We start from the raw sequence: 99,328 nt of genomic DNA, 5'->3' as shown, positions 1-99,328 counted from the left end.
CCGTCCGGACGATGGTGGAACCACTCCGGGTGCTTGTGCACCCACGGGTGGTCCGGCGAGCACTGCAACGCGAAGTCCAGCGCGATCTCCAGACCGTGACGTGCGGCTTCCTGCACGAACCAGTCGAAGTCCTCGATCGTGCCCAGATCCGGGTGGACCGCGTCGTGCCCGCCCTCCGGCGAGCCGATCGCCCACGGCACCCCCACGTCCTCGGGCCCGGCGGAGAGCGTGTTGTTGCGGCCCTTGCGGAACGTCGTCCCGATCGGATGGATCGGCGGCAGGTACACCACGTCGAAGCCCATCGCCGCGATCGCCGGCAGCCGGCGCGCCGCCGTGCGGAACGTGCCGTGCGGCCGCTCCGGCGTGCCCTCCGACCGCGGGAAGAACTCGTACCACGACCCGAACAACGCCCGCTCCCGCTCCACCAGCAGCGGCAACGACTCCGACGCCGTGATCAACTCACGCAGCGGATAGCGCTCCAGCACCGCGTCCACCTCGGGAGTCAGCGCGGCGGCGAGGCGGGCGGCGGCCGGCCGGCTCTCGTCGCGGAGGGCGCGGACGGCCGCCAGGATCACGCCGTTGCGTCCGTCGTCGGGGACACCGGCCGCGGCCCGTTCGTAGAGGCGGGCGCCCTCCTCCAGGACCAGCTCGGTGTCCATGCCGGCCGGGATCTTGATCTGGGCGTGGTGCCGCCAGGTGCTGACGGGGTCGCCCCAGGCCTCGACGGTGAAGCTCCACAGGCCGGGTGCGCCCGCGGTGACGGTGGCACCCCAGCGGTCGGTGCCCGGGGCCAGTTCCCGCATCGGGGTCCAGGGTCCGGCGCGGCCTTCCGGATCCTTCAGTACGACATTGGCGGCCACCGCGTCATGCCCCTCACGGAACACGGTGGCCGAGATCTCGAACGTCTCGCCGGTGACCGCCTTAGCGGGCCGGCGTCCGCGCTGGACGACCGGGCGGACGTCGAGGACGGGTATGCGCCCGACGGCCGCAGCCGGTCCAGCCTGCGCGGAGGGTCGCTCCTGAGGCGGTGGCCCGGGGTCGGCGGGGCGTGTGGTGGATGCGTCGGTGCTGGTCGTCAGGGGTGCTGACGAGTGGTGCGTGGCGGGCATGACCGCTCCTGTCCGCGTCAACTTCGGGTGGGCGGATGGCTGTGGGGAGGGGCTCCTGCGTGGCGTACCGGTGAAGCTGTGCGTGCTGTGTACCGCAGGAGCCTTCCCACCCTATTCGGGTGGGCAATCCGGCACTTTGCTAACTACTCACGCGTATGTCTTTACACAAAACCGGTCCCGTTCTGGCCGAACGGGACCGGTTTGCGGACGCTTCCCCTAGGAGCCGGGCACCTGGAGCAGCTTGTCCGGCGAACCGGGTCCCCGACCGGACACCTTCCCGGTGGCCCCCAGTTTCACCAGGACTTTGCCGACCTGTGCCGGAGTGGCCCTCGGGTGGTCGGCCAGGTACAGTGCGGCCGCCCCCGCCGCGTGCGGGGCCGCCATCGACGTGCCCGAATAGGTCGCCCTGGCGGTGTCGCCGGTGATGCCCGCCGAGGTGATCGAGACTCCTGGGGCGAACAGGTCGAGGGCCGAGCCGTAGTTGGAGAAGCCCGCCCGCCGGTCGGCGGTGTCGGTCGCCCCGACCGTGATCGCCTGGGGTACACCGGCGGGCGAGTAGAGGCCGGCCGGCAGTCGGTCGTTGCCCGCGGCGACCGTGTAGGTCACCCCGGACGCGATGGAGGCGCGTACGGCGGCGTCCAGCGGGGCGCTGTGGGCGCCGCCCAGGCTGAGGTTGGCGACCGCCGGTTTCCGCGCGTGCTTCGTCACCCACTCGACACCGGCGATGACCTGCGCGGTCGTACCCGATCCGGCGTTGTCGAGGACGCGTATGGCCACCACCTCGGCCTTCTTGGCGACGCCGTACCCGGTGCCCGCGACGGTGGCCGCCACGTGGGTGCCGTGACCGTTGCCGTCGCCGGCCGACCGGTCGCCGCCGACGAAGTCCCAGCCGTAATGCGCCCGGCCCCCGAAGTCCCGGTGCGAGATCCGGATGCCGGTGTCGATCACGTACACCGTCGTCCCGGCGCCCGCGGACCGCGGCCAGGTGTAGGACCTGTCCAGCGGCCGCTGCGGCTGGTCGACACGGTCGAGGCCCCAGGACGGCGGGTTCCTGCGGGTGCCCTCCAGGGTCACCCGGGTGTCCTGGACGACCGAGGCGACCCGGGCGTCCGCGGCGAGCCTCCGGGCCTGTCTCTCGTCGGCCCGGATCGCGTAACCGTTGAGTACCGTGCCGTAGGTGTGGCTGATTCTCGCCCCGTACTTCTCGGCGAGGACCTTTCCGGCCGCCGACCGGGCCTCCGTTCCCCCCTGGAGCGTCACCAGGTAACTCCCGCTGACGGAACCGGCCCCTCCGGCGCCGGGTATCCGCCCCTCCGGTACGGCGTGCGCGGGCAGGGAGATGGCCGAAAGCGCGGCGGCACAGCTCACCGCGGTCAGGCTCCCCACCCGGCGCAGACGCCGGTCTCGCGTCCGTGCCATGACGTGACGTCCCCTCCTCAACAGGGCGTACGGCAGCCGTGGTCCGCCGGATGGACCCGGCGTCGGCGGGTACGCCCTGGGAAAGCCTTTCGTGCGGGGTGAAGTACCACAAGGACGCCTGAGGGGGTGTAATCGGCCATATCGGCTATGGGGGACGTGGTGCGCTTGCGACTGTTTCCGGACTGTTCGATGCGGAACGGCTTGGCCGCGACACGGCTTTCTGCCGACAAGTGCGCCGTGGTGACGAGCCCTCCGCACGGTTACCTTCGAGGCTGAAGACGGGACGCACACCGCCGTGCGTCCCACTCCGCTTGCTCGCCGAGGTGGAATGTGAAGGCGATCCGTCGATTCACCGTCCGACCCCTACTCCCCGATGCCCTGCGGCCCCTGAGCGACCTGGCGCGCAATCTGCGCTGGTCCTGGCACGCGGAGACCCGCGATCTGTTCCAGTCCGTCGATCCCGAGTGCTGGGCCGCGTCGGGCGGTGATCCCGTACGGCTGCTCGGCAGCGTGCGCCCCGCCCGGCTGGCCGAGCTCGCCGAGGACCACCGCTTCCTGCGCCGGCTCACCGCCGTCGCCGACGACCTCCACGACTACGTCACCGGTCAGCGCTGGTACCAGACCCACACCGGTGAACTCCCCGCCGCCGTCGCCTACTTCTCGCCCGAGTTCGGCATCACGGCCGCGCTGCCGCAGTACTCCGGCGGTCTGGGAATCCTGGCGGGCGACCATCTGAAGGCGGCCAGTGACCTGGGCGTACCGCTGATCGGCGTGGGTCTGCTGTACCGCCACGGCTACTTCCGCCAGTCCCTGTCCCGGGACGGCTGGCAGCAGGAGCACTACCCGGTCCTGGACCCCAACGAGCTGCCGGTGGCGCTGCTGCGGGAGGCCGACGGCACCCCGGCCCAGGTGTCGCTTGCCCTGCCCGGCGGCCGGCAGTTGCACGCCCGGATCTGGCTCGCCCAGGTCGGCCGCGTGCCCCTGCTGATGCTGGACTCCGACGTCGAGGAGAACGACCTCGGCGAACGCGGGGTGACCGACCGGTTGTACGGCGGCGGGAGCGAACACCGGCTGTTGCAGGAGATGCTCCTCGGCATAGGGGGCGTGCGCGCGGTACGGACGTACTGCCGGCTCACCGGCCACGCCGAACCCGAGGTCTTCCACACCAACGAGGGGCACGCCGGGTTCCTCGGCCTGGAGCGCATCGCCGAACTCTGCGACCAGGGCCTGGACTTCGACGCCGGTCTGGAGGCGGTCCGGGCGGGAACCGTGTTCACCACGCACACCCCCGTCCCGGCCGGCATCGACCGCTTCGACCGGGAACTGGTCGCCCGGCACTTCGGCCCCGACGCCGAACTCCCGCGCATGGACGTGGGCCGCATCCTCGCCCTCGGCATGGAGACCTACCCGGGCGGCGAGCCCAACCTCTTCAACATGGCCGTGATGGGCCTGCGGCTGGCCCAACGCGCCAACGGCGTCTCCCTGTTGCACGGACAGGTCAGCCGGGAGATGTTCTCCGGACTGTGGCCGGGATTCGACCCCGAGGAGGTGCCGATCACCTCCGTGACCAACGGGGTGCACGCGCCGACCTGGGTGGCGCCCGAGGTGTTCCGGCTCGGGGCCCGGCAGATCGGCGCCCAGCGCACCGAGGACGCGCTGACCGTCGGCGGCTCGGACCGCTGGGACGCGGTGGGGGACATCCCCGACCAGGACATCTGGGAGCTGCGCCGCTCGCTGCGGGAGCAGCTGGTGACGGAGGTGCGGGACCGGCTGCGCGCTTCCTGGCGCCAACGGGGTGCCGGTACGGCCGAGTTGGGCTGGATCGACGGCGTGCTGGACCCCGACGTCCTCACCATCGGATTCGCCCGACGCGTCCCGTCGTACAAGCGGCTCACCCTCATGCTGCGGGACCGCGACCGGCTGATGGACCTGCTGCTGCATCCCGAGCGCCCGATCCAGATCGTGGTCGCGGGCAAGGCGCACCCGGCGGACGACGGCGGCAAGCGGCTGGTCCAGGAACTGGTCCGGTTCGCCGACGACCCGCGGGTCCGCCACCGGATCGTCTTCCTGCCCGACTACGGCATGGCGATGGCGCAGAAGCTGTACCCGGGCTGCGACATCTGGCTCAACAACCCGCTCCGGCCGCTGGAGGCGTGCGGGACGAGCGGGATGAAGGCGGCGCTCAACGGCTGCCTGAACCTGTCCGTGCTGGACGGCTGGTGGGACGAGTGGTTCCAGCCCGACTTCGGCTGGGCGATCCCGACCGCCGACGGCGTGGGGACCGACCCCGACCGCCGTGACGACATAGAGGCCGACGCCCTCTACGACCTCCTCGAACAGCGGGTGACCCCGCGCTTCTACGAGCGCGGTCAGGGCGGCCTGCCCGACCGCTGGATCGAGATGGTCCGCCAGACGCTCACCCTGCTGGGCCCGAAGGTCCTGGCCGGCCGCATGGTCCGCGAGTACGTGGAACGCCTCTACGCCCCCGCGGCGCACGCCCACCGCGCGATGGGCCCGGACGCGGCGCGCGAACTGGCGGAGTGGAAGGCCCGGGTGCGGGCGCAGTGGCAGGGAGTCACGGTCGACCACGTGGAGACCACGGCCGCGACGACCACGGCCGAACTCGGCACCACACTGGGCCTGCGGGTCCGTGTCGGCCTGGGCGACCTCGGCCCCGACGACGTCGAGGTCCAGGCGGTCTCCGGCCGCGTGGACGAGGAGGACCGCATCGCCGACGCGGCGACGGTCCCGCTGAAGCCGGTGGGCGGCCCGGACCCGGAGGGCCGCTACGTGTACGAAGGCCCCCTGTCCCTGGACCGCACGGGCCCCTTCGGCTACACGGTCCGCATCCTGCCCGCACACCGCCTGCTGGCGTCGGGGGCGGAGCTGGGAGTGGTGGCGGTGCCCTCGGAGGACGTGGTGGAGGGGGCGGGAGTGCTGATGCGGTGAGCGGTGAAGGGCGCGGGTTGGGCCGCTGCGCTCAGCCCGCGTCCTCTCCGCCGCACAGCCTGCGCAGGACGGACCCGCACCGCCGTGCGTAGGCGTGCTGGAGTCCCCTGGTTGCCGCACCTCCCGCCCGGGAGTACCACTTCGCGGCCCTGCTGAAGGCCGATACCGTCAGCCACACCGTGCCGTCGCCGGTGCGGTCGACGACGAAGGACTCCTCGCCGCATTCGGGGTGGCCGGACAGGGTGCCGTAGGCCCAGCCCGCGCGGCGGTGTTCCTCGACCGTCCAGACGACCCGGCAGGGGGCCTTGATGACGCCGGCGAGAGTGACGGTTACGTCCACGTCGGGGGCCGCGCGGTCCGCGGTGACTTCTATGCCGACGCCCAGGGCGCGGTGCATCTCCCAGGTCAGGACCGCCTCGGAGGCCTTCCGGAAGACGTCGTGGCCCTCGCCTATGCGCGTGCGGACGTGCAGGGGGTGGAAGCCGGGCGGGCAGAAGCCGCTCCGCCGGGTGGCGCCGACATCGTCGTACGTGAAGGACATGGGACCCAAGAGTAGGGCGGTACCCGGGGATGCCTTCGTCCCGGGTACCGCCCGTTCAGTCACTCGTGACTAGCTCACGTTGACCGCGGACCAGGCCGCCGCCACCGCCTTGTACTCGGCGCTGGTGGAGCCGTACAGGGCCGACGCCGCCGACAGCGTGCCCGTGCGGGCCGCCTTGTAGTTGGTCGTCGACGTGAAGTACGTCGTCAGCGCCTTGTACCAGATCTGCAGCGCCTTGGCGCGGCCGATGCCGGTGACCGTGGAGCCGTTGGACGTGGGCGAGTTGTAGGACACACCGTTGATCGTCTTGGCGCCGCTGCCCTCCGCGAGGAGGTAGAAGAAGTGGTTCGCGACGCCGGACGAGTAGTGCACGTCCTTGCTGCCGACGGAGGAGGACCAGTAGTCGGCCGAGCCGCCGTCCTTGCTGGGCTTGTCCATGTAGCGCAGCGGGGTGCCGTCGCCGTTGATGTCGATCTCCTCGCCGATGAGGTAGTCACCGACGTCGTTGGAGTTGGCGGCGTAGAACTCCACGCCCGTGCCGAAGATGTCCGAGGTCGCCTCGTTGAGGCCGCCGGACTCGCCGGAGTAGTTCAGGCCCGCCGTGTTCGAGGTGACGCCGTGGCTCATCTCGTGGCCGGCCACGTCCAGCGAGGTCAGCGGGTTGACGTTGCCCTCGCCGTCGCCGTACGTCATGCAGAAGCAGCTGTCGTCCCAGAACGCGTTGACGTACTGGTTGCCGTAGTGCACCCGGGAGTAGGCCGCGACACCGTTGTTCTTGATGCCGCTGCGGCCGAAGGTGGACTTGTAGAAGTCCCAGGTCTCCGCCGCGCCGTAGGCGGCGTCGACGGCCGCCGTCTGGTCGGTGGTGGAGCTGGAGGCCGCGCCGGTGCCCCAGACGTTGTCGGCATCCGTGAACAGGGTGCCCGCGGAGGAGCTGGTGCCGTGGGCCTTGTTGTACGTCTTGTGGCCGCCGCGGGTGCCGTCGGTCAGCTGGTACGTCGAGCCCGACAGGGTCGTCTCCAGGCTGACGGTGCCCGAGTACAGGCTCTTGCCGGTGCCGGTCGCGTTCTCGATGTCCTGGTACTCGTAGAGCTTCTTGCCGGTGGCCGCGTCGGTGATGACGTGGAGCCGGCTCGGCGTGCCGTCGTCCTGGAAGCCGCCGACGACCGTCTCGTAGGCGAGGACAGGGGTGCCGGAGGCGGCCCAGACGACCTTGCGGGCGCCGTCGGCGGCGGTCTTGTCGGAACCCGCGGCCCTGGCGGCGCTCAGCGCCTGGGTCTCCGCCTTGGCGACGGTGACCTTCGGGGTGAGGGAGGCGACCTTGATGGTCTTGGTCGTCGCCTTGGAGACGCCCTCGGTCGTACCGGACTTCGACTCGTGGACGACCAGGTCGCCGCCGAGGACCGGCAGACCCTCGTAGGTGCGCTCGTAACGGGTGTGGACCGTGCCGTCGGCGTCTCTGACGACGTCCTTGACGACCAGCTTCTCCTTGGCGCCGAGGCCTATCTCCCGGGCCGTGGTCCCGGCGTCGGCCTGCTGCTCCTTGATCAGGGAGGTGCGCGCGGCCGCGGAGAGCTGGACCGGGGCGCCCGCGAGAGTCGCCTTGCCGGTGCCTTCGGCCGGGGTCACGGCGGCGGCACTTCCGGTGGTCAGACCGGTGGTGAGCAGGGCCCCGGCCGCGACGGCGGTGGCGATGGCCAGGGTGGTGCGCTTGTGACGCGCGTAGAGGGGGGTCACACAAGCTCCTTCGTGGGGGAGCCCGGAGGGCGTGGGGTGCCTTCCGGGGTGGCAGTGAAGTTGTGCGGCGGTTGTGAGGAAGCGTGGCATCAAGGCGCGTACATGTCATGACCCCGATGTGATGTTGGCCGAAAGTCGACCAACAGGTGAACATTGCAGGCATGTAAAGCGACTTGAGCTGGGCAAAGCCCCAACAACCCGTCAGTCATGGGATGGCAAAAAGAGGGCGCCGCCCCGGGGAGTCGAACCACCGGGACGGCGCCCTGTCCGGGCCGGAGCGACCTACGGGAAGGTCAGCTTCCAACCGTTGATGTAACCGGTGTCCTGGGCCGCGTTGTCCTGGACCCGCAACTGCCAGGTCCCGTTGGCGACCTCGGAGGAGGCGTTCACCGTGTACGTGGTGTTGAGGTTGTCGGTGCTGCCGCCGGTCCCGTACGCCTTCAGCGTGTACGCCGTGCCGTCGGGCGCGATCAGCTGCACCCGGAGGTCACCGATGTAGGTGTGCACGATGTCGACCGAGACCGCGAGGTTCGAGGGCGCGTTGCCCGTACGCCCCGACACGGTGATCGGCGAGTTGACCGCCGCCCCGTTGTCCGGAATCGATACGTCGGCGGTGGACTCGAACGAGGTGCCGCCACCGCCCCCGCCGGGACGGGAGCCGACCGCCACGCCCGCCCAGGCGTTCGCCACGGCCGTGTACTCGGCGCTCGTCGTGCCGTACAGCTCACCGGCCGCCGCGAGGGTGCCGGTGCGGGCCGCCGCGTAGTTCGTCGTCGACGTGAACTTCGTGGTCAGCGCGCGGAACCAGATCTTCTCCGCCTTGTCCCGCCCGATGCCGGTGACCGGAAGGCCGTCCGACGTGGGGGAGTTGTAGGTGACACCGTTGATGGTCTTGGTGCCGCTGCCCTCCGACAGGAGGTAGAAGAAGTGGTTAGCCGGGCCGGACGAGTAGTGGACGTCCACCGAGCCGATCCCCGAGTACCAGCTGTCCTTGGACGCGCCGTCCTTGCTCGGTTTGTCCATGTAGCGCAGCGGGGTGCCGTCGCCGTTGATGTCGATCTCCTCGCCGATGAGGTAGTCACCGACGTCGGAGGAGTTGTTGGCGTAGAACTCGACGGCCGTGCCGAAGATGTCGGAGGTCGCCTCGTTGAGGCCGCCGGACTCGCCCGAGTAGTTGAGCCCCGCGGTGTTCGACGTGACGCCGTGGGTCATCTCGTGACCGGCCACGTCGATCGACGTCAGCGGGTGGGTGTTGCCCGAACCGTCGCCGTACGTCATGCAGAAGCAGCTGTCCGACCAGAACGCGTTGACGTAGTTGTTGCCGTAGTGGACCCGGGAGTACGCCCCGACCCCGTCACCGCGGATGCCGGAACGCCCCTGCACGTTCTTGTAGTAGTCCCAGGTGAGCGCGGCACCGTAGTGCGCGTCCGCGGCGGCCGTCTCCGCGTTGGAGGCGCTGCCGTTGCCCCACACGTCGTCGGAACCCGAGAAGAGGGTGCCGGTGCCGGAGGTGCCGCGGTTGAGGTTGTACGTCTTGTGGCCGCCGCGCGCCCCGTCGGTCAGGTTGTACGTCGACCCGGACTGGGTGGTGCCGAGGGTGACCGTTCCGCTGTACATGGTGTTGCCGGTGCCGGTCTCGACGGCCTGGTACTCGTAGAGCTTCGCCCCGGTCGCCGCGTCCGTGATCACGTGCAGCTCGTTCGGCGTGCCGTCCTCCTGGAGACCGCCGACGACCGTCTCGTACGCCAGGGTCGGGGTGCCGTTGCCGGCCCAGATCACCTTGCGCGGGGCGCGGTTGGTGTCGGCCTTGTCGGCGCCGGCGGCCTGCGCGGCCCGCAGTGCCTGCGCGGTGGCCTTGGCGGCGGTCACCTTCGGGGTCACGGAGGCGACCTTGATGGTCTTGTTCGTCGCCTTGACGACCCCCTCGGTCGCCCCCGACCTCGTGGTCTCCACGACGAGGTCGCCGCCGAGGACGGGCAGGCCGTCGTAGGTGCGCTCGTAGCGGGTGTGCAGCGTGCCGTCGCCGTCCTTGACGACGTCACGGACGACCAGCTTCTCCTTGGCGCCGAGGCCGAGGTCCTTGGCGGTGTCCGCCTTGGCGGCGTCGGCCTCGCGGATCAGCTCGGCGCGCTGGGCGGGGGTGAGCCTGAGGGACTCGGCGCCCGGGATCACCTTGCTCGCGGCCGACGGTGCCTTCTCCGGGGCTGCGGTGGCGGCGCCCGACTGGACGGCCGTGGCGATCAGGGCCGAGACACCGACAAGGGCCGCGGCGGCGGCCTTGCGGGGCAGGGCGTGGGGGGTGCGTCTGTGGGAGGAACGGTCTCTCAACACTGACTCCTTCTGCGCGGCCGCGGATCACGCGGCCAGGGGAGACCGGACGGTGGGTCGACCGTCCGGGCGGTACGCGGAACGAGGTGCAGGTGGCCGCGGATCGGAACACAGCGGGAGATCTGTGAGGTTGCTGTGCGGCGGCCGTGGGAAGAGTGGCACCGGAAAGCCCGTACTGTCAGGAGCGCGTCAGAAACTTGGCCGGAAATCGTTCGTTGTCCGGGAGTTCATGTTCGCTATACGGACGGGCCATCTTGCCCGGGCGCCGGCGGCCGGTCCCCGTGCCACGACCCCCACAGCGCCGCGTAGGCCCCGCCCGCCGCCACCAGCTCCTCGTGCGTGCCGAGTTCGGTGAGCTGGCCGTTCTCCATCACGGCCACCCGGTCGGCGTCGTGCGCGGTGTGCAGCCGGTGCGCGATCGCGATGACCGTGCGTCCTTCGAGTACGGCGCCCAGGGCGCGCTCGGTGTGCCGCGCGGTCGTGGGATCGAGCAGCGCGGTCGCCTCGTCGAGGATCAGCGTGTGCGGATCCGCCAGCACCACCCGGGCCAGCGCGAGTTGCTGCGCCTGTGAGCCGTCCGTACGGCAACCGTCCTCGCCGAGCGGGGTGTCGAGCCCCTCGGGCAGCTCCCGCACCCACCCGTCGGCCCCGACAGCGGCCAGGGCGGCCCACAACTCCTCGTCCCCGGCGCCGGGTTCGGCGATGAGGAGGTTGTCGCGGACCGTGCCCAGGAAGACGTGGTGCTCCTGGGTGACCAGGACGACCTGGCGGCGCAGCTGCTCGGGGCCCAGGCCGACCACGGGTACGCCCCCGACGGTCACCGAGCCGGACGTGGGCGCGTCGACGCCCGCGAGCAGTCTGCTGAGCGTGGTCTTCCCCGCGCCCGACGGGCCGACCACCGCGAGCCGTTCGCCGGGGCGCACCGTCAGGTCGACGCCGTGCAGGACCTCGCCGCCGCGGCCGTAGGAGTAGCGCGCACCAGTCACGTCGATGCGGTCGTCGGCGGGGGTGGGCGCGTTCGTGGAGCCGGCCCGCGGGGCCGCGGCGAGGCCCTCGACGCGGGCGAACGAGGCCCCGCTCGACTGGAGCTGCTCGACCCGCACGAGGATCTGGTCGAGCGGGGTGACCAACTGCTGCAGATACAGGGCGGCCGCCACGACCGAACCCAGGCTCAGCACGCCCCGCGCGTGCAGCGCGCCGCCGACCAGCAGCACCCCGGCCACCGGCAGGACGTACGCCACCTCCACCACCGGGAAGAACACACTGCGCAGGTAGAGGGTGTACAGACGGGTGCGGCGGGCCGTGTCGAGGGCCTCCCGGCTCGCCCGCACGCGCCGCTTTTGGAGCCGCAGCGCCTCGACCGTGCGGGCCCCGGACGCGGTGGCCGCCAGGATCTCGGCGACGTCGGAGGTGGCCTCGCCCTCGGCCAGGTAACCGTCCCGCGCCCGGCGCAGATACCAGCGCAGCACGAACCAGATGGGCAGCAGGCCGAACACGCCGACCGCGCCGAGCAGCGGGTCCAGCACGAACACCGCGCCGAGCAGGAACAGGAACTGCACGGAGTTGATGAGCAGTTCGGGCCCCGCGTCGCGGAGCGTGGTGCCGACGGTGGCCACGTCGGCGGTGCCCCGGGCGGTGAGGTCACCGGTGCCGGCGCGTTCCACGACCGAGGCGGGCAGGGCGAGCGTGCGGTCCACGAACTCCTCGCGGACGCGGGCCAGGGTGCGTTCGCCGAAGCGGTGGCCGACATAGCGGGCCCAGCGGGCCAGGAGGAGCTGGCCGGCGGCGCACACCACCAGGACGGCGGCGAGCCGGTCCACCGTGGACACGCCCGCGCCGGCGCGGACCTCGTCGATGATCCGGCCCAGCAGCCAGGGCCCGGCGAGACCGGTGAGAGCGGCGGCGGAGTTCAGGGCGAGCACGGCGATGAAGGCGCGGGCGTCCTTGCGGACCAGCCGGCCGGCGGCCCGCCGTACGGCGACCTGATCGGCGACGGGGAGGTGGCCCCTGCTCACTTCACGACCTCCACGTCTCGCGCGACCAGGGCGCGGTATCCCGGTTCCGTGCCGAGGAGTTGCTGGTGGGTGCCGGTTGCGGCGAGCTTGCCGTCGACCAGGTAGAGGACCGTGTCGGCCTGGTCCAGGACGAGGGGGGAGGTGGTGGTGACGGCTGTGGTGCGGCCGTCACGGGCGCCCTTGAGGCGTTCGGCCACGAGGGCTTCCGTGTGGGCGTCGAGGGCGGAGGTGGGTTCCACGGCCAGGAGGATCTCGGGGTCGGCGAGGAGGGCCCTGACCAGTCGGACGCGCTGGCGTTGGCCGCCGGAGAGGTTGCGGCCCTGGGCGTCGACGGGCGAGTCGAGGCCGTCGGGGAGGCCCTGCACGATGTCGTCCGCCACGGCCGCGTGCAGGGCGGCCGCGAGTTCGCCGTGACCGGCCGCGCCGTTCCCCTTGTGGGGCGCCACCACCTCGCGCAGGCTTCCCGCGAACAGGTCCGCCTCGTGGTCCGCCAGCAGGATGTGCTCCCTGACCTGGGGCAACCTGATCTCGTCCAGGGGGACTCCGGCCCAGGTCGCCCGCGACGGGGTGTAGCGGGCCAGACGGTCCAGGACCGCGGCCGTGTCCGCGGGGTGTGCCGCGGCCAGTGCCGTCAGGCGGCCCGGCAGGATGCTCACCCCCGACTCCGGGTCGTGCAGGACCGAGGGTTCCGCCGGGGCGTCCCGGGTGCCCCGGTCCTCCAGCGGCTCCAGGCGCAGGAACCGTACGACCCGCCGGGCCGCGACCACGCCCCGGCTCAGCTGGTACCCGCACTCCACCCAGAACGCCACCGGGCCGACCAGGACCGCGACATAGCCGTACACCGCCACCAGCTCGCCCACGGTGATGTCCCCCCGGGCGGCCAGCCGGGCCGCGAGCCAGGTGACCACGGCGAGGAACAGGGTGGGCAGGCCGACGCCGAGGGCCTGCACCCAGCTCGTGACCGCGCCGACCCGGTAGCCCTGGGACCGCAGGCGCTGGGAGTCCCGCTGGAAGGCGTCGGCGACCAGGGACTTGCCGCCGAGGCCGTTGAGGACGCGCAGCCCGCCCGCCAGGTCGGCGATACGGGCGGTGAGGACGCCCTGCCGGTCGCGGTACTCCGTCTCGGCGCCTTGGAGGCGGGACAGGAACGGGTTCACGAGGACGACGATGGCCGGGATGCCGAGCAGGACCACGGCCGCGAGGACCGGGGAGACCGAGACCAGCACGGCGGCGACCGTCAGGTAGGCGACGCAGGCGCCCACCCCCGGGCCGACCACGGTCAGGGCGCCGGCGATCGTCTGCACGTCGCCCACGCCGATCGTGACGACCTCACCGGCCCCGGTCCGGCGCGAGAGCGCGGCACCGAGCCGGACCGCCTGCCCGACGACCACCTTGACCGTGCGGAAGTTGGCGTCCATCCGCACCCGGGTCATCGTGCGGTGCCGCATGATGCTCAGCCAGGCGTTGAACGAACCGACCGCGAACAGCGCGCAGCTCCAGCCCGCCAACGCCGGCCAGTCGCCCGGCTCCAGGCCCTCGTCGATCGCCTTCGCCATCAGGTACGGCGTCGCCGCCAGCAGCACCATCCAGGAACTGCCCAGCAGCGCCCCGGCCACCGACCGCCCCGGCTGGCAGCGCACCAGCCACCACAGATAACGCCAGCCGCCCCGGACGTCGGGCGTGCCGGGGTCCTCGTACGCGTCGATCACCTGTGCCCCCGATCACCGATGTGCCCGCTCACGCCAGACTGTCCCGCCACGCCCGGTGCAGATCCGCGAACCGGCCCGTGCCCGCGGTCAGTTCCGCCGGTGTGCCGTCCTCGACGATCCTGCCGTGCTCCATGACCAGGACCCGGTCGGCGATCTCCACGGTCGACAGCCGGTGCGCGATCACCACCGCCGTACGGCCCCTCAACACCGTCGCCATCGCCCGCTGCACGGCCCGCTCACCCGGGACGTCGAGCGAACTGGTCGCCTCGTCCAGGATCAGCACCGACGGATCAGCGAGCAACGCCCGCGCGAACGCCACGAGTTGACGCTGGCCTGCCGAGATGCGGCCGCCCCGCTTGCGTACGTCCGTGTCGTAGCCGTCGGGCAGCGCGCTGATGAAGTCGTGCGCCCCGATCGCCTTCGCGGCCCGCTCGATCTCCTCGCGGCCGGCGTCCGGACGGCCGATCGCGATGTTCTCGGCGACCGTGCCCGAGAACAGGAACGCCTCCTGCGTCACCATGACCACCCCGCGCCGCAGTTCGGGCATCGCGAGGTCGCGCAGGTCGACTCCGTCGAGCAGGACGCGGCCGGCGGAGGGGTCGTAGAAACGGGCCAGCAGCTTGGCCAGGGTCGACTTGCCGGCGCCGGTCGAGCCGACCACCGCGACCGTCTGCCCGGCGGGCAGGACGAGGTCGAAACGGGGGAGCACCTCGCCGCCGGTGCGGTAGCCGAACGAGACGCCCTCGAAGACGACCTCGCGGCCGGGACGGTCCGAGGACTCGAGCGCCGGGAGCTGCCGGGGAGCCGACGGCTCCGGCACGGTCGGGATCTGGGCGAGCAGGCCCGCGATCTTCTCCAGGGAGGCCGCCGCCGACTGGTAGGAGTTCAGGAACATCCCGAGCCGGTCGATCGGGTCGTACAGCCGCCGCAGGTACAGCACCGCGGCGGCCAGCACACCCAGCTCCAGCGAGTCCTGCGCCACCCGGTAGGCGCCCCACAGCACGATCCCCGCGACGGCCGTGTTGGCGACCAGCCGGGACCCGACGACATAGCGGGCCATCTCCAGGAGCGCGTCGCCGTTGACCCGCTCGTGCCGCTTGTTCAGCACGGCGAAGTCGGCGTCGTTGGCGGCCTCGCGGCGGAAGGCGCGCACCGGCCGGATGCCGTTCATCGTCTCCACGAACTTCACGATCACCGCGGCGATCGCGGTCGACCGCTTCCGGTACACCCGGCCCGCGCGCCGCCGGTAGACCCGCACGAGCAGGTACAGCGGCACGAAGGAGGCCACCGCGACGGCACCGAGCCCGAGGTCCAGCCAGAGCAGCAGGGCGGAGATGTAGAGGAACGACAGGACGACGGTGACGAGCTCCTGGAGGCCCTCGTCGAGCAGTTCGCGCAGCGACTCCACGTCCGTCGTGGAGCGGGAGATCAGCCGGCCCGAGGTGTAGCGCTCGTGGAAGTCGATGCTCAGCGCCTGCGCGTGGCGGAAGATCCGGCCGCGCAGGTCGAGCAGCACGTCCTGGTTGACGCGCGCGGAGGCCCGGATGAAGGCGTACTGGAGCCCGCCGGAGGCCAGCGCGCACAGCAGGTAGCCGGCGCCGACCGCGATCAGCGGGCCGTTGTCGTGGTCGCGGAAGGCGGGCACGGCCCGGTCGATCGCGTACGCCACGAGCAGCGGACCCGCCTGTACGGCCGCCTGCTGGAGCAGCAGCAGAAGGGTCGTGACGGCGACCCTGCCCTTCAGCGGGGCGAGCAGGGAACGCAGCAGCAGGGCCGTGGAGTTCGGGGGAGCGGGCAGCCGGTCCTGGTCGAAGGCGTCGTCGGAGCCCTTCACCCCCGGCAGACCGGGTTCCTCGTCCGCGGGGGGCGCGGACGTCGTGGGGGCCGTCATCGGGCGTCCTCCGTTTCCCGGGAATCCCCGGACCTTCCTGCGGACCTCTCTCCGGGATCCACGGAGCCTTCTCCGGCATCCCCGGACCCGGACATCAGGTAGGCGTACTCCGCGTTGGTGCGCAGGAGTTCGTGGTGGGTGCCGACCGCCGTGATGCGGCCGTTCGACAGCAGGGCGACCCGGTCGGCGAGCTGCACGGTGGAGGGGCGGTGCGCGACGATCAGGGCGGTGGTGTCGGCGAGCACGTCCCGCAGCGCGGCCTCCACGGCGGCCTCGGTGTGGACGTCCAGGGCGGACAGCGGGTCGTCCAGGACGAGGAACCGGGGCTTGCCGACGACGGCCCGGGCGAGGGCGAGGCGCTGGCGCTGGCCGCCGGAGAGGCTGAGGCCCTGCTCGCCGACCTGGGTCTCGGTGCCCTGGGGCAGGGCGTGCACGAAGTCCGCCTGGGCCACCGACAGGGCGCGGTCCAGTTCCCGTTCGTCCGCCCCCATCAGGACGTTGTCGCCGACGCTGGTGGAGAAGAGGGTGGGGTCCTCGAAGGCCATGGCCACCTTGGCGCGCAGTTCCTCCCGGGACATGGCGGTGATGTCCTCGCCGTCCAGCGTGATGCGGCCCGAGGTGAGCTCGTGGAGGCGGGGGACGAGGGCGGTGAGGGTGGTCTTGCCGCTGCCCGTAGCGCCGACCAGGGCCATGGACTCGCCCGGGCGGATGTGGAGGTCGATCAGGTCGAGGACGGGCGGGGAGTCCTCGGGGGCGTCGGGGTAGCGGAACCGGACGTCGTGGAACCGCAGGCCGTCCGCGGACCGCTCAGGGGCTGCCGCGCCGCTCGCACGGGTCTCCTGCTCCGGTGCCTCGTCCATCGCCTCGAAGTAGCGCTCCGTCGCCGTCGCCGCCTCCTGGCTCATCGCCAGCAGGAAGCCGATCGAGTCCACCGGCCACCTCAGCGCCAGGGCGGTGGAGAGGAACGCCACCAGCGTCCCCGCCGACAACTCCCCGTCGGCCACCTGCACGCAGCCCAGCACCAGCGCCGCTCCGATCGCCACCTCCGGCAGCGTCACGATGACGGCCCAGATCGTGGCCAGGAGGCGGGCCTTGTGCAGTTCCGTGCCGCGCAGGGTGCCCGAGAGTTCGCGGAACGCCCTGGCCTGCGAGCGGTGCCGGCCGAAGCCCTTGATGATGCGGATGCCGAGGACGCTCTCCTCGACGACCGTCGTGAGGTCGCCGACCTGGTCCTGGGCCAGCCGGGCCACGTGGGCGTACCGCTTCTCGAAGATCACGCAGGTGACGACGACGGGGATCGCCGGACCCAGGATGACCAGGCCGAGCGTCCAGTCCTGGAGCAGCATGATGATCACGCCGACGAGGATCGTCACGCCGTTGACCAGCAGGAAGGTCAGCGGGAAGGCGAGGAACATGCGCAGCAGCATCAGGTCCGTGGTGGCCCGGGACAGCAGTTGGCCGGACGCCCAGCGGTCGTGGAAGGCCACCGGGAGCCGCTGGAGGTGCCGGTACAGGCCCGCCCGCATCTCCGCCTCCACATGGGAGAGCGGGCGCGCCACCAGCCACCGCCGCAGCCCGAACAGCAGGGCCTCGGTGAACCCGAGCAGCAGCAGGTACAGCGCCCCGAGCCAGACGCCCGCGGTGTCCCCGTCGGCGACCGGTCCGTCCACCATCCACTTCAGCACGAGCGGGATCACCAGACCCGTGCAGGAGGCGAGGACCGCCACGAACGCGGCGGTGAACAGCCGCGCGCGGGCCGGTCGCACGTACGGCCACAGACGCAGCAGCGTCCTCACGGCCGATCGGTCCTTGGTGGTTGCACGTGTCGTGGACATCAGCAGCGAGCCTACGGACCGGCACTGACAACGCCCACCTAGTTTTGGCCGGACCCGCATCGGTCGCCGGACCTACGACCTGCGTGTTCGAGGGGCCGCACGGGAACCGCCGAGGGGGTCGTACCGCCGCATCCACCGATCGGCCGATGCCGGGTCGAGCGCGACGGGCGATGCGGCGGCGGGGCCCGGCCCGGGACGCTGAGGCCATGTCCGTCATCGAAGTCAGCGAACTGCGCAAGTCCTACGGCGGCCGGACCGTCGTCGACGGGGTGTCCTTCGCCGTCGAGGAGGGCGAGATCTTCGGCATCCTCGGCCCGAACGGCGCCGGCAAGACCACCACCGTCGAGTGCGTCGAGGGCCTCCGGGCCCCCGACGCGGGCCGCGTCCGGGTCACCGGCCTCGACCCCGTCGCCGACCAAGCGCGCGTGGCCCGGGTCCTCGGCGCCCAGCTCCAGGAGAGCGAACTCCAGGCCAAGCTCACCGTCCGCGAGGCGCTGGAGCTGTACTCGACGTTCTACGAGCGGCCCCTCGACTGGCGGCCGCTCGCCGAGCGCCTGGGGCTCACCCAGAAGCTCACCACCCGGTTCGGCAAGCTGTCCGGCGGCCAGAAGCAGCGCCTGTTCATCGCGCTCGCCCTCGTCGGCAACCCGCGGATCGTCGTCCTCGACGAGCTGACCACCGGCCTCGACCCGCGGGCCCGCCGCGACACCTGGGAGCTCATCGAGGACGTCCGCGCGGGCGGGGTGACCGTCCTGCTCGTCACCCACTTCATGGAGGAGGCGCAGCGGCTCTGCGACCGGATCGCCGTCATCGACACGGGCCGGGTCGCCGCCCTGGACACCCCGGCCGGGCTCATCCGGCGCTCGGCGGGCGCCACCGTCATCAGCTTCACCCCGTCCGCCCCGCTCGACGCGCACGAGCTGAACGCCCTGCCCGCGCTCGCCGCCGTCGAGGACCGGGCGGGCCGTCTCACCCTCTCCGGCACCGACGAGACGGTGAACGCCGTCATCACCCTGCTCGCCCGCCGGCACGTCACCGCCCACCAGCTCCGCGTCGTCGACGCCACCCTCGACGACGCGTTCCTGGACCTCACCCGCACCGACACCCAGGAGGCCACGGCATGAACACCGCGATCCTGCGGACCGAGCTCCGGCTCTTCCGCCGCGAACCCGGCGCCCTCTTCTGGATCCTGCTGTTCCCCACCCTCCTCCTGGTCGTCCTCGGCTCGATCCCGTCCTTCCGGAACCACGACCCCGACCTCGGCGGCCTCCGGACCGTCGACGTCTACGTACCCGTGGCCGTGCTGCTCGGCCTGATCGTCGGCGGCCTCCAGTCCATGCCCCAGACCCTCACCGGCTACCGCGAACGCGGCATCCTGCGCCGCATGTCCACCACCCCGGTCCGCCCGGCCGCCCTGCTCACCGCGCAGATGACCGTGTACGGCGGTGCCGCCCTCGCGTCCGCGCTGCTCGCCCTCCTCGTCGGCCGCCTCGCCTTCGCCGTACGACTGCCCGAGCAGCCCCTCGGATACCTGCTCGCCCTGCTCCTGGCCGTGTCGGCCGCCCTCGCGCTGGGCGCCGTGGTCTCGGCGCTGTCCCGGACGACGAAGATCGCCGGTGCGATCGGGTCCGCCGTGTTCTTCCCGGCGATGTTCTGCGCGGGCGTGTGGGCGCCGGTGCAGACCATGCCGGACGTGCCGGCCCGGATCGTCGGGTGCACGCCGTTCGGCGCCGCCGCCGAGGCACTGAACCGGGCCGCGGCCGGCGACTGGCCGGGCTGGACCCACCTGGGCGTCCTCGTCGTCTGGACGCTGCTGCTCACCGCCGCGGCGTCGCGCTGGTTCCGCTGGGAGTGAGGAAAGCGCCGTGCAGACTGGGGAGATGAACGCGTCGGACGCCAGGATCGACAAGTACTGGGAGCGGCTGCACATCTGGGGGCCCTACGGACTGCTCGGCACCGGACTCGTCCTCGCGGTCGTCTCCGCGGGCATCATGGACGGACCCGTCGACTGGTGTCTCGTCGGGGCCCTGGTCGGCGCCGCGGTCCTGCTCCAGTCGTGGTGGCACGGCACCCGGCACCGGCGCCCCCACCGCGGACGCAGCCCCTCCCGGGCCGGAACCGCCTACTACTCCGTGCGCTGGGCGATCGCCTTCCTCCTGACCTGGCTCAACCCGTTCTTCGCGTTCTACGCCGCGAGCGGCTACATGGACGCCGACGAACTGATCCCGGGCCGGTGGCGGCGGCTCGGACTGTTCGCCAGCGCGGTCACGGTCGCGGGTGCGCAGGCCGGCGGGCTGATGCCCGAGAGCACCGCCCAGTGGCTCGGCTTCGCCGCGCTCCTGGCCGCCAACTTCGGCCTCCAGTCGGTCGTCGCGCACATCACCGAGCAGGAGGAGCAGCGCTCACGCGACCGCGCCTCGACCATCGAGGCCCTCCAGCAGGCACTCGACGAGAACGCCGCCCTGCACGCCCAACTCCTCGTGCAGGCAAGGGAAGCGGGCGTCGCGGACGAGCGCCGGCGGCTCGCCGCCGAGATCCACGACACCCTCGCCCAGGGCCTGACCGGGATCATCGCCCAGCTCCAGGTCGTCGCGAACACGCCCGACGAGAACCAGGCCCGCGAGCACGTCCACCGGGCCATGGACCTGGCCCGGCACAGCCTGGGCGAGGCGCGCCGCTCGGTGCACAACCTGGCCCCGGTCGCCCTGGCCGACGCGGGCCTGCCCGAGGCCCTGAAGCAGACGGTCACCGACTGGGGCGAACGCACCGGTGTGCGCGCCGAGTTCACCGCCACCGGCACCGCGCAGCAGCTCCACGAGGAGATCGCGGCCACCCTCCTGCGCATCGCCCAGGAGGCCCTCTCCCACGCCTCCCGGCACGCCCGGGCCGGCCGCCTCGGCGTGACCCTGACCTTCCTCGGCGACGAGGTCATCCTCGACATCCGCGACGACGGCGTCGGCTTCGACCCCCTCGCCCTCCCCGCCCGCACCCGTACCGGCGGCTTCGGCCTCGACGGCATGCGGGCCCGCGCCGAGCGCGTCGCGGGCTCCCTCACCGTCGAGTCCGAACCGGGCCACGGCACCGCGCTGTCGGCTCGCGTACCGTTGGTCCGCCATGACCGCTGACATCACGCTGCTGATCGTCGACGACCATCCCGTCGTACGGGACGGTCTGCGCGGCATGTTCGAGTCCGCGCCCGGGTTCGCCGTCCTCGGCGAGGCGGCCGACGGCGTCGAGGCCGTCGAGCGGGCCGCCGCGCTCGACCCCGACGTGATCCTGATGGACCTGCGGATGCCGGGCGGGGGCGGGGTGGACGCCATCCGCGCACTGACCCGCGCCCGCACCCGCGCGAAGGTCCTCGTCCTGACGACGTACGACACCGACTCCGACACCCTGCCGGCCATCGAGGCCGGAGCGACCGGCTACCTCCTCAAGGACGCCCCGCGCGACGAGCTGTTCACGGCTGTGCGGGCCGCGGCGCAGGGCCGTACGGTCCTCTCCCCGGCCGTCGCCTCCCGCCTGGTCTCCGCGGTCCGCGCCCCCGGCACCCCCGGCAACGAACCCCTCTCGGCCCGTGAGCGCGAGGTGCTCGCGCTGGTCGCCAGGGGCACCTCCAACCGCGAGATCGCCCGCGAGCTCTTCATCAGCGAGGCGACCGTGAAGACCCACCTCACGCACCTGTACGCCAAGCTGGGCGTCAAGGACCGCGCGGCGGCGGTCGCCGCGGCGTACCAGCGGGGGATCCTCGGCTGAGCGCGGCAGGGACTCAGCCGGCCACCCGCAGCAGCAGCACCGACCGTGCCGGCACCGTGATCGGGCCCCCCGCCCGGTGGACCACCCCCGGCGCCGCGGCCTGTTCCTCCCCGGACGTGTCGACGACCACCTCGTAGCGCTCCGCCCACGGCGGTCCCGGCAGCAGGAAGCTCACCGGGCGGTCACCGGCGTGCAGGACGGCGAGGAAGCTGTCGTCGACGATCGGCGCCCCGCGTTCGTCGCGGCCGGGGATGTCCCGCCCCGACAGATACATGCCGAGCGTGGCGGCCGGCGCGTACCAGTCCCGTTCCGTCATCTCCGTGCCGCGGGAGGTGAACCAGGCCAGGTCGCGCAGACCGTCCGCGGAGTGCGCGCGGCCGGAGAAGAAGGCGCGCCGGCGCAGCACCGGGTGGCGGTGGCGCAGTGCGATGAGCCGGGAGGTCAGGTCGAACAGCGCCTTCCAGCCGGGGTCCTCCAGCAGTCCCCAGTCCAGCCAGCTCATCTCGTTGTCCTGGCAGTAGGCGTTGTTGTTGCCGCGCTGGGTGCGCCCCAGTTCGTCCCCCGCGACCAGCATCGGCACGCCCGTCGACAGCAGCAGCGTGGTCAGCAGGTTCCGCAGTTGCCGCCGCCTGAGCGCCCGCACCCGCTCGTCGTCGGTCTCGCCCTCCACCCCGCAGTTCCAGGCCCGGTTGTCGTCCGTGCCGTCCCGATTGCCCTCGCCGTTCGCCTCGTTGTGCTTCCTCTCGTACGACACCAGGTCGCGCAGGGTGAAACCGTCGTGCGCGGTGATGAAGTTGACCGAGGCGTACGGCCGCCGCCCGCCCCACGCGTACAGGTCGCTGGAGCCCGAGAGGCGGTAGCCGAGGTCCCGTACGTCCGGCAGGGCGCCCCGCCAGAAGTCCCGTACGGCGTTGCGGTAGCGGTCGTTCCACTCCGTCCACAGGGGCGGGAAGGCGCCCACCTGGTAGCCCCCGGAGCCCACGTCCCACGGCTCGGCGATCAGCTTCACGCGCCGCAGCACCGGGTCCTGCGCGATGACCGCGAGGAACGGGGACAGCATGTCGACGTCGTGCATGGAACGGGCCAGCGCGGCCGCCAGGTCGAAGCGGAAGCCGTCCACGCCCATCTCCGTCACCCAGTAGCGCAGGGAGTCGGTGATGAGCCGCAGGACGTGCGGCTGCACCACGTGCAGGGTGTTGCCGCAGCCCGTGTAGTCCGCGTACCGCCGGGCGTCCGACTGGAGGCGGTAGTAACCCCGGTTGTCGATGCCCTTCAAGGACAGCGTGGGCCCCAGCTCTCCCGCCTCCGCGGTGTGGTTGTAGACCACGTCGAGGATCACCTCGATCCCCGCGGCGTGCAGCGCGCGCACCATCCGCTTGAACTCGCCGACCTGCTGGCCCGTCGTCCCGGAGGCCGCGTAGGCCGCGTGCGGCGCGAAGTAGCCGATGGAGTTGTAGCCCCAGTAGTTCTTCAGGCCGCGGCGCAGCAGGTGGTCCTCGTGGGCGAACTGGTGGACGGGGAGCAGCTCGACGGCGGTGACGCCCAGCTTGACGAGGTGCTCGACCGCGGCGGGGTGGGCGAGACCGGCGTACGTCCCGCGCAGGTCCTCGGGGATGCCGGGGTGCAGCGCCGTGAACCCCCGTACGTGCACCTCGTAGATGACCGAGTCCGCCCACGGCGTCTTCGGGCGCCGGTCCTCCGCCCAGTCGTCGTCGTCATGGACGACCACGCCCTTGGGGACGTGGGGCGCCGAGTCGCGGTCGTCGCGCACGGTGTCCGCGACCTGCTGCTGGGGCCAGTCACGGACGTGGCCGTACACCTCGGGCGGCAGGCTGAAGTCGCCGTCCACCGCGCGGGCGTACGGGTCGAGGAGCAGCTTGGCCGGGTTCCAGCGGCCGCCGGTCCACGGGTCCCAGCGGCCGTGCACCCGGAAGCCGTAGCGCTGGCCGGGCATCACCCCGGGGACGAAGCCATGCCAGATCTCGTGCGTGAGCTCGGTGAGCCGGGCCCGGGTCTCCTTGCCGTCCGCGTCGAACAGACACAGCTCGACGGCCTCGGCACCGCCCGCCCACAGCGCGAAGTTGGTCCCCGCGACCCCGTCCGGGCCGACCCGGAACCGGGCGCCCAGCGGCGTCGGCGCACCGGGCCGCACCGGCACGGCCGGCATCCCCCGGGGCGCCCCGTTCACCAGCGCGGCGGGGCGCTCCTCGGCGGCTTCCGTCACCGCCTCCTGCTCGGCTGCGCTGGACACCGGTCGGCCTCCCACGGCTCGTGGAACGAGGTGGAAAAGGGCGCACGGCGTCCCGGCCGCGGCACCCCCTCACGTCGTTCTCCCCTCTGTTCTGCCCAGAGCTTGCCTCGCGCTCACGTCCGCGTGTGCGATGCGCGGTACGGGGAGCGCGGGCCTGCCGTCGGGCGGCGCGGGTGCGTGGGGGCTTGTCGCGCGGTTCCGTGCCCCTTCAGGGGACCGAAGGTCACGTTTCTCCAGGGTGGGCACCGTCGTTGGGTGGGCGTGAGGCATGGACATGGGCGCGCTCGGCGCGCAGGGGCCGTTCTGGCCGCCGTAGTGACATGGGCAGGACTGCTGGCCGGGGCCGTCGGCTGCACCGCGGACGGGGGCGGCGGGATCGGGGGCGTCGGCGGGTTCGGGAAGCCTCCCGCGCCCGAGGACGTCATCCGGGTCGCCCCCGACGACGGCACCAGGGGCGTGCCGCCCGAGGAGGGACTCCGGGTCCGGGTGCCCGGCGGGCGACTGGAGTCGGTCACCGTCGTCAAGTCCCAGGACGCGCAGGAGTTCCCGGTGCCCGGGCACATCTCCGACGACGGACTGCGCTGGGAACCCGACGATGCACGGCTCTCGCCGGCCGCCGAGTACACCGTGGACGCGGTCGCCCTCGACGCGCACGGCCGCCGCTCGGCGCGGCACACCACCTTCACCACCTACGTCCCCGAGGAGCGCTTCGTCGGGTACGTCAGCCCGGAGAACCGCTCCACCGTCGGCACCGGGATGATCGTCTCCCTGGAGTTCAACCGGGAGATCGAGGACCGCGCCGCCGTCGAACGCGCCGTCCACGTCACCGCGAAGCCGCCCGTCGAGATCCGCCCGCACTGGTTCGGCAAGGGCCGCCTCGACTTCCGCCCCGAGCACTACTGGACGCCCGGAACCCGGGTGACCGTCGCTCTCCGGCTCCGCGACGTGGAAGGCGCGCCCGGGGTCTACGGCCTCCAGCACCGGACCTTCTCCTTCACCGTGGGCCGCAGCCAGGTCTCCCTCGTCGACGCGGCCGCGCACACCATGGAGGTCCGACGGGACGGCGCACTGCTCGCCACCGTGCCGATCACCGCCGGCGCCCCCAGGACGACCACGTACAACGGCAAGATGGTCGTCACCGAGATGCTCGAGGTGACCCGCATGAACAGCCGCACGGTCGGCTTCGGCGGCGAGTACGACATCCCGGACGTCCCGCACGCCCTGCGCCTGACCGACTCCGGCACCTTCCTGCACGGCAACTACTGGGCGCCCACCGCTCCCGGGCGGGTCAATGTCAGCCACGGCTGCGTGGGGCTCAGGGACGTGAAGGGCGGCAGCTCGGACACGCCCGCCGGCTGGTTCTTCGACCGCAGCCTCGTCGGGGACGTCGTCGAGGTGGTCCACAGCGATGACAAAAAGGTCGCTCCCGACAACGGCCTCGGGGGCTGGAACATGGGTTGGAAGGAGTGGAAGTCGGGCAGTGCGGTGAAGTAACCCGACGAAGGGGCGGCTCGGCCCCACTTTCCGTTGAAGTTGGGACGGAATGGTGACCTTGGACTTACACGATGCTCAAAAGTCTGCGGTTAATATTCGCCAACGCGTGCGCAGAACACGCCGGGGAGCGGGCCTGACCAGGCCCTTCGAGGGGAGAAGGACTTGAACGTGCGACCGATATCGGGGGCGTCGGTTGACGCGCGGGGGCGCAGGGCCAGGGGACTGCCGGCGCTGGCGCTCGGCGCTCTGCTGCTGGCCGTCACCGCCTGCGGCGGGGGAGGGTCCGGCTCCGGAGACGCCAAGGCGGAGAAGGGCGACTCGTCCGCCGCCGCGACCGAGCAGTCCGAGGCGGTCGTCTCCATCTCCCCGAAGGACGGGGCGAAGTCCGTGGACACCAGCGGCGCCCTCAAAGTCGCCGCCGCCAAGGGCAGGTTGACCGAGGTCCAGGTCAAGGACGCCAAGGGCACCGCGATAGCCGGGAAGATAGCCGCCGACGGCGCCTCCTGGACGCCGTCCACCCACCTCGCCTCCGGTACCGCCTACACCGTGCACGCCGTCGCGAAGGACGCCGCGGGCCGCACCGCCGCCGAGGACTCCCGCTTCACCACCCTGACCCCGAAGAACACCTTCATCGGCACCTTCACCCCCGAGGACGGCTCGACGGTCGGCGTCGGAATGCCGTTCTCCATCCGCTTCACCCGGGGCATCACGAACCCCGAGGACGTCGAGAAGGCCATCACGGTCAGGACCACGCCGGCCGTCGAGGTCGAGGGCCACTGGTTCGGCAACGACCGTCTGGACTTCCGTCCCGAGCAGTACTGGAAGGAAGGCACCAAGGTCACCGTCGACCTCAACCTGAACGGGGTCGAGGGCCGCAAGGGCGTCTACGGCAAGCAGCGCAAGACCGTCTCCTTCACCATCGGCCGCAACCAGGTCTCCGTCGTGGACGCCAAGAAGCACACGATGAAGGTCACCCAGGACGGCAAGACCATCAAGACCATCAAGGTCACCACCGGCAAGCCCGGTTACGACACCTGGAACGGCCAGATGGTCATCAGCGAGAAGCTCGCGGTGACCCGGATGAACGGCGAGACCGTCGGCTACGGCGGCGAGTACGACATCAAGGACGTCCCGCACGCCGCCCGCCTCACCGACTCCGGCACCTTCATCCACGGCAACTACTGGGGCGGCGACGCCTTCGGCAACTACAACGCCAGCCACGGCTGCGTGGGCCTGCGTGACGTCAAGGGCGGCTACGACAGCGGAGTGCCGGCCGCCTGGTTCTTCAACCACTCGCTGATCGGCGACGTGGTCGTGGTCAAGAACTCCGACGACGCGACGGTCGCACCGGAGAACGGGCTCAACGGCTGGAACATGTCCTGGGAGAAGTGGAAGGCGTAGATCTGTCCGCCGACGGGCGGCCCCGGTGCTGTGAGGTACGGCACCGGGGCCGTTGCCGTTAGTGGCCGTTAACCTGCTGCCATGACCGTGAATCTCGAAGTCGCCGAAGGCGTCGGCACCATCCGTCTCGACCGCCCGCCCATGAACGCCCTGGACGTGGCCACCCAGGACCGGCTCAAGGAGCTCGCCGAGGAGGCGGCCCGGCGCGAGGACGTGCGCGCGGTGGTCGTGTACGGCGGGGAGAAGGTGTTCGCGGCCGGCGCGGACATCAAGGAGATGCAGGCCATGGACCACACCGCGATGGTCCTGCGCGCCCGCGCGCTCCAGGACTCGTTCACGGCGGTGGCCCGCATCCCCAAGCCGGTCGTCGCGGCCGTCACCGGCTACGCCCTGGGCGGCGGCTGCGAACTCGCCCTGTGCGCGGACTTCCGCATCGCCGCGGAGAACGCCAAGCTGGGCCAGCCGGAGATCCTGCTCGGCCTGATCCCCGGCGCCGGCGGCACCCAGCGCCTGGCCCGGCTGGTCGGTCCGTCGAAGGCGAAGGACCTGATCTTCACGGGCCGTATGGTCAAGGCCGACGAGGCACTGGCGCTGGGGCTCGTGGACCGGGTCGTGCCCGCCGGCGAGGTCTACACCGAGGCGCACGCCTGGGCCGCGAAGCTCGCTCAGGGACCGGCGCTCGCGCTGCGCGCCGCGAAGGAGTCGATCGACACCGGTCTGGAGACCGACATCGAGACGGGCCTCGCGGTGGAACGGAACTGGTTCGCAGGGCTGTTCGCCACGGAGGACCGCGAGCGGGGCATGAAGAGCTTCGTCGAGGAGGGCCCCGGCAAGGCGAAATTCCTCTGAACCCCTTGCAATTGACGCGATGTCTGATCCGGGTCCCTCGATGGGGCGGTTTATGGGAGCCTTAACGCAACCTTAAGTCTGTCTTGTCGAGGGAGTCCGTCGATTGCCTCCCAGTGAGCCTCCGCCGCAGGTCAGAAGGGCTGTTCCGGGCACCGAAGTGCCGGCGGCATATGCCGATCGACTTCATCGGAACGATGTGTTCCGGGGGGCGTATTCGTCAGGAACGGCCCCGGGGGCCGCATCGGGCGGCCATGATGGGGGCATGGCGGGGCTGGAGGGTTTCGAACAGCCGCGGGGAGACGGCCGTACGACGGCGGCGCGCTGGTCTCCGGCGGTCGAGGACGAGCACGCACAGAAGGTGCTCGAACTGTTCGGAAATCCCACGGAGGCCGAGGTTCCGCTGCCCTCCCGGCCGGAGTCCGCGGCCGCCGCGCGGCGCCTGACCCAGGTGATCGTCCTCCGTCACTGGGGGCTCACCCCCAAGATGACCGAGGACGCGGTGTTACTCGTGTCCGAACTGGTGGGCAACGCGGTGCGGCACACCGGGGCCCGGGTGTTCGGTCTGCGGATGCGGCGCCGGCGCGGATGGATCCGGGTGGAGGTCCGCGACCCCTCGCGCGGACTGCCCTGTCTGATGCCGGTCCAGGAGACGGACATCAGCGGGCGCGGGCTGTTCCTCGTGGACAAGCTGTCGGACCGGTGGGGGGTCGATCTGCTGCCCCGCGGGAAGACAACTTGGTTCGAGATGCGGGTGGCTGACCGGTAAGAGCGGACGAAGCACCTTAAATGGTGCGGGTGACTACGACCGATCGCCGGGCCGTGCTGCTCGCCACCGCCGGTCTCGCGCTGACCGCCGGATGCGGTACCACCGGGGCCGTCGCCCACCCCGCGCGCGCCTCCGCCGGCTCCCGTCCCGCTCCCCTCCCCGCCCAGCTCACCCACGGCCCCCGCGACCGCCCCCGACTCGCCCTCACCTTCCACGGCGGCGGCGACCCCGCCACGGCCCGCGCCCTGCTCACCGAGGCCGAACGGCACGGCGCCCGCGTCACCGTGCTCGCCGTCGGGACCTGGCTCGACGAGCACCCCGACATGGCCCGCCGCGTCCTCGACGGCGGACACGAACTCGGCAACCACACCCTCCACCACCTCGACATCAACGCGATGTCCGAGGCCGAGGCCAGAGCGGAGATCGTGGGCTGCGCCGAACGCATCCGGCGCCTCACCGGATCCGCCGGGACCTGGTTCCGCCCCTCCCGCACGCCCACCGCCTCACCCCTCGTCACCCGGCTGGCCCGGGAGGCCGGCTACCCCCACGTCCTCTCCTACGACGTCGACTCCCTCGACTTCACCTCGCCCGGCGCCGCGGCCGTCGCCCGCACGGTGCTCGGCGAGGCCCGCGCCGGATCCGTGGTCAGCCTGCACTTCGGCTACGACGACACGGTCGCCGCCCTCCCCGCCGTACTGGAAGAACTCGACCGCCGCGGCCTGGCCGCCGTGACCACCACGGAGCTGTTCACCTGATGCACCGCACTCTCGTCAGACACGCCCTGATCGCGGGCGCCGCGCTCGCCGCCCTCGCCGCCTGCGGCACCGGACCGCACGACCCGCACGCCGCCGCGCACCACGGCACCGAGGCGGCCGCCCCGGCCCCGGTGAAACCGGTGCGGAAACCGGCCGACGGGCTGCCCGGGATGCCGCCCGTCCTGGACCCGAAGGACGTCTACGCGGCCGACCGGCCCGGCAGGCTGTCACCGGTGGTCAAGGACTTCCCGTCGCGCGTCTACGTGCCCAACACCGAGTCCGACACGGTGTCCGTGATCGACCCGCGCACGTACGAGGTCGTCGACACGATCCGGGTCGGCCGGCAGCCCCAGCACGTCGTGCCGTCCTGGGACCTGAAGACCCTCTGGGTCAACAACAACCGCGGGCACACCCTCACCCCGATCGACCCGAGCACCGGGAAGGCCGGCAAGCCCGTCGAGGTGCACGACCCGTACAACCTCTACTTCACGCCCAACGGCCGGTACGCCGTCGTGATGGCCTCCCTCGACCGCGAGCTCGTCTTCCGCGACCCGCACACCATGGAGCGGAGGAAGACGGTCCCGGTGAGCTGCTACGGCGTCAACCACGCCGACTTCTCCCTGGACGGCCGCTACTTCATCGTCTCCTGCGAGTTCAGCGGCGAGCTGCTGAAGGTCGACACCGAGCGGATGAAGGTGATCGGGCAGCAGAAGCTCCCCTTCGACGGGGCCATGCCCCAGGACGTCAAGGTCTCGCCGGACGGCAAGCGCTTCTACGTCGCCGACATGATGGCCGACGGCATGTGGGTCCTGGACGGCGACACCTTCGGCAAGCCGACCCTGCTGCCCACCGGCAAGGGCACCCACGGCCTCTACGTCAGCCGCGACTCCCGCGAGATGTACGTCTCCAACCGGGGCGAGGGGACCGTCTCCGTCTTCGACTTCACCCAGAACCGGCTGACCAGGAAGTGGCGGCTCCCCCAGGGCGGCAGCCCCGACATGGGCGGTGTCTCCGCCGACGGCAAGGTCCTGTGGCTGTCCGGCCGCTACAACTCCGAGGTCTACGCCATCGACACCCGCACCGGCGCCCAGCTCGCCCGCGTCAAGGTCGGCAGCGGACCGCACGGGCTCGCGGTGTACCCCCAGCCGGGGCGGTACTCACTCGGCCACACCGGCATCTTCCGCTGAACCGCGGGCGTCCCGCGGCACCGTGGCGAGCAGCACCGCCTCGGCGCCCACCGGACGGTAACCGGCCGCCTGGAACGCCCGCATGCTGCGGGCGTTCCCCGGGGACACCTGGGCCCACAGCGGCTCCGCGACGAGATGCCTCGCCGCGGTCACCAGCGCCCGCCCCAGACCCCGGTGCCGTACGTCCTCGTCCACTTCGACCGACACCTCGAGGCGCCCGCCGACACCGCGTCCCGTCACCAGCACCCCGCCCTCCGCCGTCCAGGCGCGGACGGAGTCGCGCCGCCTGCGGGCGTACGTGATCCGGGGATGCCGGGCGTCCTCGATCTCGCGCAGCGCGAGCGGCGGTCCGCCCGGCAGCGGGTCGGCCACGAGCATCGCGTCGATCGTCTCGGACCTGCGCCCGGTCCGGTCCAGGAAGGCGGTCAGGAACCGCGGGTTCATGGTCGCGGCCAGTGCGTCGCAGTCCAGGCCGCGCAGGGTGGCGCGGACCCACTCGGGGTCCTCGTCGGTGAAGACGACCGAGTGCGCCGTGAAGGACAGCACGCCCGCGTCCCGGTGGCAGGTCTGCGGTACGACCGTCGTGCCCCCGTCCGCGGGCGGGAACACCCCGCGGGCCGCCGCGTCGAGAATGTCCCGCAACGTCTCCATCACACCGCTCCTCGCCTCACCCACCGGAACGCCCACACTCGCAGACATGATCGGGGACGGCACCGGGGTTTCCACGGGTGGTCGCCGCACCGGCACTCGGACCGGGCCGCTAATCTGACCTGCGGCAGCAAGCCGGCAGGACACGACACAGGCAAGAAAAGGGGCGGACCGGTGGCGCACATCGACATCGAGGAAGCACGCAAGCAGTTCGAGCGGATCGATGCGGACGGGGACGGCGCCATCACCGCCGCCGAGTTCAAGTCCGCCCTGGCCCAGGGCGGCGACTGGAACGTGACCGAGTCGGTCGCCGAGGCGATCATCAAGAGCCGCGACCTGAACGGCGACAAGCTCCTGTCGTTCGACGAGTTCTGGGCCTTCCTGAACAAGTAGGACCGACGGTGAAGGGGGCGCCCGAGGGCGCCCCCTTCGTCATGCCCGGCCCCGGCTGCGGAGCCGAACCGTCCAGCGGCCCTCCCGGCGGTCCAGGACCAGCGGCAGGTCGAAGCACTTGCCGACCTGGTCGCCGGTGAGGACCTCGGACGCCCGGCCCTGTGCGAGGACGCGGCCCTCGCGCAGCAGCAGCGCGTGACTGGTGCCCGGCGGCAGCTCCTCCAGGTGGTGGGTGACCAGGACCGTCGCCAGTGCCGGATGCCCGCGGCGCAGCACGTCCAGGGCGTCGATGAGCTGCTCGCGGCCCGGGAGGTCGAGGCCCGTCGCCGGTTCGTCGAGCAGCAGGAGCCGCGGCTTTGGCATCAGTGCCCGGGCGATGAGCGTCCGTCCGCGCTGCCCGTGGGAGAGGGTGGGCCAGCGGGCGTCGGCGAGGCCGGCGAGGCCGAGGGTGTCGACGAGCCGGTCGGCCCGGTCCCGCTGCTCCGGCGTGGGCCGCCACCGGGGGAGCGGGGCGACGGAGTTGGTCAGCCCGGTCAGGACGACGTCCCGGACCCGCAGCGGCGCGGTGAGCGGATGGCGCGGGTCGACATGGCCGACGTGGGCGCGCAGTTCCCGCAGGTCGACCCGGCCGAGCCGGCGGCCCAGCACCTCGACCGTGCCCCGGGTGGGGTGCACCAGGGCGCCCAGCAGGCCGAGCAGCGTGGACTTGCCCGCCCCGTTGGCGCCCAGGAGGGCCCAGTGCTCGCCCGCCCGGACGGTCAGGGAGACCTCCTGGAGGATCGGCTTCCCGTCCCGGACGAGCCACACGTCCTCGGCGCGCAGGACCTCCCTCACCGCAGCGCCCGGTTCGTCGCGGACAGCACGGCCCGGACGGCGGCGGCCGGGCCCACGCCGGCGCCCCAGGCGGTCGTACGGCCGTCGACGCGGCACTCGGCGTAGGCCGCCGTGCCGTCCTCGGTGAAGTCGACTACCTCGACGGCGTACCCGGCACCGGCGAGCGCGTCCACGAAGGCCGAGAGCGCGCTGCCGCCCGTGCCCTCGTGGTCGCCGACGCGGTCGTCGCACTCCAGCGTCCCGACGAAGCGGTGGACGCCGGGTGCCTCCTCGTACGCCGTCCCGTCGTGCAGCCTGACCTCGCCCTCCGTGAGATAGCGGGCCCGGAACAGCTCGTACAGCTCCTTCGGGCTCATCTCCCGGCCGCTGGTGTCGGTGGCCTCCTGCACGGCCCGGGCGAAGTCGGGGCGCATGCGGGGCGGCAGGTCGAGGCCGTGGTGGGTGCGCAGCAGCCAGGCCGCCCCGCCCTTGCCCGACTGGGAGTTGACCCGGATGACGGCCTCGTACGACCGCCCGAGGTCGGCCGGGTCGATCGGCAGGTAGGGGACCTGCCAGGGCTCGTCCGGGTGCTCGTTCCGGTGGGCGAGGCCCTTGCTGATGGCGTCCTGGTGGGTGCCGGAGAACGCGGTGTGGACGAGGTCGCCCGCGTACGGGTGGCGGGGGTGCACCGGCAGCCGGTTGCAGTGCTCGACCGTCTCGCGGACGGCGTCGATGTCGCCGAGGTCGACCATGGGGTCGACCCCTTGCGCGTACAGGTTCAGCGCGAGGGTCACCAGGTCGACGTTACCGGTGCGCTCGCCGTTGCCGAACAGGCAGCCCTCCACCCGCTGGGCACCGGCCAGCAGGGCGAGTTCGGCGCAGGCGACACCGGTGCCGCGGTCGTTGTGCGGGTGGACGGAGAGGATCACGGAGTCCCGCCGGGCCAGGTGGCGGTGGACGTATTCGATCTGGTCGGCGTAGACGTTCGGGGTGGCGATCTCGACGGTCGCGGGCAGGTTGTGGGTGACCGGCCGGTCCGGGCTCGCGTCCCACAGCTCCGTCAGCCCGTCGCACAGCTCCAGGACGAAGTCCGGCTCGGTGAGGTTGAAGGTCTCGGGGGAGAACTGGAAACGGACGGCTGTGCCGTGCAGGGCCTCGGCCCGCCGTGCCATGTGCGTCGCGGCCTCCCGCACGGTCCGCCCCACCTGCTCGCGGTCCCGGCCGAGGACGACGTCCCGCCACACCGGTGAGGTCGCGATGTACAGGTGGACGACGGCACGCGGCAGACCGGCGACCGCCTCGAAGGTCCGGTCGATCAGGTCGGCGCGGGCCGGGGTGAAGACGACCGGGGTGACGTCGTCGGGGACGGCGCCGCCCGCCACCAGGTGCCGTACGAAGTCGAAGTCGGCGCGGCTCGCCGAGGGGTAGCCGACCTCGATCTCCTTGAACCCGGTGCGCACCAGCAGGTCGAAGAAGCGGCTCTTGCGGGCGGTGTCCATCGGCTCGGCGAGGGCCTGGTTGCCGTCGCGCAGGTCGACGGGGACCCAGAGGGGGGCGCGCTCGATGCGGGCACGGGGCCAGTTCCGGTCGGTGACCGGGACGGTCACCCGGTCCTGGAAGGGGCGGTAGCGGTGGAAGGGCATGGGGCTCGGCCGCTGCGGGTTCCAGACGGTGGTCACGCTGTTCCTTCTGCTCGGTCTGGGGAGGACCGGCAGCACGGCGTCCCGCGGCGGGGTGCCGGTCGCGTCAGGCCCCGCCGCGGCAGCCGAGAAGAAGGAGACCGCTGAGCGTCATGCCGGTAGGCTAGCCACTCCTCAGGTCCTCAGACAAGTGAGAATGCACCGAGTACCGTCCTTGCCCCTCGCACGAGTTGGTGAAGCACCGATGCCGCTAGGCCCCGTCCGCCCCAGCCCCCTGGTCGAACAGGCCGCCGAGCGGCTGCGCGAGCAGATCGCCGCCGGGCACTGGCCCGTGGGCGCCAGGCTGCCCGGCGAGACGACGCTCGCGAGGGAGCTCGGTGTAGGCCGTTCCACGGTCCGCGAGGCGCTGCGGGCGCTGGCCGGGGCGGGGCTGGTGCGGGCGCGACAGGGCGCGGGTGTCTTCGTGACCGCGACGGAGGCGGTCGAGGACTGGCCCACGCGGCTGCGCCGGGCCGCGGTCACGGACGTGTACGAAGTCCGCATGGCGGTGGAGGTCCACGCGGCCCGCCTCGCCGCGCGCCGCCGCACCCCCGAGGACGTGACGGCCATGGAACCCGCGCTGGAGGGCCGACGGGCCGCTTCCGCGTCCTCCGACGCGGCCTTCGTCGACGCGGACATCACCTTCCACGCGGCGGTGGTCGCGGCCGCGCACAACCCCGTGCTCGCCGACCTGTTCCGGGAGTTCACCCCTGTCCTGCGCGAGGGCCTGGTCGAGCTGCTGGCCCTGACCGGGCTGCGCGAGGACGACCCCAACACCGCGGACGCGGCCCACGAGGCCCTGGTCCGGGCGGTGGCGGACGGGGACGCGGAGGGAGCGGCGGAGATCCTGCGCGCGGAGCTGGAGGATCCGTTCGCGGGCTAGACGATGTCGAGCGGCCGGTGCGGGCCGTCGGGCAGCTCCACGCCCACGGCATCCCCGGGCCGCACCGCACCCCCGCGGACCACGACGCTCATGATCCCGGATCTGAACAGCGACCGCCCGTCCTCGCCGCGGCCCACGACCCGCTTCAGCAGCCCCTTCTGGAACCGGTCGATCTGCGCGCACGGGTTCCGCAGGCCGGTCACCTCGACGACGGCCTCCTCGCCCAGGTGCAGCAGGGTTCCCGCCGGCAGCCCGAGAAGGTCGACCCCGCGTGTCGTGACGTTCTCCCCGAGCTCCCCGGCGCCGACCTCGAAGCCGGCCTCCCGGAGCTCGTCGAACAGCTCCTCGTGCATCAGGTGCACCTGCCGGAGGTTCGGCTGCGAGGGGTCCTTCCGCATCCGGAAACGGTGCTTCACCGTCGCCCCGCCGTGGACGTCCCCCTCCACACCGAACCCGGCGAGCAGTGTGATGCTCTCGCGGTTCGGCTTGCTGAAGGAGTACGCGCCGTTGCTGCTGACCGCAGTGATCGTCCCACCCATGCCCGAAGCCTAAGGGGGGACGCGCGATCAGGCGTCGGCCGCCCATTCCCGCAGGGCCGCCTTGCTCGCGAAGTCGGCTACGTTCTTGTCCACGGGGTCGTCGGTGTACTGGTGGAAGCGCCACTTGGCCTTGATGCGCGGCTTGCCGGCCGTGACGTAGTCGGCGATCCAGAGTCCGTCACCGGCGTACGACGTGGTGTCGACGTTCAGCCAGTAGTGCCGGTTCGTGTAGAGGACGACCCGGTTGTTCGGCCGGAGCTGGCGCACCTTGCGGATGAAGGAGTCCTTCTCCGCGTTGCTCGCGTGGGTGCCGTCGCCCGTGGTCTCCCAGTCGACCGCGAGGATGTCGCCGCCCTTCTCGGGGGCGTGCTTGACGAAGTACTCGGCCTGGGCGGTGAGGTTGCCGGGCCACAGGAAGTGGTAGAAGCCGACGACCAGTCCGGCGTCGCGGGCGTGCTTGGTCTGCGCCGAGAGCTTCGGGTTGGTGTAGGAGCGGCCCTCCGTCGCCTTGATGAAGACGAAGGAGAGGCCCTCGGTGCTGAAGGCGGAGGACTGGTACGCGCTGACATCGATGCCGCGGAGCATGTGGGGGCTCCTTGAAGTGAGAGTGGGGGAACGGGAGTTGATGATGCCCCACCTGCCCCGCGGGAGAACCTCGGACACGGCCCGCCCGAGCCTCCGCCGACGCGGCAGCCCGCTCCGACCTCCTCCTCCGCCCGACCGGCGGAGGGATATGCGGGAGACACGCCGCACAGGTCCGCCATGCCCCGACTGGAGTCGTTTTCCGGCTTCACGGACGTGTCACTGCCGGCTGCCCCCGAGACGGATGAATCGTCAGGAAGTGCGAGCGTCGGAGTTCTCGCGGTTTTCGAGGACCTCGGCCATGTGTGTCTGCGCCCAGTTCCGGAGGCCGCGTGTCACGTGGTGAAGCGAGAGGCCGAGGCTGGTCAGTTCGTAGGTGACGGTGACGGGGACGGTTGGCGTCACGGTGCGGGTGAGGAGGCCATCGCGCTCCAGTGACCGCAGCGTCTGGGTCAGCATCTTCTGACTGACCCCGGCCAGAAGACGGCAGATCTCGGAGTAGCGCATCGCCCTCGGAGCGTCTGCGTGTGCTGCACCGGGCTTGCCGGGGCTGTTGTCGCCGCCCAGCGCACACAGGATCAGGACGACCCACTTGTCCGAGATCCGGTCGAGCAACTGCCGGCTGGGGCACCCTGCCAGGAACGCGTTGTACTCCACCTTGGCCTGAGCCCTCTTCTGGGCCGCCTTCGCCGTCGTCACTGGTCACACCTCTCACCGATGGGTGGGTTACGCACTCCGAAGTGCCTACTTCCCCACAGGAAGTTTCTCTCCAATGCTGATGCAGGGAGGCAGCAGGCGCCACCCCGAGTGCACGGCGAAAGGCAACAGGATGAGCACACCTTCCCTCTCTCTCCCCGGCGGCACCTGGACTCTGGGTGACCTGACCGTCACGCGGTTCGGCTACGGCGCCATGCAACTGGCCGGCCCGTGGGTCATGGGACCGCCCACCGATCGCGAGGGTGCCCTGGCCGTTCTGCGTGAAGCGGTCGACCTCGGTATCACCCACATCGACACCAGCGACGCCTACGGGCCGCGCATCACCAACGAGCTGATCCGCGAGGCACTGCACCCCTATCCCGAGTCGCTGCACATCGTGACCAAGGTGGGCGCGACCCGCGACGAACAGGGTGGCTGGCCCACGGCCCGGCGACCCGAGGATCTGCGCCGCCAGGTCCACGACAACCTCAGGTCCCTCCGGCTCGACGTACTCGACCTGGTCAACCTGCGACTCGGCAACGCCGAAGGTCCCCAACCGGGCTCGCTCGCCGAGGCGTTCGAGACGCTCGTGGAACTCCAGCAGCAGGGCCTGATCCGCCACCTCGGGGTCAGCAACGCCACCGAGGAGCAGGTCACCGAGGCACAGAGCATCGCGCCGATCGTGTGCGTGCAGAACATGTACAACCTCGCCCACCGCCACGACGACAAGCTCATCGACCGGCTCGCCGCCGAAGGCGTCGCGTACGTGCCCTTCTTCCCCCTCGGGGGCTTCACCCCGCTTCAGTCCTCGGCGCTCTCGGCGGTCGCCGCCCGACTGAAGGAGACCCAGATGTCCGTCGCACTGGCCTGGCTGCTGCAGCGATCACCGAACATCCTGCTCATCCCCGGCACGTCATCGACAGCGCACCTGCGCGAGAACATCGCCGGCGCGGGACGCTCCCTGTCTCCTGAGGACTTGACCGCGCTGGACGACATCGGCCGCTGAGTCCCGGGTGGCGGAACGGCCCACACGGCACGACCGGAGCCACCGCTGCGATCTCGGCCCCGGTCACCTTCGGGCGATCGGGGCCGCATCAGGTCAGGGGCTGTCACCTCAGCATTCGATGATGTTGACCGCCAGACCCCCGCGCGCCGTCTCCTTGTACTTCACGCTCATGTCCGCCCCCGTGTCCTTCATCGTCTTGATGACCTTGTCGAGGGACACCATGTGGGAGCCGTCCCCCCGCAGCGCCATCTTCGCCGCCGTGACCGCCTTCACCGCGGCCATGCCGTTGCGCTCGATGCAGGGGATCTGGACCAGACCGCCGACCGGGTCGCAGGTGAGGCCGAGGTTGTGCTCCATGCCGATCTCGGCGGCGTTCTCGACCTGTTCGGGGGAGCCGCCGAGGACCTCGGCGAGGGCGCCCGCGGCCATCGAGCAGGCGGAGCCGACCTCGCCCTGGCAGCCGACCTCGGCACCGGAGATGGACGCGTTCTCCTTGAAGAGCATGCCGATGGCGCCCGCGGCGAGGAGGAAGCGGACCACGCCGTCCTCGTCCGCGCCGGGAACGAAGTTCACGTAGTAGTGCAGGACCGCGGGGATGATGCCGGCCGCGCCGTTCGTCGGGGCCGTCACGACCCGGCCGCCGGCCGCGTTCTCCTCGTTGACCGCCATCGCGTACAGCGTGATCCACTCCATGGAGTAGGCCAACGCGTCGCCCTCCGCCCGCAGTTGACGGGCCGTCATGGCGGCTCGCCGGCGCACCCGCAGACCGCCGGGCAGGATGCCCTCCTGCGACATGCCCCGGGACACACAGGACTGCATCACGCGCCAGATCTCCAGCAGCCCGGCCCGGATCTCGTCCTCCGTGCGCCAGGCGCGCTCGTTCTCCAGCATCAGGGAGGAGATCGACAGGCCGGTCTCCTTGGTCAGGCGCAGCAGCTCGTCACCCGTGCGGAAGGGGTACTTCAGCACCGTGTCGTCGAGCTTGATGCGGTCCTCGCCGACCGCGTCCTCGTCCACGACGAAGCCGCCGCCGACCGAGTAGTACGTCTTCGACAGCAGTTCCGCGCCCGAGGCGTCGTACGCCCACACCGTCATGCCGTTCGCGTGGTACGGCAGCGCCTTGCGCCGGTGCAGCACCAGGTCGTCGTCGAAGGAGAAGGGGATCTCGTGCTCGCCGAGCAGCTTCAGCAGGCCCGCGGCCCTGATCTCCGCCACCCTGTCGTCCGCGCCCTCCACGTCGACCGTGCGGGGGGACGCCCCCTCCAGGCCGAGCAGCACCGCCTTCGGGGTGCCGTGACCATGGCCGGTCGCGCCGAGGGAGCCGTACAGCTCGCAGCGGACCGAGGCGACGGCGGGCAGCAGGCCCTCGTTGCGCAGGCGGCGGGCGAACATGCGGGCCGCGCGCATCGGGCCGACCGTGTGGGAGCTCGACGGGCCGATGCCGATCGAGAACAGGTCGAAGACCGAGATGGCCACGGGAACTCCTTCAAAAAGGGTGGGGGCACGCGTCGTCGGGTGCCCCCACCGTGGAACTACTTGCTCAGGCCGGGGTACAGCGGGTGTTTGTCCGCCAGCGCCGCGACCCGGGCCTTGAGGGTCTCGACGTCGTACGACGGCTTCAGCGTCTCGGCGATCACGTCCGCGACCTCGGCGAAGTCCTCGGCCGTGAAGCCGCGGGTGGCCAGGGCCGGCGTGCCGATCCGCAGCCCCGACGTCACCATCGGCGGGCGCGGGTCGTTCGGGACGGCGTTGCGGTTGACCGTGATGCCGACCTCGTGCAGACGGTCCTCGGCCTGCTTGCCGTCCAGCTCGGACTCGCGCAGGTCGACGAGGATGAGGTGGACGTCGGTGCCGCCGGAGAGCACGTTGACCCCGGCCGCCCGGGCGTCGTCGGCCGTCAGTCGCTCGGCGAGGATGCGCGCGCCTTCCACCGTACGCCGCTGGCGCTCCTTGAACTCCTCCGAGGCCGCGACCTTGAAGGACACCGCCTTCGCCGCGATCACGTGCTCCAGGGGGCCGCCCTGGAAGCCCGGGAACACGGACGAGTTCAGCTTCTTCGCGAACTCCTGCCGGGCGAGGATGATGCCGCCGCGCGGGCCGCCCAGCGTCTTGTGGGTGGTGGAGGTGACCACGTCCGCGTGCTCGACGGGGTTCGGGTGCAGCCCCGCCGCCACCAGGCCGGCGAAGTGGGCCATGTCGACCCACAGGTACGCCTCGACCTCGTCGGCGATCCGGCGGAACTCCGCGAAGTCGAGCTGCCGCGGGTACGCGGACCAGCCCGCGATGATCACCTTGGGCCGGTGCTCCTTGGCGAGCTTCTCCAGCTCGGCCATGTCGACCAGGCCGGTCGCCGGGTCCACGTGGTAGGCGACCACGTCGAACTGCTTGCCGGAGAAGTTCAGCCGCATCCCGTGGGTCAGGTGACCCCCGTGCGCCAGGTCCAGGCCCAGGATGGTGTCGCCGGGCTGGGCCAGCGAGAACAGCGCGGCCTGGTTCGCGGAGGCACCGGAGTGGGGCTGGACGTTGGCGTACTCGGCGCCGAACAGCTCCTTGAGCCGGTCGATCGCGATCTGCTCGGCCACGTCGACGTGCTCGCAGCCGCCGTAGTAGCGGCGGCCCGGGTAGCCCTCGGCGTACTTGTTGGTGAGGACCGAGCCCTGCGCCTCCATGACCGCGAGCGGAGCGAAGTTCTCCGAGGCGATCATCTCGAGCGTGGACTGCTGCCGGCCCAGCTCGGCGTCGACCGCGGCGGCGATCTCCGGGTCGAGCTCGTGAAGGGGCGTGTTCAGTGCGGACATCAGGTGCGGACTCCTCAGCCGGCGGAAAAGGCGGTGTACTCGTCGGCGGAGAGCAGGTCGGCCGGCTCCTCCGTGACGCGTACCTTGAACAGCCAGCCGCCCTCGAAGGGGGCGGAGTTCACCAGCGCCGGGTCGCTGACGACGTCCTCGTTGACCTCGGTGACCTCACCGGAGACGGGGGAGTACAGGTCGGAGACCGACTTGGTCGACTCCAGCTCGCCGCAGGTCTCGCCCGCGGTCACCGTGTCACCGACCTCCGGGAGCTGGACGAAGACGACATCGCCGAGCGCGTTGGCCGCGTGCTCCGTGATGCCGACCGTCGAGACGCCGTCCTCGGCGCCCGACAGCCACTCGTGCTCCTTGCTGTAGCGAAGCTGCTGGGGGTTGCTCATGGCCTGAATTCTCCTGTACGCGGGGAAGTGCTGGTGAATGGGGGACTGCGGAGGGCGTGCGTGAGCGACGGCTCCGTGCTCAGCATCGCCTGTGCGGCTACTTCTGGCGCTTGTAGAACGGCAGCGCCACGACCTCGTACGGCTCGTGGCTGCCCCGGATGTCCACGGCGACACCCGTCGTGCCCGGCGCGGCGTACATGGCGTCGACGTACGCCATCGCGATCGGCTTGCCCAGCGTGGGGGAGGGGGCGCCGGAGGTGACCTCGCCGATCACCTTGCCCTCGGCGACGACGGCGTACCCGGCGCGGGGGACCCGGCGGCCCTCGGCGATCAGGCCGACCAGGACGGGCGGCTCGTGGTTCGCGTTCTCCGCGGCCTCGCGCAGGGCGGCGCGGCCCACGAAGTCACCCTCCTTGTCGAACTTCACCACTCGTCCGAGCCCGGCGTCGAAAGGCGTCAGTTCGCGCGAGAGCTCGTGCCCGTACAGCGGCATGCCCGCTTCCAGGCGCAGGGTGTCCCGGCAGGACAGCCCGCAGGGGACGAGCCCGACGCCCTCGCCCGCCTTGGTGAGCGCCTGCCACAGTTCGACCGCGTGCTCCGGCTTCACGAACAGCTCGAAGCCGTCCTCGCCGGTGTACCCGGTGCGCGCGATCAGCGCGGGCACCCCGGCGACCGTGCCCGGGAGACCGGCGTAGTACTTGAGGCCGTCCAGGTCCGCGTCGGTCAGGGACGCGAGGATCCCGGGCGACTCCGGCCCCTGCACGGCGATCAGGGCGTAGGCGTCCCGGTCGTCGCGCACCTCGGCGTCGAAGCCGGCCGCGCGCTCGGTCAGGGCGTCCAGGACGACCTGGGCGTTGGAGGCGTTGGCGACCACCATGTACTCGGTCTCGCCGAGCCGGTAGACGATCAGGTCGTCCAGGATGCCGCCGTCTTCCTGGCAGATCATGGTGTAGCGGGCCCGGCCGACACCGACCGAGGCGATGTTGCCGACGAGGGCGAAGTTCAGCATTGCGGCGGCCTGCGGTCCGGTCACGGTGATCTCGCCCATGTGGGAGAGGTCGAAGAGCCCGGCCCTGGAGCGGACCGCGAGGTGTTCGTCGCGCTCGGAGCCGTACCGCAGGGGCATGTCCCAGCCGGCGAAGTCGGTCATCGTGGCACCGAGGGAGCGATGCAGGGCATCGAGCGCGGTGAGACGGAGTTCAGAACTGCTCATCGGACGGTCGTCTCCAAGGATCCCAGGACATGGGTGTGACGGGCGAGGTATTCCTCCCCATCTGTCATCGGAACCTGAGAGGTTCGCCATGAACGACATGGCTTGCACCTTGGGTGGGGCCGCCTTCGAGTCGGCGGCCCGCTTTTCAGATGTGCCTCGCCCGCGCGGTAACGGGGCCTGAGAGATTCAAGGGAGGGACTTGCTCCTTCGGCGCCCGGGTACACGTACCCGGAACTCTCCCGCGCGGATTCAAGCGGCCGGTATGCAGTTGGCGCGGACATCATTGCACGCCTCGGATGCCGACGGCAGGGCCGCGTCCGGCCCCTCTCTCTGTAACCGGCTTGTGGCGGTACGCGTACAGAAACGCGAGAGATCATCCATTACCTTCTCTTTACGCTCGGTGGGGAGGGGAACCCCGACCCCGGAGGAGGACGATGACGGTGAACAGGACCAGGGCGTACGCGACGACCTCGGGGCTCGCGCTGCCGGAGCAGTCCACGGCCCCTGCCGTCGAGGCGCTGGGCGCCCGCCCGGTCGTCCGTGACCTGCGCGACCGCGCCGGCCGCAGTCCGCACGCCCTGCTCTTCGGCCCGGGGGACCTCGTCGTCATCACCGGCCTGCCCGGCAGCGGCAAGTCCACCCTGATGAAGCGCGCGGTCAAGGGGATCCGGATCGACTCCCAGGACACCCGCGACCGTTGGGACGCCAAGCTGTCCCGCTTCCTTCCGTACGCCGTCTACCGCCCCCTGGTCCGGCTCGCGCACTACGCCGGACTGCGCCGCGCCCTGCGCTCCGGCGAGGGGGTCGTGGTGCACGACTGCGGGACGCAGGCCTGGGTGAGGCGCTGGCTGGCCCGCGAGGCCCGGCGCCGGGGCGGCACCCTGCACCTGCTGCTGCTCGACGTCACGGCGGACACCGCGCTGGAGGGCCAGCGCGAGCGCGGCCGGGGCGTCTCGCGGTACGCCTTCCGGCGGCACCGCGGCGCCGCCGCCCGGCTGATCCGCTCCGTGGAGCGGGGCGATCTGCCCCAGGGCTGCGGCTCGGCGGTGCTGATCGACCGGGACGCGGCGGACGTGCTGCGGCGGATCGGGTTCGCCGGCTGAGGCGTGCGCTCTCCCGGGCCGGACCACCCGCGCGCCGCACCCGCTAGCCTTTCAGCCACATCAACAGCGGTTCACAGCAGGCGGTCAGACAGATGGACTTCCCGGCGGATCTTCCCGCGGACTTCCCAGGGCAGGCGCACCCGCACCCCCATCCGCACGGCGGATGGCCCGGCAACGAGCTGGAGGAGGTGCTCTCGGCCTCCCTCGGCGTGCCCTCGGCGGGCGGCCGGATCATCGAGGTGCTCGGCCGCAGCTTCGTCTGGATCCCCCTGCCGAACGGTGGCGGCCCGCACAGCGGCCCCCTCGACCTGCCCACCCTGGAGATCGACGGCCAGGCGTTCGTCCCGGTGTTCAGCTCCGAGGAGCAGTTCCGCCAGGTCGTCGGCGGCCATCTGTCGTACACCATCGCCCCGGCGGTGGAGTTCGCCCGCGGTCTGCCCCCGCAGGTGGGCATCGCGGTGAACCCCGACGGCGTGGTCGGCGTGCCCCTCCCGCCCGCCGCCGTCGCCGACCTGTGCCGGGTGGGGCGCACCCCGCTGGACGGGCCCAACACCGGCGGCCGGGTCAAGCTCTACGAGCCGGACTGGCAGGACGACCCGGTCGACTTCCTGGCCGCCGCGTCCGCCGAGTTCGCCGCCACGGGAGTGGTCCTGACGGCCCGTCGCTGCCTGGCCGCCATCGAGACCGCCGACCCGGTCATGTTCGTGGGCGTGGAACTCTCCCAGTGGGAGGGCGACCTGCGCACCCTGCCGATGGACGCCCTCGGCCGGGCCCTCGGGCGGACCCCGGTGCCGTGGCCGGTCAACCTGGTCCTGCTGGACGTGGCGGACGACCCGGTGGGCCACTGGATGCGGGGACAGGTACGGCCCTTCTACACGCAGGGGACCTGACTCTCGGGGGCGCGATCAGCCCCCGCGACCCGCAGTCGCACAGGGCAGCGGGAGCCGGGCTCCCGGGCGCTTAAGCTGGTTTCATACTCGGGGCAACTTCCAAGAAGGGCGATACGACGTGAGCGCCAGCGGCACGGGCACCGCGACCGGCACGGTCGAGCACATGCTGCGCCAGGTGACCCCCGGGCGCTACGACGCGTACGAGGCGCTGCTGCGTGCCCTCGCGACCCCGAACAACGGCCAGATCTGGATGCTCCTGTGGCACGGCCAGGCGGGCTCCCCGGACGCCCAGTACGGGAACATGGAGGTCGACGGCTACGGCTACGCGCCCTGTGTGACCTCGGCGCAGGAGCTGAGCGCCAGCGGCTGGAACCGTTCGTACGAAGTGGTCGACGGCATCGACGTGGCCCGCACGCTCTACCCCGACCACTACGGGCTCTGGCTCAACCCGCACGCCCCCGGCGGCGGGGTCGGCATCCCCTGGCTCGACCTGCGCCGCATCGCGACCGGCCTGGAGCGCCAGCCGGCCGGTCCGCTCCGGCTGTCCGAACCCGGTATCGAGGTCCCCCAGTTCTACGCCCTGCTCGTGCAGAACGCCCACCGCACCCCGGCGGTCCGCTCGCTGCGCCGCGCCTGGGTGCAGCCCGCGCTCGGGGCGCCGTACCTCGCCATCGGTCTGGACGTGTACGACACCAGTCCCTCGGCCGTGGACTCGGTGCGCGCGATGATGCAGCAGTCCATCGGCGCCGTCCCGGAGGGGCTGCCGGTGTCGACCGTGGCGATGTCCGACGAGTACGACCCGGTGGCGCTGTGGATGCGCGCCGGTGCCCGTCCGTTCTACGACCGCGAGGCCCACGGCTCGCCCGCCCAGGCGCCGGCCTCCGGGTACGGCTACCCGCCGGTCCGCGGTGGTTACTGAGAGCGATGACAACCCGTTCGGCTCGTTTGGGTAACAGCCCCGTTTCTTCGCGCGTAGATAGCGGAGGTTCGTCCCGAACATCACTTATTGTGCCGTTCTGTCCCAACTGGCATACGTCCGAGGGGCGTTACCCGTTGTTCGGATAACGGAATCCCTCGTACTGCATCACGGTTACGCATACTTTCTTCGTCAGACCTGGCGGGTGATCGCAGCGAAGCTGAAGACTCCCCAGGCAGACGCAGGATCAGACGTTCCTGCGAGCTGAGCAAGTCGACAAAGCCGTAATCCACGGCAGGTGTAGGCCGGTCACCACCGGCGAGAGGGGTCGGGTCACTGTGACCGCACCGATCGAGACCACCGGGGCGCAGGCCGAGGCGCAGCCGGAGGCTGTCCTTGCCGGCGCCGGCAAGGGGCAGATCGAGGGCCGTTCCCTGGGGCAGATCGCCTGGTCCCGGTTCAAGAGGGACAAGGTGGCGGTCGCCGGCGGTGTGATCGTCATCCTGCTGATCCTGGTCGCGGTGCTGTCCCGGCCCATCCAGGCCCTGTTCGGTCTGGACCCGAACGCCCTGCACCAGGACCTGATCGACCCCAACACCTCGCTCCCCAAGGGCGCCTGGGGCGGCATGAGCTGGGACCACCCGCTCGGTGTCGAGCCGAAGTTCGGCCGCGACATCGCCACCCGCATCCTCGAGGGCTCCTGGGTCTCGCTGGTCGTCGCCTTCGGCGCCACGATCCTGTCCAACACGATCGGCGCCGTGCTCGGCGTGGTCGCCGGCTACTACGGCGGCCGGGTCGACACGATCATCAGCCGGCTGATGGACACCTTCCTGGCGTTCCCGCTGCTGCTCTTCGCCATCGCCATCTCGGCCACCCTGCAGGGCGGTGCCTTCGGGCTGGAGGGCCTGCCGCTGCACATCAGCGTGCTGATCTTCATCATCGGCTTCTTCAACTGGCCCTACCTGGGCCGCATCGTGCGCGGTCAGACACTGGCCCTGCGCGAGCGGGAGTTCGTCGACGCCTCGCGAGGGATGGGGGCCAAGGGCCCCTACATCCTCTTCCGGGAGCTGCTGCCGAACCTCGTCGGCCCGATCATCGTCTACTCGACGCTGCTCATCCCGACCAACATCCTCTTCGAGGCGTCCCTCAGTTTCCTCGGCGTCGGCATCCAGCCCCCGCAGGCGTCCTGGGGCGGCATGATCAACCAGGCGGTCGACTACTACCAGGTCGACCCCCAGTTCATGATCGTGCCTGGTCTGGCCATCTTCGTGACCGTCCTTGCGTTCAACCTGCTCGGTGACGGTCTCCGCGACGCTCTCGACCCGCGCAGCCGCTGACCTGCGGCCGCGGTGAGAGTCCACAAGATTTCCGACAATTGAAGGGGAAGCAGACCATCATGCGAAGGTCAGCGCTGGCCGCAGTGGCGGCCATCGGCAGTGCGAGCCTGTTGCTCTCGGCTTGCAGCAAGGCCGATGACAACGGTGGAGACGAAAACAAGTCGGCTGGGGCCAACGCAGCGACCAAGGGTGTCGTCAACGCCTCCACCCAGAAGGGTGGGACGGTCACGTACGAGTACTCCGACGTCCCGGACTCCTTCGACCCCGGCAACACGTACTACGCCTACATGTACAACCTCAGCCGGCTCTACGCCCGCCCGCTGATGACCTTCGCGCCCGGTGCGGGCGAGGAGGGCAACAAGCTGGTCCCGGACCTCGCCGAGAGCGCCGGCCAGCCGAGCGACGGCGGCAAGACCTGGACGTACAAGATCCGTTCCGGTCTGAAGTACCAGGACGGCACGCCGATCACCTCGAAGGACGTCAAGTACGCCGTCGAGCGCTCGAACTTCGCGCGTGACGTGCTCTCCCTCGGCCCGAACTACTTCCAGCAGTTCCTCCAGGGCGGCGACAAGTACAAGGGTCCCTACAAGGACAAGAGCGCCGAGGGCCTGAAGTCCATCGAGACGCCGGACGACAACACGATCGTCTTCAAGCTCAACCGCGCCTTCCAGGAGTTCGACTACCTGGTCGCCACGCCGCAGACGGCCCCGGTGCCGCAGTCCAAGGACACCGGCGTCGACTACGTCAAGAGCATCGTCTCCTCGGGCTCCTACAAGTTCCAGAGCTACAAGGAGGGCCAGCAGGCCGTCCTCGTGCGCAACGAGAACTGGGACGCGAAGACCGACCCGCTGCGCAAGCAGTACCCGGACAAGATCGTCGTCAAGCTGAAGGTCAACGCCGAGACGATCGACCAGGACGTCCAGGCCGGCGACGCGATCGACCTCGGTGGTACCGGTGTCCAGGCCGCGACCCAGGCCAAGGTCGTCAACGACGCCAACCTGAAGTCGAACACGGACAACACCTACGGTGGCCGTCTGGTCTACATGGCGATCAACACCCAGGTCGCGCCGTTCGACAAGGTCGAGTGCCGCAAGGCCGTCCAGTACGCCATCGACAAGGTCTCCGTGCAGACCGCCGAGGGCGGCCCGATCCGCGGTGACATCGCCACCACCGTCCTGCCGCCGGACATCCCGGGCTACGAGAAGGCGGACGTCTACGCGACCACCGGCAACAAGGGCGACGCGGCCAAGGCCAAGGAGCAGCTGAAGGCCTGCGGCAAGTCGAGCATCAACACCAACATCTCGGCCCGCAGCGACCGTCCGCAGGAGATCGACGCGGCCACCGCGATCATCGCCTCGCTGAAGAAGGTCGGCATCAACGCCAGCCTGAAGCAGTACCCGTCGGGCAAGTACTTCACCGACTACGCCGGTGTGCCGACCTTCGACAAGAAGCAGAACATCGGTCTGCACATGATGCAGTGGGGTGCCGACTGGCCCTCCGGCTACGGCTTCCTCCAGCAGATCCTGCACGGTGACGCGATCGGTGCCTCCGGCAACACCAACCTCTCGTACCTGAACGACAAGCAGATCAACGAGATGCTGGAGAAGGCCATCGCCACCGAGGACGACACGGCGCGCAACGCCCTGTACGCCCAGATCGACAAGCGTGCGATGGACCTGGCGGCGCTGGTCCCGCTGACCTACTTCAAGGTCCTGCTGTACCGCCCGGCCGGCTTCACCAACCTGGTGTCCACGGCGGCCTTCAGCGGTCAGTACGACTACCTCAACATCGGCACGACCAAGAAGTAGCCCCGGAAGGCAGGTGAAGGCATTGGTGCCCGTGGGCTTCGCGGCCCACGGGCACCAGCGCCGGTCCCCGTGATCTCGTACATCCTCCGTCGGACGTTCGCGGCAGTGATCCTGCTGTTGGTCGTCACCGCGGTCACCTTCGCGATCTTCTTCCTGCTGCCACGGATGGCCGGCCAGACCGCCGACCAGCTCGCGCAGCAGTACCTGGGCAAGAGCCCGTCGAAGGCCGACATCCTCGCGGTCAAGCAGAACCTGGGTCTGGACGACCCGCTGTACCTGCAGTACTGGCACTTCATCAAGGGTGTCGTGTCCGGGGCCACCTACAACCTGGGTCCCACGACCGCGCACTGCGACGCGCCGTGCTTCGGCTACTCCTTCAAGACCCACGAGGCGGTCTGGCCGCAGCTCACCTCGCGCATCCCGGTGACGGCGTCGCTGGCCCTCGGTGCCGCCGTGCTGTGGCTGGTCTCCGGTGTGGTGATCGGTGTGATCTCCGCGCTCAAGCCCGGCAGCTTCTTCGACCGCAGCTTCATGGGCGTCGCGCTCGCCGGTGTCTCGCTGCCCATGTTCTTCACGGGCAACCTGGCGCTGCTGCTCTTCACCTACCAGTGGCCCATCTTCGGCCGCACCTATGTGCCGTTCACGGAGAACCCGGCCCAGTGGGCCAACACCCTCTTCCCGGCCTGGTGCTCGCTCGCTCTGCTGTACTCCGCCATCTACGCCCGGCTGACCCGTTCGGGCATGCTGGAGACGATGAACGAGGACTTCATCCGCACGGCCCGCGCCAAGGGCCTGCGCGAGCGCAACGTGGTCGGCCGGCACGGCCTGAGGGCAGCGCTGACGCCGATCATCACCGTGTTCGGCATGGACCTGGGTCTGCTGCTCGGCGGTGCCGTGATCACCGAGACCGTCTTCTCGCTGCCCGGCATCGGTCAGTACGCGGTCCAGGGCATCACCGACAACGACCTGCCCCCGATCCTCGGCGTCACCCTGCTGGCCGCCATCTTCGTCGTAGTCGCAAATCTCCTGGTGGACCTGTTGTACGCCGCCGCCGACCCGCGGGTGAGGCTCTCGTGACCGAACTCTCCAAGACCGGCGCCGCTCTGGGCGAGCCCGCGCCCGGCAACGCTCCCGACGCCTTCCTCGCGGTCCGCGACCTCAAGGTGCACTTCCCGACCGACGACGGACTGGTCAAGTCCGTGGACGGGCTCAGCTTCCAGGTGGAGAAGGGCAAGACCCTCTGCATCGTCGGCGAGTCCGGCTCCGGCAAGTCCGTCACCTCGCTGGCGATCATGGGTCTGCACCGGCTCGGCGCACGCGGCAAGAACGTGCAGATGTCCGGCGAGATCTGGCTGGGCGGCAAGGAGCTGGTCTCCGCCGACCCGGACGAGGTGCGCCGGCTGCGCGGCCGCGAGATGGCGATGATCTTCCAGGACCCGCTGTCCGCGATGCACCCGTACTACACGATCGGCAACCAGATCGTGGAGGCGTACCGGGTCCACCACGACGTCAACAAGAAGACCGCGCGCAAGCGGGCGATCGAGATGCTCGACCGGGTCGGCATCCCCGAGCCCGGCAAGCGCGTCGACAGCTACCCGCACGAGTTCTCCGGCGGTATGCGCCAGCGCGCGATGATCGCCATGGCGCTCGTCAACAACCCCGAGCTGCTCATCGCGGACGAGCCGACGACCGCCCTCGACGTCACCGTCCAGGCGCAGATCCTCGACCTGATCCGGGACCTGCAGAAGGAGTTCGGCTCCGCGGTCGTCCTCATCACCCACGACCTGGGTGTGGTCGCCGAGATCGCCGACGACGTCCTCGTGATGTACGGCGGCCGGTGCGTGGAGCGCGGCACCGTCGACGACGTCTTCGAGCGGCCGCAGCACCCGTACACCTGGGGCCTGCTCGGTTCGATGCCGCGCATCGACCGGGAGACCTCCGAGCGGCTCATTCCCGTCAAGGGCCAGCCGCCGAGCCTCATCAACGTCCCCTCGGGCTGCGCCTTCCACCCCCGCTGCCCGTACGCGGACATCCCCAAGGGCGATGTCACCCGTACCGTGCGCCCGGAGCTCCAGCAGGTCGGCGGCGGGCACTGGTCCGCGTGCCACCTCTCGCCGGAGGACCGCACGCGGATCTGGACCGAAGAGATTGCGCCGAAGCTGTGAGTGAGACGAAGAAGACGGACGCGGACGTGACGACCGCCCCCGACGAGCGCGAGGTACTGCTCAAGGTCGAGGGCCTCCAGAAGCACTTCCCGATCCGCAAGGGCGTCCTCCAGCGCCAGGTCGGCGCGGTCAAGGCGGTCGACGGCATCGACTTCGAGGTGCGCAAGGGCGAGACCCTCGGCGTGGTCGGCGAGTCGGGCTGCGGCAAGTCGACCATGGGCCGGGTCATCACCCGCCTCCAGGACCCGACCGGCGGCACGATCCACTTCGAGGGCCAGGACATCACACGGCTGAACACCGCCGGGATGCGTCCGCTGCGGCGGGACATCCAGATGATCTTCCAGGACCCGTACGGCTCGCTGAACCCCCGGCACACCATCGGCGGCATCGTCTCGGCGCCCTTCCGGCTCCAGGGCGTGGAGCCCGAGGGCGGGGTGAAGAAGGAGGTCCAGCGCCTCCTGGAGCTGGTGGGCCTGAGCCCCGAGCACTACAACCGCTACCCGCACGAGTTCTCGGGCGGTCAGCGCCAGCGCATCGGCATCGCGCGAGCGCTGGCCCTCAAGCCCAAGCTGGTGGTGGCGGACGAGCCGGTCTCGGCGCTCGACGTGTCGATCCAGGCGCAGGTCGTGAACCTGATGGACGACCTCCAGGAGGAGCTCGGCCTCACGTACGTGATCATCGCGCACGACCTGTCCGTCGTGCGGCACGTCTCGGACCGCATCGCCGTGATGTACCTCGGCAAGATCGTCGAGTTCGCCGACCGCACCTCGCTGTACGAGGCGCCGATGCACCCGTACACCAAGGCCCTGATGTCGGCGGTCCCGGTGCCGGACCCCAAGCGCCGGGGCGGCAAGTCCGAGCGCATCCTGCTGCGCGGCGACGTCCCGTCCCCGATCTCCCCGCCCTCCGGCTGCCGCTTCCACACGCGGTGCTGGAAGGCCACGGAGATCTGCAAGACCACCGAGCCGCAGCTGGTCGAGCTGCGTCCCGGCCAGCGCGTCGCCTGCCACCACCCCGAGAACTTCGAGGACCAGGCCCCGCAGGACACCGTGCTCCTGTCGGTCGCCAAGGAGGCGGCCGAGCTGGTCGCCGAGGAGGTCCTGGCCGAGTCGGCGGAGACCTCGGCGGCGGTCGCGGCGGTGGCCGGATCCGTGCCGGGCGGCAAGGAGGCCGACGCCAAGGCCGCCGGGGAAGCGGCGGACTCGGCGGAGCAGCCGGAGCCGGAGGCCGCGGCGGACGTCGAGGCCACGGCCGCGAAGACGGGCCCGGGCGCGCGGACCGCTCCCGCGGCTCCGCTGAAGACCGGCGAGTCGAGCACGGAACCGGAAGCCGACCGTGAGGACCCGGCCGACAAGTAGGGCATGACGAGCAGGCCAGGTCCTGCACCCCCGAGCGGGAGAGCGCGGAGCAGTCCGTCGCCCTCCCGCTCGGCGCATCCCGCAACAGGCCGTGCGGGACAATGCGGTGTGCTCCAGCAACTGTTCACGCCCTCCGTCCAGCACACGCTCGACCTCGTCGGCATCTTCGTCTTCGCCATCTCCGGCGCGCTGCTGGCCGTCCGCAAGAACTTCGACGTCTTCGGCATCGCCGTCCTCGCCGAGGTCACCGCGCTCGGCGGAGGGCTGTTCCGGGACCTGATCATCGGCGCGGTACCGCCCGCCGCCTTCACGGACCTGGGCTACTTCATCACCCCGCTGCTCGCCGCCCTCCTGGTCTTCTTCCTGCACCCGCACGTGGAGCGCATCCAGGCCGGCGTGAACGTCTTCGACGCGGCCGGGCTCGGCCTGTTCTGCGTCGCCGGGACGACCAAGGCGTACGAGTACGGGCTCGGCCTCACCCAGTCGGCGACCCTCGGCCTCGCCACCGCCGTCGGCGGCGGTGTGCTCAGGGACGTGCTCGCCAACGAGGTGCCCTCACTGCTGCGCTGGGACCGGGACCTGTACGCGGTCCCGGCGATCGTCGGCGCCACCATGGTCGTGCTGTGCATCCGCTACGGCACCCTCACGCCGTTCACCAGCGGGCTCGCGGCGCTCACCGCCTTCGTACTGCGCCTGCTCGCGATGCGGTTCCACTGGCGAGCTCCGCGGGCGTGGAACCGCCGGTCGACCGTGCGTGAGGAGTAGCGCCCGCCCGGCCGTGCAGCAGCCCCATCTCCTCGGTGAGCCAGCGGAAGGCCGGGACCACCTGCGGCCGCCACAGCGCCATGTTGTGGCCGCCCGCGCTCTTCGGGACGTAGACCACGTGCACGGTCGTCGGCGCCTTCGCGACCTGTTCCAGGCCCATGGCCGCCTCGTAGCCGTCGCCCGGCTGGCCGGACTCGTAGAGCGCGACCGCGGGCGGGGTGCGGGCCTCGCGCAGCAGTACGTAGGGGTTGTTGGCGCGGCGCAGGGCGGGGGTCTCGGCCGCCAGGGAGCTGCGTTCGCCGATCGGGTCGTTGTAGCCGGACATGCTGACCGCGGCCCGGTAGCGGTTCGGGTGGGCGACGGCGAGTTTGGTCGCGCAGTGCCCGCCCGCCGAGTACCCGGCCACCGCCCAGCCGGCCGGACCGGACCGGGCGCGGAGGTTGTCGGTGACCATCTTCGGCACGTCGACGCTGAGCCAGGTGTCGGCGTTCACCGTGCCCGTGATGTTGGCGCACCCGGTGTCGACGCCGGCCAGCAGGTTCATGCGCGGGGCGACCAGGATGAAGGGCGCCACCCTGCCGTCCCGCATGAGCGGCTGGAGCCGGCTCACCGCGTGCAGCGAGCCGAACCAGGCCTTCGCCGAGCCCGGATAGCCGGAGAGCAGCTCCACGACGGGGAACCTGTGGTGCCGGTAGGCGGGTTCGCGGTACTGCGGGGGCAGCCAGACGTAGACCTCGGCGTTCACCCCCGAGACCCGGCCCTTGAGCTGGGTGACCCGTACGCCCTTCATGCCGGGCCCGGACACCTCGGAGAAGTGCTGCTTCACCTTGGGCAGGCGTTTCAGGGAGATCCCGCCGGTGCCGTCGGCGCCCAGGTTCGCGGCCTGCTGGACGTGGTCGCCGGTGCCGAGCAGGTCGGCCCAGTTGTCGTACAGGTTGTTCTGGTTGTTGACCAGCACGAAGACGAGGGCCACGGCCGTGCCCTGGGCGAACAGCACCATCACCACGCGGGCGGCGGCGCGGGCGATCCGGGGTCCCCGCAGCCGTGACCACAGGGTCAGCGGCAGCACGACGGCGACGACGGACAGCACGATCAGCGTGTAGAGGAACGCGGTCCCGGTGAGGCTCATGTCCCTGTAGAGGGGGCGGCGGCAGCGGGGGTTTACGGACGAGTGCGGACACTTACCGAGAAATTGCACGGGTCTCACCCTGGCCGGAGCGAGACGGGACGACGGCAAAGCTACCGCTTAGTAGTTGCTTGTTGTAGCGTTCAGGCATGCCAGAAGCAGCCTCCGCCACACGCGCCACGATCGGGGACAGCGAGTTCGACCGGGACACCGCGGTCACCCGCCGGGCGCCCGGCGTCTACGACATCGACCTCTCCGCGGGCTGGACGATCATCAGCGCCGTCAACGGCGGTTACCTCCTGGCGGTCCTGGGCCGCGCCTTCGCCGACGCCCTGCCGCACGCCGACCCGTTCACCGTCTCCGCGCACTACCTGACCGCGTCCCAGCCCGGACCGGCGGTGATCCGCACGGACGTCGTCCGCGCCGGCCGCACCCTCTCCACCGGCCAGGCCTCGCTCTTCCAGTACGACGAGGAGGGCCGCGAGGTCGAACGCATCCGCGTCCTCGCCTCCTACGGCGACCTCGACGCCCTGCCCGACGACGTCCGGACGACGGCGAGGCCGCCTGCGATCCCGCCCATGGACCAGTGCTTCGGCCCCGAGGACGGCCCGGCTCCCGTCGACGGCAGCTCCGCCATCACCGACCGGCTGATGCTCAAGCTGGACCCCTCGACGCTCGGCTGGGCCCTCGGCGCCCCGTCCGGCAAGGGCGAGATGCGGTCCTGGTTCGGCCTCGCCGACGGCCGGGACGCCGACCCCCTCTCCCTGCTCCTCGCGGTGGACGCGCTCCCGCCCACGGCCTTCGAACTCGGCCTCAAGGGCTGGGTCCCGACGGTCGAGCTCACCGTGCACGTGCGGTGCCGCCCCGCCCCGGGCCCCCTGCGGGTCTCCATCACCACCCGCAACCTCGCCGGCGGCTTCCTGGAGGAGGACGCCGAGGTCTGGGACACCGCGGACCGACTGGTAGCCCAGTCGAGGCAACTGGCGCGGGTGCGGCTGGGCTGAGCGGCGCCCCGGGCCCGGCGAGGTGAGGACGCCGAGCAGCTGAGGGCCCGGTTCTGGTCGCGCTCTGCCTGCCGCACAGGCGGGGGACAGGCCCAACTCACCGCAGTCCCAGGGGGCGTTGCGAGAGTTCCCGGCCTCAGGACTTCCTCATCCTCCCTGGAGCTGTCTCTCATGAAGCGTGTGCGTCTCCTCCCCGCCGTGGCCCTGCTGGCGCTCTCGTCCCTGGCCCTGGCGGCCTGCGGCCCGGGCGGCTCGTCGTCGACCTCGGACAGCGGCACCTCGGGGCAGCGGAACTGCCAGGCCCCCAGCGGCAATCCCTCCGGCGTGCCCAGCGGCGTCCCCTCGGGTGCCCCGACGGCCGACGGGACCGCCCGGCCCTCGGGTGCGCCCGGCGGCAACCCCTCCGGCATGCCCAGCGGCGGCCCCGGCGGTGGTCAGGGTGGTCAGGGCGGCCCCGGCGGCTGCGGCGGACCCGGGGGCGGTACGGGCGGCGCGGCCCCGAGCGGAGCGCCGAGCGCGGCGGCGACGCGGAGCTGACGAGGCGGACGCGGCGCGGGACGTCGTACGGCAGGGGCGGCACTCCCGGTGAACGGGGGTGCCGCCCCTGGGTGTCGGCCTCGCTCCGAGGGGCTCAGTCCAGCCAGTGCTCGCGGCCGATGCCGATCAGCCGCATCTGGCGCTCGGCCACCTGGCAGACCCGGTCCCGCTCCTCCGGGGGCGCCTCCAGGGTCTCCAGGAACAGCGAGGCCGTGATCAGCATCTGGTCGACGTAGAGGTTGGCCAGCATCAGCAGGTCCTCGTCGCTCCAGCCCTCGGACACCGGGTCCTTGGCCAGTTCTTCCTTCACCTCCTGCCCGAACCGGGCCAGTTGGTCGCGGATGGCCTCCCGGACCGGCTGGACCCCGCCATGTCGCTCCCGGGCGATAAAGCGGACATGAGCGGGGTACGCGTTCACATGACCGGCGATCAACTCGATAGCGCGCTTGATGCGTTGACCGTGGTCGTCGGCCGTGGACACCGTCGTCCGGATCATCGGGTGCAGGCTGCCCAGCGCCTCCTCGACCAGGGCCACCCCGAGGTCCGCGGTGGAGCGGAAGTGCCGGTAGAAGGCGGTCGGCGCGACCCCGACGGCACGCGTGACCTCGCGCAGGCCCAGGCTGCTCAGGCTCTGCTCCTCCAGCAGGGCCAACGCCGCGTCCAGGAGCGCCTGCCGGGTCTTCTGCTTCTGTGCCTGCCGGATACCGAGGGTGTGACTCATATCATCCAGTTAACAACTGTTCTCCGTAATTGGAAAGCCGTACGACGCGCTAGACTCTCAATTCAGTGAACAACTGTAACTACAACTGTTCACCCAAACGTAACGACAGCCGAACCGGAGGGGGATCCGTCCCATGCTGTTCCTCGTGGCCGCACTCATGCTGCTCGGCGTCGTCCTGGGCACCGTCGCCCACGCGCCGCTCACCTTCACCGCCGTCGCCGCCGTCGTGATCGCCGCCTGGCTGGGCATCTTCGCGCTCCGCGAGCGCCACGCCCGCCGCCGCACCTCGGCCCACTGACCGCCGCCCGACCGTCCCCAGGAGCACTGATCACCATGCAGCTCACCGCGCAGGCCAGCCGCCGGACCGGCGCCCGCGACGCCGACGGCATGGCCGTGGCGTCCTTCGTCCTCGGCCTCCTCGGCCTTCTCGTCCTCAACGTCTTCCTCGGCCCGATCGCCATCGTCCTGGCCTCGGTCGCGCTGTGGCGCGGCACCGCCCGCCGCGGCCGCGCCTACCTCGGCCTCGGCCTCGGTGTGGCCGACCTGCTGGTCCTGGTGGCCTTCATGCAGTTCGACAACACGCCGTCCTGGAGCTTCTGAGGCCGTGGCACCGGCCGGTCCTGGACTGAGGACGCGCACCCGCGACCCGTAGAATCGGCGTCACCATGGCATACCTCGACCACGCCGCGACCACCCCGATGCTCCCCGAGGCGGTCGAGGCACTCACCGCGCACCTCGGCGTCACCGGCAACGCCTCCTCCCTGCACGCCTCCGGCCGCGGGGCCCGCCGCACGGTCGAGGAGTCCCGCGAGACCCTCGCGGAGGCGCTCGGCGCCCGGCCCAGCGAGATCGTCTTCACCTCCGGCGGCACGGAGGCCGACAACCTCGCCGTGAAGGGCCTGTACTGGTCCCGGCGCGACGCGGACCCCGCGAGGACGCGGGTCCTCGCCAGCCCCGTCGAGCACCACGCCGTCCTCGACGCCGTCCACTGGCTCGGCGAGCACGAGGGCGCCACGGTCGAGTACCTCCCGGTCGACAAGCACGGCCGGGTCCACCCCGACGCCCTGCGCGAGGCCATCGCCCAGAACCCCGCCGATGTCGCCCTGGCCACGGTGATGTGGGCCAACAACGAGATCGGCACCATCCTGCCGGTCCGCGAACTCGCCGCCGTCGCCGCCGAGTTCGGCGTCCCGCTGCACGCCGACGCGGTCCAGGCCTTCGGCCAGGTCCCGGTCGACTTCGCCGCCTCCGGCCTCGCCGCGATGACGGTCTCGGGCCACAAGATCGGCGGCCCGTACGGCATCGGGGCGCTCGTCCTCGGCCGCGAGTGGACCCCCGTCCCCGTCCTGCACGGCGGCGGCCAGGAGCGCCACGTCCGCTCCGGCACCCTCGACGTCCCCGCCATCGCCTCCTTCGCGGTGGCCGGCCGCCTCGCCGCCGAACAGCGCGCGTGGTTCGCCACCGAGATCGGCGCCCTGCGCGACGCCCTGGTCGAAGCGGTCCGTACGGCGGTCCCGGACGCGATCCTCGGCGGCGACCCGGAGCCGGGCGGCCGCCTCCCGGCCAACGCCCACTTCACTTTCCCCGGCTGCGAGGGCGACTCCCTGCTCCTCCTGCTGGACGCGCAGGGCATCGAGTGCTCCACCGGCTCCGCCTGCACCGCGGGCGTCGCCCAGCCCAGCCACGTCCTGCTGGCCACCGGCACCGACCCCGACCTGGCCCGCGGCACCCTGCGCTTCTCCCTCGGCCACACCTCCACCGAGGCGGACGTCGAGGCGGTCGCGAAGGCCATCGGCCCGGTGGTGGAACGCGCCCGCGCGGCGGGGCTGACGTAGCGGCCCGGCCGCAGGACACTCCGGGCGTGAACCCCGCATCCCAGGTCCTCGCCCTGCTCGCGACCCTGACCCACCTCGTGGTCGGCACGCTCGAGCGCTTCTTCCACGACCGCACGGCCGTGCGCGTCTTCCTCACCACATCCGCCGCCGACGCCCCCCGAGGTCACCCTGTGGCGCTCGGGCGTCGCCGTCCACAACCTGCTCCTCGGACTCGGCCTGGTCGCCGGGGTCGTCGCGCTGCACGCCGGCGAACCCACCGCGGGCCGCACGCTGATCCTCTACCTGTGCGCGTCCCTCGTGGCCTCCGCGCTCGCCTTCGCCGCGTCCTTTCCGCGGCTGTGGCGCGGTGCCCTGGGCCAGGGAGTGCCGCCGGCCCTGGCCCTGGTGGCCGCCGCCCTCCTCTAGCGTCGGCGGCCCGGGGCCCGCACCTACGCGGAGGCCGTGCGCGCCTGCCGCACCAGTCTCATGTACCGCTCCCAGTCCCAGTGTTCGCCCGGGTCGGTGTGGTCCGTCCCCGGCACCTCCACATGGCCGATGACGTGCTCGCGGTCCACGGGGATGTCGTAGCGCGCGCATATCCGGGCCGTGAGCCGGGCCGAGGCCGCGTACATCGCGTCCGTGAAGTCCTCGGGCCGGTCCACGAAACCCTCGTGCTCGATGCCCACACTGCGTTCGTTGTAGGCGCGGTTGCCCGCGTGGTACGCCACGTCCAGCTCGCGGATCATCTGCGTGATGTGCCCGTCCTTGCGGACCACGTAGTGCGCGGCCGCCCCGTGCCCCGGGTCCTGGAACACCTTCACCGCGCTGGCGAAACTGCCCTGGGTGACATGGATGACCACCATGTCTATTCCGTAGTCGTCGGGCCGGTCCGCCCGCCGCCAGTTCGCGTCGGAGGCCGCCACCCACTGCGCGCCGCCGAAGTCGACCGCGCCCTCGACCCGCGGCTTCTCCACGCCCGGCGCCCGCCACCACAGCCGCGCCAGCTCGTCCCGGGCCAGCACCGCGGAGCCCACGGCGGCCGCCGCGCTGCCGACGATCAGCGCCCGCCGGCCGATGCGCCGGTCGGTGTCCCTGGAACCCTCTGTCGCCCCCATGTGGTCGTCAACGGATACCCGGCGGCCCCGGTTCCCGCGTCCCCGTACTCTTGAGGGGTTATGACTGACACCACGCAGCGCCCCCTTCGCGTTCTCGCCGCCATGTCCGGAGGAGTGGACTCCGCCGTCGCCGCCGCCCGTGCCGCCGAAGCCGGCCACGACGTGACCGGCGTCCACCTCGCGCTCTCCGCGAACCCGCAATCGTTCCGCACGGGCGCGCGTGGCTGTTGCACCATCGAGGACTCCCGCGACGCCCGCCGCGCCGCCGACGTCATCGGCATCCCGTTCTACGTCTGGGACCTCGCCGACCGCTTCCGCGAGGACGTCGTCGAGGACTTCGTCGCCGAGTACGAGGCCGGCCGCACCCCCAACCCCTGCCTGCGCTGCAACGAGAAGATCAAGTTCGCCGCGCTGCTCGACAAGGCGCTGGCGCTGGGCTTCGACGCGGTGTGCACCGGCCACTACGCGAAGGTCGTCACCCTCGCGGACGGCTCCCGCGAACTGCACCGCGCCTCCGACATGGCCAAGGACCAGTCGTACGTCCTCGGCGTCCTGGACGAGAGGCAGCTGGCGCACGCCCTGTTCCCGCTCGGCGACACCGTCACCACCAAGGACGAGATCCGCGCCGAGGCCGAGCGCCGCGGCCTCGCGGTCGCCAAGAAGCCCGACTCGCACGACATCTGCTTCATCGCCGACGGAGACACCCAGGGCTTCCTCGCCTCCCGCCTCGGCAAGGCGGAGGGCGACATCGTCGACGAGTCCGGCGCCAAGGTCGGCACCCACGAGGGCGCGTACGGCTTCACGATCGGCCAGCGCAAGGGGCTGCGCATCGGCACCCCGGCCGCCGACGGCAAGCCGCGCTACGTCCTCGACATCTCCCCGGTGAACAACACGGTGACGGTCGGCCCCGCCGCCGCCCTGGACGTGACCGCCCTGAGCGCGATCAGGCCCCGCTGGTGCGGCGCGGCCCCGTCCGGTCCCGGCACCTACACGGCCCAGCTCCGCGCCCACGGCGGCGAGACCGAGGTCACCGCGGAGCTGGTGGACGGCGAGCTGCGCGTGACGTTCGCGGAGCCCGTCCGCGGGGTGGCCCCCGGCCAGGCGATCGTCCTGTACGACGACACCCGCGTGGTGGGCTCGGCCACGATCGCGTCGACGGTACGGGCGACGGCGGGCGTGGCCTGACACCGGCCGCGAGCAATGGGCCGTCTGTCCGGGCGAGGGGATCGGTGAAGCGGTGAGCGGGGCTCCGCGTGACCTCGATCTGGTGTGCGCCGCGCAGGCCGGCGACGCCGGCTCGCTCGGTCTGCTGCTCGCCAGGCACCGAGCGCACATGTACGCGGTCGCACTGGCGTTGCTGGGCCACAGCCAGGACGCCGAGGACGCCGTTCAGGAGGCGGCGCTCATCGCGCTGCGCCGTTTCGGTGACGTGAGGGACCCGGACGCGGTCGGCCCGTGGCTGCGGATGGTGGTGCGCAATGTGTGCCGCGCCCAGTTGCGCAGGATGTCCGCGGTTCCCGTGGCCGAAGTCGCGGGGGCCGTTCTGATGGACCGGTCGGACGGTCCGCCCGACCCGGCCGAGGTGCTCGACCGGCACGCGCTGCGGGACTGGGTGTGGAGCGCGCTGGAGGAGCTGTCCCCGAGGCTGCGGCTGGTGACCATGCTGCGCTACTTCACCGACGTCACGTCCTACGAGGAGATAGCGGCGCTGTGCGAGATGCCGGTCGGCACGGTGCGCAGCCGGCTCAACCAGGCGCGCACGAAGATGGTCGGCGCGCTGCTGGGCTCGGCCGACAGGGTCCACGACGACGCCACGGTCCGGAACGGACTCCATCGACGGCTGGCCGAGGAGACCCTGGTGTCCGCGCACGGTGGCCAGTTCGCCTCGGCCCTGTCCGAATGGTGGTCCCCACAGGCGGACGTGACATGGCCGACCGGCAGACACACGGGCATCGACTACCTGCCCACCGCCTTCGACCGTGACCTGTCCGACGGCGTACGCCACGAACTGCTGAACGTGGTGGCCGGCCGCGAGGTGGTGATCTGGGAGGCCGCTCTGCGCAACCCACCGGAAGACCCGTTCCACTGTCCGCCCGGCGTCGTCTGGGTGCACTTCCTGCACCAGGGCCGCGTCAGCAAGCTGCGCCTGTTCCACCCGCGCCGCCGCTGAAAAAGAGTTTCGGCGACCGGGCGAACTTTTCCCGCCCTCACCGCATCGTGCGGGTATGAACACCATGAAACACAGTCCCGGGAGCCCTGAGGGCGAGGCCAGGACCGTCGTCGTGCACTCCCAGGACCCCGGCGTGCGCCCGGTCGGCCCGGTCGGCGCCGGCGATCTGTTGCCGGACGGGCACCGCCCAGGCCGCGCACACGGCGACTTCGGCGCTCTCCAGTTCGCCGTCGACCACTACGACCCGAACCGTCTCGTCGGCACACACGATGCGGACTTCGTCGACCACCGAGAGACGGGGAGGACGGCATGACGACCACCGTGCCCGTCGGCCTGGCCGAGCAGACGGAGATCGAGGCGTACGCCGACTTCGCGGCCGGCGCGCCCACACCGGTGCGCGACTCGCTCGGCATCGGTTCGCTGCGTATCGGCTCGGCGCTGGCTCTCGCGGTCCGCGAGGACCCGAGCCGCTTCTTCAACCGCGCCGGCGGATTCGGCGCGGACGTGCCGATCACCGCGGACGTCGCGGCGCAGGTCTGTGACTTCTACCGCGAGCAGGGTGTGCCCCAGGGCCAGTTCATGATCGCACCGCCGCTGCTGCCGGCCGACTGGGCCTCGACCGCCGGTGAACTGAACCTCACCGAAGGCGGCCGCTTCGTCAAACTGGGATGCGACATCGAGACGGCGCTGTCCGCGCCCGACGGCGTCGCGGCACTCGATCCCGGGCTGCGCGTCGAGCCGGTCGAACCCCATCAGGCGGACGAGTGGGCCACGGTCATGATGACCACCTTCGGGTTCACCACGCCAGGCATGATCGACATGGCGGCGTCCTGCGTGGGCAGGCCGAACTGGCACCAGTACGCGGTCCGGGACGGCGAGCGGATCATCGCGGTCGGGAGCATCTTCGTCAACGGCGAGTGCGCCGACGTGTTCGGCGGAGCGACGCTCCCGGAAGGACGCGGACGCGGCGCCCAGTCCGCACTGCTCACCGCCCGCGCCCGGGCCGCCCGGGCAGCGGGCTGCCGATGGCTCGTCGCCGAGACCGGAGCCGAAGCCGTCGGCGAGCACAACACATCCCTGCACAACATGCTCCGCACCGGCTTCGAACCGCTGTATGAGCGTGTCACATGGATCTGGCGCGAACGCTGACGGCCCCGTCTCGTCGATGCCTGGGAAGAGCGCCGTACGCGGCGACTCGTCGGCCGGTCAGGACACGTCGACCTCGTAGAAGCAGAGGTGGTCCTTGATCTCGGCGACGGCGGGCTTCGGTTCGGGATAGGACCACACCAGGTCCGGCGCGTCCGGCAGCGACCAGTAGGACGCGGTCCCCTTGAAGGGGCAGTAGGTGTGGGTGTCGGAGGGGGTCAGCAGGTCGAGCCGCACGTCCTCGGCGGGGAGGTAGTACCGCGGCGGACAGCCCGTCTCGCGCAGCACGAGGGGCCGTTCGCTCTCCGCCAGGACCTGGTCGCCGTGCACCACGCGCACGCGCTGGTCGACTTGCTCGATGGTGATCGTGTGTCCTTCGGCCATACCTGAAGGAGCGCTCGCGGGCGCCCGGTTCTTCCCGCGTACGGTGACCTCATGCGAATCTGCGTCTTCCTCTCCGCCGCCGACCTCGACGACCGTTACACGCGCCCCGCGCGGGAGTTCGCGGAACTGCTCGGCAAGGGCGGCCACACCCTCGTGTGGGGCGGCTCGGACGTGGGCCTGATGAAGGTCGTCGCGGACGGGGTCCAGGAGACGGGCGGACGGCTGGTCGGGGTCTCCGTGGAGTTCCTGTCCGCCAAGGTCCGTCCGGGCGTGGACGAGATGGTGATCACCAAGGACCTCGCCGAACGGAAGAAGCTGCTCCTGGAGAAGGCCGACGCCGTGGTGATCATGGTGGGCGGCACCGGCACCCTCGACGAGGCGACCGAGATCCTGGAGCTGAAGAAGCACGGGCACACCGAGAAGCCCGTCGTCCTGCTGAACACGGCGGGCTTCTACGACGGGCTGAAGGAGCAGTTCCGGCGCATGGAGGACGAGGGCTTCCTGCCCCGCCCGCTCACCGAGCTGGTGTTCTTCGCGGAGGAGCCGGTGGGGGCGCTGGCGTACCTGGAGGAGTCGCTCGGTACCCGGTGACGCCGTGATGCGAGCATGGCGGCATGGCTACACATGTGATCACCGGAGCGGGCTCCGGCATCGGTGCGGCGGTGGCCCGGCGGCTGCACGCGCGCGGGGACGAACTCGTGCTGCACGCGCGTGACGCGGGCCGTGCGAAGGAGCTGGCGGCGCAGTTCCCCGGCGCGCGGACCCTGGTCGGGGACCTTGCCGACCCCGACAAGCTGAGCTGGGCCTTCTCGCACCAGACGCTGCCGGACCGGGTGGACTCCCTGCTGCACGTCGCGGGCGTGGTCGACCTCGGCCCGGTCGGCGACCTGACCCCGAAGTCCTGGCGTCACCAGCTGAACGTCAACCTGATCGCCCCGGCCGAGCTGACCCGTCACTTCCTGCCCCAACTGCGGGCGGCACGCGGCCAGGTGGTCTTCGTGAACTCGGGCGCGGGCCTCGCCGCCCACGCCGACTGGTCCGCGTACGCCGCCTCCAAGCACGGCCTGAAGGCCCTGGCGGACTCCCTGCGCCACGAGGAGCACGGCAACGGCGTGCGCGTCACCTCGGTCTACCCCGGCCGCACGGCCAGCCCCATGCAGGCCAAGGTCCACCAGCAGGAGGGCAAGGACTACGACCCCTCGCGGTGGATCGACCCCGAGTCGGTGGCCACGGCGATCCTGACGGCGCTCGACCTGCCGAGGGACGCGGAGATCAACGACCTGACGGTCCGCCCGGGTCGCTGACGGCCAGGTGGGGGCGAGAACCGTCGGCGCGCGCCTGCGTAGGCTTCGTACGTGACCGCAGACTTCACCTTCGCCCCCGCCACCGGCATCGGCTCCCTCCCCGGCGGTGACGTCCGGGAGGCCGCCAGGACCGCCACCGGCTCCTTCGAGGACTTCCCCTTCCTGCCCGAACTGCCCGCCCGCGGTCCCGGCGCCGACATGATCGGCCGGACCGCCGGCATGCTCGTCGAGCTGTACGCGCGCGTGGAGCCCAGCGGCTGGCGGCTCGGGGACCGGCCGGGCCGGGACACCAGGCGGGCGCGGTCCTGGCTGGGGGAGGACCTCGACGCGCTGGAGGAGTTCACCCAGGGGTACGAGGGGCAGCTGAAGGTGCAGGCCGTCGGGCCCTGGACGCTCGCCGCCGCGCTGGAACTGCGCAACGGCGAGGTCGCCCTCTCCGACCCCGGCGCCTGCCGGGACCTCACCGCGTCGCTCGCGGAGGGACTGGGCCTGCACCTGGAGGAGGTCCGCAAGCGGGTCCCCGGCGCGCGGATCGTGCTCCAGCTCGACGAGCCCTCCCTCATCGCCGTACTGCGGGGGCAGGTGCGGTCCGCCAGCGGGTACCGGACCCACCGGGCCGTGGACCGGCAGGTCGTGGAGGCCGGACTGCGCGATGTCGTCGGGGTTCACGGGGACGGCCCCGTCGTGGTCCACTCGTGCGCACCGGACGTCCCCTTCGCCCTGTTGCGGAGAGCGGGCGCGGCGGCGATCTCCTTCGACTTCTCGCTCCTCACCGAGCGTGACGACGACGCGATCGGGGAGGCGGTGGAAGGCGGCACGAGGCTCTTCGCCGGTGTCGTACCGGGCACGGACACGGCATTGTCAGACCCTGCCGGTAGCGTCATGGGTGTCAGGACGTTGTGGCGCAGGTTGGGGCTGCATCCGGGACTTCTCGCGGAGGCGGTCACGGTCACCCCGTCGTGCGGACTCGCGGGGGCCTCCCCGGAGTACGCGCGCAGGGCCCTCGCCCACTGCGCCCAGGCGGCGAGATCCCTCGCGGACAACCCAGAGTAACGGGAGGACAACACGGTGGCCGGCGACAAGCAAGCGGAGACGACGGTGCCCGCCGAGGCACGGGAGAAGCACGCGCAGCTCGCTGAGCAGATCGAGGAGCACCGCTTCCGGTACTACGTGAACGACGCGCCGGTCATCAGCGACGCCGACTTCGACAAGCTCCTGCGCTCCCTGGAGGCACTGGAGGAGGAGTACCCCGAGCTGCGCACCCCGGACTCGCCGACCCAGAAGGTCGCGGGGGCGTACGAGACCGAGTTCACCTCCGTCCAGCACCCCTCCCGCATGCTCTCCCTGGACAACGCGTTCAGTGACGAGGAGCTGGCGGCCTGGGCGGAGCGGGTGGCGAAGGACGTCGGCACCACCGACTACCACCTGCTGTGCGAGCTCAAGGTCGACGGCCTCGCCGTCAACCTCACCTACGAGCACGGCCGCCTCGTCCGCGCGGCCACCCGTGGCGACGGCCGCACCGGCGAGGACATCACGCCCAACGTCCGCACGATCGCCGAGATCCCGGACCGTCTGACCGGCGACAAGGTCCCCGACCTCGTGGAGATCCGCGGCGAGGTCTACTTCCCGATGGAGAAGTTCGAGGAGCTCAACGCCCGTCTGGTCGAGGCCGGCGACAAGCCCTTCGCCAACCCGCGCAACGCGGCGGCCGGTTCACTGCGCCAGAAGGACCCCCGCGTCACCGCCACCCGCCCCCTCCACATGGTCGTGCACGGCATCGGCGTCCTGGAGGGCTTCCAGGGCATGACCCGCCTCTCCCAGGCCTACGACCTCCTCAAGTCCTGGGGCCTGCCCACCGCCAAGCACAACAAGGTCGTCGACGGCCTCGACGGCGTCCGGGAGTTCATCGCCTACTTCGGCGAGAACCGCCACTCCGTGGAGCACGAGATCGACGGGGCCGTCGTCAAGCTCGACGAGATCCCCCTCCAGGGCCGCCTCGGCTCCACCTCCCGCGCCCCGCGCTGGGCGATCGCGTACAAGTACGCGCCCGAGGAGGTCAACACCAAGCTCATCAACATCCGCGTGGGCGTGGGCCGTACGGGCCGGGTCACGCCGTACGCCCAGGTCGAGCCGGTGACGGTGGCGGGCTCCGAGGTCGAGTTCGCCACCCTGCACAACCAGGACGTCGTCAAGCTCAAGGGCGTCCTCATCGGCGACACCGTGGTGCTGCGCAAGGCCGGTGACGTCATCCCCGAGATCCTCGGCCCGGTGGTCGATCTGCGGGACGGCAGCGAGCGGGAGTTCGTGATGCCGAGCGAGTGCCCCGAGTGCGGGACACCGCTGCGGCCCATGAAGGAGGGCGACGTCGACCTGCGCTGCCCCAACGCCCGCACCTGCCCCGCCCAGCTCCGCGAACGCCTGTTCTACCTCGCGGGCCGCAAGTCGCTGGACATCGAGCACTTCGGGTACGTCGCCGCCGCCGCGCTCACCAAGCCGCTGGAGCCCGCCGACCCGCCGCTGGGCGACGAGGGTGACCTGTTCGACCTCACCGTCGAACAACTGCTGCCCATCAAGGCGTACGTCCTCGACCAGGACAGCGGCCTGCCCAAGCGTGACCCGAAGACCGGCGAGGAGAAGGTCGTCACGGTCTTCGCCAACCAGCAGGGCGAGCCCAAGAAGAACGCCGTCGCCATGCTGGAGAACATCGCGGCCGCCAAGGAGCGCCCGCTCGCCCGGGTCCTGACCGGTCTGTCGATCCGCCATGTCGGCCCGGTCGCCGCCGAGGCGCTGGCGCGCAACTTCCGCTCCATCGACCGCATCGAGCAGGCGAGCGAGGAGGAGCTGGCGAACACCGACGGCGTCGGCACGATCATCGCGAAGTCCCTCAAGGAGTGGTTCGCGGAGGACTGGCACCAGGAGATCCTGCGCAAGTGGAAGGCCGCGGGCGTGCGCATGGAGGAGGAGGGCTCGGGTGAGGACGAGGGTCCGCGTCCCCTGGAAGGGCTCACCGTGGTCGTCACCGGCACCCTGGAGCGCTTCACCCGCGACGGGGCCAAGGAGGCCCTGCAGTCCAGAGGGGCGAAAGTGACCGGTTCGGTTTCGAAGAAGACGTCTTTCGTCGTCGTGGGTGACAATCCAGGTTCCAAGTACGACAAGGCGATGCAACTCAAGGTGCCAGTTCTGAACGAGGACGGCTTCGACGTCCTGCTCGAACAGGGCCCCGAAGCGGCCGCCGAAGTGGCCCTCCCCACGGAGGAGTAGCGAGGAGCCGCGGTTGAAGGCCACCCGATCGGCGCATACCAGATGCATACGGGTGGCCGGGGCGCATTCGGGCAACCGTCGGCGACCGTTGCCCGTGGAAGCCTTCTGCGGCCTACTGTTGAGATGTGCGCCTGCCGTGCCCAGCCGCGGTCGGGGCATTCCCTTGCTCCTGATGAGCGGGGGGAAGGGTTTACCAACGCGGCGCCGCCGAGGGTTCTTGTCGGGCGAACGAGCCGCGTGGCGTGGGCACCGCCGGCTGTGAGAGGGACGGGAATGGAACCGACCGAGAGCGCCGCCCCGGACTCACGGCTGCGCCGGTTCGCCGAGGCGTGGCGGACGAGCCGGTGGTCCGGGCGGCCTTCGGAGCATCCGGGCGCGGAAGGACGTGCCGGGCAGTACACCGCGACCGGCGGCGCCACCCAGCTCACCGTCGAGCGTGTCCCCGGTGTGCCGGAAGCCGAACCCGACCGCCATCTGTCCTGGCCCGCACTGCCCACGGCGGTCGTCGCCGCGGCCGGGTTCGTGCTGGGCGCGGGCTTCTACCGGGCCTTCACCGGCGGCCACGCGCTCTTCCCGTCCGGCACCGTCGGCTGGTCGCTGGCCGTGCTGACCGGCGTCATCGTGGGCCACCTGGTCGCCCTCGGCCGGGCCCGCTGGTGGGGCGGCACCGGCTCGGGCGCCGCCCTGACCCTCGCCGTCCTGGTGCTGTACGGCTGGGTGCCCGCCGGCATGGTCAGCCTCACCGTCGTCCTGCTGGTCGGCATAGCCAGGCGCCACCGCTGGCGGCAGGGCATCCTGCACGGCGCGGTGGACATCCTCGGCATAGCCGCCGGCGCCCTGGTCCTGGCCGCGTTCGGCCAGTCGCCGTCCGTCGAGACCCCCTGGAACCCAGACACCTGGACCTTCTACACCGGCCCCGAGGTGGTCCTGGTCGCCGTGGCCTACCTCGCGGTCACCCGGATCCTGAGCTGGTACCTGCACTCCGCCCGCCACGCCGGTCTGCCCACCGTGGCCCGCACCGCCCTGGTCAGACAGGGCCTGGTCGCGGTCGCCCTGCTCGGCATCGCCCCGTTGGTGTGCGTGGTCGCCACCGCCAAGCCGGTGCTGCTCCCGCTGTTCGCGATCCCCCTGATCGCCCTCGACTCCACCCTGTGGATGGCCCGCGCCCGCGCCGAGGAACAGCTCCGTGACCCGCTGACCGGACTGCCCAACCGCCAGTGGCTCCTGGAGCGCATCTGGTCCGCCCTGGACGACGCCGAGCGCATCGGCGCCCGCTCCGCCCTGATGCTCATCGACCTCGACCGCTTCCGCTCGGTCAACGACACCCTGGGCCATCTCGCCGGCGACCGGCTCCTGTTGCAGATCGCCGACCGGCTGCGGATCGCGCTGCCGCGCGGCGCGGAGGCGGCCCGGCTCGGCGGGGACGAGTTCGCCGTCTTGCTGCCGGTCGCCGACTCCACGACCTCCGCGACCCGGGTCGCCCGCAACCTGGTCGCCGCCCTCAGCTCCCCGCTCGACCTCGACGGACTCACCCTCGTCCTGGAGGCCAGCGCCGGGGTCGCCGTCTTCCCCGACCACGCCGTGGACGCCGAGGGCCTGCTGCGGCGGGCCGACGTGGCGATGTACCAGGCCAAGCGGGACCGCACGGGCGTGGAGGTCTACGAGTCCAAGCGGGACTCCAACACCCCCGACCGGCTCGGGCTGCTCGGCGATCTGCGCCGGGCGCTGGACGCGCACGAGGTGCAACTGCACTACCAGCCCAAGGTCCGCTTCGACGGACAGGTCGCCGGCCTGGAGGCCCTCGTCCGCTGGGTGCACCCCGAGCGCGGCAAGGTGCCGCCGGACGAGTTCATCGCGATCGCCGAGTCGTCCGGCCTGATGCCGCACCTCACCGAGTACGTCCTCGACACAGCCCTCGCCCAGGTCGCCGAGTGGCGCGCACAGGGCCTGCACGTGCCGGTGGCGGTCAACGTCTCCCCGCGTGACGTCCACACCCCCGGCTTCGCCGGCTCGGTCGCCGCGCGCCTCGCCCGGCACGGCGTCCCGGCGGGAGCGCTCCAACTGGAGATCACCGAGCACGTCCTGCTCGAGGACCCCTCCCGGGCCGGGGACACCCTCGCCGCGCTGACCGGGCACGGCGTGAAGATGTCCCTGGACGACTTCGGCACCGGCTACTCCTCCCTGGTCCACCTGCGCCGCCTCCCCGTCAGCGAACTGAAGATCGACCGCTCCTTCGTGGCCAAGCTGGCCGTCGACACCGAGGACGCGGAGATCGTCCGCTGCACGGTCGACCTCGCCCACTCCCTGGGCCTGCTGGTCGTGGCGGAGGGTGTCGAGGACGACGAGACCTGGGAGCGCCTGCGCGACATGGGCTGCGACGCCGTACAGGGCTGGCTGGTCGCCGCGGCGATGCCCCCGGAGGAGACGACGGCTTGGCTGCTGGCCCGGGGGTCGCGGGGCTGGCAGCGGCCGAGGGCGGCGCTCCCCGCGGCCGAGTGACCGCCTCAGGCATCCTTTGTCGCGGTATGGGGCCACCCGTTGCCGTCGGCTGCGGGAAACCGTTTAACGGCCATCCGGCCGTGACCCATAGGATTGGCCCCAAACCACACGCACTCACCCCAGAGGATCGCTGCATGCCTGGCATCACGCGCGAGGAGGTCGCCCACCTCGCACGGCTGGCGCGTCTGGAGCTGAAGCCCGAAGAGCTCGAGCACTTCGCGGGACAGCTGGACGACATCATCGGCGCGGTCGCACGCGTCAGTGAGGTCGCCGACCAAGACGTACCGCCGACCTCGCACCCGCTCCCGCTGACGAACGTCATGCGGGCGGACGAGGTCCGTCCGTCGCTCACCCCCGAGCAGGCGCTCTCCGGCGCCCCGGCCCAGGAGCAGCAGCGTTTCAAGGTGCCGCAGATCCTGGGGGAGGACTGACCGCCATGACGGACATCATCAAGCTCACGGCCGCCGAGACCGCCGAGAAGATCGCCTCCGGCGAGCTCACCGCGGTCCAGGTCACCGAGGCCCACCTGGCCCGTATCGAGGCCGTCGACGAGAAGGTGCACGCCTTCCTGCACGTCGACCGCGAGGGCGCGCTGGCGCAGGCCCGTGCCGTCGACGAGAAGCGCGAGCGGGGGGAGAAGCTCGGGCCGCTGGCCGGTGTGCCCCTCGCGCTGAAGGACATCTTCACCACCGAGGGCATCCCGACGACCGTCGGTTCCAAGATCCTCGAGGGCTGGATCCCGCCGTACGACGCGACCCTGACCAAGCGGCTGAAGGCCGCCGACGTCGTCATCCTCGGCAAGACCAACATGGACGAGTTCGCCATGGGGTCGTCGACGGAGAACAGCGCCTACGGCCCCACCGGCAACCCCTGGGACCTCACCCGGATCCCCGGCGGCTCCGGCGGCGGCTCCTCGGCCGCGCTGGCCGCGCACATGGCCCCCCTCGCCATCGGCACCGACACCGGCGGCTCGATCCGCCAGCCGGCCGCCGTCACCGGCACGGTCGGCGTCAAGCCGACGTACGGCGCGGTCTCCCGCTACGGCATGGTCGCCTTCTCCTCGTCCCTCGACCAGGGCGGGCCCTGCGCCCGTACGGTCCTGGACGCGGCGCTGCTGCACGAGGTCATCGCCGGACACGACCCGATGGACTCGACGTCGATCGACGCGCCCGTCCCGCCGGTCGTCGAGGCCGCCCGCAACGGCAGCGTCGAAGGCATGCGCGTCGGTGTCGTCAAGCAGTTCCGCGGCGAGGGCTACCAGGCCGGCGTCATCCAGCGCTTCGACGAGTCGGTCGCCCTCCTCAAGGAGCTGGGCGCCGAGATCGTCGAGCTGGACTGCCCGTCCTTCGACCTGGCGCTGTCCGCGTACTACCTGATCGCGCCCTCCGAGTGCTCCTCCAACCTCGCCCGCTTCGACGGCCTGCGCTACGGCCTCAGGACCGGCGACGACGGCAGCCACTCGGCCGAGGAGGTCACCTCCCTCACCCGTGAGGCGGGCTTCGGCCCCGAGGTCAAGCGCCGGATCATGCTCGGCACGTACGCCCTGTCGAGCGGGTACTACGACGCCTACTACGGCTCCGCGCAGAAGGTCCGCACGCTCATCACGCGCGACTTCGAGAAGGCGTTCGAGCAGGTCGACGTGATCGTCTCGCCGACGACCCCGACCACCGCCTTCCCGATCGGCGAGCGCGCCGACGACCCGATGGCGATGTACCTGGCCGACCTGTGCACCATCCCGACCAACCTGGCGGGCAACGCGGCGATGTCGCTGCCGTGCGGCCTCGCCCCGGAGGACAACCTCCCGGTCGGTCTGCAGATCATCGCCCCGGCCCTGAAGGACGACCGCCTCTACAAGGTCGGCGCCGCCGTCGAGGCCGCCTTCGTGGAAAGGTGGGGCCACCCGCTCCTGGAGGAGGCACCGTCGCTGTGAGCAAGCTGACCAAGGCGAAGGACTTCAAGAAGTCCAAGTCCGGCACGTATCTGTCCATCGCCACCACGGCGTTCGGCGCCATCGGTGTCGCCAAGCGGCTCAGGAAGGCGCGCGCCGAGAACGACACGCTGGTCCTGATCGACGCGACCGTGGCCGCCGTCGCCGTCGTCACCGGCCTCGCCGTCCTGTACCGCGAGCTGAAGCGGCTGGGCGACGACGACGTCCTGCTGGGCTGAGAGGGAAGTTACACCGTGACCACCACGACCGACCTGGTGTCGTACGAGGACGCTCTCGCGTCGTACGACCCCGTCATGGGCCTCGAGGTCCATGTCGAACTCGGCACCAAGACCAAGATGTTCTGCGGCTGTTCGACCGAGCTCGGTCAGGACGCCAACACGCAGACCTGCCCCGTCTGCCTCGGCCTGCCCGGCGCCCTCCCGGTCGTCAACGCGACCGGCGTGGAGTCGGCGATCAAGATCGGTCTCGCGCTGAACTGCGAGATCGCCGAGTGGTGCCGCTTCGCCCGGAAGAACTACTTCTATCCGGACATGCCGAAGAACTTCCAGACCTCCCAGTACGACGAGCCGATCGCCTTCAACGGCTACCTCGACGTCCAGCTCGAGGACGGCGAGACCTTCCGGGTGCAGATCGAGCGCGCCCACATGGAGGAGGACACCGGCAAGTCGACCCACGTGGGCGGCGCGACGGGCCGTATCCACGGCGCCTCGCACTCCCTGCTCGACTACAACCGCGCCGGGATCCCGCTCATCGAGATCGTCACCAAGCCGATCGAGGGCGCGGGCGAGCGTGCTCCCGAGGTCGCGCGGGCCTACGTCCGTGAGCTGCGCGAGGTCATCAGGGCGCTCGGCGTCTCCGAGGCCCGCATGGAGATGGGCCAGATGCGCTGCGACGTGAACCTGTCGCTGCGCCCCCACGGCACCGAGAAGTTCGGCACCCGTTCGGAGACGAAGAACGTCAACTCGCTGCGGTCCGTGGAGCGCGCGGCCCGCTTCGAGATCCAGCGGCACGCGGCCGTCCTGAGCAGCGGCGGGACGATCGTCCAGGAGACCCGGCACTTCCACGAGGACACGGGGTCCACGACCTCGGGCCGTGTGAAGGAGGAGGCCGAGGACTACCGGTACTTCCCCGAGCCGGACCTCGTGCCGGTGGCCCCCTCGCGCGAGTGGGTCGAGGAGATCCGGGCGGCCCTGCCCGAACTGCCGCTGGTGCGCCGCAACCGGCTCGTCGCCGAGTGGGGCATCACGGCCCTCGACATGCAGGCGATCCTCAACGCCGGTGCCCTGGACCTGATCGTCGCCACCATCGACGCCGGAGCCGACGCGGCCTCCGCCCGCAAGTGGTGGATGGGCGAGCTCGCCCGCAGCGCCAACGAGTCCGGCAAGGCGCTCGACGAACTGGCCATCACCCCGGCGCAGGTCGCCCGGGTGACCGAGCTGGTCGCCAAGGGTGACCTGAACGACAAGCTGGCCCGCCAGGTCATCGAAGGCGTCCTCGCGGGCGAGGGCGCCCCGGACGAGGTCGTCGAGAAGCGCGGTCTGAAGGTCGTGTCGGACGAGGGCGCCCTCGGCACCGCCGTCGACGAGGCCATCGCCGGCAACCCGGGCATCGCCGACAAGATCCGCTCCGGGAAGGTCGCCGCGGCCGGCGCCCTGGTCGGCGCGGTCATGAAGGCGACCCGCGGTCAGGCCGACGCGGCCCGCGTCAAGGAGCTGATCCTGGAGAAGCTGGGCGTCAGCGAAGGCTGAGGCTGAGCAGGAGCACGCGGTACGGCCCCGGAGGGCATCGCCTCCGGGGCCGTACGGCTACCCGCTACTCATGGCTGCTTACGGCGTCCCACGAGCCGTACGAAGCCCAGCGAGCGGCCCTCGTCGGCCCGGACCATCTCGCCGACCTCGCGGGCCATCGTGCGGTGGAACTCCTCGGGGCTCTCCTCGGCGACCACCTCGCACCACAGCAGCCAGTCCCGCCAGCCGTCCGGCTGCCAGTCGGCCGCCTCCACCTCGACGGCCCCGCCGCGGGTCCAGTGGCGCCGCCACCAGTCGGCGGTGTGGAAGCACCAGAAGTCGGGCTGCCACCACTGCTTGAGATGCTCCGGTGGCTCGGTGCCGTCCGGCTCCTCCCGCAGCGCCGGCACCACGATCCCGATCCGCCCGCCCGGCTTCAGCAGCCGGGTCAGCGTGGGCAGATACAGATCATTGGTGCCGAAGTACTGGTACGCGTCGATGCTCACGATCGCGTCAAAGCTGGCCTCGGCGAACGGCAGGTCGTGCGCCTCGGCGTGCACGGGCAGCACCCGGTCGGCGAACCCGGCCTCGGCGATGCGCCGCGCGTTCTCGTCCGGCCCGACCCACAGGTCGGCCGCGGTGACCTGGACGTCGTACTCCCTGGCCAGGAAGACCGAGGTCATCGCCCGGCCGCAGCCCAGGTCGAGCACGCGGGCGCAGGGGCGCAGGGTGTCCAGGCCGAGGGCCGGCGCGAGCCACTCCAGCAGCCACAGCGCGTTCGGGCCCATCTGGTTCTCGACGACCCAGCGGACGTCGTAGCTGTTGCTGCGGGGATAGCGGGCCTGCGTCAGCCGTCGGGTGAGGTCCTCATTCGAGGTCTGCGAGGTCCTCGCGGTGATGTCGTTCGGCATCGGTGAACGGGCTCCTTGAGTCCTGAGAGACGGAAAGGGATACGGCGGAGCTCGGTCGGACGCTCAAACAACGCACCTGCTTCGGTCGGGGGCCGTACGGGCCCGGGTTCTCCCAGCGGAACACGCTACGCTCGCCCGCCATGAACGGTCCCCTGAATTCCGAGCCGTCCGACATACAGGAGGAGTACGACAGTCAGGTGCTGGACGCCCGGCGGGCCCGCTGGACGGCCTCCGGCACCGGCGCCCTGCTGGCCCTCGCCGGGCTGGCCGCGGCGGCGCTCCGCGCGGCCGGCACCGCCCCCGCGCTGGTGCCCACGGCCTACGCCCTCGGTGCCGCGGTGTGCGCGCTCGCCGCGGTCCTGGGCTCCCGGGGACGCACCCGCAGAGCCCTGTGGCTGCTGATCGTCGGTGTCATGGTGATGGCGCTGGGCGACCAGTTCGACTGACGTGACAGAGTGAACGTTACTGTCCTGTGATCTGCCTCCCACTCCTGTGAATAAACGCACGATGGCGGTAAACGATCACTTTTGCCTGCAAGAGTGGTCCAGGCATTGCTCATGCGTTCTTTGCGGGCCGTTCACCTCATGAACGACTGTTCCCGGTCAAAGATCCACAATTCACCACCCTGGGAGCACGTTCGTGGCAGCCCTCGCACGCTGGTGTGTCCGACGACGCCTGGTCGTCGTCCTCCTGTGGCTCCTCGCCCTCGGCGGGGTCAGCGCGGGCGCCGCCGTCGCCGGGTCCGCGTACTCGAACGACTACGAGGTCCCCGGCACCGAGTCGGGCCGCGCCACCCAGCTGCTCGACCACGGCTTCCCCGACCTCGGCGGCGACAGCGACACGGTCGTCTGGCACGTCACCTCGGGCTCCGTCCGGGACGCCGACGTCGAGCAGACGATGACCACCGCCCTGGGCGAGATCGCGGACCTGCCCGGGGTGACCGACGTGGTCGGCCCGTACGACGACGCGGGCGCCGCACGGATCAGCGCCGACGGGCGCAGCGCGTACGCCACTGTCACCTTCGCCGACTCGGCCGAGGACATCCACGCCTCCGAGGCCAGGGCCGTCGTGAAGACCGCCAAGGCCGCGGAGGCCGACGGGCTCCAGGTGGAGCTGGGCGGCAGCGCCGTCGCCCTCGCCGAGCCCTCGGGCGGGCACGTCGCCGAGGTCGTCGGGGTCCTCGTGGCCGCCGTCGTGCTGTTCCTGGCCTTCGGTTCGCTCGCCGCCTCGCTGCTGCCCATCGCCACCGCCCTGGTCGGCGTGGGCACCGCCTGGGCGGGCATCGTGCTGCTCGGGCACACCATGACCGTCGCCGACTTCGCGCCCATGCTCGGCATGCTGATCGGACTCGGCGTCGGCATCGACTACGCGCTCTTCATCGTCACCAGACACCGCCGCGGCCTCAAACGCGGGCTGGGCGTCGCCGAGTCCGTCGAGAACGCCGTCACCACCACCGGGCGCGCGGTCGTCTTCGCGGGTGCCACCGTTTGCATCGCCCTGCTGGGCATGCTGATCCTGCGGCTCGGCTTCCTCAACGGCGTCGCGATCGCCGCCTCCCTGACCGTCGTCCTCACGGTCGCCGCGTCCGTGACCCTGCTGCCCGCCCTGCTCTCCCTCATCGGCATGCGCGCCCTGAGCCGGCGCGAGCGGCGCCGGCTCGCCGAGCACGGGCCCGAGCCGGAACTGCCGACCGGGTTCGCCCACCGCTGGTCGGCGTTCGTGGAACGGCACCCCAAGCTGCTCGGCGGGATCGCCCTGCTGGTCGTCACCGTCCTCGCCCTGCCCACGCTCGGCCTCCGGCTCGGCACCTCCGACCAGGGCAACGACCCGAGGTCCTCGACCACCCGGCAGGCCTATGACCTCCTCGCGGAGGGCTTCGGCCCCGGCGTCAACGGTCCGCTGACCCTCGTGACCCCCGTCGCGGGCGCCGAGGACAGACTCCGCCTCGACAACCTCGACGCCACCCTGCGCACCACCGAGGGCATCGCCTCCACCAGCCCGGTCACCTACGACACCGGCGGCGACCTCGCCTACTTCACGATCGTCCCCGACTCCGCCCCGCAGTCCCGGCAGACCAGCGACCTCGTGGACCGGCTGCGCACCGAGGTGCTGCCGCGCGCCGAGACCGGCACCTCCCTGGACATCCACGTCGGCGGGATGACCGCCTCGTACGACGACTTCGCCGATGTCATCGTCGGCAAGCTGCCCCTGTTCGTCGGCGTCGTCATCGGCCTGGGCTGTCTGCTGCTCCTGCTCGCCTTCCGCTCCGTCGGCATCCCGCTGAAGGCCGCCGCGATGAACGTCGCCGCCGTCGCCGCCGCCTTCGGGGTGGTCGTGGCGATCTTCCAGTGGGGCTGGGGGAGCGAACTGCTGGGACTGGGCCGTGCCGGACCCATCGAACCCTTCCTGCCCGTGATCATGGTCTCGGTCCTCTTCGGGCTCTCCATGGACTACCAGGTCTTCCTGGTCAGCCGGATGTACGAGGAGTGGCTGGAGACCGGCGACAACCGGCGGGCCGTGCGCGTCGGCCTCGCCGAGACCAGCCGGGTGATCAACTCCGCCGCGGTCATCATGATCTCCGTCTTCCTCGCCTTCGTCCTCAGCGGCGACCGCGTGATCGCCATGTTCGGCATCGCGCTCGCCGCCGCCGTGGCCCTCGACGCCTTCGTCCTGCGCACGCTCCTCGTCCCCGCCCTCATGCACCTGCTCGGCGGCGCCAACTGGTGGCTGCCCGGCTGGCTGGACCGCCGCATGCCCCGCATCAGCATCGAACCGCCCGAGTGCCGCGCCGCGCATGACAGGCTGGACGCGGTCGTGGAGCAACTGGAGAAGGAGCGGGACGGGGATGTACGCGATATCGCTGGGTGAGGACGGGGCGGAACTGCGGCCCCTGGAGCCGTGGCACGCGGAGGAGTTCCTCGCCAACCTGGAGCGGGGCCGTGAGTTCATCGGGCGGTTCATCCCCTTCGGCTCCAAGGCCGTCGACGTGGCCTCCGCGCGCGAGACGCTCCAGCGGTACGCGCGGATGCGCGCCGACGACACCGGCGGCTACCACGGCATCTGGCTGGACGGAAAGCTCGTCGGCGGGGTGCTCACCCTGAACTTCGACGCCGAGCAGGGCAACTGCGAGGTGGGCTGCTGGCTGGAGCCCGCCGCGACCGGCCGGGGACTGATCACCCGGGCCATGCGGGTGCTGATCGACTGGGTGGTCGAGGAACGCGGGATCCACCGGGTCGAATGGGTCGCCGCGGCCGGGAACACGGCCAGCATCAACGTCGCCCGGCGCCTGGGAATGACCCGCGACGGGGTCCGCCGCCAGGCCCACCCCTATCGTGGCGTACGGCACGACCTCGAGGTGTGGTCGATTCTCGCCCCCGAGTGGCGTGAGGCACGCGCGCGTGCAGCCCGGAACGATCATTAAGAACCCTCTCAGACAGGATCCGTACGGTGCCCGACATGGGAACGAAGACTGCTGACGAAACCGGCGCCGAGACGGGCGCCGAGGCCACGACCGACGAGCAGAAGGTGAGCGTCGCCACGACCGACGAGGTGACGGGGGCGGAGGCCGTCGCGGCCGACGAGATCGATGACGAGAGCGCCGACGAGCCCGTCGAGGCCGTCCAGAAGGAGGGCCCGACCGGCGTCGGCCAGGGCGCGGGCGCCGTCGTCTCCGCCGCGCTCGGCCTGGTCTCGCTGACCGGGAGCTGGATCGGCACCGTGGCCGCGGCCCGCGAGACCCTCGTCGGCCAGCTGGAGACCTCGTCCAGCGCGAGCGTCGCCAAGCAGGTCAAGGAGGTCTACGGCGACGCCTGGCAGACCACCGCGGTGTGGGGCGGCGTCTTCGCGCTGTTCGCCCTGGTCGTCGGTGTCGCGGTGCTGGCCCGGCCCGCCTTCGGCGCCCCCGGCAGGCCGCAGGCCGCGTGGATCAAGTCCGTCGCCTGGGGCGGTGTCGCGCTCGGGGTCGTCGGCCTGCTCCTGGCAGTCCTCAAGTACACCGGCGTCCTGCTGGACCTGCCCTCCGCCGGCTGAACAGCCGCAGGTCACGAGGGGTCTCAGAGCATCCGTAGGTACCTTACGGAGTTCCTGAGGCCCCTCCCGCGCGTCTAAGGCCCCCGCGGCCCCCGAAGATGCGGAACTCTCCCGATGTGGCGGACCCCCCTCGGAGACGAAGGTGGAGGCATCGCAGAAAGCGAAGCCGAAACCGACTCCGACAAGGACCACGCCATGTATGCCGAGTACGAGCTCTCCCAGTACCGTTCCGCCGAACTCCTCCGCCAGGCCGAGCACGAGCGGCTCGTCCGCGAGACCCTGCGCGGCCGCCGCGCCGCCCGCCGCGAAGCCGCCGAACGCACCGCGGAGGCCGATTCGCATACCGGCCGCCCCCGGCGGCACCGGTTCCTCCGCACGGCGTGAGCGCCGGGGGGAGGGAGGACGGCCGCACGGCACTGCCCGTCCCCGCGGCCACCGCCACGGCCGTCCTCCCTGCGATCGGCACCGGTCGGGGGACCGGGCCCGCCCCGAAAACGGGTGACGCGGTGTCGGACCCGCGTGCCATGCTCGGGCCCGTGGAGACCAGGTCCGTCAGTCCCGTGTTCGTCGGCCGCACCGAAGAGCTGAACAGCCTGAACGAAGCGCTCTCCCGCGCCGCCGCGGGAGAGCCGCAGGCGTTGCTGCTCGGCGGTGAGGCCGGCGTCGGCAAGACCCGGCTCGTCGAGGAGTTCGCCACCGCCGCCTGCCGGCAGGGCGCGGTCGTCGCCCTCGGCGGCTGCGTGGAGATCGGCGCCGACGGACTGCCCTTCGCCCCCTTCTCCACCGCCCTGCGCGCCCTGCGCCGCGCCCTGCCCGAGGAACTGGCCGCCGCGGCCGCGGGCCAGGAGGAGGAACTGGCCCGGCTGCTGCCCGAGGTCGGCGAGGCGATCCCCGCCCGCGGCACCGGCCGCCACGACGAGGAGAGCATGGCCCGCCTCTTCGAACTCACCGCCCGCCTCCTGGAACGCGTCGCCGCCGAGCGCACCGTCGTCGTCGCCCTGGAGGACCTGCACTGGGCCGACGCCTCCACCCGCCACCTCCTGGCCTACCTCTTCCGCACCCTGCGCACCGGCCGCCTGGTCGTCCTCGCCACCTACCGCGCCGACGACATCCACCGCCGCCACCCGCTGCGCCCCCTGCTCGCCGAACTCGACCGGCTGCGCACGGTCCGCCGCATCGAACTCGGCCGCTTCAACCGGGACGAGGTGAGCCGCCAGATAGCCGGGATCCTCGCCACCGAACCCCACCCCGCCCAGGTCGACGAGATCTTCGAACGCTCCGACGGCAACGCCTTCTTCGTCGAGGAACTCGCCGTCTGCGCCACCGAGGGCTGCGGTGCGGGGCTCACCGACTCGCTGCGGGACCTTCTCCTGGTGCGCGTCGAGGGGCTGCCCGAGAGCACCCAGCGGGTCGCCCGGGTGGCCGCCGAGGGCGGCTCCACCGTGGAGTACCGGCTCCTCGCCGCCGTCACCCGGCTCGCCGAGGACGACCTCATCGAGGCGCTGCGGGTCGCGGTCAACGCCAACATCCTCATCCCGGCACCCGACGGCGACGGCTACCGCTTCCGGCACTCCCTGGTCCGCGAGGCCGTCGCCGACGACCTGCTGCCCGGTGAACGCTCCCGCCTCAACCGCCGCTACGCCGAAGCCCTGGAGGCCGACCCCACGCTCGTCCCCGCCGACGAGCGGGTCATGCGGCTGGCCAGTTACTGGTACCACGCCCACGACGCCGCCAAGGCGCTGCCCGCCGTCCTGGACGCCTCCGTCACCGCCCGCCGCCGGCACGCCTACTCCGAACAACTCCGGCTCCTGGAACGCGCGATGGAGCTGTGGGACTCCACCCCCGAGGACGTCCGGGCCGCCCTGCGCCCCGTCGACTACACCGAGGTCTACCCTCCCTGCGGCTGCGACCCCGCCACCACCCCGCTGCGCTACCTCGACCTGATGGCCGAGGCCGCCGTCGCCGGCCGGCTGGGCGGCGAACGTGAACGCGCCCTGAAGATCACCAAGCGGGCGCTGAACCTCCTGGAGGACGACGGCGACCCGCTGCGCGCCGCCTGGTTCTGGGTCCAGCGCTCCCATCTCGTCCAGGGACTGGCCCGCGGCGACGGCTGGGCCGAACTGGCCACCGCCGAGGACCTGGTCCGCGGCCTGCCGCCGTCCGAGGTGCACGCCGAGGTCCTCGCCAACGTCGCCCACTGGTCCATGATCCACATTCCCGGACCGGAGGCCATCCTGGCCGCCGAGCGCGCCGTGGAGTACGCCCGCATGGTCGACGCCCGCGAGATCGAGATGAACGCGCGACTCACCCACGCGGGCCTCGCCGTCGAGTCCGGCGGCGTCGAGACCGGGCTGGCCGAGATGTTCGCGATCCTGCGGCAGGCTCTCGACGACGGCACCTCCGCCGTCGCCAGCCGGGTCTACGTCAATCTGCCCAGCGCCCTCGAAGCCATCGGACGCTCCCGGGAAGCCGTGCCGATCCTGGAGGAAGGGATCGGCTACGCCCGGCAGTTCGGCCTCTCCGACAAGGAAGCCTGGATCTGGGGCAACCTCGCCGAGTCCCTCTTCTCCCTGGGCCGCTGGGACCAGGCCGCGGAAGCCGCCACCAAGGCCGAACTCGTCGGTCAGAGCGCCAAGCCCCGCGCCTTCCACGCCGTGAACCGGGCGGCACTCGCCCTCGCCCGTGGCAACCTCGCCGAAGCCGCACGTCAACTGGACGCCGCGCGCGGCTACTTCGGCTCCCACGACCAGGCTCCCCAGCATGAACTCCCCCTCGCCGACATCACCATCGCAGTCGCCGCCGGCGAAGGCCGCCTCCTGGACGCCCGCGCCGAACTGGAACGCGTCCTGGACTCCGGCTTCCCGCCCGGCACCCAGCGCTACGCCTGGCCCCTGCTGCTCACCGCCGCCACCATGGAGGCCGACAGCCTCGGCCTGCCCGTCGCCGAACAGGGCCGTTCGAAGATCCTCCACCGCATCCGGGAGGCCGCCAGGCCCCTCGCCACCCATGCGCCCGTCTGGCTGGCCCACGACCGCTGGCTCCGCGCCGAACTGCTGCGCGCCGAGTGCGCCGACACCCCGGACCACTGGTACGAGGCCCTCAGCGCCGTCGAGCCCCTGGAACGCCCCTACGACCTCGCCCGCGTCCGCCACCGGCTCGCCGCGGCCCTTCTGTCCGCCCCCGGCGGCGCCGAGCAGCCCGAACGCGAGCGGGCCACCGAACTGCTCCGCCTCGCCCATGCCGCCGCCGACCACCTCGGTGCCCGGCCGCTGGCCGACGCGGTCCTGCTGCTCGCCCGGCGCGCCCGCCTCACCCTGACCGCGGCCCCGGTGCCCGACCGCGTCGACCCGGTCCGCTCCCTCGGCCTCACCGGCCGGGAACGCGACGTCCTGCGCCTGGTCGCGCTGGGCCGCACCAACCGCCAGATCGCGGAGGAGCTCTTCATCTCCCCGAAGACGGCCAGCGTCCACGTGTCCAACATCCTCGCCAAGCTCGGCGTCTCCGGACGGGGAGAAGCGGCGGCGGTGGCGCACCGGCTCGGGCTGTTCCCGGCGGAGGCCCTCCGGGCGCCGATCGCCGAGTGAGGCGTACGGTGGAGGAGACCGGCCGGGGAGGCTGCATGTTCAACATGTTCGAGGAACTGTTCGCGCCTGGCCGCAAGCACACCCGCGACGAGCAGAACCGCCTGGCGCTGACCCGCGAGGACGTCGGCGACGGCGACCCCGGACGCGGGCCGATAGACCTCACCTCCGGGAAGGTCGTCGTCCGCAGGCCCGGGCCGGAGGAGGACGAGACCCCGGGCCCGGACCGGGATCCGGACGAGCAACCGGCTAGCTGACCTGTATCTCCAGAATCCTGTCGTCCCCCGCCTTCGGGCTGCCGCGGCCGTCGGTGTTGCTGGTGACGAGCCACAGCTTGTCCCCGCCCGCGGACACCACCGTGCGCAGCCGGCCGTACTCACCCTCCAGGAACGCCTGCGGGGCGGCCGAGGCGGCCGTGCCCTCCAGCGGGACGCGCCACAGCCGCCGGCCCTTGAGACCGGCCATCCAGACGGAGCCCTCGGCGTAGGCGACACCGCTGGGGGAGGCGTCGTCGGTGTGCCACTGGGCTGTCGGGTTGTGGAACTGCCTGTCGTCGGACTTGCCCTCGGCCGTGGGCCAGCCGTAGTTGTCGCCCGGCTTGATCGCGTTCAGCTCGTCCCAGGTGTCCTGGCCGAACTCCGAGGCGAACAAACGCTGTTCGGAGTCCCAGGCGAGACCCTGCACATTGCGGTGGCCGTAGGAGTACACCGGGGAGTCCGGGAAGGGGTTGCCCGGGGCCGGGTCGCCCTCCGGGGTCAGGCGCAGGATCTTGCCGCCCAGGGACTCGCGGTCCTGGGACAGGCCGGTGTTGCCGCTCTCACCGGTGCCCGCGTACAGCATGCCGTCCGGGCCGAACGCGATCCGGCCGCCGTTGTGGATGAAGCCCTTCGGAATGCCCTTGAAGACGGTGTCGGGGGCGCCCAACTGTTCGCCGGACGCCTTCTGCTCGTCGTAGACCATCCTGACCACGCGGTTGTCCGAGTCCGAGGTGAAGTAGGCGTAGACCATGTGGTCCGAGGCGTAGTCCGGGGACAGGGCGATGCCCAGGAGGCCGCCCTCGCCGGCCGCGGAGACCCCGGAGACCCGGCCCAGCTCCGTCTTCCGGCCCGACTCTCCGTCGACCCGGGTGATCGTGCCCTCGTCCCGTGAGGAGACGAGCAGGTCGCCGTCCGGGAGCGGGGCGAGGCCCCACGGGGTCTTGAGTCCCTCGGCGACCGTGCGCACCACCTTCACCGAGCCCTTCGCCGGCGGTGTCGCCTCCGCCGCCTGCCGGGTGGGGGAGGAGCCCGAGGCCGTACCGCTCGACGAGGCGCGGTCGCCGCCCGTCGCGTCACCGGCGCCCCCTCCGCCGTCGGAGGAGCAGCCGGCCGTCAGCAGGAGCGTGGTCGCGGCCAGCACGGCCGTCACAGCTCGACGATGCACGATCATGGTCCCTTCGAAGCGGCGGGTTCTACCTGTCATACACCGCTCGCGCCTCCCGGGTTCCCGATCTCCGGCCCCCGATGCGGACACCTCGCCGTCCGCCCGGATCGCACCCGCCCGGACCCGCTAGTCCCACGACCCCTGCGCCGGTGGGAGTGCCCTCACCTCCGCGAGGTCCTGGGCCGTCAGCCGGAGTGCGGCCGCCCTCGCGTTCTCCGTCGCCCAGCGCTCCTGCTTGGTGCCCGGCACCGGGACCACGTGGCGGCCCTGTGCCAGTACCCACGCCAGGGCCACCTGGGCCGGGGTCACCCCCTCGCCGTGCCGGGCCGCGATGCGGCGCAGGCCGGAGACGATCGGCTGGTTCGCGGCCATCATCTCGGCCGTGAAGCGGGGGTGGCGGGCGCGGACGTCGTCCGGTTCGAAGCCCTCGCCCGGGGTCAGGGTGCCGGTCAGGAAGCCGTTGCCGAGGGGCATCGCCGCGAGGAAGCCGATCCCGCGCTCCGCGCACCACGGCACCAGGGTCTCCAGAGCCTCCGGCGACCACACCGACAGCTCCGCCTCCACCGCGCTCACCGGGAAGACCTGCTGGACCCGCCGCAACTGCCGGATCGTCGCGTCGTACAGCCGGGTCCCGGAGCGGCGCCCGCCCCGCGCCCCCATCGCGCAGAGCCCCAACGACCGTACTTTTCCGGCCTGTACGAGTTCCGCCATCGCACCCCAGGTCTCCTCGACCGGGACCTCGGGGTCCTCGCGGTGCAGCTGGTAGAGGTCGATCACATCGGTCTGGAGCCGCCGCAGGGAGGCGTCGCAGGCCCTTCTCACATAGCCGGGGCGGCCGTTGGCCACGATGTGCTGCTCGCCCACCAGCAGTCCGACCTTGGTCGACACGAACGCGTCCTGGCGCCGTTCCTTCAACACCCGCCCCAGCAACAGCTCGTTGGTGAACGGGCCGTACATGTCGGCCGTGTCCAGCAGGGTCGAACCCAGATCCAGCGCCCGGTGCACGGCCCTGACCGACTCGTCGCCCCGCTGCCGCGACCCGCTGTAGGCCCAGCTCATCGGCATGCACCCGAGTCCGACGGCTCCCACCGCGAGCGCCGCCGCGCCGATCGTCCTGCGCTCCACCTGCTCGTGACCCTCCCTCTTCCGGCCCCCAACCTAACCTCTGGGCCTCCGGGCGCCTGACATAGCCTCCAGAGCATGAGTGCTGACGTGTGGCTGCCGATCCCGCCCGACGACATCGAGGGGCTCCCCGAGGGCCCCGACTACCGCTTCTGGAACGGCCAGGAGGACTTCCCGGCCGACCCGGCCGACTGCGCCTACTACGTCGTCCCCTACATGAAGCCCCTGGACGTCGTCCTGCGTCCGATGCCCCACCTGAGTTCCGTCGAGGTCGTGCAGACGCTGTCGGCGGGCGTCGACAACGTGACGCCGGGGCTGAAGCACCTGCGTCCCGGTGTGCGGTTGTGCAACGCGCGCGGTGTGCACGAGGCGAGCACCGCCGAACTCACGCTCACCTTGGTCCTCGCCTCGCTGCGCGGCATCCCGGACTTCGTGCGCGCCCAGGACAAGGGGGAGTGGCGCGGCGGGTTCCGGCCCGCACTCGCCGACAAGAGCGTCCTCATCGTCGGTTACGGCTCGATCGGCTCGGCCATCGAGGACCGGCTCGTGCCGTTCGAGGTCGCGCGGGTGGCGCGCGTCGCGCGCTCCGCGCGCACCACGGAGCGCGGCCCCGTGCACCCGCTCGCCGAACTGCCCGCCCTGCTCCCCGAGGCGGACGTCGTCATCCTGTCCACGCCCCTCGACGAGACCACGCGTCACCTGGCCGACGCCGAGTTCCTCGCCCGTATGAAGGACGGCGCGCTCCTCGTGAACGTCGCCCGCGGCCCGGTCGTCGACACCAAGGCGCTGCTAGCCGAGCTGGAGAGCGGCCGGATCACCGCCGCCCTCGACGTCACCGATCCCGAGCCGCTGCCCCCGGGCCACCCCTTGTGGCAGGCGCCGGGCGTACTCGTCAGTCCCCATGTGGGAGGACCCACGTCCGCGTTCCTGCCGCGCGCCAAACGCCTGTTGGCGGATCAGTTGAATCGTTATGTGAACCAGGAGCCCCTGCGCAACGTGATCCTTACGACGGGATCCGACGGCGCGTGACGCGTACGAAGCGCACCGGCGGGCGCGGGCGCGCAACGGGCGTGCAATCCGTTTCCGGTACCCTCCGCAACCTTTCGGACGCGGTCCGTGCCCGCATCGCCGCTGGTCGTCACGGAGCGTAGAGGAACTATGTCCCTGAGTGACGAGACTGGTGTATCGTCCCGACAGGGGCTGCGCCGCGCACCTTCGGCGCCGGGGATGGACATTGCAGACTGTGAGGGGGGCGACGGGCGATGCACGGCCTATGGACCAACGATCCGACGCGGCGGGGCCGCCGGCTCCGACCCTGGCACACGGCCGCGCGCAGACGCGGTCACCACGCCGGTCACGGCGGTCACCACAGCCATCACCGCAGGCACAGCAGCCGCAGGAGGCATGCGCACCCGGCGCACCCGGACCCCCGGGACCCCGGAGCGGCGCGGACCGGGAGGGCCCGGTGACCTCGCCCCCGTCTCCCACGACCACCCTCGACGGAGCGCTGCGGGCCAGGCCCGCGCGAGGGGCGCTGCCCTCCCGGCCGCCGGTCTCCCGCCGCGGGTCCAGCCTGGTCCACCAGCTCCTTCTCGCCCTGGTGTGCGCGGGCTACGCCATCGGTTCCGCGCTCGGCTGGGGCTCGCGCGAAGCGGCCCTGATCATGGGCGACTTCGGTCTGAGCGCCGCGGCGGCCACCGCCGCCGTGTCGTGCTTCGTCTACGCCCGTAACCGCCGGGTCCGCTTTCGACCCGCCTGGCTGCTCTTCGCGCTGTCCTCGACGATGGCCTCCCTCGGCAACCTGATCTGGGGGTGGTACGAGGTCGTCCTGGGCCGGCAAGTGCCCAACCCCAGCTACGCCGACCTGTTCTTCCTGTGCTTCGCGCCGCCCGCCATCGTGGGTCTGCTGGTCCTCGCCAAGCGGCCGGTGACCAAGGCGGGCTGGGTCTGCCTCGGCCTCGACTCCTGGCTGATCGGCGGCTCGCTGCTGACCCTCTCCTGGAGCCTCGCCCTCGCCCAGGCGGCGAAGTCGGAGGGGCCGAGCGTCGCGCACACCGCGCTGTCCCTGGCGTACCCGATGCTGGACATCGCCCTCGTCAGCATGGTCCTCGCCCTGCACTTCCGGCGCTCGGCGGTCAATCGCACCGCGGTGAACACCGCCATCGGCGCGCTCGCCCTGACCGTCATGTGCGACGCCCTGTTCACCTCGCCGCTGCTGCACAACAGCTACCGCTCCGGCCAGTTGCTGGACGCGGGCTGGTTCGCCGGCTCCCTGCTCCTCGCCTACGCCCCCTGGGCCGCGCCGCGGCACCCCGAGAGCGACCGGCAGCGGCCGGCCGGGCACACGCGCGTGGTGCGCGAACACCTGCCCAGGCAGCGGTTCGGGATCCAGCACCACCCGTCCGCCCAGGGAGCGCCGGGCGGTGAACACGGCCGGTATCCGGCCACCCGGCCCATCACCGGGTCGCTGGCCGCCCTCACGCCGTACCTCGCCGCCGCGGTCTGCACCCTGGGGATCCTCTACAACGTCCTCAACGGCCGCAGCGTGGACCGGGTGGTGCTGCTCACCGGCGGCACCGTCGTGCTCGCCCTCGTGGTGCGCCAGGGCATCATGCTGCTCGACAACATCACCCTCACCCAGGAACTCGCGCAGAAGGAGAACCACTTCCGCTCCCTGGTGCAGGGCTCCAGCGACGTCATCATGATCGCCGCGCCCAACGGCATCCTCCGGTACGTCTCCCCGGCCGCCGCCGGTGTCTACGGACGCCCCGCCGAGGAGCTCGTGGGCACGGAACTGGCCGGTCTGATCCACCCGGAGGACCTGGGCTGCGTGGTGCACGAGGTGCGGCGCTTCCTCGCCGCCAACCCCCTGGAGGAACCCACCACCCGCATCGAGTGCCGCTTCCGGTCCGGCGACGGCGGCTGGCTCAACGTCGAGTCGACCGTCAACCGCCACCACGGCGGCCTCATCTTCAACAGCCGGGACGTGACCGAGAGAGTGCGCCTGCAGGCGCAGCTCCAGCACAACGCCGAGCACGACCCGCTGACCGACCTGCCCAACCGCGCCCTGTTCACCCGGCGCGTGCAGCAGGCCCTGTCCGGCCGCCGTTCCTCCGACCACGGCACGGCCGTCCTCTTCATCGACCTGGACGGCTTCAAGGCCGTCAACGACACGATCGGGCACCAGGCCGGGGACGAGCTGCTCGTCCAGGCCGCCCGCAGACTCCAGGACGCGGTCCGGTACGGCGACACCGCCTCCCGGCTCGGCGGGGACGAGTTCGCCGCGCTGATCGTCGGGGACGGCACCCGCGACCGCACCGCCCGCGAGGGCAACATCCTGGAGCTCGCCGACCGCCTCAGGGTCACGCTCTCGCAGCCCTACCTCATCGACGGCAACGATGTCCGGGTCGCCGCCTCCATCGGGGTCGCCTTCGCCGAGCCCGGCCTCGGAGCGGGCGAGATCCTGCGCAACGCGGACCTCGCGATGTACCGCGCCAAGGCGGGCGGCAAGGGCCGGGTCGAGCTGTACGCGCCGCAGATGCAGCAGGACGTCGTACGCAAGGCGGAGCTGGCCACGCGTCTGCGTGCCGCGCTGCACGACGGCGAGTTCGCCCTGCTGCACCAGCCCGTCGTCTGCCTGGAGGACGGCCGGATCACATCGGTCTCGGCCCAGGCGCGCTGGCGCTCCTCCCAGGGAGTGCTGTTCACGCCCGCCGAGTTCCTGCGGGTGGCCGAGGACAGCGACAAGACGCAGGAGCTGGGCCGCTGGATCCTGGAGGAGGCCGTGGAGCAGGCGGCCGAGCGGGCCGCGAACGGACTCACCGTGCCCGTGGCGGTCCGTATGGGCGCCCAGCGGCTCCTGGACCGCTCGCTGCCCCTGGGGTCCGTCGAGGCGCTGCTGACCCGGCACGGACTGCCGTCCGGCTCCCTGGTCATCGAGCTCTCCGACACCGACCCCCGTGTCTCGCTGGACGAGCTGGAACGCCGCCTGACCGCGCTCCGGCGCGTAGGTGTCCGGATCGCCCTGGACGGCTTCGGCAGCGGCTACGCGGCGATCACCGCGCTGCGCAAACTCCCCGTGGACGTGCTGAAGCTCGACCGCAGCCTGGTCGAGGGCGTCGTCGAGTCCGCCCGCCTGCACAAGATCACCAGCGGGCTGCTCAGAATCGCCGGGGACCTCGGGCTCCAGTCCGTGGCCGACGGGGTGGACCTGCCCGAACAGGTCGTCGCCCTGCGCGCGATGGGCTGCACGCACGGGCAGGGCATGGCGTTCGCCGGCCCGCTGGACGAGTACCGGCTGCGCAGGGCGCTGGCCTCGGGGCGCTACCCGGTGCCGCACGGCCCCGCGGAGCCCGCGTTCGTGGGCGGCGGTACGGGCGGGTACAGCGGAGGCATGACCGCCGTACTCGGTGGTGGGACGGCCCTCCGCTCACATAATGAGACTCCCGTCCCACCCACTTGACAGTAAGTGCGTGCCGGGGGGAGGGTCAGTCTCATGCGCACCCGAATTCTCGTACTTGGAAAGCGCGTCGGCTGACGCTGAGCCACAGACCGCTCAGCGATCCCCACCCGGCGCGCTCCCCTCGCTTGCCTTACGGCACGAGGGGTTTTTTGTTGCCCAGTCTCCCCACCTCAGCTTCACACCCTCAGCATCGAGAAGAGAATGACGATGACCGAGCAGGCCACCGGGGCCCATCCGCAGCCGCGGCCCCGATCCGGAGGACAGCAGTCCGCCCCCGAGCACGTCACGGGCGCGCAGTCCCTCATCCGCTCTCTCGAGGAGGTCGGCGCCGAGACGGTATTCGGCATCCCCGGTGGCACGATCCTTCCGGCGTACGACCCGCTGATGGACTCCACCAAGGTGCGCCACATCCTGGTCCGCCACGAGCAGGGCGCCGGCCACGCGGCCACCGGCTACGCGCAGGCGACGGGCAAGGTCGGCGTCTGCATGGCGACCTCGGGACCGGGCGCGACGAACCTGGTCACCCCGATCGCCGACGCGCAGATGGACTCGGTGCCGCTGGTCGCGATCACCGGCCAGGTGGTGTCCTCGGCCATCGGCACGGACGCCTTCCAGGAGGCGGACATCGTCGGCATCACCATGCCGATCACCAAGCACAGCTTCCTGGTCACCAAGGCCGAGGACATCCCCCGGGTGATCGCGCAGGCGTTCCACATCGCCTCCACCGGCCGCCCCGGCCCGGTCCTGGTCGACATCCCCAAGGACATCCTCCAGACGAAGACCACCTTCTCCTGGCCACCCGTCATGGACCTGCCCGGCTACCGCCCGGTGACCAAGCCGCACGCCAAGCAGATCCGCGAGGGTGCCAAGCTGATCACCCAGGCGAAGCGGCCCGTCCTCTACGTCGGCGGCGGTGTCCTCAAGGCCGGCGCCACCGCCGAGCTGAAGGTCCTCGCCGAACTCACCGGAGCCCCCGTCACCACCACCCTGATGGGGCTCGGCGCGTTCCCCGACAGCCACCCGCTGCACGTGGGAATGCCGGGCATGCACGGTTCGGTCACCGCCGTCACCGCGCTGCAGAAGGCCGACCTGATCGTCGCCCTCGGTACCCGTTTCGACGACCGCGTCACCGGCAAGCTGGACAGCTTCGCCCCGCACGCCAAGATCGTCCACGCCGACATCGACCCGGCCGAGATCGGCAAGAACCGCGCCGCCGACGTGCCGATCGTCGGGGACGCCCGCGAGGTCATCGCGGACCTGATCCAGGCCGTCCAGAAGGAGCACAGCGAGGGCCACCAGGGCGACTACAGCGCCTGGTGGAAGGACCTGTCCCGCTGGCGCGAGACCTACCCGCTCGGCTACGACCTGCCCGCCGACGGCTCGCTCTCCCCGCAGCAGGTCATCGAGCGGATCGGGCAGCTGGCCCCCGAGGGCACGATCTTCGCGGCGGGCGTCGGCCAGCACCAGATGTGGGCCGCGCACTTCATCCAGTACGAGAAGCCCGCCACCTGGCTGAACTCCGGCGGCGCCGGAACCATGGGCTACGCGGTCCCGGCCGCGATGGGCGCCAAGGCCGGCGTGCCGGGCAACACCGTCTGGGCGATCGACGGCGACGGCTGCTTCCAGATGACCAACCAGGAACTGACCACCTGCGCCCTGAACAACATCCCGATCAAGGTCGCCATCATCAACAACGGCGCCCTCGGGATGGTCCGCCAGTGGCAGACCCTCTTCTACAACCAGCGCTACTCCAACACCGTCCTGCACAGCGGCCCGGAGGACATCAACCCGGACGCGAAGGGCACGCGCGTGCCGGACTTCGTGAAGCTGTCCGAGGCGATGGGCTGCGTGGGCCTGCGCTGCGAGCGCCCGGAGGACCTGGACAAGGTCATCGCGGAGGCCAACTCCATCAACGACCGTCCCGTCGTCGTCGACTTCATCGTCCACGAGGACGCGATGGTGTGGCCGATGGTCGCCGCCGGCACCTCCAATGACGAGATCATGGCCGCCCGGGACGTCCGCCCCGACTTCGGCGACAACGAAGACGACTGAGAGCCGTAAAGGAAGCAGACCATGTCCAAGCACACGCTCTCCGTCCTGGTGGAGAACACCCCGGGCATCCTGGCCCGGATCGCCGCCCTCTTCTCGCGCCGCGGCTTCAACATCGACTCGCTCGCGGTCGGCGTCACCGAGCACCCCGAGATCTCCCGGATCACGATCGTGGTCAGTGTGGTCGACGAACTGCCGCTGGAGCAGGTGACCAAGCAGCTCAACAAGCTCGTCAACGTCCTGAAGATCGTCGAACTGGAGCCGGGTTCCGCGGTGCAGCGTGAACTCGTTCTGGTGAAGGTGCGCGCCGACAACGAGACGCGCTCCCAGATCGTCGAGATCGTCCAGCTGTTCCGGGCCAAGACCGTCGACGTGTCCCCGGAGGCCGTCACCATCGAGGCCACCGGATCCAGCGACAAGCTGTCCGCGATGCTGAAGATGCTGGAGCCGTTCGGCATCAAGGAGCTGGTCCAGTCCGGCACCATCGCGATCGGCCGCGGCGCCCGCTCCATCACGGACCGCTCGCTGCGCGCCCTCGACCGCAGCGCCTGACACCGGCTACGGGCGGCTGCGGCCGCCCGTATGCCGAGACCCCGAAACTTCATCCCATCCCGCCGTCATACGGTGGGACGCAACACCTGCACCCAAGGAGAGAACCCAAAGTGGCCGAGCTGTTCTACGACGCCGACGCCGACCTGTCCATCATCCAGGGCCGCAAGGTCGCGGTCATCGGTTACGGCAGCCAGGGCCACGCCCACGCGCTGTCGCTCCGTGACTCGGGTGTCGACGTGCGTGTCGGTCTGCACGAGGGCTCCAAGTCCAAGGCCAAGGCGGAGGAGCAGGGCCTGCGCGTGGTGACGCCGTCCGAGGCCGCCGCCGAGGCCGACGTCATCATGATCCTGGTCCCGGACCCGATCCAGGCCCAGGTCTACGAGGAGTCCATCAAGGACAACCTGAACGACGGCGACGCGCTGTTCTTCGGCCACGGTCTGAACATCCGCTTCGACTTCATCAAGCCGCCGGCGAACGTCGACGTCTGCATGGTCGCCCCGAAGGGCCCGGGCCACCTCGTCCGTCGCCAGTACGAGGAGGGCCGCGGCGTTCCGTGCATCGCGGCCGTCGAGCAGGACGCGTCGGGCAACGCCTTCGCGCTCGCGCTGTCGTACGCCAAGGGCATCGGCGGCACCCGCGCCGGCGTCATCAAGACGACCTTCACCGAGGAGACCGAGACCGACCTGTTCGGTGAGCAGGCCGTGCTCTGCGGTGGTACGGCCGCGCTGGTCAAGGCCGGTTTCGAGACGCTGACCGAGGCGGGCTACCAGCCGGAGATCGCGTACTTCGAGTGCCTGCACGAGCTGAAGCTCATCGTCGACCTCATGTACGAGGGCGGCCTGGAGAAGATGCGCTGGTCGATCTCCGAGACCGCCGAGTGGGGCGACTACGTCACCGGCCCGCGGATCATCACCGACGCCACCAAGGCCGAGATGAAGAAGGTCCTCGCCGAGATCCAGGACGGCACCTTCGCGCGTGAGTGGATGGCCGAGTACCACGGCGGTCTGAAGAAGTACAACGAGTACAAGCAGCAGGACTCCGAGCACCTGCTGGAGACCACCGGCAAGCAGCTCCGCAAGCTGATGAGCTGGGTCGACGAGGAGGCGTGAGCCTCCGATGACGGGGCCGGAGCGGTCAGCTCCGGCCCCGTTGTCCAACCCGGCGGATCACGTCCGGGTGATCCTTCCGCGGAGGCGCAAGACGCCGGCCGCAGCGCCACTACACTGGCGCACAACATACGCGTCAGGCCCACAGCGTCGTGCGTCTTCCACGCGGCCAGTACCCTCCACCGCCTGCGGCCGTCGGGACGGCCGTCCGCAATGGACTTGTGAGGACTCACGTGAGCTCGAAACCCGTCGTACTCATCGCTGAAGAGCTGTCGCCCGCGACTGTGGACGCGCTTGGCCCGGACTTCGAGATCCGGCACTGCAACGGAGCGGACCGAGCCGAACTGCTCCCGGCCATCGCCGACGTCGACGCCATCCTGATCCGCTCCGCCACCAAGGTGGACGCCGAGGCCATCGCCGCCGCGCACAAGCTGAAGGTCGTCGCACGAGCCGGCGTCGGCCTGGACAACGTCGACGTCTCCGCCGCCACCAAGGCCGGCGTGATGGTCGTCAACGCCCCCACCTCGAACATCGTGACCGCCGCCGAACTGGCCTGCGGTCTGCTCGTCGCCACCGCCCGCCACATCCCGCAGGCCAACGCCGCGCTGAAGAACGGCGAGTGGAAGCGGAGCAAGTACACGGGCGTGGAGCTGGCCGAGAAGACCCTCGGTGTCGTCGGCCTCGGCCGCATCGGCGCGCTGGTCGCGCAGCGCATGTCCGGGTTCGGCATGAAGGTCGTCGCCTACGACCCCTACATCCAGCCCGCCCGCGCCGCCCAGATGGGCGTCAAGGTGCTGTCGCTCGACGAGCTGCTCGAGGTCTCCGACTTCATCACCGTCCACCTGCCCAAGACCCCCGAGACCGTCGGCCTCATCGGCGACGAGGCGCTGCGCAAGGTCAAGCCGAGCGTGCGGATCGTCAACGCGGCGCGTGGCGGCATCGTCGACGAGGAGGCGCTGTACTCCGCCCTCAAGGAGGGCCGGGTCGCCGGTGCCGGTCTCGACGTGTACGCGAAGGAGCCCTGCACGGACTCCCCGCTGTTCGAGTTCGACCAGGTCGTCGCCACCCCGCACCTCGGTGCCTCCACCGACGAGGCCCAGGAGAAGGCCGGTATCGCCGTCGCCCGCTCGGTGCGCCTGGCCCTCGCCGGTGAGCTCGTGCCCGACGCGGTCAACGTCCAGGGCGGTGTCATCGCCGAGGACGTCAAGCCGGGCCTCCCGCTCGCCCAGCGCCTCGGCCGCATCTTCACCGCGCTCGCCGGTGAGGTCGCGGTCCGCCTCGACGTCGAGGTGTACGGCGAGATCACCCAGCACGACGTGAAGGTGCTGGAGCTCTCCGCGCTCAAGGGCGTCTTCGAGGACGTCGTCGACGAGACGGTGTCGTACGTCAACGCCCCGCTGTTCGCGCAGGAGCGCGGTGTCGAGGTGCGGCTGACGACCAGCTCCGAGTCGGCCGACCACCGCAACGTCGTCACCGTGCGCGGCACGCTCGGCAGCGGCGAGGAGGTGTCGGTCTCCGGCACGCTGGCCGGTCCCAAGCACCTCCAGAAGATCGTCGCCGTCGGCGAGTACGACGTGGACCTGGCGCTCGCCGACCACATGGTCGTCCTCCGGTACGAGGACCGTCCCGGTGTCGTCGGCACGGTCGGCCGGATCCTCGGTGAGGCCGGGATCAACATCGCCGGTATGCAGGTCTCGCGTGCGATCGCCGGTGGCGAGGCGCTGGCGGTTCTCACGGTGGACGACACCGTGCCGGCGGGTGTGCTGACCGAGGTCGCCGAGGAGATCGGGGCCACCTCGGCTCGTGCGGTGAACCTGGTCTGAGGTTGCCGTGGGTTCTGGGGGCTGCTGCCCCCAGGCCCCCGCTTCGGCCCTGAAGGGGCCTCGTCCTCACACGCCGGACGGGCTGAGGGAACTCGGCTCGTCCGGCGTCTTGCTGTGCACCGGCATCCGCCGCAGCGTCACCGCAGCCAAGCCCGCCGCCCCCACCAGCAGGACCGCCCCCGCGATCGCCGCTCCCTGCATCCCGTGGGTGAACGCCTCCCGGGCCGCCGCGGCCAGGCCCGGTACCCGGTCCGCGACCGTCAGCGCCCCGCCCAGCGTCTCGCGGGCCGGGTCCGGGGCCGAGGACGGGATGTCGTGGCGGTAGATCGCCGTACCGATGGAGCCGAGGACCGCCATCCCGAGGGCGCCGCCGAACTCCGCGGCGGTCTCCATCAGGGAGGACGCCGAGCCCGCCCGCTCCACGGGTGCGCTGCTCAGGGCGAGATCCGTGATCACGGAGATGACCACGACGACCCCGCAGGCCAGGACCCCGCACGCGGTCAGGACCAGCCAGAGGGAGTCCGTGCCCGCGAGGGACAGCAGCGCGTAGCCCGCCGCGCCGATCGCGAAGCCCGCGGTGACGACGTGGGCACGGGCGACGCCCTTCTGGACGAGGGCGGTCGCCGTCGGGGCGGCCGCGCCGATCGGCACGGAGGGCAGCAGCGCCCACAGGGCCGCCTCCAGCGCGCTCTTGCCGAGCACCGACTGGAGGTACTGCGTGGTGAAGAACGCCGAGCCCATCATGGCGAACGAGGAGATCAGGTTGAGCACCACGGACGGGGCGAAGCCGCGGCCGCGGAACAGCGCCGGGTCGATCATCGGTGAGGCCGCGGTGCGCTGACGGCGGACGAAGAGGGCCGCGAAGAGCAGCCCGAGGGCGATCGGGACGGCGTACCGGACGGCGAGGCCCTCGGAGGCGATCTCCTTGAGGCCGTAGACGACGGGCAGGACGGCGGCCATCGACAGCGGGACGCTCGGCCGGTCGAAGCGGCCGGGTGCGGGGTCCTTCGACTCGGGGAGCAGGAGCGGGCCGAGGACCAGCAGCAGGGCCATCGCGGGCAGGTTGACCAGGAAGATCGAGCCCCACCAGAAGTACTCGACCAGCACCCCGCTCATCACCGAGCCGAGCGCGATGCCGGCCGTCATGACCCCGGACCACATGCCGATCGCCTTCGCGCGCTGCCCCGGGTCGGTGAACATCGTGCGGATCAGCGCCATCGTCGACGGCATCAGGGTCGCGCCGCCGATGCCGAGCACCGCGCGGGCCGCGATCAGCATCTCGGCGCTGTGCGCGTAGGCCGCCGCGAGGGAGGCCGCGCCGAAGGCGACCGCGCCGATCAGCAGCAGTCTGCGGCGGCCGATGCGGTCGCCCAGGGAGCCCATGGTCATCAGCAGGCCGGCCAGGACGAAGGCGTAGATGTCGAAGATCCACAGCTGCTGGGTGCCGCTCGGTTCCAGGTCCGCGCTGATCGCCGGGATCGCGAAGTACAGGACGGAGACGTCCATCGAGACCAGGAGCAGCGGAAGCATCAGGACGCCGAGGGCGGTCCATTCGCGGCGGCCGGCCAGGACACCGGCGGGAGTCGGGTTCGTCATGCCGGTGACTGTACGGGCGTATTAAACGCTTGTCTATGACGCTTGTATAAATCGCTTGTCTAGATAGGGTGGGTGCATGGGACATCGCGAGGATCTGCTCGAAGGCGCCAAGCGCTGCCTGCTGGAGAAGGGGTTCCTGCGGACGACCGCACGGGACATCGTCAAGGAGTCGGGGACCAACCTGGCGTCCATCGGCTACCACTACGGGTCGAAGGACGCGCTGCTGGGACAGGCGTACATCGCGCTGGTGGAGGACCTCTCCTTCGAGGGCGGCACCGGGTTCACCACCCCGCCCGGCTCGCTGGAGCGCTTCCGGGAGGTGTGGGCGAACATCGTCGACACCATGCGGGAGCCCGGCTCGATGTGGCGGCTCAGCCTGGAGGTCATGGGCATGGGCGACCAACTGCCCGAGGTGCGCGACCAGTTGGCCCGAGCCCAGCGCGAGGGCGGGCGCGGTCTGGTCTCCATGCTGATGGGCGTGCCGGAGGAGGAGGTCACGGACGAGACCGCCGACACCCTGGGCCGGTTCTATCTGGCGCTGATGACCGGCCTGATCGGCCAGTGGTCCTTCGACCCGAAGAGCGCGCCCGACGCCGACACCCTCACCGAGGGCCTGCGCCAGGTCATCGAGGCCGCCACGCGCGCGTGATCCGCCCCTCGCGCATCTCCAGCACCCGGTCCGCGAAATGCCGTACGACCGCCCGGTCGTGGCAGATGAACAGGTACCCGAGGCCCAGTTCGTCCTGGAGGTCGGCGAGGAGGTTGAGGATGCCGGCCCGGACGGAGGGGTCCAGCGCCGACACCGGCTCGTCGAGGACCAGCAGCCGCGGCTCGCACGCCAACGCCCGCGCTATGCCCACGCGTTGGCACTGGCCGCCGGAGAGTTCGTGCGGGCGCCGGTCGCCGTACGACGGGTCCAGTCCGACCCGGTCGAGGAGTTCGGCGACCTCGGCGGCCGTGGGCCTTCGCCCCTGGAGCCGCAGCGGTTCCGCGACCGCGTCCCGGATGCGGTGCCGCGGGCTGAGGGAGCCGTACGGGTCCTGGAAGACCGGCTGCATACGGGAGCGCAGGGAGCGCAGTCCCCGCTCGGAGAGGGTGGTCAACTCCCGTCCCTCGAAGCGCACTTCGCCGCTTTCCGGGCGGCGCAACTGGAGGACGGCGTGGGCGGTGGACGACTTTCCGCACCCGCTCGGGCCGTCGAGGGCGAGGGTCTCGCCCGGCGCCAGGGTGAAGGACACATGATCCACCGCGGTGACCGCGCCGTGGCGGACGACCAGGTCGCGGACGTCGAGAAGGGGTGCGCTCACGTCTCCTCCCCGTGGTGGCAGGCGACCAGCCGGTCGTCCGTCCGCCGCGGTTCCGGCTCCCGGTGGTGGCACACGTCCGTCGCCAGCGGGCAGCGCGGGACGAAGGCGCAGCCCGGCGGGAGGGCGTCCGGGGCCGGGGGCGAGCCGGGGAGGGCGACGAGCCGGCGCCCCCGCGCGTTCTCCGGAAGGGACGCGAGCAGGCCCGAGGTGTAGGGGGCCCGGGGGCGCGCGAGGACCTCGCGCGCCGGGCCCGACTCCACCGCCCGGCCGGCGTACATCACCAGCACACGGTGCGCGTGCCGCCGTACCGCGTCCATGTCGTGGGTGACCAGCACCAGTGCCGTACCCCGCGACTCCCGCTGCTCGGCGAGGAGTCGGAGCACCAGTTCGCGGTGGTCGGTGTCGAGGGCGGTGGTGGGTTCGTCGGCGACCAGGATGTCCGGCTCGTTGATGGTGGCCATGGCGACGACCGCGCGCTGGCGCATGCCGCCGGAGAACTCGTGCGGATGGGCGCGGGCCCGGCGGGCCGCGTCGGCGATGCCCACCCGGTCCAGCGCGGCCACCGCGAGGGCGTGTGCCTCACGGCGGCTCACGCGGCGCACCGACCGTGCGGCGGCGGCGAGTTGGGCGCCGACCGGGTGGACGGGGGACAGCGCCGACAGGGCGTCCTGCGGGACCAGGGCGATGCGGCGGCCCCGGGCGCCCGACAGGTCGGGTGCGACCGTACCCGTCGTGGCGGCCTCCCGCGGCAGCATGCCCAGCAGCGCCCGTGCCGTCAGGCTCTTGCCCGCGCCCGACTCGCCCACCAGGGCGAACACCTCGCGCGCCCGGATGTCGAAGGACACCCCGCGCACCGCCTCGACCCCGGCGAAGGCGATCCGCAGCCCGCGTACCGACAGCAGCACCTCAGACTCCAACTCCAGCCTCCTGTCGTGCACTTCGCGGGCTCCGGCCCTGGGCGTACGACGCCCCCGACACCGCGAGCCCGGCCAGCAGGGCGAGGGCCACGGCCGGGGCGAGGGCGGCCCACGGGGCGCGTTCGACGTAGGCCCGGGACTCGTCGAGGAGCAGCCCCCATTCGGGGGCGGGCGGCTGGGCGCCCAGGCCGAGGAAGCCCAGGGAGGCGAGGGCCAGGGCGATCCCGGGCAGGCGCAGGAGGGCGTGCCGGGCCACCGGGGCGGCCACCGAGGGCAGGACGTGCCGGGTCAGGATCCACGACGGCGGTGCCCCGAGGGCGCGTTGGGCGGTGAGGAAGGCGGACGCCCGTACCTCCTGCACGAGTGCCGCCGCGTGGGCGGACAGCGCCGGCCAGGAGATGAGGGCGACCGCGAGGGCCGCACCGCCGGTACCGGGGCCGGCCGCGGCGGCGACCAGGATGCCGACGATCACCGGCGGCAGGGCGTTGGCGATGTCCGCCGCACCCGCCGCGACACCGGGAAGGAACCCCAGCGCGAGAGCCGTCACCAGGCCGAACAGGCAGATCGCGGCGGCCGTGCCCACCGTCGAGGCGGCGCCGTGGCCGAGCCGGGCGAGCACGTCACGGCCGAGCGCGTCGGTGCCCAGCGGGTGCGCCCAGGAAGGGGCGGCGAGGCGGACGGCCGTGTCCACCGTGTACGGATCGCGCAGCAGGCCCCAGCCGACGGCCACGGCGAGGACGGCCGACAGGGCGGCCGGGACGGCCGGACGGACCCGGACCGGGCGGGGCGGGGGCAGGCTGAGACCCGCGTCGCGCAGGGCCGGGCCCAGCAGCCGGCGCCGGGTGAGCGCCGCCACCGCACCCGCGACCAGGCCGAGGAGCAGCAGGGCCAGCACCGAGCCCTGGAGCAGTGGCAGGTCCTGGGAGCGGGCCGCGCCGAGGGCCGTGCGCCCGATGCCGGGCACCGCGAACACCAGCTCGACGGCCACCGCGCCGCCCGCCAGACCGACCGCGACCATGCCGAACTGCGGTACCAGCGGCGGCAGTACGCGTCTGAGGGCGGCGCCCGAGACCCTCGTACGGCTCACTCCCGCACCCCGCCACAGCTCCACCCAGCGCTCGTCGAGCACGGCGGGCAGCGCGTCCGCGACCAGCCGCCCCAGCAGCCCGCCCGCGGGCACGCCGAGCGCGACAGCGGGCAGCACCAGGTGGGCGGGCCCCGCCCAGCCGGACGTCGGCAGCCATCCCAGCCACACCCCGAACACCAGCAGGGCGACCGTGGCCAGCAGGAACTCGGGCACGGCGGCGAGCATCGCGGCGACGGCACCGGCCGAGCCGCGCCCCCGCACGAGCACCGGCGCCACCAGCGCGGCGGCCAGCAGCACCGCCACGCCGAGGGCCGCGCCCATCAGGGCCAGGGACACCTGGAGCCCGGCGAGGACGGAGGGCAGGACGGCGTGGCCCGACACCCAGGAGGTGCCGAGGTCGCCGTGCAGCAGGCCGGCGGCCCAACTCCCCAGCAGATGAAGGGGACCCGCGCCCAGACCGAGGTCCTCGCGGATCGCGGTGAGAGCCTCCTCGGTGGCCTCCTGCTCGGCCGACCGGGCGCGCAGCACGGTCAGTGCCGGGTCCCGGTGGGAGAGCCAGGGCAGCAGGCCCACGGCGGCGACGACCACGAGGAGACCGAGGAGCCGGGTCGACCCGGCGGGCGTCGGCCTCACCT

The 99,328-nt window shown here is 71.5% G+C and carries 88 protein-coding genes and 1 riboswitch (1 of these 89 running past the window's edge); of the genes, 56 read left to right on the top strand and 32 right to left on the bottom strand.

What is annotated here, in order from left to right; translation table 11 throughout:
- Positions 1 to 1,109: maltotransferase domain-containing protein (locus ACIQJT_RS25410; protein ID WP_402647022.1), on the bottom strand; the 1,109-nt coding region annotated here is incomplete at its 3' end.
- A gap of 216 nt (positions 1,110 to 1,325) precedes the next feature.
- A complete protein-coding gene (locus ACIQJT_RS25405; protein ID WP_402647019.1) occupies positions 1,326 to 2,528 on the bottom strand; it encodes a S8 family peptidase in 1,203 nt (400 codons plus the stop codon).
- A gap of 330 nt (positions 2,529 to 2,858) precedes the next feature.
- Here ACIQJT_RS25405 and ACIQJT_RS25400 point away from each other — a divergent pair, with 330 nt between their 5' ends.
- Positions 2,859 to 5,477 (top strand): glycosyltransferase family 1 protein, encoded by a 2,619-nt coding sequence (locus ACIQJT_RS25400; RefSeq protein ID WP_402647016.1) that lies wholly within the window; start codon positions 2,859 to 2,861, stop codon positions 5,475 to 5,477.
- A gap of 31 nt (positions 5,478 to 5,508) precedes the next feature.
- Here the strand turns inward: ACIQJT_RS25400 and ACIQJT_RS25395 are convergent, their stop codons facing one another.
- The 7 genes from ACIQJT_RS25395 to ACIQJT_RS25365 all read right to left on the bottom strand — a co-directional run bounded on the left by ACIQJT_RS25395 (position 5,509) and on the right by ACIQJT_RS25365 (position 17,533).
- Positions 5,509 to 6,018 (bottom strand): DUF1990 domain-containing protein, encoded by a 510-nt coding sequence (locus ACIQJT_RS25395; RefSeq protein WP_365460205.1) that lies wholly within the window; start codon positions 6,016 to 6,018, stop codon positions 5,509 to 5,511.
- 69 nt (positions 6,019 to 6,087) lie between these two features.
- Positions 6,088 to 7,755 carry a M4 family metallopeptidase gene (locus ACIQJT_RS25390; RefSeq protein ID WP_402647014.1) on the bottom strand — a complete coding sequence of 556 codons (1,668 nt, stop codon included), beginning with the start codon at positions 7,753 to 7,755 and terminating at the stop codon, positions 6,088 to 6,090.
- 282 nt (positions 7,756 to 8,037) lie between these two features.
- Positions 8,038 to 10,083 carry a M4 family metallopeptidase gene (locus ACIQJT_RS25385; protein ID WP_402647012.1) on the bottom strand — a complete coding sequence of 682 codons (2,046 nt, stop codon included), beginning with the start codon at positions 10,081 to 10,083 and terminating at the stop codon, positions 8,038 to 8,040.
- A 236-nt stretch (positions 10,084 to 10,319) separates the two neighbouring features.
- A complete protein-coding gene (locus tag ACIQJT_RS25380; RefSeq protein WP_402647009.1) occupies positions 10,320 to 12,098 on the bottom strand; it encodes an ABC transporter ATP-binding protein in 1,779 nt (592 codons plus the stop codon).
- Complete coding sequence (locus tag ACIQJT_RS25375; protein WP_402647007.1) at positions 12,095 to 13,807, bottom strand: ABC transporter transmembrane domain-containing protein; 1,713 nt, start codon at positions 13,805 to 13,807, stop codon at positions 12,095 to 12,097. Before ACIQJT_RS25375 ends, ACIQJT_RS25380 begins: the two co-directional genes overlap by 4 nt.
- 28 nt (positions 13,808 to 13,835) lie before the next feature.
- Entirely contained in the window at positions 13,836 to 15,698 is a 1,863-nt protein-coding gene (locus ACIQJT_RS25370; RefSeq protein ID WP_402647004.1) for an ABC transporter ATP-binding protein, read from the bottom strand.
- The gene (locus tag ACIQJT_RS25365) at positions 15,695 to 17,533 is read right to left on the bottom strand and encodes an ABC transporter ATP-binding protein (protein WP_402647001.1); all 1,839 of its coding nucleotides are present in this window, start codon (positions 17,531 to 17,533) and stop codon (positions 15,695 to 15,697) included. The genes ACIQJT_RS25370 and ACIQJT_RS25365 overlap by 4 nt, the downstream gene beginning before the upstream one ends.
- 206 nt (positions 17,534 to 17,739) lie before the next feature.
- On the opposite strand from ACIQJT_RS25365, the gene ACIQJT_RS25360 reads away from it, so the two are divergent.
- From ACIQJT_RS25360 to ACIQJT_RS25345, 4 genes are read left to right on the top strand one after another with little or no spacing between them, the layout of a single operon-like run.
- Positions 17,740 to 18,657 (top strand): ABC transporter ATP-binding protein, encoded by a 918-nt coding sequence (locus ACIQJT_RS25360; RefSeq protein ID WP_402646998.1) that lies wholly within the window; start codon positions 17,740 to 17,742, stop codon positions 18,655 to 18,657.
- A complete protein-coding gene (locus tag ACIQJT_RS25355) occupies positions 18,654 to 19,388 on the top strand; it encodes an ABC transporter permease (RefSeq protein ID WP_402646995.1) in 735 nt (244 codons plus the stop codon). The genes ACIQJT_RS25360 and ACIQJT_RS25355 overlap by 4 nt, the downstream gene beginning before the upstream one ends.
- A gap of 25 nt (positions 19,389 to 19,413) precedes the next feature.
- Positions 19,414 to 20,658: a sensor histidine kinase gene (locus tag ACIQJT_RS25350; RefSeq protein WP_402646993.1), complete on the top strand. Its 1,245-nt coding sequence runs from the start codon at positions 19,414 to 19,416 to the stop codon at positions 20,656 to 20,658.
- Positions 20,648 to 21,286: a response regulator gene (locus ACIQJT_RS25345; RefSeq protein ID WP_402646990.1), complete on the top strand. Its 639-nt coding sequence runs from the start codon at positions 20,648 to 20,650 to the stop codon at positions 21,284 to 21,286. The genes ACIQJT_RS25350 and ACIQJT_RS25345 overlap by 11 nt, the downstream gene beginning before the upstream one ends.
- A gap of 13 nt (positions 21,287 to 21,299) precedes the next feature.
- Here ACIQJT_RS25345 and glgX read toward each other — a convergent pair whose 3' ends face one another.
- On the bottom strand, positions 21,300 to 23,537 hold the full coding sequence (glgX, locus tag ACIQJT_RS25340) for a glycogen debranching protein GlgX (RefSeq protein WP_402646987.1): 2,238 nt from the start codon (positions 23,535 to 23,537) through the stop codon (positions 21,300 to 21,302).
- Positions 23,538 to 23,798: 261 nt separating this feature from the next.
- On the opposite strand from glgX, the gene ACIQJT_RS25335 reads away from it, so the two are divergent.
- The 6 genes from ACIQJT_RS25335 (at position 23,799) to ACIQJT_RS25310 (ending at position 29,989) form a co-directional block, all read left to right on the top strand.
- Positions 23,799 to 25,031 (top strand): Ig-like domain-containing protein, encoded by a 1,233-nt coding sequence (locus ACIQJT_RS25335; protein WP_402646984.1) that lies wholly within the window; start codon positions 23,799 to 23,801, stop codon positions 25,029 to 25,031.
- A 162-nt stretch (positions 25,032 to 25,193) separates the two neighbouring features.
- Positions 25,194 to 26,432 (top strand): Ig-like domain-containing protein, encoded by a 1,239-nt coding sequence (locus tag ACIQJT_RS25330; RefSeq protein WP_365460241.1) that lies wholly within the window; start codon positions 25,194 to 25,196, stop codon positions 26,430 to 26,432.
- Positions 26,433 to 26,513: 81 nt separating this feature from the next.
- The gene (locus tag ACIQJT_RS25325) at positions 26,514 to 27,281 is read left to right on the top strand and encodes an enoyl-CoA hydratase/isomerase family protein (RefSeq protein WP_402646981.1); all 768 of its coding nucleotides are present in this window, start codon (positions 26,514 to 26,516) and stop codon (positions 27,279 to 27,281) included.
- Between the two features lie 157 nt (positions 27,282 to 27,438).
- Positions 27,439 to 28,047, top strand: coding sequence for an ATP-binding protein (locus ACIQJT_RS25320; RefSeq protein ID WP_402646978.1), 609 nt, complete (start codon positions 27,439 to 27,441; stop codon positions 28,045 to 28,047).
- Positions 28,048 to 28,067: 20 nt separating this feature from the next.
- Entirely contained in the window at positions 28,068 to 28,802 is a 735-nt protein-coding gene (locus ACIQJT_RS25315) for a polysaccharide deacetylase family protein (RefSeq protein WP_365460250.1), read from the top strand.
- Positions 28,802 to 29,989: a hypothetical protein gene (locus tag ACIQJT_RS25310; protein WP_365460253.1), complete on the top strand. Its 1,188-nt coding sequence runs from the start codon at positions 28,802 to 28,804 to the stop codon at positions 29,987 to 29,989. The genes ACIQJT_RS25315 and ACIQJT_RS25310 overlap by 1 nt, the downstream gene beginning before the upstream one ends.
- On the opposite strand, the gene ACIQJT_RS25305 is transcribed toward ACIQJT_RS25310, so the two are convergent.
- Entirely contained in the window at positions 29,960 to 30,640 is a 681-nt protein-coding gene (locus ACIQJT_RS25305) for a GNAT family N-acetyltransferase (protein ID WP_402646974.1), read from the bottom strand. The genes ACIQJT_RS25310 and ACIQJT_RS25305 overlap by 30 nt on opposite strands.
- Positions 30,641 to 30,811: 171 nt before the next feature.
- On the opposite strand from ACIQJT_RS25305, the gene ACIQJT_RS25300 reads away from it, so the two are divergent.
- A complete protein-coding gene (locus ACIQJT_RS25300) occupies positions 30,812 to 31,030 on the top strand; it encodes an EF-hand domain-containing protein (protein ID WP_359389054.1) in 219 nt (72 codons plus the stop codon).
- A 39-nt stretch (positions 31,031 to 31,069) separates the two neighbouring features.
- Here the strand turns inward: ACIQJT_RS25300 and ACIQJT_RS25295 are convergent, their stop codons facing one another.
- The gene (locus ACIQJT_RS25295) at positions 31,070 to 31,864 is read right to left on the bottom strand and encodes an ATP-binding cassette domain-containing protein (protein WP_365460259.1); all 795 of its coding nucleotides are present in this window, start codon (positions 31,862 to 31,864) and stop codon (positions 31,070 to 31,072) included.
- Entirely contained in the window at positions 31,861 to 33,486 is a 1,626-nt protein-coding gene (locus ACIQJT_RS25290) for a 2-isopropylmalate synthase (RefSeq protein ID WP_402647043.1), read from the bottom strand. Before ACIQJT_RS25290 ends, ACIQJT_RS25295 begins: the two co-directional genes overlap by 4 nt.
- Positions 33,487 to 33,727: 241 nt before the next feature.
- On the opposite strand from ACIQJT_RS25290, the gene ACIQJT_RS25285 reads away from it, so the two are divergent.
- Positions 33,728 to 34,405 carry a FadR/GntR family transcriptional regulator gene (locus tag ACIQJT_RS25285; RefSeq protein ID WP_402646970.1) on the top strand — a complete coding sequence of 226 codons (678 nt, stop codon included), beginning with the start codon at positions 33,728 to 33,730 and terminating at the stop codon, positions 34,403 to 34,405.
- Here the strand turns inward: ACIQJT_RS25285 and ACIQJT_RS25280 are convergent.
- The 3 genes from ACIQJT_RS25280 to ACIQJT_RS25270 form a co-directional block, all read right to left on the bottom strand.
- Entirely contained in the window at positions 34,402 to 34,944 is a 543-nt protein-coding gene (locus ACIQJT_RS25280) for an MOSC domain-containing protein (RefSeq protein WP_402646967.1), read from the bottom strand. The two genes, ACIQJT_RS25285 and ACIQJT_RS25280, sit on opposite strands and share 4 nt — an antisense overlap.
- Positions 34,945 to 34,971: 27 nt before the next feature.
- On the bottom strand, positions 34,972 to 35,529 hold the full coding sequence (locus tag ACIQJT_RS25275; protein ID WP_007384827.1) for a glycoside hydrolase family 25 protein: 558 nt from the start codon (positions 35,527 to 35,529) through the stop codon (positions 34,972 to 34,974).
- Positions 35,530 to 35,778: 249 nt separating this feature from the next.
- Positions 35,779 to 36,225, bottom strand: coding sequence for a helix-turn-helix domain-containing protein (locus tag ACIQJT_RS25270; protein ID WP_365460268.1), 447 nt, complete (start codon positions 36,223 to 36,225; stop codon positions 35,779 to 35,781).
- 130 nt (positions 36,226 to 36,355) lie between these two features.
- Between ACIQJT_RS25270 and ACIQJT_RS25265 the strand changes: the two genes are divergently transcribed.
- Positions 36,356 to 37,228, top strand: a complete 873-nt coding sequence (locus ACIQJT_RS25265) for an aldo/keto reductase family oxidoreductase (RefSeq protein ID WP_365460271.1) — start codon at positions 36,356 to 36,358, stop codon at positions 37,226 to 37,228.
- 108 nt (positions 37,229 to 37,336) lie between these two features.
- Here ACIQJT_RS25265 and ACIQJT_RS25260 read toward each other — a convergent pair whose 3' ends face one another.
- The 4 genes from ACIQJT_RS25260 to gcvT all read right to left on the bottom strand — a co-directional run bounded on the left by ACIQJT_RS25260 (position 37,337) and on the right by gcvT (position 41,631).
- Entirely contained in the window at positions 37,337 to 38,704 is a 1,368-nt protein-coding gene (locus tag ACIQJT_RS25260; protein ID WP_402646962.1) for an L-serine ammonia-lyase, read from the bottom strand.
- Positions 38,705 to 38,760: 56 nt separating this feature from the next.
- On the bottom strand, positions 38,761 to 40,026 hold the full coding sequence (gene glyA / locus ACIQJT_RS25255; RefSeq protein WP_402646959.1) for a serine hydroxymethyltransferase: 1,266 nt from the start codon (positions 40,024 to 40,026) through the stop codon (positions 38,761 to 38,763).
- Between the two features lie 14 nt (positions 40,027 to 40,040).
- Positions 40,041 to 40,418, bottom strand: coding sequence for a glycine cleavage system protein GcvH (gcvH, locus tag ACIQJT_RS25250; protein ID WP_053846966.1), 378 nt, complete (start codon positions 40,416 to 40,418; stop codon positions 40,041 to 40,043).
- 97 nt (positions 40,419 to 40,515) lie between these two features.
- Positions 40,516 to 41,631 carry a glycine cleavage system aminomethyltransferase GcvT gene (gene gcvT / locus ACIQJT_RS25245; RefSeq protein ID WP_402646956.1) on the bottom strand — a complete coding sequence of 372 codons (1,116 nt, stop codon included), beginning with the start codon at positions 41,629 to 41,631 and terminating at the stop codon, positions 40,516 to 40,518.
- Between the two features lie 155 nt (positions 41,632 to 41,786).
- Positions 41,787 to 41,883, bottom strand: a riboswitch (glycine riboswitch).
- A gap of 182 nt (positions 41,884 to 42,065) precedes the next feature.
- On the opposite strand from gcvT, the gene ACIQJT_RS25240 reads away from it, so the two are divergent.
- The 9 genes from ACIQJT_RS25240 to ACIQJT_RS25200 all read left to right on the top strand — a co-directional run bounded on the left by ACIQJT_RS25240 (position 42,066) and on the right by ACIQJT_RS25200 (position 51,973).
- Positions 42,066 to 42,734: an AAA family ATPase gene (locus ACIQJT_RS25240; protein WP_365460283.1), complete on the top strand. Its 669-nt coding sequence runs from the start codon at positions 42,066 to 42,068 to the stop codon at positions 42,732 to 42,734.
- Positions 42,735 to 42,826: 92 nt separating this feature from the next.
- Positions 42,827 to 43,624 carry an enhanced serine sensitivity protein SseB gene (locus ACIQJT_RS25235; RefSeq protein WP_365460286.1) on the top strand — a complete coding sequence of 266 codons (798 nt, stop codon included), beginning with the start codon at positions 42,827 to 42,829 and terminating at the stop codon, positions 43,622 to 43,624.
- Between the two features lie 118 nt (positions 43,625 to 43,742).
- The gene (locus ACIQJT_RS25230; RefSeq protein WP_053846962.1) at positions 43,743 to 44,543 is read left to right on the top strand and encodes an enhanced serine sensitivity protein SseB C-terminal domain-containing protein; all 801 of its coding nucleotides are present in this window, start codon (positions 43,743 to 43,745) and stop codon (positions 44,541 to 44,543) included.
- A 335-nt stretch (positions 44,544 to 44,878) separates the two neighbouring features.
- Positions 44,879 to 45,877, top strand: a complete 999-nt coding sequence (locus ACIQJT_RS25225; RefSeq protein WP_037711495.1) for an ABC transporter permease — start codon at positions 44,879 to 44,881, stop codon at positions 45,875 to 45,877.
- Positions 45,878 to 45,936: 59 nt separating this feature from the next.
- Complete coding sequence (locus tag ACIQJT_RS25220) at positions 45,937 to 47,685, top strand: ABC transporter substrate-binding protein (protein ID WP_365460292.1); 1,749 nt, start codon at positions 45,937 to 45,939, stop codon at positions 47,683 to 47,685.
- A gap of 69 nt (positions 47,686 to 47,754) precedes the next feature.
- Positions 47,755 to 48,762 (top strand): ABC transporter permease, encoded by a 1,008-nt coding sequence (locus tag ACIQJT_RS25215; protein WP_020139913.1) that lies wholly within the window; start codon positions 47,755 to 47,757, stop codon positions 48,760 to 48,762.
- Positions 48,759 to 49,850: an ABC transporter ATP-binding protein gene (locus ACIQJT_RS25210; protein ID WP_053846961.1), complete on the top strand. Its 1,092-nt coding sequence runs from the start codon at positions 48,759 to 48,761 to the stop codon at positions 49,848 to 49,850. The genes ACIQJT_RS25215 and ACIQJT_RS25210 overlap by 4 nt, the downstream gene beginning before the upstream one ends.
- Positions 49,847 to 51,208 (top strand): ABC transporter ATP-binding protein, encoded by a 1,362-nt coding sequence (locus tag ACIQJT_RS25205; protein WP_402646950.1) that lies wholly within the window; start codon positions 49,847 to 49,849, stop codon positions 51,206 to 51,208. The genes ACIQJT_RS25210 and ACIQJT_RS25205 overlap by 4 nt, the downstream gene beginning before the upstream one ends.
- A 108-nt stretch (positions 51,209 to 51,316) precedes the next feature.
- On the top strand, positions 51,317 to 51,973 hold the full coding sequence (locus ACIQJT_RS25200; protein ID WP_402646948.1) for a trimeric intracellular cation channel family protein: 657 nt from the start codon (positions 51,317 to 51,319) through the stop codon (positions 51,971 to 51,973).
- Here ACIQJT_RS25200 and ACIQJT_RS25195 read toward each other — a convergent pair.
- The gene (locus ACIQJT_RS25195) at positions 51,882 to 53,102 is read right to left on the bottom strand and encodes an alpha/beta hydrolase (RefSeq protein WP_402646946.1); all 1,221 of its coding nucleotides are present in this window, start codon (positions 53,100 to 53,102) and stop codon (positions 51,882 to 51,884) included. The genes ACIQJT_RS25200 and ACIQJT_RS25195 overlap by 92 nt on opposite strands.
- Before the next feature lie 146 nt (positions 53,103 to 53,248).
- Between ACIQJT_RS25195 and ACIQJT_RS25190 the strand changes: the two genes are divergently transcribed.
- A complete protein-coding gene (locus tag ACIQJT_RS25190) occupies positions 53,249 to 54,103 on the top strand; it encodes a thioesterase family protein (protein ID WP_402646943.1) in 855 nt (284 codons plus the stop codon).
- A gap of 171 nt (positions 54,104 to 54,274) precedes the next feature.
- Positions 54,275 to 54,640, top strand: a complete 366-nt coding sequence (locus tag ACIQJT_RS25185) for a hypothetical protein (protein WP_402646941.1) — start codon at positions 54,275 to 54,277, stop codon at positions 54,638 to 54,640.
- 94 nt (positions 54,641 to 54,734) lie between these two features.
- Here ACIQJT_RS25185 and ACIQJT_RS25180 read toward each other — a convergent pair whose 3' ends face one another.
- Positions 54,735 to 55,361, bottom strand: coding sequence for a TetR family transcriptional regulator (locus tag ACIQJT_RS25180; RefSeq protein WP_365460311.1), 627 nt, complete (start codon positions 55,359 to 55,361; stop codon positions 54,735 to 54,737).
- 133 nt (positions 55,362 to 55,494) lie between these two features.
- Between ACIQJT_RS25180 and ACIQJT_RS25175 the strand changes: the two genes are divergently transcribed.
- The 4 genes from ACIQJT_RS25175 to ACIQJT_RS25160 all read left to right on the top strand — a co-directional run bounded on the left by ACIQJT_RS25175 (position 55,495) and on the right by ACIQJT_RS25160 (position 57,601).
- Positions 55,495 to 55,659, top strand: coding sequence for a hypothetical protein (locus ACIQJT_RS25175; RefSeq protein ID WP_007384847.1), 165 nt, complete (start codon positions 55,495 to 55,497; stop codon positions 55,657 to 55,659).
- A 35-nt stretch (positions 55,660 to 55,694) separates the two neighbouring features.
- Complete coding sequence (locus ACIQJT_RS25170; protein WP_053846954.1) at positions 55,695 to 55,961, top strand: hypothetical protein; 267 nt, start codon at positions 55,695 to 55,697, stop codon at positions 55,959 to 55,961.
- A gap of 65 nt (positions 55,962 to 56,026) precedes the next feature.
- Entirely contained in the window at positions 56,027 to 57,196 is a 1,170-nt protein-coding gene (locus ACIQJT_RS25165) for a cysteine desulfurase family protein (RefSeq protein WP_402646936.1), read from the top strand.
- Positions 57,197 to 57,364: 168 nt separating this feature from the next.
- Entirely contained in the window at positions 57,365 to 57,601 is a 237-nt protein-coding gene (locus ACIQJT_RS25160) for a DUF1304 family protein (RefSeq protein ID WP_402647041.1), read from the top strand.
- A gap of 23 nt (positions 57,602 to 57,624) precedes the next feature.
- Here the strand turns inward: ACIQJT_RS25160 and ACIQJT_RS25155 are convergent, their stop codons facing one another.
- A complete protein-coding gene (locus tag ACIQJT_RS25155; RefSeq protein ID WP_402646934.1) occupies positions 57,625 to 58,290 on the bottom strand; it encodes an N-acetylmuramoyl-L-alanine amidase in 666 nt (221 codons plus the stop codon).
- 60 nt (positions 58,291 to 58,350) lie between these two features.
- Between ACIQJT_RS25155 and mnmA the strand changes: the two genes are divergently transcribed.
- From mnmA to ACIQJT_RS25135, 4 genes are read left to right on the top strand one after another with little or no spacing between them, the layout of a single operon-like run.
- Entirely contained in the window at positions 58,351 to 59,475 is a 1,125-nt protein-coding gene (gene mnmA / locus ACIQJT_RS25150; protein ID WP_402646931.1) for a tRNA 2-thiouridine(34) synthase MnmA, read from the top strand.
- Between the two features lie 52 nt (positions 59,476 to 59,527).
- On the top strand, positions 59,528 to 60,460 hold the full coding sequence (locus tag ACIQJT_RS25145) for an RNA polymerase sigma factor (protein WP_402646928.1): 933 nt from the start codon (positions 59,528 to 59,530) through the stop codon (positions 60,458 to 60,460).
- A gap of 55 nt (positions 60,461 to 60,515) precedes the next feature.
- A complete protein-coding gene (locus ACIQJT_RS25140; protein ID WP_402646926.1) occupies positions 60,516 to 60,773 on the top strand; it encodes a hypothetical protein in 258 nt (85 codons plus the stop codon).
- Positions 60,770 to 61,609 (top strand): GNAT family N-acetyltransferase, encoded by an 840-nt coding sequence (locus ACIQJT_RS25135; protein WP_402646923.1) that lies wholly within the window; start codon positions 60,770 to 60,772, stop codon positions 61,607 to 61,609. Before ACIQJT_RS25140 ends, ACIQJT_RS25135 begins: the two co-directional genes overlap by 4 nt.
- A 57-nt stretch (positions 61,610 to 61,666) precedes the next feature.
- Here ACIQJT_RS25135 and ACIQJT_RS25130 read toward each other — a convergent pair whose 3' ends face one another.
- Positions 61,667 to 61,990, bottom strand: coding sequence for a DUF427 domain-containing protein (locus ACIQJT_RS25130; protein ID WP_365460338.1), 324 nt, complete (start codon positions 61,988 to 61,990; stop codon positions 61,667 to 61,669).
- Between the two features lie 51 nt (positions 61,991 to 62,041).
- On the opposite strand from ACIQJT_RS25130, the gene ACIQJT_RS25125 reads away from it, so the two are divergent.
- The 9 genes from ACIQJT_RS25125 (at position 62,042) to gatB (ending at position 72,750) form a co-directional block, all read left to right on the top strand.
- Positions 62,042 to 62,581 (top strand): TIGR00730 family Rossman fold protein, encoded by a 540-nt coding sequence (locus ACIQJT_RS25125; RefSeq protein ID WP_402646920.1) that lies wholly within the window; start codon positions 62,042 to 62,044, stop codon positions 62,579 to 62,581.
- A gap of 23 nt (positions 62,582 to 62,604) precedes the next feature.
- Positions 62,605 to 63,294 carry an SDR family oxidoreductase gene (locus tag ACIQJT_RS25120; protein WP_365460344.1) on the top strand — a complete coding sequence of 230 codons (690 nt, stop codon included), beginning with the start codon at positions 62,605 to 62,607 and terminating at the stop codon, positions 63,292 to 63,294.
- Between the two features lie 51 nt (positions 63,295 to 63,345).
- Positions 63,346 to 64,347 carry a methionine synthase gene (locus tag ACIQJT_RS25115; protein ID WP_365460348.1) on the top strand — a complete coding sequence of 334 codons (1,002 nt, stop codon included), beginning with the start codon at positions 63,346 to 63,348 and terminating at the stop codon, positions 64,345 to 64,347.
- A 15-nt stretch (positions 64,348 to 64,362) separates the two neighbouring features.
- Complete coding sequence (gene ligA / locus ACIQJT_RS25110; protein ID WP_402646916.1) at positions 64,363 to 66,555, top strand: NAD-dependent DNA ligase LigA; 2,193 nt, start codon at positions 64,363 to 64,365, stop codon at positions 66,553 to 66,555.
- 273 nt (positions 66,556 to 66,828) lie between these two features.
- Complete coding sequence (locus ACIQJT_RS25105) at positions 66,829 to 69,054, top strand: EAL domain-containing protein (protein WP_365460354.1); 2,226 nt, start codon at positions 66,829 to 66,831, stop codon at positions 69,052 to 69,054.
- 134 nt (positions 69,055 to 69,188) lie between these two features.
- A complete protein-coding gene (gene gatC / locus ACIQJT_RS25100) occupies positions 69,189 to 69,485 on the top strand; it encodes an Asp-tRNA(Asn)/Glu-tRNA(Gln) amidotransferase subunit GatC (protein WP_007384860.1) in 297 nt (98 codons plus the stop codon).
- A gap of 5 nt (positions 69,486 to 69,490) precedes the next feature.
- A complete protein-coding gene (gene gatA, locus ACIQJT_RS25095; RefSeq protein ID WP_365460357.1) occupies positions 69,491 to 70,984 on the top strand; it encodes an Asp-tRNA(Asn)/Glu-tRNA(Gln) amidotransferase subunit GatA in 1,494 nt (497 codons plus the stop codon).
- Positions 70,981 to 71,220: a hypothetical protein gene (locus ACIQJT_RS25090; protein WP_123763248.1), complete on the top strand. Its 240-nt coding sequence runs from the start codon at positions 70,981 to 70,983 to the stop codon at positions 71,218 to 71,220. Before gatA ends, ACIQJT_RS25090 begins: the two co-directional genes overlap by 4 nt.
- Before the next feature lie 15 nt (positions 71,221 to 71,235).
- Positions 71,236 to 72,750, top strand: coding sequence for an Asp-tRNA(Asn)/Glu-tRNA(Gln) amidotransferase subunit GatB (gene gatB, locus ACIQJT_RS25085; protein WP_402646911.1), 1,515 nt, complete (start codon positions 71,236 to 71,238; stop codon positions 72,748 to 72,750).
- A 68-nt stretch (positions 72,751 to 72,818) separates the two neighbouring features.
- On the opposite strand, the gene ACIQJT_RS25080 is transcribed toward gatB, so the two are convergent.
- Complete coding sequence (locus ACIQJT_RS25080; RefSeq protein WP_402646909.1) at positions 72,819 to 73,640, bottom strand: methyltransferase domain-containing protein; 822 nt, start codon at positions 73,638 to 73,640, stop codon at positions 72,819 to 72,821.
- A gap of 140 nt (positions 73,641 to 73,780) precedes the next feature.
- On the opposite strand from ACIQJT_RS25080, the gene ACIQJT_RS25075 reads away from it, so the two are divergent.
- From ACIQJT_RS25075 to ACIQJT_RS25045, 7 genes are all read left to right on the top strand, one after another.
- The gene (locus tag ACIQJT_RS25075; RefSeq protein ID WP_402646906.1) at positions 73,781 to 74,086 is read left to right on the top strand and encodes a hypothetical protein; all 306 of its coding nucleotides are present in this window, start codon (positions 73,781 to 73,783) and stop codon (positions 74,084 to 74,086) included.
- A 193-nt stretch (positions 74,087 to 74,279) separates the two neighbouring features.
- Entirely contained in the window at positions 74,280 to 76,508 is a 2,229-nt protein-coding gene (locus ACIQJT_RS25070; protein WP_402646903.1) for an MMPL family transporter, read from the top strand.
- The gene (locus ACIQJT_RS25065; RefSeq protein ID WP_402646901.1) at positions 76,486 to 77,061 is read left to right on the top strand and encodes a GNAT family N-acetyltransferase; all 576 of its coding nucleotides are present in this window, start codon (positions 76,486 to 76,488) and stop codon (positions 77,059 to 77,061) included. The genes ACIQJT_RS25070 and ACIQJT_RS25065 overlap by 23 nt, the downstream gene beginning before the upstream one ends.
- 35 nt (positions 77,062 to 77,096) lie before the next feature.
- Entirely contained in the window at positions 77,097 to 77,669 is a 573-nt protein-coding gene (locus ACIQJT_RS25060; protein WP_402646899.1) for a hypothetical protein, read from the top strand.
- 195 nt (positions 77,670 to 77,864) lie between these two features.
- Positions 77,865 to 78,053: a hypothetical protein gene (locus ACIQJT_RS25055; RefSeq protein WP_053848701.1), complete on the top strand. Its 189-nt coding sequence runs from the start codon at positions 77,865 to 77,867 to the stop codon at positions 78,051 to 78,053.
- A 140-nt stretch (positions 78,054 to 78,193) separates the two neighbouring features.
- Positions 78,194 to 81,253: an AAA family ATPase gene (locus ACIQJT_RS25050; RefSeq protein ID WP_402647038.1), complete on the top strand. Its 3,060-nt coding sequence runs from the start codon at positions 78,194 to 78,196 to the stop codon at positions 81,251 to 81,253.
- 35 nt (positions 81,254 to 81,288) lie between these two features.
- Entirely contained in the window at positions 81,289 to 81,507 is a 219-nt protein-coding gene (locus ACIQJT_RS25045) for a DUF6191 domain-containing protein (RefSeq protein ID WP_365460378.1), read from the top strand.
- On the opposite strand, the gene ACIQJT_RS25040 is transcribed toward ACIQJT_RS25045, so the two are convergent.
- Together ACIQJT_RS25040 and ACIQJT_RS25035 are read right to left on the bottom strand one after the other, a co-directional pair.
- Positions 81,500 to 82,678: a PQQ-dependent sugar dehydrogenase gene (locus ACIQJT_RS25040; RefSeq protein ID WP_402647035.1), complete on the bottom strand. Its 1,179-nt coding sequence runs from the start codon at positions 82,676 to 82,678 to the stop codon at positions 81,500 to 81,502. The two genes, ACIQJT_RS25045 and ACIQJT_RS25040, sit on opposite strands and share 8 nt — an antisense overlap.
- Before the next feature lie 120 nt (positions 82,679 to 82,798).
- Entirely contained in the window at positions 82,799 to 83,797 is a 999-nt protein-coding gene (locus ACIQJT_RS25035) for an aldo/keto reductase (protein WP_402646895.1), read from the bottom strand.
- 75 nt (positions 83,798 to 83,872) lie between these two features.
- Here ACIQJT_RS25035 and ACIQJT_RS25030 point away from each other — a divergent pair, with 75 nt between their 5' ends.
- The 6 genes from ACIQJT_RS25030 (at position 83,873) to serA (ending at position 93,786) form a co-directional block, all read left to right on the top strand.
- Positions 83,873 to 84,823, top strand: a complete 951-nt coding sequence (locus ACIQJT_RS25030; protein ID WP_365460387.1) for a 2-hydroxyacid dehydrogenase — start codon at positions 83,873 to 83,875, stop codon at positions 84,821 to 84,823.
- A 436-nt stretch (positions 84,824 to 85,259) separates the two neighbouring features.
- On the top strand, positions 85,260 to 88,256 hold the full coding sequence (locus tag ACIQJT_RS25025; protein WP_402646892.1) for a putative bifunctional diguanylate cyclase/phosphodiesterase: 2,997 nt from the start codon (positions 85,260 to 85,262) through the stop codon (positions 88,254 to 88,256).
- Between the two features lie 207 nt (positions 88,257 to 88,463).
- Positions 88,464 to 90,308: an acetolactate synthase large subunit gene (locus tag ACIQJT_RS25020; protein ID WP_086723922.1), complete on the top strand. Its 1,845-nt coding sequence runs from the start codon at positions 88,464 to 88,466 to the stop codon at positions 90,306 to 90,308.
- A 21-nt stretch (positions 90,309 to 90,329) separates the two neighbouring features.
- Entirely contained in the window at positions 90,330 to 90,857 is a 528-nt protein-coding gene (gene ilvN, locus ACIQJT_RS25015; protein ID WP_037712203.1) for an acetolactate synthase small subunit, read from the top strand.
- A gap of 110 nt (positions 90,858 to 90,967) precedes the next feature.
- Entirely contained in the window at positions 90,968 to 91,966 is a 999-nt protein-coding gene (gene ilvC, locus ACIQJT_RS25010; protein ID WP_037712202.1) for a ketol-acid reductoisomerase, read from the top strand.
- A 230-nt stretch (positions 91,967 to 92,196) separates the two neighbouring features.
- Positions 92,197 to 93,786 (top strand): phosphoglycerate dehydrogenase, encoded by a 1,590-nt coding sequence (gene serA, locus ACIQJT_RS25005; RefSeq protein WP_402646887.1) that lies wholly within the window; start codon positions 92,197 to 92,199, stop codon positions 93,784 to 93,786.
- A 66-nt stretch (positions 93,787 to 93,852) separates the two neighbouring features.
- On the opposite strand, the gene ACIQJT_RS25000 is transcribed toward serA, so the two are convergent.
- The gene (locus ACIQJT_RS25000; RefSeq protein WP_365460398.1) at positions 93,853 to 95,382 is read right to left on the bottom strand and encodes an MFS transporter; all 1,530 of its coding nucleotides are present in this window, start codon (positions 95,380 to 95,382) and stop codon (positions 93,853 to 93,855) included.
- Positions 95,383 to 95,458: 76 nt separating this feature from the next.
- Between ACIQJT_RS25000 and ACIQJT_RS24995 the strand changes: the two genes are divergently transcribed.
- The gene (locus ACIQJT_RS24995; RefSeq protein ID WP_053852847.1) at positions 95,459 to 96,031 is read left to right on the top strand and encodes a TetR/AcrR family transcriptional regulator; all 573 of its coding nucleotides are present in this window, start codon (positions 95,459 to 95,461) and stop codon (positions 96,029 to 96,031) included.
- On the opposite strand, the gene ACIQJT_RS24990 is transcribed toward ACIQJT_RS24995, so the two are convergent.
- The 4 genes in view from ACIQJT_RS24990 to ACIQJT_RS24975 are tightly spaced (each overlapping or abutting the next) and all read right to left on the bottom strand, a layout consistent with a single transcriptional unit that may run on beyond the window.
- On the bottom strand, positions 96,006 to 96,689 hold the full coding sequence (locus ACIQJT_RS24990; protein ID WP_365460401.1) for a dipeptide/oligopeptide/nickel ABC transporter ATP-binding protein: 684 nt from the start codon (positions 96,687 to 96,689) through the stop codon (positions 96,006 to 96,008). The genes ACIQJT_RS24995 and ACIQJT_RS24990 overlap by 26 nt on opposite strands.
- Positions 96,686 to 97,606, bottom strand: a complete 921-nt coding sequence (locus ACIQJT_RS24985) for an ABC transporter ATP-binding protein (RefSeq protein WP_365460404.1) — start codon at positions 97,604 to 97,606, stop codon at positions 96,686 to 96,688. The genes ACIQJT_RS24990 and ACIQJT_RS24985 overlap by 4 nt, the downstream gene beginning before the upstream one ends.
- Positions 97,596 to 99,326: an ABC transporter permease subunit gene (locus tag ACIQJT_RS24980; protein ID WP_365460407.1), complete on the bottom strand. Its 1,731-nt coding sequence runs from the start codon at positions 99,324 to 99,326 to the stop codon at positions 97,596 to 97,598. The genes ACIQJT_RS24985 and ACIQJT_RS24980 overlap by 11 nt, the downstream gene beginning before the upstream one ends.
- Positions 99,323 to 99,328: the 3' end of an ABC transporter substrate-binding protein gene (locus tag ACIQJT_RS24975; protein ID WP_402646882.1), read on the bottom strand. Its footprint extends 1,479 nt past the window's final position; 6 of the gene's 1,485 nt are visible here — the last part of the coding sequence; its start codon lies beyond the right edge, outside the window; the stop codon is at positions 99,323 to 99,325. Before ACIQJT_RS24975 ends, ACIQJT_RS24980 begins: the two co-directional genes overlap by 4 nt.

This window comes from Streptomyces sp. NPDC091972 (genome assembly GCF_044756385.1).
Lineage (GTDB): Bacteria > Actinomycetota > Actinomycetes > Streptomycetales > Streptomycetaceae > Streptomyces.
Note: the sequence above shows the minus strand (reverse complement) of the source record. Positions and strands in the feature narration are given on the sequence as shown.

Bases quoted from the DNA above. Each gene is read 5' to 3' on its own strand.
- ACIQJT_RS25240 (WP_365460283.1), top strand. From the start codon at position 42,066: ATGACGGTGAACAGGACCAGGGCGTACGCGACGACCTCGGGGCTCGCG.
- ACIQJT_RS25370 (WP_402647004.1), bottom strand. From the start codon at position 15,698: ATGACGGCCCCCACGACGTCCGCGCCCCCCGCGGACGAGGAACCCGGT.
- ACIQJT_RS25135 (WP_402646923.1), top strand. From the start codon at position 60,770: ATGACGACCACCGTGCCCGTCGGCCTGGCCGAGCAGACGGAGATCGAG.
- ACIQJT_RS25195 (WP_402646946.1), bottom strand. From the start codon at position 53,102: ATGAGCCTCACCGGGACCGCGTTCCTCTACACGCTGATCGTGCTGTCC.
- ACIQJT_RS25285 (WP_402646970.1), top strand. From the start codon at position 33,728: ATGCCGCTAGGCCCCGTCCGCCCCAGCCCCCTGGTCGAACAGGCCGCC.
- ACIQJT_RS25120 (WP_365460344.1), top strand. From the start codon at position 62,605: ATGGCTACACATGTGATCACCGGAGCGGGCTCCGGCATCGGTGCGGCG.
- ACIQJT_RS25020 (WP_086723922.1), top strand. From the start codon at position 88,464: ATGACCGAGCAGGCCACCGGGGCCCATCCGCAGCCGCGGCCCCGATCC.
- ACIQJT_RS25220 (WP_365460292.1), top strand. From the start codon at position 45,937: ATGCGAAGGTCAGCGCTGGCCGCAGTGGCGGCCATCGGCAGTGCGAGC.
- ACIQJT_RS25155 (WP_402646934.1), bottom strand. From the start codon at position 58,290: ATGGGGGCGACAGAGGGTTCCAGGGACACCGACCGGCGCATCGGCCGG.
- glyA (WP_402646959.1), bottom strand. From the start codon at position 40,026: ATGTCCGCACTGAACACGCCCCTTCACGAGCTCGACCCGGAGATCGCC.
- ACIQJT_RS25280 (WP_402646967.1), bottom strand. From the start codon at position 34,944: ATGGGTGGGACGATCACTGCGGTCAGCAGCAACGGCGCGTACTCCTTC.
- ACIQJT_RS25030 (WP_365460387.1), top strand. From the start codon at position 83,873: ATGAGTGCTGACGTGTGGCTGCCGATCCCGCCCGACGACATCGAGGGG.
- ACIQJT_RS25000 (WP_365460398.1), bottom strand. From the start codon at position 95,382: ATGACGAACCCGACTCCCGCCGGTGTCCTGGCCGGCCGCCGCGAATGG.
- ACIQJT_RS25360 (WP_402646998.1), top strand. From the start codon at position 17,740: ATGTCCGTCATCGAAGTCAGCGAACTGCGCAAGTCCTACGGCGGCCGG.
- ACIQJT_RS24995 (WP_053852847.1), top strand. From the start codon at position 95,459: ATGGGACATCGCGAGGATCTGCTCGAAGGCGCCAAGCGCTGCCTGCTG.
- ACIQJT_RS25140 (WP_402646926.1), top strand. From the start codon at position 60,516: ATGAACACCATGAAACACAGTCCCGGGAGCCCTGAGGGCGAGGCCAGG.
- ACIQJT_RS25130 (WP_365460338.1), bottom strand. From the start codon at position 61,990: ATGGCCGAAGGACACACGATCACCATCGAGCAAGTCGACCAGCGCGTG.
- ACIQJT_RS25055 (WP_053848701.1), top strand. From the start codon at position 77,865: ATGTATGCCGAGTACGAGCTCTCCCAGTACCGTTCCGCCGAACTCCTC.
- ACIQJT_RS25075 (WP_402646906.1), top strand. From the start codon at position 73,781: ATGAACGGTCCCCTGAATTCCGAGCCGTCCGACATACAGGAGGAGTAC.
- ACIQJT_RS25175 (WP_007384847.1), top strand. From the start codon at position 55,495: ATGCTGTTCCTCGTGGCCGCACTCATGCTGCTCGGCGTCGTCCTGGGC.
- ilvN (WP_037712203.1), top strand. From the start codon at position 90,330: ATGTCCAAGCACACGCTCTCCGTCCTGGTGGAGAACACCCCGGGCATC.
- ACIQJT_RS25180 (WP_365460311.1), bottom strand. From the start codon at position 55,361: ATGAGTCACACCCTCGGTATCCGGCAGGCACAGAAGCAGAAGACCCGG.
- ACIQJT_RS25305 (WP_402646974.1), bottom strand. From the start codon at position 30,640: ATGGAGACGTTGCGGGACATTCTCGACGCGGCGGCCCGCGGGGTGTTC.
- ACIQJT_RS25265 (WP_365460271.1), top strand. From the start codon at position 36,356: ATGAGCACACCTTCCCTCTCTCTCCCCGGCGGCACCTGGACTCTGGGT.
- ACIQJT_RS25065 (WP_402646901.1), top strand. From the start codon at position 76,486: ATGTACGCGATATCGCTGGGTGAGGACGGGGCGGAACTGCGGCCCCTG.
- ACIQJT_RS25310 (WP_365460253.1), top strand. From the start codon at position 28,802: ATGCACCGCACTCTCGTCAGACACGCCCTGATCGCGGGCGCCGCGCTC.
- ACIQJT_RS25125 (WP_402646920.1), top strand. From the start codon at position 62,042: ATGCGAATCTGCGTCTTCCTCTCCGCCGCCGACCTCGACGACCGTTAC.
- ACIQJT_RS25350 (WP_402646993.1), top strand. From the start codon at position 19,414: ATGAACGCGTCGGACGCCAGGATCGACAAGTACTGGGAGCGGCTGCAC.
- gcvH (WP_053846966.1), bottom strand. From the start codon at position 40,418: ATGAGCAACCCCCAGCAGCTTCGCTACAGCAAGGAGCACGAGTGGCTG.
- ACIQJT_RS25395 (WP_365460205.1), bottom strand. From the start codon at position 6,018: ATGTCCTTCACGTACGACGATGTCGGCGCCACCCGGCGGAGCGGCTTC.
- ACIQJT_RS25080 (WP_402646909.1), bottom strand. From the start codon at position 73,640: ATGCCGAACGACATCACCGCGAGGACCTCGCAGACCTCGAATGAGGAC.
- ACIQJT_RS25105 (WP_365460354.1), top strand. From the start codon at position 66,829: ATGGAACCGACCGAGAGCGCCGCCCCGGACTCACGGCTGCGCCGGTTC.
- ACIQJT_RS25405 (WP_402647019.1), bottom strand. From the start codon at position 2,528: ATGGCACGGACGCGAGACCGGCGTCTGCGCCGGGTGGGGAGCCTGACC.
- ACIQJT_RS25060 (WP_402646899.1), top strand. From the start codon at position 77,097: ATGGGAACGAAGACTGCTGACGAAACCGGCGCCGAGACGGGCGCCGAG.
- ACIQJT_RS25325 (WP_402646981.1), top strand. From the start codon at position 26,514: ATGACCGTGAATCTCGAAGTCGCCGAAGGCGTCGGCACCATCCGTCTC.
- ACIQJT_RS25045 (WP_365460378.1), top strand. From the start codon at position 81,289: ATGTTCAACATGTTCGAGGAACTGTTCGCGCCTGGCCGCAAGCACACC.
- gcvT (WP_402646956.1), bottom strand. From the start codon at position 41,631: ATGAGCAGTTCTGAACTCCGTCTCACCGCGCTCGATGCCCTGCATCGC.
- ACIQJT_RS25040 (WP_402647035.1), bottom strand. From the start codon at position 82,678: ATGATCGTGCATCGTCGAGCTGTGACGGCCGTGCTGGCCGCGACCACG.
- ACIQJT_RS25170 (WP_053846954.1), top strand. From the start codon at position 55,695: ATGCAGCTCACCGCGCAGGCCAGCCGCCGGACCGGCGCCCGCGACGCC.
- ACIQJT_RS25290 (WP_402647043.1), bottom strand. From the start codon at position 33,486: ATGCCCTTCCACCGCTACCGCCCCTTCCAGGACCGGGTGACCGTCCCG.
- ACIQJT_RS25365 (WP_402647001.1), bottom strand. From the start codon at position 17,533: ATGTCCACGACACGTGCAACCACCAAGGACCGATCGGCCGTGAGGACG.
- ACIQJT_RS25190 (WP_402646943.1), top strand. From the start codon at position 53,249: ATGCCAGAAGCAGCCTCCGCCACACGCGCCACGATCGGGGACAGCGAG.
- gatC (WP_007384860.1), top strand. From the start codon at position 69,189: ATGCCTGGCATCACGCGCGAGGAGGTCGCCCACCTCGCACGGCTGGCG.
- ACIQJT_RS25345 (WP_402646990.1), top strand. From the start codon at position 20,648: ATGACCGCTGACATCACGCTGCTGATCGTCGACGACCATCCCGTCGTA.
- ACIQJT_RS25185 (WP_402646941.1), top strand. From the start codon at position 54,275: ATGAAGCGTGTGCGTCTCCTCCCCGCCGTGGCCCTGCTGGCGCTCTCG.
- ACIQJT_RS25235 (WP_365460286.1), top strand. From the start codon at position 42,827: ATGGACTTCCCGGCGGATCTTCCCGCGGACTTCCCAGGGCAGGCGCAC.
- ACIQJT_RS25050 (WP_402647038.1), top strand. From the start codon at position 78,194: ATGCTCGGGCCCGTGGAGACCAGGTCCGTCAGTCCCGTGTTCGTCGGC.
- mnmA (WP_402646931.1), top strand. From the start codon at position 58,351: ATGACTGACACCACGCAGCGCCCCCTTCGCGTTCTCGCCGCCATGTCC.
- ACIQJT_RS25315 (WP_365460250.1), top strand. From the start codon at position 28,068: ATGGTGCGGGTGACTACGACCGATCGCCGGGCCGTGCTGCTCGCCACC.
- ACIQJT_RS25165 (WP_402646936.1), top strand. From the start codon at position 56,027: ATGGCATACCTCGACCACGCCGCGACCACCCCGATGCTCCCCGAGGCG.
- ACIQJT_RS25275 (WP_007384827.1), bottom strand. From the start codon at position 35,529: ATGCTCCGCGGCATCGATGTCAGCGCGTACCAGTCCTCCGCCTTCAGC.
- gatA (WP_365460357.1), top strand. From the start codon at position 69,491: ATGACGGACATCATCAAGCTCACGGCCGCCGAGACCGCCGAGAAGATC.
- ACIQJT_RS25355 (WP_402646995.1), top strand. From the start codon at position 18,654: ATGAACACCGCGATCCTGCGGACCGAGCTCCGGCTCTTCCGCCGCGAA.